Source organism: Cupriavidus sp. GW821-FHT07C08 (genome assembly GCF_059419025.1).
In genome coordinates this window covers 392,755-505,423 of record NZ_JBWKQZ010000001.1, presented here as the reverse complement: position 1 = coordinate 505,423, position 112,669 = coordinate 392,755, and the positions used below count along the sequence as shown (strand labels likewise).

Genomic DNA, 112,669 nt, shown 5'->3' with positions numbered 1-112,669 from the left:
TGCTGTCGATGTCGGCGTGCCACCAGTTCAGCGTCGCGTATGGCTGTATCTTGCGGCCGTCGACACGCAGGAAAGTGCGGTGCAGGCGCGCACCCACGCGCGTGACCACGCCGCTGGAGTCGGCGCCGGTGATGCGCGTGCCGTTGGGCTCGGTGACGTCATCGGCGCCGTACTTCACGTAGACGATCTGGGCCTGCGGCTCCGCCACCCATCCGCCGCGCAAGGGGAACGCATAGCCGGTCTCGCCGGAGATGGCCCAGCCGTTGGCGCCATAGCCGACCGTCGGCAGGCGGTCGCCTTCCACCTTGTTGTCGAACCAGCCGTACTGCAGCCATGTGTCGACATAAGCGCCGAGCTTGCGCTCGTCGTTCTGGTACCAGGTACCGTAGGCGCCGATGCTCCAACCCTGCACGCTGCCCTTGGCGCGCGCCGGATTGCCGTCGGCGCGGGCATCACTGCCGGCGTTGCCGTAGCTGCCCATTGCGCCCACGTGCAGGCGATCGGAGCCGGTGGCCATGCGCCAGCGCGCCAGCTCCACGCCGCCCTGCAGCAGGAATGCTGCAGTGCCGACCTTGAAATTGCCGTCGCGGCTGCGGCTGCCTTCCCAATTGCCGAGCGCGCGCAGCCAGCCCGAACGGATGCTGCCGGGGGCGCTGTCAGGGCCGCTGCGGGCATCCATGCCTTCGGCGTATTGCGGCTCGCCGAGGCGGTCATGCAGGCTATGCACGAACATCTGCCCGACCAGCCGCTGGTTGGCGAGGTAGGCGGCAACTTCAGGGCGGTATTGGGGCCGCGGTGGTGCAGGCGGTTCGGGTGGCGCGGGCGTGGGGCCGGGACCCGGTGGCGCCGGCTGCGGCGGCTTTGCCGAACGCAGGTACCAGGCCTGCGGATTGCTGCCGTCCGTGCTGCCGCGGAACAGGCGGTACTCGTAAGCGCCGGCCACGGCGCGGCCGTCCAGCGCGAACGCGGCGGGCGTGGTGGTGCCGGCGTTGACAGGATCGACCACCAGTATGCCGTTGGCCGTGGTCAGCGCGCCCGCGCCGCCGGCATTGACGATGCGCAGGCCGGTGGTGCCGGTCGCCGTGCCGCCATCGATGACGAGCCGGTCCGATGCGGCGCCGTCGCCGGCAAGGACGGTCTTCAGGCGCAGCGTGCCGCCGCTGCCGGCGTAATGGCTGGCGAACAGTAGCTGGCCGGCGCCGCCCGACGCCGAGGCCAGGTCGACCAGCCCGCCATTTGCCAGCGTGCCCGTCACCCGATAGACACCGGCGCCGGCGCCATTGGCAAAGCTGAGCGTGCCCTGGTTGCTTGCATCCCCGATCAGCGTTCCGCCATCGCCGCTGAAGCGCAGCGTTGCGCCGCTGTCGATCCGGAACAGGCCGGCCTCATACCGTGTGACGCTGGTGAACGTGACATCCGCGCCGCCGGTGACAGCGACCACGGTCCAGGGATCGATGCTGCCCGGCACGCTGCCGCGATAGCCGTCGAAGGCCAGCGTGCTGCCGCCGGTGCCGCCTTCATACAGCGGCACCCGGCTGATATCCGCATCGGCGAACACGGTCACGCGGTCGGCGCCGGAGCCCATGCGCAACGCGCCGACGGTGACGGAGCCGGCGTGCAATGCCAGCGTATTGTTGCCCGCCAGGAACTGCACCGCATTGGGTGTGCCCTCGATCGTGGCGTGGCTGTTGATGATGGCGCCACCGCTGGCCTGCACGCCACTGCCGGCCTGCGCCACGATCTGGCCGCCCAGGTGTTCCAGCGTGCCGCCGTTGGCCAGCGCTATGCCGGCAGTGGTGCCGCCACGCACGATGCCGCGGTTGATGACCGTGCCGCCGCTTTCCAGCAGGATGCCGTCTTCCAGGCCGTCGACGGTGCCACGGTTGTCGACCGTGCCGGACGCGCCGGCCATCAGGACGCCTGCATTGCCGTTACCCCTTATCGTGCTGCCGGCATAGTTGACCACGTTGCCGCCGCTGCCGCCGATCCACAGCCCGTACGTGCCGCCGATGATCTCCACACCGGTGGCGATGGTCGTGCCGCCGTCCGTCGAGCCATTGGCCACGTTGCCGCCGCTGTCCAGCAGAACGCCGATCAGTCCTCCCGAGATCGCACCTGCATTGGCGACGCTGCCACCATCGTTCACGACGCTGATGCCGTGCCCGCTGCTGGCGCCAATCACCGAGCCGGCCAGGTTGGTCACCGTGCCGCCGCGCTCCAGCAGCACGCCGGTGGTGCCGCCGTGGATGGCGCCGCCCTGATTTCGCACCACGCCCGCCATGCCGCGGATACGGATGCCATCGCCAGTGCTGTCGCTTTCGACCAGTCCGGTATTGACCACGGTGCTGCCCGCGTCGGCGGAGCCGAGCAAGACCCCCGCCGACTTGGTGCCACTGGTGCGGATCGTGCCGCGATTACGGAACACATAGGACCTGGCGGAACCGCCGTCGGTGACCGCATCGGTATCCGCAATGAAGGCGCTGCCGATAAATGTCACATCCGTGGAGGCCGGGTCTCCGGTGACGGTATAGGTGCTGAACGACGCAGGCTGCCGCAGGTCGATCTGTGCGATGTTATCGCCTGAGATGGCGGGCCCATCGTTACGGCGGTGAATCTCGACCATGCGCACGCCATTGCCGCGATCTCCACATCGGGTGCTTTGCCTGCCCCTGTCGAGGATCGCTACGATGCGCAGCAACGCGCTGCATCGGCATGGGCACCGGATGGAAGTAAATGCCGGTGCCGGCGGCCGGTCAATTTCGTATTTTCTGCGCAGAAATCAACAGTCTGGTTCCTTCGGAAACTTGTGAAGGCGATGGCTATTGCGCGCCAGGCGCGACCTCGAGCGCCGGTGCGCGCGGGCTGCGCCACTCGGGCGGCTTCCACAGGTAGCGCAGGTCGCGGTCGCGCCAGGCATCGGCGAACATGTCGCGCCATTCATGGAAGGTCAGCGTCAGCGGGTTATGCGTGCGCACCTGGCGGGTGATGCCAAACACCGGTGCCTCATGCTCGGGGACGAAGGAGCCGAACAGGCGGTCCCAGATCGTCAGCACACCGGCGTAGTTGCGGTCGATGTACTGCGGGTTCTTCGCATGGTGGACGCGATGTACCGATGGCGTATTCAATAGCGACTCGATCAGCGGCCAGCGTTGCCCCAGCCGCGTATGCACGAAGAACTGGAAGGCCAGGTTCACACCTACTGCCAGGATCACCCAGTCCGGCGTGAAGCCGATCCACGCCAGCGGAATCCAGAACAGCCACATGCCTGAGAGCGGATAGGTCAGGCTCTGCCGGAACGCTGTCGAGAAATTCATGCCTTCCGACGAATGGTGCGTCACGTGCGAAGCCCACAGCCAGCGCACGCGGTGGCTGGCGCGGTGGAACCAGTAATAGAGAAAGTCCTGCAGCAGCAATAACAGCGCGAATGACCACACGGTCTCCGGCATGGCGCGCAGGCCGTGCTGGTAGCACCACGTGTAGAGCGTGCGGATCATCAGCCAGAGGAAGAACGCATCCGACGCCTGGTGCATCAGCGCCAGTGCCGCGTTGGATACGGTGTCGCGCAGGCTGTAGACGGTCGGGTCGCGGCGGGCCCAGTACCAGGCCTCGGCGCCAATGGTCAGCAGGAACACTGGCGCAAAGGCCAGCAGCACGAGTCCGGGATCGAGCGATTCAGTGTTCATTCCGCCAGTTTGCATATTCCGCATGGAATTGCCACGAGGGGTTCCTCCAAACGGCGCCTGCGGAGTTTTCGCGGCGCATCCGTCACCTGGTGGATTGCTGTACTGCCACGCAATTCTGTCCCGCGTGTGAAGTCGGTCAATACCGGTAAAGGACGCAGCCAGCGCGCCGTAGTTGAACAGGGCGGCGGCGCGGCCCGCGCTCCCGATTTCCCCGATTCCTCTTCCCCCGGAGCCTTCATGTTCAAGAACACTACCATCGGAGCCAGATTGTGGTTCCTCACTATCGTCACGAACTTGTTGTTGTTGATTGTCGGTGCAGTGGGTTGGCTCGGCATGTCGCGCAGCAACGAGGCGACGCACCAGATCTATGGGCAGCAGCTGTCGGCCGCGGTCAACCTGGCCGAAGCGCGCTCGAACCAGTTGCTGGTGCGCGTCCTGCTGGACCAGGCGACCTTCGCCACGGACCCCACCGATGCCAAGGCGCGCGCCGCGACCGCGGAAGGCTTCGCGCGCGATTCGGAGAAAGCCTGGCAGGCCTATCTCGTCTTGCCGCGCTCGGCTGACGAAGCCAGGGCGGTGGAGGATGTCACCGCCAAGCGCGATGCGCTCTTCAAGCAGGGCGTCGCGCCAATGATCGCCGCGCTGCATGCCGGCGACCGCGATGGCGTGATGAAGGCCGTGCTCGAAACCATCCCGCGGCTCGACATCGCCTTCACCGCCGTCAATACCGAACTTAACAAGCTGCAGGTGGCCAGCGCGAAGCAGGTCTACGAGGCGTCGCAGCAACGCTACCGCAAGCTGTTCACGCTGTCGGCATGCGTGCTGGCCGTGGGCCTGGCCTTCAGCACCGTGGTGGCATGGCGCCTGCGCCGTTCGATCGTCCAGCCGCTGGATACGGCGATCGGGCGTTTCGAGAAGATCGCGGGTGGCGACCTCAGCGTCGACGCTTCCGGCGGCGAGGTGCTGGCTGATGAGTCAGCGCGCAACGAGACCGCGCGCATGCTCGGCATGCTGGGCCGGATGCAGGCCAGCCTGGTGGCCATGGTGGGCGACGTGCGCGGCGGCGCGGACTCGATCGCTTCGGCCAGCAAGCAGATCGCCAGCGGCAACGCCGACCTGTCGCAGCGTACCGAGCAGCAGGCGGCCTCGCTGGAAGAGACCGCCTCGAGCATGGAGGAACTGACCAGTACCGTGCGCCAGAACGCCGACAGCGCGCGCGAGGCTCGCGGGCTGGCAACGGATGCCGCGACCCTGGCCGAGCGCGGCAGCGAGGCCGTGCTGCGCGTGGTCAACACCATGCAATCGATCGATGCCAGCTCGGGCAAGATCGTCGACATCATCGATGTGATCGAGAAGGTTGCGTTCCAGACCAATATCCTGGCGCTGAACGCGGCCGTGGAAGCCGCGCGTGCCGGTGAGCACGGCCGCGGGTTTGCCGTGGTGGCCGGCGATGTGCGCGACCTGGCGCAGCGCTGCGCCGGCGCATCGAAGGAGATCCGCGCGCTGATCGGCGCCTCGGTGGCCAATGTGCGTGAAGGCTCGGGGCTGGTCGATGACGCCGGCCGGGCGATGCAGGACATCGTCGATGCGGTGCAGCGTGTCAGCGCCATCATCGGCGATATCAGCGCGGCCTCGGACGAGCAGTCCAATGGCATCGAGCAGGTCAACGTGGCGGTGTCGCAGATGGACAGCATGACGCAGCAGAATGCGGCGCTGGTGGAGCAAGCGGCAGCGGCGGCGGCATCGCTTGAAGACCAGGCGCAGCGCCTGACCTCGCTGGTGGCGACGTTCCGGCTGGCCTGACGGTGCAGGGCGCATGCGCAATGCCGGCGCATGCGCCGCAAGCTGCCCACTGGGGTGCGCTTGCCGATGCGACTGGCGTAAAATCGCGAGTTGCATTGGAGGAGTACGACATGACTGAATTCGTCACGACAGAGGTCCGCGGTGGCATCGGATACCTGACGCTGAACCGCCCGCAGGCGCTCAACGCCCTGTCGCTCGACATGATCCGCGCCATCACCCAGGCGCTGCAGACCTGGGCCGCCGCGCCCGAGGTGGTGGCGGTGGTGGTCGCCGGTGCCGGCGGCAAGGCCTTCTGCGCCGGTGGAGATATCCGCTATTTCCACAAGGCTGTGCACGAAGGCGATCCGCTGCTCGACCAGTTCTTTGTCGAGGAATACGCGCTGAATTTCCTGATCCACCGCTACGCCAAGCCCTATATCGCACTGATGGACGGCGTGGTGATGGGCGGCGGCATGGGTATCTCGCAAGGGGCGCGGCTGCGCCTGGTCACCGATCGCACCAAGATGGCGATGCCGGAAACCAATATCGGCCTGTTCCCGGATGTGGGCGGCGGCTGGTTCCTGGCGCGCACACCGGGCCGCATCGGCGAGTACCTGGGGCTGACCGGCACCTTGATCCATGCCGCCGACGCGCTCTACGCCGGGCTGGCCGACGCCTATCTGCCGGGCAACCGGCTGGCCGAACTGGTCGATTCGCTGCGCACGCAGCAGTTTGCCAGCGGCGACGCCGTGCTGGCGCACATCGAAGGCTTTACCGCTGCGCACCGCGATGACTGCGTGCCGGCGCAAAGCACGCTGGGCGGGTTGTCGGCGCAGATCGACAGCCTGTTCGCGGGCAACACCATGCCGGACATCCTTGCCGCCGTCAGCGACGCCCCGGGTGGCTGGGCCGCGCAGACCGCCGCCATGCTGCGCAGCCGCTCGCCGCTGATGCTGTGCGTGACGCTGGAGCAGATCCGCCGTGCGCGCAGCATGTCGCTCGAAGACGAGCTGCGCATGGAACTGGACATGATGTACTACGTGTTCCGCAAGGGCGATGGTGTCGAGGGTATCCGCGCGCTCGCCGTCGACAAGGATCACAAGCCGCGCTGGCAACACGCCCGGCTTGATGATGTCAGCCGAGAGAAGGTGCTGTCGTTCTTCGACAGCCCGTGGCGCGCCGAGGAGCATCCACTGGCGTCGCTGGGCATCGCTGCCTGACGATTCCTGCGCAGGACACGCCGGCGCTGACTCGGGTAGAGTGGCGGCTGGACCGGCGCACAGGGCCAGGCCAACCCTGACCGAGTGCGCCGTCCGCGTCATTCCATCTGCACAGTCAAAGGAGCCGCAATGAGCAATCCTCGTGATGTCGTCGTACTGGTGGGAAGCCTGCGCAAGGAGTCATACAACCGTAAGCTGGCCAAGGCGCTGATCGCGCTGGCGCCGCCGCAGCTCAGGCTGGAGATTGTCGAGATCGGCGAGCTGCAGTTGTACAACCAGGACCTGGACGACAAACCTACCCAGGCCTGGACCACGTTCCGCGACCGCGTCCGCCGCGCGGACGCCGTGTTGTTCGTGACCCCGGAATACAACCGCTCCGTGCCCGCGCCGCTGAAGAACGCCATCGACGTGGGCTCGCGGCCCTATGGCAGCAGCGTCTGGGACGGCAAGCCTGGCGCCGTCATCAGCGCTTCGCCCGGCGCCGTCGGTGGCTTCGGTGCCAACCAGCACCTGCGCCAGTCGATGGTGTTCCTCAATGTCCCGATGCTGCAGCAGCCTGAGGCATATATCAGCGGCGTCGACAAGCTGTTAGATGAGCAGGGCGGTATCGCCAATGAATCGACCAAGGGCTTTCTCGGCAAATTCCTGACGACGTTTGCAGGCTGGATCGAGCGGACTGCGCCGCGCTGATACTGCCAGGGCGGGGCGCTGCGTACCTCGACACGGTAGCCCGTAACTCCGGTCGGGGTGGGCATGCCAGGTTACGAAGGCGCGCGCATCCGCCCCGGCTCCTGTCAGCGACCGGTCAGAGGTCGAGTCGAGAGCCGTCGAGTGCCATCCATACCCAGAGGAGAAGCACCGGCATCCCGGCCAGCCAGCGCAGCCAAATGCTGCGGTTCATCGCCAGCAATGCCCAAATTGCAAGGGAGCAACCGAGCAGGAATCCGAAGCACGACAGCAGGTAGTTCGCCTGTGATTGATATGCCCACATCGCCGTAGATGGTCCTTGGCCGCCGAACGGATACTCCTCGGGGGCTGTCCATGCTCCCCATATCTCTACCAACATCAGCATGGCGACGAGACAGAGGATGCTGGAACCGACAGCCTTAATAGCGAACTTCCAGTTCCATGTCTTTGGCATAGTACAAAAACTCCTTGGCAAAGGAATTCATTGAACTGGTGAGGTCGATGCAACCTGCAGAGCCAGGGTGGCTTCCGCCGTGGATCGTGAAATGCTTCGGCCAAACACGTTTGTTCCCAGGCGTGGCTGCAACCCAATGCGCCGGGTTCCCCAGGCGGTCGTACAGCCTGGCCATCGCCCGGCCTTGATGTTGATGAGCCTGAGAATGCAGGCAGCTCTGTTGAAGATGCTCGTGTCTTCCCAGCGCTGAAAATCATCCTGCCGCGCGGTGTACAGGCCTTCCGGTATGGGGCCCGCGTCCTTGGCGCTCTGATGTTCCTTGGTCTGGTATCCGGTCCGCCCTGAGACGGCCGGCCAACGCATCCGCATTGCGCCGCTCTCTATCCACTGCAGCGACTTGCCGTCGAAAAGGAGCTTGGCCTTGCGCCAGTGAATTTCGCGCTCCAATTCATCAAGCCTCAAAAGCTTGACAATCTCGTGCGGCGAATCCGGGCGGTTGAGCGTGTAGCCAAAGCGTTCTCTTACTAGCTCTTCAAGATCTCTGCGTAGGATGCTGTTATCCCGGATTTCGGATTCAAGGAGGCTCATCTGATTAAGCACCTCATAGCGTATTGCGGGCGGGCGGGCGGGCGAGCGGGCGAGCGGGCGAGCGGGCGAGCGGGCGGGTGCGGGGGCGGCCCCTGTTGGAGGCGTGCACGCACCTTCCATTTGGGCGCAGAAGCGTTCGGGAATCAATCAGCGCATTCCGAATATGTATGTTATTTGTGCTGTACGTCTTCCATTTCTTGTGATGTCGGAAGCCGTGCTGATGTAGCCCAGCCTGAATCCTGCGTGTGGTACCGCACAGGCAAACCGTGAGATTCTTGGTCCAGGCGGTCACTACGGATACCGCGTGGCATGATAGGCAAGTTCTACCGCTTGAATCTCTCCGGCGGCGCCGCCCCCGGCTGCCTAATCTTCATCCAATCCCGCGGCCGTTCGCCGGACCGGTACACCGAGCCGGTGCGCTTTCCAACCACCCCTTCAGCCCCAGCGTCGGCGCGAGTGTCTGCCGGCCCATGCCCTGTCTCCTGCGACGGCATAGTGATTCGGTGAGCCGCCAGCCCCAAAAAATAGAAGGATCGGTAGCGCTGTGGGGTTTCCGGCATCAGCCCCATCGGGTGGGATGCGGCCAGTCTCCGCGCGGCGAACGGGCGCGGGTATCAGGCGCCGTTAAGAAAAGCCCTCGGCCAGGGTTGGCGAGGGCGGAAAGTGGAAGCGCGTGAGTCGCAGTCGCGCGCTTCCGTCAGCATGACACTATCCCTCGTTCTGGACATCCCTCGAATTAGGGGGGGCGCTGCCCCCCCGGCTGCGCCGGTTGGTTCTGTTGTCTTGCGAACAGTTCTACCCTCCAAAGGGATGTTTCTTAATTGAAACTTAGGTCGACGCTACTGCGACTACGAGGACACGGTCATGCGCCCTTATGCCTCAGGATTGACCACTTATGTCTTGCTGTCCCTAATGCTGACCCCTGAGCTATGGGTCCCATGGCTGCTGCGGGTGCCATTATTTAGGGCGTTGATCGCCTTTGGGGTACTGGCCAAGTGCATGCCGGCAGTCTTCGCATTTTTTGCGCTGGCCGCCCGAGTAGGGCGATGAGGCATGCATTCCATAATGCGCGCCCTAGCCGAAAATCGGCTGCAACACGCTGGGCCGGCATTCAGGCGGGTTGGGCAATCGACCAAGGTTAGACTGTGAGTACAACCGAAGCCGTACCTTGCTTGCTATGCACCGCGTTGGCGCGACGCTGGCTCGACCGACAAGCTCCCCTGCATGGCAGCCGCATTTACCGTTGCGCTGCCTGTGGCGGGCGATTCGCAGTCGCTGGCGATGCGCTGGGCGCCATCGAACAGGGGCGTTGGGATGTTGCCGAGCTGAAAGCCGCGGTTAGGCAGAGCATTGCTTCGGGCATCCTTCCACGTATCGAGGACACAAAAGGAAGCCCGAGCGTGATCGCGGTCGGCCGTCAGGCATCCTGAGCTCGGTCGGATGAACGAGTAAGCCTGATGGGCTGAGCCCAACTACCTCCTGGCCGTGCTATTGCTGTTCAGCCGGCTCAGCCCGATAGGCCGACCAGTAGTAGTGGCTGTGTCGGTTGTGGCGGGCCAGCTTCTTCTCGATGAAAAGTCGGACGGTGCCGAGGTGCCCAGCCTCGACCAGGACCTCATGGTGGCTGGGCCCGTCGTGCGTGGCACGAGGCAGCGTCTGCAGGCCAGCGGCGATGTAGTGCCCCTGAACTCGACCGAGGATGCCGTTTGCGCCGGGAGCGGGGAACGGCCCGGGGGTTGTGGCCGGAAGATGGCAGCCTGCCGCGCGTTTGCTGTTGCCCATGCTCAGCCCCGGCCGGGGACGACGCGCACGCCGTCCCGAGAAACCTCGATCTGCGGCTGGTGGCCATAAGCCCGCAACAGCCGGACATTTTCCCGGGCGGAACTCGGAATGTCTTTCCTGCGGACCAGTGCGCCGTTGGTGATGAGAAAGGCGCCACAGCTCGGACAATGATAGAGGTAGCCATGAGATGGGGCGCGAGTGCGCTCAGCGGCAGCGCCGCAGATGGGGCAGTTTGCAGGTTCGGGCGACATGGCGGGGGCGTGGATGGATACTGTATGGATATACAGTATAGCGCGGACCGGAATCGCCATCGGTCATTTTCTTCAGGGTGGCAACCCCTGCATGGCCTATTGTCGCTTCGACCGGCTGATGCCTCCAAGCTTGCCGAGCAACTTGCATGCATCCGCCATGGCTTGCTCGTTGACCGGGTACCCCATGCCGGCTGGTCGATAGAGAAGACCGAGCTCAGGTGCGCCATGTTGAACACGACGGCGCTGCCTTGGCTCCAGGCGAACCTGCGCGGTGTACCCTATACTTCCGTCCTTTCGCACGCGCTGCGTGATCGTCTCCATATTCTCGGTGCGACAAGAGTCGAGATGGTGCTAGATCGTAGCGCTTGGGGCGGAAAATAGGACGAAATAGGCGGAATCGGCAGGAAATGGAACGCACTCACGGCACCCCGGAAACTGAGGCTACAGGCGGGAAACAAGGAAATATAAGGGCTCGCAGAATATCTGTGGCACCGATGATGGACTGGACTGACCGCCATTGCCGCATGTTCCACCGCCAGCTCAGCCGCCACACCTGGCTGTACACCGAGATGGTGACCACCGGCGCGCTGCTGCATGGCGACGTCCCGCGCCATCTGGATTTCGATGCGGCCGAACACCCGGTCGCGCTGCAGTTGGGCGGTAGCGAGCCGGCCGACCTTGCCATGGCGGCCAAGCTGGGCCAGCAATGGGGCTATGCGGAAGTCAACCTGAACTGCGGCTGCCCGTCCGAGCGCGTGCAGCGCGGGGCCTTCGGCGCCTGCCTGATGGCAGAGCCGCAACTGGTGGCCGACTGCATCAAGGCGATGCGCGAAGCGGTGGACATCCCGGTCACCGTCAAGCATCGCATCGGCATCGACAAGATCGAGCACTACGATTTCGTTCGTGATTTCGTCGGCCGGGTGGCCGAGGCGGGTTGCGGCACGTTTATCGTCCACGCGCGCAATGCGATCCTGAAGGGCCTGAGCCCGAAAGAAAACCGCGAGATTCCGCCGCTGCGCTATGAGGTGGCGTACCAGCTGAAGCAGGAGTTTCCGGGCCTGGAGATCCTGATCAACGGCGGCATCGTCAGCTATGACGAGATGGCTGCTCACCTCGAGCACGTCGATGGCGTGATGATCGGTCGCGAGGCATATCATCAGCCCTATGTATTGGCCGAAATGGATGCGCGCTTCTATGGCGATGCAAGTGCGCCGACGCCGTCGCGGCTCGACGTCGAGCTGGCGATGCAGCGCTATATCGGCGACCTGGTGGAGAGGGGTGGGTATATGGGTGCGGTCACGCGCCACATGCTCGGCCTGCATCGTGGCATTGCGGGCGGGCGCGGCTGGCGCCGCGTGCTGTCGGATGCCAAGAGCATGAATGCGGCACGCACGCGTGCCGATGTGGATGCATTGTTCGAAGAGGCGCGCGCACACTTGCGGCCGCAGGCACAAGAGCCACTGGCCGCGTAAGCGAGCGTAGGCCGTGCGCGCACTGCCGAGGCCGCGCTCTAACTCAAAATCGTGAAAATGTGCATGGCTGCGCGGGGGTACCGCGCGCCGCACTTGCAATGCCTGATCGCCCGGAAACCGGCGCCAGGAAAGGGATTCCCCTAATTCGCTGAGGCAGGGCACTTCCATACACTGTGCCTGCCCTCGAATACAGGGCTTTCTTCAACTGATTGTTAGCCCGCTTCGGCGGGCTTTTTTTGTCGGCGTTTTTTTGCTGCTACGCCAAGCTTGTTGCTCTTCGTTTACCCGTATGGTGCATTGCCGGGATGACAGTTACAGTGCAACCGCCTTCAGGGCATTTGAGATCGCTAAATTTAAGAGTCCGCGCTGCGGACTCTTTTTTTGCGCGCTCGCTTTGCATGCGCCAGACGAGAGGATTAGACGGTCGCCCTCGTAAAGAGTTCCATCGGTCACGCTGGCAGGCTAGCGCGTATGGCTGATGTCTACGTCCAGCGTGCCGTATGTCGTGATGCTGGATTCCCTGCCGTCGACCCCGCCGCCAGCACATCCGCCGAGCAAGGCCGCCAATACTGTCAGCGCAAGAATTCGCGCAGGCCATCTACACTTGATTTGCATTCCCGTTCCCTGCGTTCGTTGACGTGTCGATTTTGTCGATGACGTCGATTGGGCTCGCATGCGCTCGTGAGGTTCCATCGCCAGGTGCTGGTGCCACGGCAATGAGCGGGCAGGGTGGCCAAAAAGAGGCAGGCGGCCCGATGGGGCGGGCCGCCTGACGGGAAGGTCGAGGGGGGTCAATGTCCCTCAGGCACAAGTATCGCTTCGCGCATTTGCGGCATGAACCCTGCAGAGGTAGGGGCTGTGCACAGCATATTTCCGCGAGCGATCGACAGCATGCGCGAAGGTGCCAGCCGGGCCGGGCGCCCTGGTCGGCGGCCGTGATACGATCCCTCGCATTGACCCGGGCGAGACAAGGCATTGCATGCGGACCGATGCCGGCAGGGGAACAGCGTGGAAAGGGCAAACGTGGAAAACGAAGCGCCGTTCGGTGTTGTCTATGAAGACTTCAGGGTGGTCTGGGTTGCCGAGCAACTGCAGGACGGCAAATGGACGGCACGCTACTGCTGGCACCCCGGCACTTCAGAAGCCGCAGGCAAGGCGCTGCAGGAAGCCGTGCTGAACGGCAAGTCGCGCCGCCTGTTGGGGCAGTTCGATACCGAAGCCGAGACCGTCGAGGCCATCAAGCAGGCAGTGCTGCTTGAGGCAAAGTGGAGCCCGTCCCGAACCTGAGCTTTTATCTAAAAAAAATTGTGCCGGATACTAGCCATCCCGGAAAACTGTTTGTATAATCTTGGTTTTCGTCGATCAGCAACGTAACGCGCTGATGACCTCTACGGTGGCTGTAGCTCAGTTGGTAGAGTCCAGGATTGTGATTCCTGTCGTCGTGGGTTCGAGTCCCATCAGCCACCCCAAAGCATTTTCCAGAACGGCGCCTCGCGAGGGCGCCGTTTTGCATTCCCCGGGGATGGTATGTCTGTTCGAGCGGCAGTGATTGGCGTAGCGATGGCAGCCATGGTGGCAGGGTGTGCCACCGGTACGTCTGAAAAGGACATTCGCGCGCGTGCGCCCATGCGCTTGTTCACGCCAGCAATGATGGGCGATGTTGCGAAATGCCTGCGCAACAATCTGGGCGATGACGCCGCGGTCATCAACTATCCGGCGAAGAACCAGACTGAGATCCGCATCGGCCAGACCACGTCTGGCGGTGAATACCGATACGCCTATCTGATTTCGCTGACGGCGAAGCCGGATGGTACGGCGCTGGAACTGCGCAAGAGCGATACGTGGTTTCCGCAGCTGACGCCGCAGGAGCTGGAAGCCGAAACCAAGGCGTGCGCGCGTAGCTGAGGGCGGGGCCCACGGCTACGCGGGCTGCGTTCGCAGGGTTCAGGCAGCCAGCTTTTCGGCGGTTTCGAGTTCAAGCATGCGGCAGATCGCCGCCATGCTGCCGACCATGGTGCGGCGCTGCGTACCCTGGTAGACGCGTACGCCCTTGCTCTGGCGGAACGGCACGGGCTTGACCGGGCGGCGGGCGGCGACTTGGTGGATTTGCGGCATGGTGGCACCTCTTTTGGGCAAAGCGGGGTCAACACCCGGCAAGCCGGGTGGCGTCTGCAAAGCAATGGAAGCGGGTGGGCCCGCGCAGGCTCGCTGCCTGCGGTGCCCGGCTAGAAGCCGGAAGATCGGATCAGACCGACGGCGATGCCTTCCAGCGAGAACTCCTCGCCAGGCTCCACGATGATGTTGGTGAAGTCCGGGTTTTCTGCGATCAGTTCGATATGGCCACCGCGCCGCTGCAGGCGCTTGACGGTCACGTCATCGCCCAGGCGCGCCACCACGATCTTGCCGTTGGCGGCTTCGCTGGCGCGGCGCACGGCCAGCAGGTCGCCATCGAGGATGCCGGCATCACGCATGCTCAGGCCGCGCACGCGCAGCAGGTAATCGGGACGTTCGTCGAAGACCGAGGCGTCTACCTGGTACTGGCGGTCGATATGCTCGGCGGCGAGTATCGGGCTGCCGGCAGCAACGCGGCCCACCAGCGGCAGCGTCAGCTGCATCACGCCGGCCATCGGCAACGAAAACTGGTCGGGCATTTCCGAATCGCTGCGTGCCACCTTCAGGCGGATGCCACGTGAGGCGCCCGGGGTCAGTTCGATCACGCCCTTGCGTGCCAGCGCCCTCAGGTGTTCTTCTGCGGCATTGGGCGAGGAGAAGCCGAATTCTGCGGCGATTTCGGCGCGCGTGGGCGGAAAGCCGGTGCGGCGGATCGTGTTGCGGATCAGATCGAAAATCTGCTGCTGCCGGGGTGTCAGGGTCGCCATGGGATCGCCGTTCCGTGCGGGGCCGGGGGGATTCCGGGTAAGGGATCGGCCGATCCATTATCCTGCATCCGGCTGGCCAGGCACTGTATGTTTAAACAGTATGCTGTGATTTTATACAGTATCGGCCTGAGCGCAAGCAGAATTTTTGGGGCGTGTCGCATGGACGGATTATGGGTCGCCAGCGCGGGCCCGCGGCCAGGCGGGGCGCGCCCGTTACAATCGGCATTCCTGTTTTCCCACTTTCTTTGCACGCCTCCATGACCCAATTGCCTCGTATCGTCGTACTGGCCACCGGCGGCACCATCGCTGGCGCGGCCGGCAACTCCGCCAGCAGCGCACGCTACCAGGCGGCGACCGTGCCGGTGTCGTCGTTGCTGGCAGCGGTGCCCGCGCTGCAGTCGGCGGCCCGCATTGAAGCCGAGCAGGTGGCTCAGGTCGACAGCAAGGACATGACCTTCATGCTCTGGCAAACGCTGGCGGCGCGGGTCGAGTACTGGTCCGCGCAGCCCGACGTTGCCGGCATCGTGATCACGCACGGCACCGATACGCTGGAAGAAACCGCGATGGCGCTGCACCTGACGCAATCGTGTCCGGTGCCCGTGGTGATGACGGCGGCAATGCGCCCGTCGACGTCGCTGTCGGCCGATGGCCCGCTGAACCTGCTGGATGCGGTGCGCGTGGCCGCTCATCCCGATGCGCGCGGCAAGGGTGTGCTGGTGGTGCTGAACCAGCAGATCCACGCTGCGCGGGATGTGGCCAAGGCCCACACGTCGGCGGTCGATGCCTTTGTCTCGGCCTGCGGGCCGCTGGGTTTCGTGCAGGATGACTACGTGCGCTTCGCGCGCGCGCCGCGCGCGGCCTGGGTGATCGGGCCGATGCCGACGGCGTGGCCGGTGGTTGAGATCGTGGCCAGCTACGCCCAGCCGGGCAGGGTGGCTGTGGATGCGCTGGTCCGCGCGGGCGTTGCCGGACTGGTGGTGGCTGCCGCCGGCAATGGCTCGGTGCATGAGGTGCTGGCCGAGGCGCTGGCCGATGCCGCTGCCGCGGGCGTAGCCGTGGTGCGCAGTTCCCGCACCGGGGCCGGTCATGTGGCGATTCCGCCCCAGCTCAGCCCGACGGATGGGGCTTTTGTTTCCGCAACGGACCTCAATCCCTATAAGGCGCGCGTGCTGCTGGCCATGGCGCTGGCAGCCGACGCAGGGCTGGCGCGGGATCCGGCAAGGCTGCAGGCTTTGTTTGCCAACGCCTGATTTGCCTGTGTAAACAGCGGCTTGCGCACTTGCCGATGCGCGCGCTATAATATAAGGCTATTCAACCTTGCCACACCGGACTCGTGACGCCCGGGTGGCTAATCCAAAAGGAGCGTCAATGCGTCATTACGAAATCGTCTTCATCGTCCACCCGGACCAGAGCGAACAAGTGCCGGCCATGATCGAGCGCTACAAGCAGCTCGTGACCTCGCAGAACGGCAACGTTCACCGCGTGGAAGACTGGGGCCGTCGCCAGATGGCTTACATGATCCAGAAGCTGGCCAAGGCTCACTACGTTTGCCTGAACATCGAATGCGGCAAGGAAACGCTGGCTGAACTGGAACACGCGTTCAAGTTCAACGACGCCGTCCTGCGCCACCTGATCGTGCAGACCAAGAAGGCCGAGACCGCACCTTCGCCGATGATGAAGGAAGTGCAGCGCGAAGAAGCCCGCAAGGCCGCGCAAACGACCACCGAAGGCCAGGCCGCCTGAGTGCGGACTGCGGTGCGCGCCATGGCTGACAGCGTCGGCCACGGCAGCATGGATTGCAACCAGCAAGAGGCCCCGCGTTGAACCAGCTTCGGCTTGCCGCCACCCTGGCGGAACGCGATGCCCTGCGCTATACCCCGGCCGGGGTCCCCGTCGTGAACTGCATCCTGCAGTACAGCGGCGAGGCCGTCGAGGCGCAAACGCCGCGGCAGGTCGAGTTTGCAATCGCAGCGATGGGGATCGGACAGGTTGGCCAGCGTCTGGAGCGGTTACCGCTCGGCACGCTGCTCGATTGCGAAGGATTCCTGGCCCGCAGGCACCGCAACAGCAAGGCTCTCGTCTTTCACATCACTGGATGTAAAGCATTCGAAAAGGATTGAATCATGGCATTCGTCAAACGTGACAACAAGAACAAGAAGCGCTTCCAGCAACAGAACCCGCTGTTCAAGCGCAAGCGCTTCTGCCGCTTCACCGTGGCTGGCGTGGAACAGATCGACTACAAGGATCTGGACACCCTGAAGGACTTCATCGGCGACAACGGCAAGATCACGCCGGCCCGCCTGACCGGTACCAAGGCTCACTATCAGCGTCAGCTGGATACGGCCATCAAGCGTGCGCGTTTCCTCGCGCTGATGCCGTACACCGACCTGCACAAGAACTGATCAGGCCCTAGGTCCGTTAAGGAGAGAATGCGATGCAAATTATTCTGCTGGAAAAAGTCGTCAACCTGGGCAACCTGGGTGACATCGTCAAGGTGAAGGACGGTTACGCCCGTAACTTCCTGATCCCGGGCAAGAAGGCCCGTCGCGCTACGCAAACCGCGATCGCCGAATTCGAAGTCAAGCGCGCCGAGCTGGAAAAGGCCGCTGCCGAGAGGCTGGCCGCCGCGCAAGCCGAAGGCGAGAAGCTGAACGGCCTGACCGTCCAGATCAGCCAGAAGTCGGGTGTGGACGGCCGCCTGTTCGGTTCCGTGACCAACGCCGACATCGCTGAAGCTCTGGCTGGCCAAGGCTTCAAGCTGGAAAAGGCCCAGGTTCGCATGCCGAATGGCCCGCTGAAGATGGTGGGCGACCACCCGGTCAGCGTTGCGCTGCACACGGACGTCGTGGTCGACGTGACCGTGTCGGTCGTGGGCGAGAGCGTCTAAGGACGTGCCGCCTCGCCGGCGCGCTGCGCCGGCTGAAGCACCGCAAGCACTGCAAGCAAGAAAGGCAGGAGCCCTGGCTCCTGCCTTTTTTGTTGTTCGCTTGTCTTTGCAGGCCCCGTCGCCAAATGTACGGCGAAGTGCGTCCACCCGCCGGTATAATCCCTCCCCATGAACGCGCCTGTCGCCGACCCCCAACTCGAGAACCTCAAGGTCCCGCCGCATTCCATCGAAGCCGAGCAATCGGTGCTGGGTGGTCTGCTGCTGGACAACGCCGCCTGGGACCGCATTGCGGACTTCATCTCCGAGGCGGATTTCTACCGTTTTGACCACCGGATGATCTTCCAGAGCATCGCCCGGTTGATTTCGGCCACCAAGCCGGCCGACGTGATCACGGTCTATGAGATGCTGCAGGTGGCCGGCAAGGCCGAGGAGGTGGGCGGGCTGGCCTACCTGAATTCGCTGGCGCAGAACACGCCCAGCGCGGCCAATATCCGCCGCTACGCCGAGATCGTGCGTGAGCGCTCGGTGCTGCGCAAGCTGGTGACGGCGGCCGACGATATCGCCTCGGCCGCGTTCGCGCCCAAGGGCCGCGAGGTGCGCGAGCTGCTGGATGAGGCCGAGTCCAAGGTCTTTGCGATTGCCGAGGAAGGCTCGCGCGGCCAGAAGGGTTTCCAGGAAATCCAGCCGCTGCTGACCCAGGTGGTCGAGCGCATCGACGAGCTGTACCACCGCGATTCCACCACCGACGTCACCGGCGTTCCGACCGGCTTCATCGACCTGGACAAGATGACCAGCGGCATGCAGCCGGGCGACCTGGTCATCGTGGCCGGCCGCCCGTCGATGGGCAAGACCGCGTTCTCGCTGAACATCGGCGAGCACGTGGCGGTGGAGCAGGGCTTGCCGGTGGCAGTGTTCTCGATGGAAATGGCGGGCACCCAGCTGGCCATGCGTATGCTCGGCTCGGTAGGTCGCCTCGACCAGCACCGGCTGCGCACTGGCCGCCTGCTGGATGAAGACTGGCCGCGGCTGACGCATGCGATCCAGCGCATGAACGACACCCAGCTGTTCATCGACGAAACACCGGCGCTGAACCCGATGGAGCTGCGTGCGCGTTCGCGGCGCCTGGCGCGCCAGTGCGGGCAGCTTGGCCTGATCATCATCGACTACCTCCAGCTGATGTCAGGTTCCGGCGGCGGCGAGAACCGCGCCACGGAAATTTCCGAAATTTCCCGTTCGCTCAAGGGCCTGGCCAAGGAACTCAACTGCCCGGTGATTGCACTGTCGCAGCTGAACCGAAGCCTGGAGCAGCGCCCCAACAAGCGTCCGGTGATGTCCGACCTGCGCGAATCCGGCGCTATCGAACAGGATGCCGACGTGATCCTGTTCATCTACCGCGACGAAGTCTATAACGCGGACTCCCAGGACAAGGGCACCGCCGAAATCATTATCGGCAAGCAGCGTAACGGCCCGATCGGCACGGTGCGCCTGACCTTCCTGGGCCAGTTCACGAAATTCGACAACTTCAGTGGCGGTCCGGCTTTCTTCGACAACGACACCTGACGAAGTCAAGCCAGCCTGCAATCGTCTGTGCGGCGCCGTCTTGTTTGCGCCAAATTCGCGGGCAATGTCCCTGTAACCCTGTAAAATATTGCGCTTTGATGACAGTCGCCACCCGCGACTGTCATGCAACGCGCCCGCTCAATCCTGCAACACAATCAGCAGCGTCACCACGCTGCCACAAGGAACATTCCATGTTCGGCCGATTCATGCCCACGGAGGGCAAGTTCTTCGAATATTTCAACCAGCACGCCGACTGCGCGGTGACCGCCGCCCATGAGCTCCAGGCACTGGTCAATGACTTGCCCAACGCCGAGGCCCATGCGCGCCGCGTCCAGGCCACCGAAAAGAAGGCCGACCGGATCACGCACGACACCATCGACCTGCTGCACAAGACCTTTATCACGCCGCTGGACCGCGACGAGATCCACAAGCTCATCACGACCATGGACGACATCCTGGACCTGATGGAAGACGTGGCCGAGACCATCTCGCTGTACGACGTGACCAACCTGACCGACGAGGCGCTGCGCCTGGCGGCCATCTGCGTGCAGTGCTGCGACCAGGTCAAGATCGCGGTGGGCCTGCTCGAGGACATGGGCAACGCCAGCACCATCCTGAAGACCGCGCAGCAGATCGACCAGCTCGAGTCTGAAGCCGACCGCGTGATGCGCTCGGCGATGTCCAAGCTGTTCCGCGACGAGACCGACGTCAAGCGCCTGATCAAGCTGAAGGCCATCTACGAACAGCTCGAGACGATCACCGACAAGTGCGAGGACGTCGCCAACATCATCGAAGGCATCGTCCTGGAAAACGCCTGAGGCGGCAATCGGCATGCAGACCATACAAATGAGCCTGTGGGTGATCGCCTTGCTGGTGGCGCTCGCGCTGCTGTTCGACTTCATGAACGGCTTCCACGACGCGGCCAACTCGATCGCCACCGTGGTTTCCACGGGCGTGCTCAAGCCGCACCACGCGGTGGCGATGGCGGCGATGTGCAACGTCGTCGCGATCTTTATCTTCCATCTGAAGGTGGCCGCCACGGTGGGCACCGGCACCATCGATGTCAGTATCGTCGACCATTACGTCGTGTTCGGGGCGCTGGTCGGGGCGATCGCCTGGAACGTCATCACCTGGTACTACGGCATCCCTTCGTCGTCGTCGCACGCGCTGATCGGCGGGCTGGTGGGCGCGGCGGTGGCCAAGGCCGGCACCGGTGCGCTGGTGGGCAGCGGCCTGCTGAAAACCGTGGCCTTTATCCTGATCTCGCCGCTGCTGGGTTTCATCCTCGGCTCGCTGATGATGGTGATTGTGGGCTGGACCTTCTTTCGCACGCCGCCGTCGCGCGTGGACCGCTGGTTCCGCCGCCTGCAGCTGGTGTCGGCATCGATGTACAGCCTGGGCCATGGCGGCAATGACGCGCAGAAGACCATCGGCATCATCTGGATGCTGCTGATCGCCAGCGGCCATGTGGTGGCCGGCGGCCAGCCGCCGACCTGGGTAATCGTCAGCTGCTATGTGGCCATCGGCATGGGCACGCTGTTCGGCGGCTGGCGGATCGTGCGCACCATGGGCCAGAAGATCACCAAGCTCAAGCCGGTCGGCGGCTTCTGCGCCGAGACGGGCGGGGCGATCACGCTGTTCTTTGCCTCGGCGCTGGGCGTGCCGGTATCGACCACGCATACCATCACCGGCGCCATCGTCGGCGTCGGCTCTGCGCAGAAGATGTCGGCGGTGCGCTGGGGCGTGGCCGGCAATATCGTCTGGGCCTGGGTGCTGACGATTCCGGCATCGGCCTTCATGGCGGCGATCGCATGGTGGATCGGGCGGCATATCCTGTAAGGCGGGGGCCGCCGTACCAGCAAAAAGCCAGGCTGACGCCTGGCTTTTTGTTTGGGCGTGTCACTGGTTGGCGAAGGCCGCGATGGGATCGTCGTCGACCGGAAGCGGTGCAGGGGCGGGCTCGGGCTCGGGCAGCGGTGTCGCGGCCGGGGGTGCCACCGACGCGGGCGGCGCTGGTGGCTGGTTGACCGCCGCCACCACGCGGCGCGCGCCGTTGTAGCGTGAGGCCCAGTAGGGTTTGCCCATGTCCTCCAGCCGGACCGTGCCGCCGGAAGACGGCGCATGGACAAAGCGGTTCTGTCCGACGTAGATGCCCACGTGCGAATTGGCGCGGCCGGTGGTGTTAAAGAACACCAGGTCGCCGGATGCCACCTCGCTGCGGTCCAGCGAGCTGCCGCGGGCGCCCATCGCCTCGGTCGTGCGCGGCAGGTTCACATTGGCCGCGCGCGACACCACGTAGCGCACCAGCCCGCTGCAGTCGAAGCCGGAGTCCGGCGTATTGCCGCCGTAGCGATAGGGTGTGCCGACCAGCGACATCGCCTGGATGGAAATCTCTTCCAGTCCGGCGCTGGGATCGATCATGGGCTTGCCCGGCGTGCGCGGCAGGCCGGCATGGCGCGAAGGCGGGGAACTTGCGCAGGCCGCCAGCAACAGGGCGGTGGCGCAGAGCAGCGGCAGCCGGACCTGGGCAAGCAGGCGCTGCGCACGCAATGGATGGGAAGAGATTCGGGTACGGCGCAATGGCATCCTGGGTTTCCGGTCGCCGGCCTGCCGGCGCACCGGAAGCCTTGCCGCTACCAGCGTAGCTGGGCGTTGCGCGTACCGGTGCTGACCTTGATGGACTTGGCCTGGCCCTTGTAACTGGCCTCGATATTGTAGCTGCCTTCGGGCGCACGTATCAGGCAGCGCGGGCCGGCGGCGTTGAAGCTGGCGACTTCCTGCTCGTCGCGCACCAGCCTGACCGCCACGTCCGACAGGAATTCACCGCTCGCACCCTGGATGAACAGGATGCCTATATTGAAGTCCTTTTCCTTCGCGGCCAGCGCCTGGCGCTCGTCCTCGGCGACACCGCCGCAGACGTAGCTGACCGGGCCCATGGTGCGGATCACCATTTCTTCTTCGGCGGCATGGGCCGGGCGCCAGCAGGCGGCCAGCGCGATGCCGGCGGCAGCCAGCACGGCCAGCGCAAGGCGCTGCCTGTGCTGGCTGCGGGCGATGGCAGGCACATGCCTGGGCAGATGCTGGATATTCATCGACGCCTCCAGTGGGGATGCGGGGCAACGGCAAACATGGGCCATCATAGCCCCAAAGTGCTTGTCGTTGACGACGGCGCTCAGGCACCGCGGGCGCGCCCCGCCACCGGCAGGGCGCGCCGCAGGCTGCCAGTGTCAGAGCACGTCGCCGGCGTGATCGGCCAGGCGCGAGCGTTCGCCGCGCGCCAGCGTGATATGGCCGCTGTGGCTCCAGCCCTTGAAGCGGTCGACTACATAGGTCAGGCCCGACGAACCCTCGGTCAGGTACGGCGTGTCGATCTGCGCGATATTGCCCAGGCAGATGATCTTGGTGCCGGGGCCGGCGCGGGTCACGAGCGTCTTCATCTGCTTGGGCGTCAGGTTCTGCGCCTCGTCGATGATGACGAACTTGTTGACGAAGGTGCGCCCGCGCATGAAGTTCATGCTCTTGACCTTGATGCGCGAGCGGATCAGCTCCTGCGTGGCGGCGCGGCCCCAGTCGCCGGCGCTGTCGTCGCTCTTCTGCAGCACCTCGAGGTTGTCGTCGAACGCGCCCATCCAGGGCTGCATCTTCTCTTCCTCGGTGCCGGGCAGGAAGCCGATGTCTTCGCCCACCGGCACCGTGGCGCGCGTGACGATGATCTCGTTGTACTGCTTCTGGTCCAGCACCTGTTCCAGGCCGGCCGCCAGCGCCAGCAGGGTCTTGCCGGTGCCGGCCTGCCCAAGCAGCGTGACGAAGTCGATGTCCGGGTTCATCAGCAGGTTGAGCGCGAAGTTCTGCTCGCGGTTGCGGGCGGTCACGCTCCACACATTGTTCTTGTGGTGCGTGTAGTCCTTGAGCGTCTGCAGCAGCGCGGTCTTGCCGTTGATCTCCTTGACCTGCGCGTACAGCGGCAGGCTGCCGTCGACCGGCTCCAGGTAGACGAACTGGTTGACGAGGAACGACGGCACCAGCGGGCCGGTGAGCCGGTAGAACATGGCGCCGGACTTCGGGTCCTGCCAGCTTTCCACGCCCTTGCCGTGCCTGGTCCAGAAGTCGCCGGGCAGCTGCAGCACGCCGGCGTAGAGCAGGTCCTTGTCTTCCAGGACCTGGTCGTTGAAGTAGTCTTCGGCCGGCAGGCCCAATGCGCGCGCCTTGATGCGCATGTTGATGTCTTTCGACACCAGCACGACCTGGCGCTCGGGGTACTGCTGCTGCAGCGCGCTGACCACGCCCAGGATCTGGTTGTCGGCCTTGCCCTGCGGCAGGCCCTCAGGCAGCTTGATGTCGTTCAGGCGCGTCTGGAAGAACAGCTTGCCCTGCGCGTCGCGGTTGCCCAGCTTGGCCAGCGGCAGGCCTTCATCGAGCACGCCGTCGGTGCCGCCCACCAGCGAATCGAGCGTGCGGCTGACCATGCGCGCGTTGCGCGCGACTTCGCTCATGCCCTTCTTGTGGTTGTCCAGTTCTTCGAGCGTCATCATCGGCAGATAGATGTCGTGTTCCTCGAAGCGGAAGAGCGAGGCCGGGTCGTGCATCAGCACGTTGGTGTCGAGCACGAACAGCTTGCTCGGGCCTTCGGACTTGCGGGCGCGGCGCGTGGGGCCGGAGGACGGCTTGACCAGGCTGACCGGCGCGGCAGTGACGGCTGGCGTCGACACGGCCGGGGCCTCGGTGCTGCGGGCGCGGGTGCCACCGGCGGCGCGGGCCTGGACCTCAGGCTCCTCGGTGTCGCCGGTTTCCAGCAATGCCACGCGCTCGAGCGCCGGCACAGGTTTCTTGCCCTGTGTGGCGGCTTTGGCCTTGGGCACCGCGGAGACCGGAGCAAACTCGCTCGGATCCAGCAATTGGGCAGGCTTGGCGGGCATGGTAGGCAGCGGCATGCTTGGCTTTCCTTTCAGGGGGACAAGAAGGGGGCGAGGGTGTCCGTGCCGCGACGCCGCGATACGTCGGATACGGCGTGGCGGCCGATGGCCGGGGCATGCATGCGCGAGGCTCCCGGCGCGGACAGGCATGAGGACAGACGCGGCTGCAAACAAAAAAGCCGCCATGCCTGCTGAACAGGGTTGGCGGCTGGGATCCGGCGGCTTCTTTGGCGGACTGCCGACACGGCAGGTCCGCTACCGGCCTGTGGCGCGAACCGCCTGGGCCGGGGAGTCGAAGCAGCGTGGCATCCGGAATCTGAACTCATTACGGGCCAATGTATCCGAAGGTTTTGGGTTTGGCAATTGGGTTTGCCAACGGCTTGTTGCGACACAGCACGTCCGCGTTGGCGTACGTGTCGAGGCAAGGCCGATACCGACGCGATACCTCAGAGCCCGCGCACGATTTCCAGGACTTCGTCAACATGGTTCGGCACCTTGATGCCGCGCAGCTCGTGGCGCAGCATGCCCTTGCCGTCGATGATGAAGGTGCTGCGCTCGATTCCCCGGTGCTCCTTGCCATAGAGCTTTTTCATCTTGATGACATCGAACAACGTGCACACGGCTTCGTCGGCATCCGAGATCAGCTCGAAGGGCAGTTCAAGCTTGGCCTTGAAGTTCTCGTGCGAGCGGATGCTGTCGCGCGAGATGCCGAACACCTGCACGCCGGCTTTATGGAAATCCTCATACTGGTCGCGGAAGTTCATGGCCTCCGTGGTGCAACCCGGCGTGTTGTCCTTCGGGTAGAAGTACAGCACCACCGTCTTGCCGCGGTAGTCGGCAAGGCGGAAGGTGGCATCGCCGGTCATCGGCGCGCTGAAGTCGGGTACGGCCTTGTTCAGACTGACGGTCATGCTTGTGGCTCCTGGGGGAGGGGCAGGGGATCGGGAGAATCGGGTGAGGGGGCTGCCACCTTGGCGGGGCAGATTGGGGCGCCCTGCCGGACTTCAAGCGTGGCGCCGGCTCAACTTTTGCAAAGGTCAGGCGGCTTCGGGTTCGAGCAGCAGCACCGCCGCGACCTTGCGGCCTTCTGCCATCAGGATGTTGTAGGTGCGGCAGGCGGCCTGCAGGTCCATGGCGTCCACCCCGACATGGCGGCGCGACAGCGACGCGGTCAGGCGCGGGTGCGGGAAGCGCAGCCGCGAGCCGGTGCCGAGCAGCACCACTTCGGGGCCGAGGTCCACCAGCTGCTCGAAATGCGCGGGCTCCAGGTCTTCGAAGCGGCTGACCGGCCAGGGCCGGACTTCGCCCTCGGGCATGACCAGGACCGAGTTGGTGTGGCGGACGAGGTTGATCTCGATGTAGCCCGGCCCGTAGGCCGTGACGGTATTGAGCGACTGGGGCTGGTCGGCGTGGAGTTTCACTTGGAGGCCTCTGCGGCGGCCGCCACGGGCTGGCGGGCCGGCCCGTGGGGCGGATGGCCGGCACCCCGGGCGGGTACGGTGTGGACGACAGGATGGGCGACAGTGCGCAGGCGCCTGGCGTGCGCGCGGCAAGCGCACGCTGCAATGCAAGAATCCCTGCCGAAGTCTGTCATAATCCGATAAATTATAGCTTTTGCCTCCCTGTCTGCCACGTTCGCGTTGCATTGCAGCGGACGGCGCCTCGGCGCGGGGCTTCCGCACGGGGCTTCGGCATTAATTCAGATTCGCCCAGATTCCCTGTCCGGTGCCGCCTGCGCGGCACGCTACGCTTGCCCGACATCGCCGTGAAACCCATCCAGAAATCCAACAAACTCAATAACGTTTGCTACGACATCCGCGGACCGGTGCTGGAAAAGGCCAAGCAGATGGAGGAAGAAGGGCACAAGATCATCAAGCTGAATATCGGCAACCTGGCCGTGTTCGGCTTTGATGCGCCGGAAGAGATTCAGCAGGACATGATGCGAAACCTGCCGAATTCGGCAGGTTATTCTGATTCCAAGGGTATTTTCGCTGCACGCAAGGCGATCATGCACTATACCCAGCAAAAAAATATCGAAGGCGTTGGGCTGGACGATATTTATGTGGGCAATGGTGCCTCCGAACTGATCGTGATGGCCGTCAACGCGCTGCTCAATGCCGGCGACGAAGTGCTGGTGCCGGCGCCGGACTACCCGCTGTGGACCGCCGCCGTGAGCCTCTCTGGCGGCACGCCGGTGCACTATATCTGCGACGAGTCCAATGACTGGATGCCCGATCCGGCCGATATCCGCGCCCGCATCACGCCGCATACCAAGGCGATCGTCATCATCAACCCGAACAACCCCACCGGGGCGCTGTATTCGGACGAACTGCTGCTCGAGATCGTCGCCATCGCGCGCGAGCACGGCCTGATCATCTATGCCGACGAGATCTACGACAAGGTCCTGTACGACGGCCACACCCACACCTCGATCGCCTCGCTCTCGACCGACGTGCTGACAGTGACCTTCAACGGCCTGTCGAAGAACTACCGCTCGTGCGGCTACCGTGCCGGCTGGATGGTGGTGTCGGGCGACAAGCGCCCGGCCATCGACTATATCGAAGGCCTGAACATGCTGTCGTCGATGCGCCTGTGCGCCAACGTGCCGGGCCAGTGGGCGATCCAGACCGCGCTGGGCGGCTACCAGAGCATCAACGACCTGGTCAACGAAGGCGGGCGCCTGCGCCGCCAGCGCGACCTGGCCTACGAGCTGATCACCGCGATTCCGGGCGTGACCTGCGTCAAGCCCAAGGCGGCGCTGTACCTGTTCCCCAAGCTCGACCTGTCGATGTACCCGGTGCAGGACGACCAGGAGTTCATCTACGAACTGCTGCAGGAGTCCAAGGTGCTGCTGGTGCAGGGCTCGGGCTTCAACTGGGCCAAGCCCGACCATTTCCGCATCGTGTTCCTGCCGCACGAGGAAGACCTGCGCGAGGCCATCAGCCGCATCGCGCGCTTCCTCGAGGCGTACCGAAAACGCCACGGCAAGGTCGCGGCCTGATTTCGCGGGCCGCGCCCCAATTCATCCTTAGCAACTCAGAAGATTGTCCATGAACCCCATCAAAGTTGGCCTGCTCGGCATCGGTACCGTCGGTAGCGGCACGTTCAACGTGCTCAAGCGCAATCAGGAAGAAATTCGTCGCCGCGCCGGCCGCGGCATCGAGATTGCCGTGGTGGCCGATCTCAACACCGAACGCGCGCGCGAACTGACCAACGGGGAAGTGGAGATCGTCAGCGACGCCAACGAGGTGGTCAGCCGCCCGGACATCGATATCGTCATCGAACTGATCGGCGGCTACGGCATCGCGCGCGAGCTGGTGCTCAAGGCGATCGAGAACGGCAAGCACGTGGTCACCGCCAACAAGGCGCTGCTGGCCGTGCACGGCAACGAGATCTTCGAAGCCGCGCGCAAGAAGGGCGTGATCGTCGCCTTCGAAGCCGCGGTGGCCGGCGGCATCCCCATCATCAAGGCGCTGCGCGAGGGCCTGACCGCCAACCGCATCCAGTGGATCGCCGGCATCATCAACGGCACCACCAACTTCATCCTGTCCGAGATGCGCGACAAGGGCCTGGATTTCGACGTGGTCCTGAAGGAAGCGCAGCAGCTGGGCTATGCCGAAGCCGACCCGACCTTCGACATCGAAGGCGTCGACGCCGCGCACAAGGTCACGCTGATGAGCGCGATCGCCTTCGGCATGCCGGTGCAGTTCGACAAGGCCCACGTGGAAGGCATCACCAAGCTGTCAGCCATCGACATCAAGTACGCCGAGGAACTGGGCTACCGCATCAAGCTGCTGGGCATCACCCGCCGCCGCGACGACGGTGTCGAGCTGCGCGTGCATCCGACGCTGGTGCCGGCCTCGCGCCTGATCGCCAATGTGGAAGGCGCGATGAACGCCGTACTGGTGCAGGGTGACGCCGTGGGCGCGACGCTCTACTACGGCAAGGGCGCCGGCGCCGAGCCGACCGCCTCGGCCGTGATCGCCGACCTGGTCGACGTGACCCGCCTGCATACCGCCGATCCGAACCACCGCGTGCCGCACCTGGCGTTCCAGCCGGATGAGCTGTCGAGCGTGCCGGTGCTGCCGATCGAAGAGATCAACAGCTCGTACTACCTGCGCATGCGCGTGGCCGACGAGACCGGCGTGCTGGCCGAGATCACCCGCATCCTGGCCGAAGGCGGCATCTCGATCGACGCCATGCTGCAGAAGGAATCGCGCGAAGGCGAGCCGCAGACCGACATCATCATCCTCACGCACATTACGCGCGAGAAGCACGTCAACGCCGCCATCGCGAAGATCGAGGCGCTGCCGACGGTGCTGTCCGACGTGACGCGCCTGCGCATGGAAGAACTGAACTAAGGGCCGGACCTGCTGATTCACATGAAATACCAGTCGACCCGCGGCCATGAGATGCCGCAATCGTTTTCCGAGATCCTGCTGGGCGGCCTGGCGCCGGACGGCGGGCTGTACCTGCCCACCGAGTACCCGCAAGTCACCGCCGACGAGCTGGAGGCCTGGCGCAAGCTGTCGTATGCCGACCTGGCCTACGAGATCCTGCGCAAGTTCAGCGACGATATTCCCGCCGAGGACCTGCGCGCGCTGACGCGCAAGACCTATACCGCCGAGGTGTACTGCAACGCGCGTGAGGGCGACAACACCGCCGACATCACGCCGCTGCGCACGCTGGGCGAGGAAGGCGGCACCAAGCTGCAACTACTGGGCCTGTCCAACGGCCCGACGCTGGCCTTCAAGGACATGGCGATGCAGCTGCTCGGCAACCTGTTCGAGTACGCGCTGGGCCGCGCCGGGCAGGAGCTGAACATCCTGGGCGCGACCTCGGGCGATACCGGCAGCGCCGCCGAGTACGCGATGCGCGGCAAGCGCGGCATCCGCGTGTTCATGCTGAGCCCGCACCGCAAGATGAGCGCGTTCCAGACTGCGCAGATGTTCAGCCTGCAGGACGCCAACATCTTCAACCTGGCGGTCGAAGGCGTGTTCGACGACTGCCAGGACATCGTCAAGGCGGTCTCCAACGACCTCGACTACAAGGCGCGCCAGAAGATCGGCACGGTCAACTCGATCAACTGGGCGCGCGTGGTGGCCCAGGTGGTGTACTACTTCAAGGGCTGGCTGCTGGCCACCAGCGGTCCGGGCCAGAAGGTCTCGTTCTGCGTGCCGTCCGGCAACTTCGGCAACGTCTGCGCCGGCCATATCGCGCGCATGATGGGCCTGCCGATCGACAAGCTGGTGGTCGCCACCAACGAGAACGACGTGCTCGACGAGTTCTTCCGCACCGGCGCCTACCGCGTGCGCAAGTCGGCCGAGACGTACCACACGTCGAGCCCGAGCATGGACATCTCCAAGGCCTCGAACTTCGAGCGCTTCGTGTTCGACCTGCTGGGCCAGGACGCCGGCAAGCTGGTGGCGCTGTTCCGTGACGTGGAAGAGAAGGGCGGCTTCGACCTGTCGGGCACGCCGGAATTCGACCGTATCCGCCAGTTTGGCTTTGTCTCGGGCCGCAGCACGCATCAGGACCGGCTGGCCACCATCCGCGACCTGTCGTCGCGCTACGGCATCACCATCGATACCCACACCGCCGATGGCGTCAAGGTGGCGCGCGAGCATCTCAGCGCCGGCGTGCCGATGGTGGTGCTGGAAACCGCGCTGCCCGCCAAGTTCGCCGACACCATCCGCGAAGCGCTCGGCCACGAGCCGGAGCGCCCGGCCAGGTTCGAGGGCATCGAGAGCCTGCCGCAGCGCTTTGAAGTGATGCCGGCCGACGCCGCGCAGATCAAGGCCTACATCGCCGGCCACACCGGCCTGTAAGCGCGCGGGCGCGTGTAGCCCGCTGCGGCGCTGCCGCGTGCCGGGCCCGCGCCAACTCGCTACAATCAGGCTGCGGGCCCGATCCTCGGCCCCCGGATTGCCTGCCCCAGCCAAGTGGGTGCCGGCAATGCGCGGGCCGTTTTTCGTGGGCCAACTCTTTCCCACATCGCACCATGACCCAAGCCGCAGCACCTTCCCGCCCCCCGATGCTGACCATGGCCCAGGCGCTCGACGCGCTGCTCGGCGCCGCCCGTCCGCTGGCGCAGGTTGAATCCATCGATACGCTCGACGCCAACGGCCGCGTGCTGGCCGCGCCCGTGACCAGCACGCTGCGCGTGCCGCCGGCCGACAATACCTCGATGGACGGCTACGCCATGCGCGCGGCCGATGTGCCCGCTGCCGGCACGCGGCTGCGCGTATCGCAACGGATTCCCGCCGGCCATGTCGGCACCGCGCTGGAACCCGGCACCGCCGCGCGCATCTTCACCGGTGGGTTGATCCCGCCGGGCGCCGACGCCGTGGTGATGCAGGAGCAATGCACCGCCGAGGGCGAGGACGTGATCGTCAACCACGTACCGCAATCTGGCGAATGGGTACGGCGCGCGGGCGAGGATATCGAAGCCGGCAGCGTGATCCTGCCGGCCGGCACGCGGCTGACGCCGCAGGCGCTGGGGCTGGCCGCATCGGTCGGCCAGGCGAAGCTGGATGTGGTGCGGCGCGTGCGCGTCGCGGTGTTCTTCACCGGCGATGAGCTGGCAATGCCGGGCGAGCCGCTCAAGCCGGGCGCCATCTACAACTCCAACCGCTTCACGCTGCGCGGCCTGCTGGAAAACCTGGGCTGCGAGGTCAGCGACTTCGGTATCGTGCCCGACACGCTGGCCGCCACGCGCGAAACGCTGCGCCGCGCCGCGCAGGGACACGACCTGATCATCACCTCGGGCGGCGTTTCGGTCGGCGAGGAAGACCATATCAAGCCCGCGGTCGAGGCCGAAGGGCGGCTCGACATGTGGCAGATCGCGATCAAGCCGGGCAAGCCGCTGGCGTTCGGGCAGGTCAACAACGATGCCGAGCCGGCGTTCTTCCTGGGTTTGCCGGGCAACCCGGTGTCCAGCTTCGTGACCTTCCTGCTGTTCGTGCGCCCGTTCATCCTGCGCCTGCAGGGCGTGGCCGGCGTGACGCCGCGGCGCCTGCCGCTGCGCGCGGATTTCGAACTGAACAAGGGCGACCGCCGCAATGAGTTCCTGCGCGCGCGCATCAATGCCGAGGGCGGCCTGGACCTGTTCCCCAACCAGAGCTCGGGCGTGCTGACCTCCACCGTCTGGGGCGACGGCCTGATCGACAATCCGCCCAACCAGGCGATCGCGCGCGGCGATACCGTGCAGTTCATTCCGTTTGACGGCCTGCTCGCATAGCCGGCCAGCGTTACCAGGACACAGAAGCTGTGATGACCATCGAACTCAGATTCTTTGCCAGCGTGCGCGAGCAGCTGGGCGTGGCCGAAGAGCGCGCCGAGGTGCCGGCCGACGTGCGCACCGTGGGCGAACTGCGCCACTGGCTGATTCAGCGCGGCGGCGCCTGGGCCGAGACCCTGGCTGAAGGCCGCGCGCTGCGCATGGCTGTCGACCATGCGGTGGCGCGCCCCGATACGGCGATTGCCGACGGCTGCGAAGTCGCCTTTTTCCCACCAGTGACCGGAGGCTGAGATGAGCGTCAGGGTGCAGCGTGAGGATTTCGATCTTGGCGCGGAAGTCGCGGCGCTGCGAGCCGGCAATCCGGCGGTCGGCGCGGTGGCCAGCTTTATCGGCACCGTGCGCGATGTCAGCGACGGCAGCGCGGTCAGCGCGATGGAGCTGGAGCACTATCCGGGCATGACCGAGAAGGCGCTGGCGCAGATCGAGGCGGCTGCGTGCGCGCGCTGGGCGCTGCTGGGCGTGACCATCATCCACCGCGTGGGCCCGATGCAGCCGCTGGACCAGATCGTGATGGTCGCGGTGGCGTCGGCGCATCGCGGCAATGCCTTTGCCGCGTGCGAGTTCATCATGGACTACCTCAAGTCCGAAGCGCCGTTCTGGAAGAAGGAAGACACCCCGGAAGGCGCGCGCTGGGTCGATGCCCGCGTGACTGACGAAGCCGCCCTCCAGCGCTGGGGGATCGCATCGTTCAATGCCAGCGGCGACGATGCTGGCACGCCACCGGAGAAGCAGGGCGGGAGCCAGCCCTGATGGGGCCGCTCGGCTTTGTCGCCGTGGGCGTGGGCGCCGCGGCCGGTGCGTGGCTGCGCTGGGGCTTCGCGGTGCTGTGGAACGCGATCAATCCCGCGCTACCCTATGGCACGCTGGCGGCCAACCTGCTGGGCGGCTACCTGATCGGCCTGGCGGTCGGATTCTTCGATACGCACGCGGGCCTGCCGCCGGAATGGCGCCTGCTGGCCATCACCGGCTTCCTTGGCGGGCTGACCACGTTCTCGACTTTTTCCAGCGAGGTGCTGGCGAACCTGATTGCCGGCGACTACGGCTGGGCGGCGCTGCACCTGCTGCTGCACCTGGGCGGCTCACTGCTACTGACCGCGTTCGGCCTCTGGTCTTACCGCTTGCTGGCCTGACGCGGCCCTGGCGATCAGATCCAGCAGCGCGGCATTGAACGCCTGCGGCCGCTCCATGTGGGGGCTATGACCGGCGCCGGCCACCACGCTGAATCCCGCCTCGGGCCGCAGTGCCAGCGTGGCGGCGCCCACCGCGGGCGCATAGAGCCGGCTGGCCCCCCCGTACAAATGGAACAGCGGCCGCCCGGTGCCGCGCAGTGTCTCCCGGAAATCCTGGCGCGCCATGTCTTCCCATAGCGCGGCAAGCGCCTCCGCATCGCACTGGTCCGCCATGTGCGCGATGCGCTGCATTGCGGCGCCTTCCGGGCGCCTTCCCGCCGACCACATTCCCAGCGCGACCGACGGCGCCAGCCGGGGCCAGTCGGCCCGGATGCGGGCCGCCATCTGCACGGCGTGCGCAATCTCGTAGTGGCCGTGCAGGCCATGCGGCCAGGCCGGATCGGTCACCAGCCTGGGCGTCATGTCGATGCTACCGACCGCCGCCAGCGGAAGACCCGGATGGTCGCGCAGCAGCGCCCATGCCACCATCGCCCCCATCGACCAGCCAGCCACCACCACGTCTGTCAGCCCGAGGTGCGCAACCAGCCCGGCGACGTCGCGCGCCAGCGCCGTGATCGTGGTGCCGTCGCGTTCGCGCGACAGGCCGTGGCCGGCATGGTCGGGCGCGATCACGCGGAATCCCGCCAGTGCGAGCGCCCGCTGGCCGTCGAAGGCCTCGCCGGTGACCGACCAGCCGTGCAGCAGCAGCAGCGACCGTCCCTGGCCGGTTTCGCGCCAGCCTGGCAAGGCGCCACGCGCCGCGTGGCTGGCGAAGGGCGGCGGAGCGGGGCCGGCAGGTGCCGAATCGGGATCGTCCAACGACGGTTCTCTCCTGGCAGGAGGGTAAAGGGCAGCGGCCTGGATGCCACCGGGTGAGGGTGCCTCTCTATTGACATCCATGGGGGGCAATTTATACGATGAAACATGAATCAGCTATCAGGTTTTGCCTGAGTGGCGATTCCCGGTGCAGGCAGGCGCGGAGGAGGCGCCTGCCTACGCCGGCATGACAGGAAGCGGCTGGCATTCCAATGACAAGGCGCGCAGCGCCACCGGAGACAAGATGTCCCAGACCGACACGGGCGCACCGCCCGAAACCGGCGCAATCCGCGAACCCGGCCACGCCGGCGGCATCTGCCCGCCCAAGACCGCGCGCGGGCAGAAGACGCGCGAGGCGCTGCTGCGCGCGGCCGAGAAGGTGTTCGGTGAGAAAGGCTATTACGCTGCGTCGATCTCCGAGATCACGCAGGAAGCCAAGGTCGCGATGGGCACCTTCTACCTGTATTTCAAGGACAAGGAAGACATCTTCCGCGCACTGGTCGCGCACATGCTGGAACTGGTACGCGCGCACCTGCGCAAGCACGTTGCCGCCGCGGCCACCCAGATGGAAGCCGAGCGCCTGGGCCTGAAGGCATTTCTCTCTTTCGTTTCGCGCCACAAGAACCTGTACCGGATCGTGCTGGATTCGTACTCGGTGGACGAGACCATCTACAGCAGCTATTTCCAGGTGTTTGCCGAGCTCTACAGCCGGCGCCTGACGCGCGCCGAAGAGCAGGGCGAGATCGTGCCCGGCGATGCCGAGGTGCGCGCCTGGTGCCTGATCGGCATCAGCAACTTTCTGGGCATGCGCTATGCGCGCTGGAAGCGCCCACCTTCGATGGAGAAGGTTGTCGACACCGCCTTCGACCTGATCTCGCACGGCCTGCAGCCGCGATGAACGCCCACGCAGAACCCCTGGTGCAGTGGGAGCGCGCCGATGGCGTGGCACTGCTGCGCCTGAACCGGCCGCAGCGGCACAACAGCCTGGTGCCCGAGTTGCTGGAAGCGCTGCTGGCCGCGCTGGACGAGATTGAAGCCGACCCCGCGATCCATGCCGTGGTGCTGACGCATGCCGGAAGAAATTTCTCCACCGGCGGCGACGTCGCGGCATTCGCTGCGCAGGGCGATGCGATAGCCAGCTACGCCGGCCGGCTGCTGGCACTGCTGAACCGTTCGATCCTGCGCCTGGCCGCGCTGCGCTGCCCGGTGGTGGTGGCGGTGGAGGGTTGGCTGACGGGCGGCTCGCTGGGCCTGGTGCTGGCGTGCGACATGGCGGTGCTGGCGCGGGATGCGCGCATCGCGCCGTACTACACGGTGGTTGGCTTCAGCCCGGACGGCGGCTGGACCGCGATGTTGCCGCAGCTGGTCGGCACGCCGCGGGCGCGCGCCTGGCAGCTGAACAATACGATCATCGCCGCGCCGGAGGCGGCGGCGCTCGGGCTGGCGACTGCGCTGGCCGCGCCGGGTTCGGCCGAGGCCGATGCCGTGACGCTGGCGCGCGGCGTCATGCGCAAGGTGCCGGGCAGCGTGGCCCGCACGCGCGCGCTGTTGCGCTGGGACGCCGACACCCTGGCGGCCGGCCTTGAGCGAGAGCGCGCGGCCTTTGTCGCACAGATCGCCAGCGCCGAGACCGCCGACGGCATGCGGCGTTTCCTGGCAGGACGCACGCGCGAGTAGTCCGTACAGCATTCCGAAGCAGTTGCAGCAGGTTTCATCCAGACAAACACAAACGAGACCGAACACAGGAGACAGCAATGCAACGCAACCCACTCGCCGTACGTGCCCTGGTACTGGCCGCCGGCCTGCTTGCCGCCGGCACCGCGCTGGCCAAGGACATCCGCATCGCGCACGTCTATGACAAGACCGGCGCGCTCGAAGCCTACGCCAAGCAGACCCAGACCGGCCTGATGATGGGCCTGGAGTACGCCACCAACGGCACCATGACCGTCAACGGCAACAAGCTGGTGGTGATCGAGAAAGACACCCAGGGCAAGCCGGACGTGGCCAAGGCCCAGCTGGCCGCCGCCTACAGCGACGACCGCGCCGATATCGCGGTCGGCCCCACCTCTTCCGGCACCGCGCTGGCGATGCTGCCGGTGGCAGAGGAATACAAGAAGGTGCTGCTGGTCGAGCCCGCGGTGGCTGACTCGATCACCGGCGACAAGTGGAACCGCTATATCTTCCGCACCGGCCGCAATTCGTCGCAGGACGCAATCTCCAACGCAGTGGCGCTGGACAAGCCGGGCGTGCAGATCGCCACGCTGGCGCAGGACTACGCCTTTGGCCGCGACGGCGTCAAGGCCTTCAAGGGCGCGCTGAAGAACGCCAAGATCGTGCATGAGGAGTACCTGCCGACCAGCACCACGGACTTCACCGCCGGCGCGCAGCGGCTGTTTGATTCGCTCAAGGACAAGCCGGGCCGCAAGGTGATCTTCATTATCTGGGCCGGTGCCGGCAACCCGTTCAAGATCGCCGATCTCGATCCCAAGCGCTACGGTATCGAGATTGCCACCGGCGGCAACATCCTGCCGGCGATGGCCAGCTACAAGAACTTCCCGGGCATGGAAGGGGCCACGTACTACTACTTCGGCATCCCCAAGAACAAGGCCAATGAGTGGCTGGTGTCCAACCACTACAGCAAGTTCAAGGCGCCGCCCGATTTCTTCACGGCAGGCGGCATGACCGCGGGCATCGCGCTGGTCGAGGCGCTGAAGAAGACCAGCGGCGAGACCGGCACCGAGAAGCTGATCACGGCGATGGAAGGCATGTCGTTCGATACGCCCAAGGGCAAGATGACCTTCCGCAAGGAAGACCACCAGGCCATGCAGTCGATGTACCACTTCAAGATCAAGGTGGATCCTGCCTTCGCCTGGGGTGTGCCTGAGCTCGTGCGCGAGATCAAGCCCGAAGAGATGGCCGTGCCAGTGCGCAACCACCGCTGATGAACGCGCCAGCCTCTTTCGCCCGGTCCGCGCCGGCGCCGTCGCAGCCGGCCGCCGGGCACGCCGGCGCGACTGGCGCCGGGGCGCAGCCGCTGCTGGAGACGCGCGGCCTGACCATCCGCTTTGGCGGCCACGTGGCCGTCAATGCGGTGTCGTGCGCGTTCCGGCCCGGCGAGCTGACCTGCATCGTCGGCCCCAACGGCGCCGGCAAGACCACGTACTTCAACCTGGTCTCGGGCCAGTTGCCGCCCACGGCCGGGCAGATCCTGTTGGATGGCGAGGACGTGACGCGCCTGCCGGTGTCGCAAAAGACGCGCCGCGGCATTGGCCGCGCCTTCCAGCTGACCAGCCTGTTCCCGCAGCTGTCGGTGCTGGAGAACGTGCGGCTGGCGGTGCAGGCGCGCCAGCAGCGCGGCATCGATCTGTTCTCGATGTGGACCAGCCACCGCGACGTGCAGGCCCAGGCCATGGCGATCCTGGAGCGCGTGGCGCTGGCTGGCAAGCGCCAGTTGACAGTGGCCTCGTTGCCGCACGGCGACCAGCGCAAGCTGGAGGTCGGCATCCTGCTGGCGCTGCAGCCGCGCGTGTTCATGTTCGACGAGCCCACCGCGGGCATGAGCGTGGATGAAGTGCCGGTGATCCTTGACCTGATCCGCGAGATCCGCCAGGACCGCAGCAAGACCGTGCTGCTGGTCGAACACAAGATGGACGTGGTGCGCTCGCTGGCCGACCGCATCATCGTGCTGCACAACGGCACCCTGGTGGCCGACGGCGACCCGGCCGAGGTGATCGCCTCGCCGGTGGTGCAGCAGGCTTACCTGGGCATGCCGGAAAAGGAGGGCAGCCATGGCTGACGCACAAGCAACCGGGCCGATCCTGCGGCTGCAGGGCGTGCAGACCCATATCGGCCCGTACCACATCCTGCACGGCGTGAGCTTCGAGGTGCCGCGCGGCGGCGTGACCATGCTGCTGGGGCGCAACGGTGCCGGCAAGACCACCACGCTGCGCACCATCATGGGCCTGTGGCAGGCCAGCGCCGGCACGGTAACCTTTGACGGCACCGACATCACGCGCCACAGCACGCCCGCGATCGCGCAGGCCGGCATTGCCTACGTGCCGGAAAACATGAGCGTGTTCTCCGACCTGACCGTGGCCGAGAACATGCGCCTGGCGGCGCGTACCGGCGCCATCGACGAGTGCCGGCTGGACTGGGTGTTCCGCATGTTCCCGGCGCTGAAGACCTTCTGGCAGCAGCGTGCCGGCGTGCTGTCGGGCGGACAGAAGCAGATGCTGTCGGTGGCGCGCGCCATCATCGAGCCGCGCCAGCTGCTGATCGTCGACGAGCCCACCAAGGGCCTGGCGCCGGCCATCATCCAGAACATGATCCATGTGTTCCGCGAGCTCAAGCAGACCGAGGTGTCGATCCTGCTGGTGGAGCAGAACTTCCATATGGCGAAGTCGGTGGGGGATACGGTGGCGGTGATGGATGACGGGCGGACGGTGCACACGGGCACGATGGCGGCGCTGGCTGGAGACGACGAACTGCAGCAGAAGCTGCTGGGGCTGTCGCTGGCGGCGCACCAGTAACGCGGGACAACACACATGACCACTTCAACGACATTGCCGGCCGCCGCACCGTCGGACCTGCCCAAGGTACGGCTCGACTGGACCCCGCTGGCGCTGGCGCCGCTGCTGATGCTGCTTGCCTATCCGCTGGTCGGCAGCCCGTCGACCTGGCTGACGCTGACCATTGCCGGCCTGGCGATGGGCATGATCATCTTCGTCGTCTCGTCCGGCCTGACGCTGGTGTTCGGCCTGATGGATGTGCTCAACTTCGGCCACGGCGCCTTCATCGCGCTTGGCGCTTATGTGGCCGCCTCGGTCCTGCTGCCACTGGCAGGCTGGGTCGAGGCCGACAGCCTGGCGTTGAACCTGTCGGTGTTTGCACTGGCGATCGTAGCCGCGATGGTCGCAGCTGGCGCGGTCGGGCTGTTCTTCGAGCGCGTGGTGGTGCGCCCGGTCTACGGCCAGCACCTGAAGCAGATCCTGATCACGATGGGCGGCATGATCGTGGCCGAGCAGCTGATCAAGGCAATCTGGGGCCCCGAGACCATCGCGCTGCAGGTGCCCACCACCTTCCGCGGCGCGGTGCTGCTGGGCGATGCCGCCATCGAGAAATACCGGCTGATCGCGATGGCGCTGGGGCTGGTGATCTTTGTCGCGATGCTGTTGCTGCTCAACCGCACCCGCATCGGCCTGCTGATCCGGGCCGGCGTGGAGAACCGCGAGATGGTCGAAGCGCTTGGCTACCGCGTGCGGCGCCTGTTTATCGGCGTGTTCGTCGCGGGCGCGGCGCTCGCGGGGCTGGGCGGGGTGCTGTGGGGGCTGTACCAGCAGAACATCACCGCGGCGATCGGCGCGCAGGTGAATGTGCTGATCTTTATCGTCATCATCATCGGCGGGCTGGGATCGACTACCGGCTGCTTTGTCGGCGCGTTGCTGGTGGGGCTGATGGCCAACTACACCGGTTTCCTGTTCCCCAAGGTGGCTCTGTTCTCCAACATCCTGCTGATGATGCTGGTGCTGCTGTGGCGCCCGCAGGGGCTGTTTCCGGTGGCGCGGCGCTGAGGGCAACGACCATGATCCGACTTCTCTCCGGCGACCTGCCGCGCAGCCGCGTGCTGACCGTGATCCTGCTGGTGATCCTGGTGGCCCTGGCGTGCGCCCCGTTTGCCTTCCCCGGCGCGCGTGCGCTCAACATGGCGGCCAAGATCTGCATCTTCGTGGTGCTGGTGGCCAGCTATGACCTGCTGCTGGGCTATACCGGCATCGTTTCCTTTGCCCACACCATGTTCTTCGGCATTGGCGGCTATGGCGTGGCCATCGCCATGTCGCGCATGGAGCCAGGCTGGGGGGCGCTGCTGGCCGGCACCGTCGGCGCGCTGGCGGTGTCGGCGCTGCTGGCATTCCTGATTGGTCTGTTCTCGCTGCGGGTGCGGGCCATCTTCTTTGCCATGATCACGCTGGCGGTGGCGACCGCCTTCGCCACGTTGGTATCGCAGCTGTCCGAATGGACCGGCGGCGAGGACGGGCTGACCTTCAAGGTGCCGGAGGTGCTGCGTCCCGGCTTTACGCTGGGCGAGGCCGAATGGCTGGGCGTGCCGCTGAGCGGCAAGCTGCTCAGCTACTACATGGTGTTCGCCGGCGCGGTGGTGCTGTTTCTGGTGCTGCTGCGCATCGTCAACTCGCCCTTTGGCCGGGTGCTGCAGGCGATCCGCGAGAACGACTTCCGCGCCGAGGCGATCGGCTACCGCACCGTGGTGTACCGTACCGTGTCGACGGTGCTGTCGGCGATGTTCGCCACGCTGGCCGGCGTGCTGATGGCGATCTGGCTGCGCTACAACGGGCCGGATACCTCGCTGTCGTTCGAGATCATGGTCGACATCCTGCTGATCGTGGTGATCGGCGGCATGGGCACGCTCTATGGTGCGGTGATCGGCACGGTGCTGTTCCTGGTGGCGCAGACCTACCTCCAGGACGTGATGAAACTGGCCAGCGACGCCACCGCCGCGCTGCCGCTGCTGTCGTCGCTGCTGCATCCGGACCGGTGGCTGCTGTGGCTGGGTTTGCTGTTTATCCTGAGCGTCTATTATTTCCCGCAGGGCGTGGTGGGGCGGCTGCGCGGCACCGGGCCCGTGCAGGATGTGGCAAGCTGAGCGGAGGCTAGCGCATGTACGTCATCGACTGGCTGCACAAGAACGCGCAGCATTTCCCCGACAAGGTCGCGCTGGTGGACGTGGAGAGCGGCCGCCAGGTGACCTATCGCCACTTCGACGAACGCGCCAGCCGCTTCGCGGAATACCTGCGTGACCACCTGCAACTGGCGCCGGGCACGCGCGTGGCGGTGCTGGCGCACAACAGCTCGGACTATTTCGAGATGCTGTATGGCTGCGCCAAGGCCGGCATGGTGATGGTGTGCCTGAACTGGCGCCTGCCTGCGGCGGAGCTGCTGCCGATCCTGCAGGACTGCACGCCCGAGGTGCTGGTGGCCGGCGACGGCTTCCTGGCCGTAGCCGCGGATCTGGCGCGCGCCATGCCGCTGCGCGCGGTGCTGCACCTGGCCGACGACGAGGCCGCCGACGTGCCCGGCGGCTGGACCGAGTACGAGGCGGTGCTCGACGCCGCCTCCGGCCGCATCATCGAGATGCCGTGCCGCGATGAGTCCGAGGCCTGGCACCTGCTCTATACCTCCGGCACCACCGGCAAGCCCAAGGGCGTGATCCAGACCTATGGCATGGTCTACTTCAACGCCGTCAACGCGATGCTGGCCAACAAGATCACGCGCGACGACGTGTTCCTCAACGTGCTGCCGTTCTTCCACACCGGCGGCCTGAACCTGTATGCCAACCCGGTGCTGCACGCGGGCGGCACGGTGCACATCATGCGGCAGTTCGAGCCGCAGGTGGTGCTGGGCAAGCTCGACCGCGCCAGCGGCGAGGGCATCACCATGTTCTTCGCGGTGCCGGCGGTGTACCTGTTCCTGAGCCAGCACCCGCGCTTCGCGCAGGCGGACTTCGCCGGCGTGCGCAATATGTCGGCGGGGGGCTCGCCGGTGCCCAGGCCGCTGCTGGAGGCCTACCTGGCCAAGGGCGTGACCATCTGCTTCGGCTTCGGCATGACCGAGACCGGCCCCACGGTCTTTGTCTGCGACGAAGATACCGCGCGCCGCAAGATCGGCACCATCGGCAAGCCGGTGGGATCGATGCTGACGCGCATCGTCGATGCGCTGGGGGCGGACGTGGGCCCGGGCGAGCGTGGCGAACTGCTGATCAAGGGCCCCGGCGTGACGCCAGGCTATTGGAGCCTGCCCGAGGCCACCGCGGCCGCGATCCGCGACGGCTGGCTGCATTCCGGCGATATCGCCTACCGCGACGAGGACGGCGACTACTACATCGTCGACCGCGCCAAGGACATGTTTATCTCGGGCGGCGAGAACGTCTATCCGGCCGAAGTCGAGAGCGTGCTGTTCCAGCTGCCGGGCGTGGCCGAGGCCGCCGTGATCGGCGCGCCGGATGCGCGCTGGGGAGAGGTCGGCATGGCGCTGGTGGTGCTGCGCCCGGGCGCCACCCTGGAGGCCGATGCCGTGATTGCCCACTGCAAGGCGCAGCTGGCCGGCTACAAGGTGCCGCGCCAGGTGCGCTTTCTCGATGCGCTGCCGCGCACGCCGTCCGGCAAGGTGGAAAAGCACAAGCTGCGCGCAAAGTTTTCTGGCTGAGGTGCTTGGCCGCGCCAGCCGTTACCGTGTTTTCGGTTTCCCGCAGTTCGCAGTCTCCGCAGTCCTCGATCTGAAGACAACTCGACAGCCCCGGCCATCCGGGTGCGCCAGGAGGAGGTTGACATGCATTCCACGCAGATCCCGCCGCAGCTGAAACAGAAACGCCGCCTCAGGCTCACGGTGCTGGCGGCCGCCGCATCGATGCTGGCCGCCGCCTGCGGTTCGGGCGATGACAACAACAACGGCAACGGCAGCAACCCCAATACCAAGCCGGCGAATATCGGCACGGTCACCATCAACAGCTACAACGGCACCACCGACGACCTGCTGACCGCGGGCCTGGGCAAGGACGGCCTGGCCAGCGCCGCCGCGCCGCTGCCGGCCAACCCCACCGCGCCGACCGCGGCGGAGTTGCGGCGCTATGCGATCCATACCAACTATCGTGCCATCGTCGACACCACTGCCAGCGGCGGCTACGGCTCGCTCTACGGCCCCAATGTCGACGCGCAGGGCAATGTCACCGGCTCCGAAGGCAAGGTGGCCGGCGTGGAGTACCTGGCGTTTTCGGACGATGGCTCGGGCCAGCAGAACGTGACCATGCTGGTGCAGATCCCCGCGTCGTTCAACACGTCGAAGCCATGCGTGATCACCGCCACCTCGTCCGGCTCGCGCGGCGTCTATGGCGCCATCGCCACCGGCGAGTGGGGCCTGAAGCGCGGCTGCGCGGTGGCCTATACCGACAAGGGTACCGGCGCCGCGCCGCATGACCTGGATACCGACACCGTGCCGCTGATCGACGGCACCCGCGCCACGCGCGCGGCGGCCGGCAAGAACGCGCAGTTTGCCGCGCCGGCGGGGGCCACCTCGCTGGCGGAATTCACCGCTGCCAACCCGCACCGGCTAGCGTTCAAGCATGCGCATTCGCAGCGCAACCCGGAGAAGGACTGGGGCAAGTTCACGCTGCAGGCGGTGGAATTTGCGATCTGGGCGATCAATGACCGCTTCGGCGCCGTGTCGGCCAACGGCACCCGCCAGCGCACCCTGGGCAAGGACAGGATCGTGGTGATCGCCTCCAGCGTGTCCAATGGCGGCGGTGCCGCGGTGGCGGCGGCCGAGCAGGATGCCGGCGGGTTGATCGACGGCGTGGCGGTGGGCGAGCCCATGCTGAACATGCCGCCCAATACCGGCATCGTGGTGCAGCGCGGCGCGACACCGGTGGCGGCTTCGGGCCGCACGCTGTACGACTACACCACCACGGCCAACCTGCTGCAGCACTGCGCCGCGCGGGCCACCGGGCTGACCCAGGCGCCGTTCTACACCAACCCCGCCACGGCGACGTTCTTTGCCAACCGCTGCCAGACGCTGGCGGAAAAGGGCCTGGTGAGCGGCACGAACACGGACGAACAGAGCGCCAGCGCGCTGCAGGCGCTGCGTGCCGCCGGCTGGGAAGCGGAATCGGACGATCTGCACCCGTCGCTGGCCGCGTTTGACGTCGCCGCCGCGATCTCGGTCAACTACGCCAACGCGTATGCGCAGGCCAGCGTCACCGACCGGCTGTGCGGCTACAGCTTTGCCAGCACGCTGACCGACCTGAAGCCCGCGGCAATCGCGCCCGCGGCGCTGGCGTCGATGTTCGCCACTGGCAACGGCGTGCCGCCGCAGCCGCCGGTCCAGTTGATCAATGACCTCGATCCGCAGCATGGCCCGTACCTGAACCTGGCGTCGGTTTCACCGTTGACGCTGCGGGCAGACCTGAATTACGACGGCGCCAACTGCCTGCGCAGCCTGCTGGCCGGCTCCGACGCCGCGGCGCGCGCATTGCAGGCCGGCCAGGCACTGACGCTGCGCAACGGCAACCTGCGCGGCAAGCCGGCGGTGATCGTGCACGGGCGCAGCGACGGGCTGCTGCCGGTCAACCATACCTCGCGCCCGTATCTCGGGCTGAACCGGCAGCAGGAGGGGGTGACCAGCAAGCTGTCATACGTGGAGGTCGAGAACGCCCAGCACTTCGATGCCTTCATCGGCCTGGTGCCGGGCTACAGCAACCGCTATGTGCCGCTGCACGTCTACCTGAACCGGGCCCTAGATGCGGTCTACGACAACCTCACCGCGGGCAAGGCGCTGCCGCCGTCGCAGGTGCTGCGCACCACGCCGCGCGGCGGCACCCTCAACACGCCGGCGCCGACGCTGCTGCCGTCCAACGTGCCGCCGTTCGCCGCATCGCCTGCTGCCGGCAACGCGATTACCGTCAACGCTAATACCGTACAGGTGCCTGACTGATGAACGATGCCCTGCCGCGCCTGCTGTCGCAGCGCGACTTTGACCGCTTCGCCGCCTTGTCGCACGACGACAACCCGATCCACTGCGATCCGTCCTTTGCCCGTGGCACGCATTTCGGCGCCACCGTGGCGCACGGCATGTTCCTGTTTTCGCTGCTGTGCGCCCACACTTGGCGGCAGCTGCCCGGGCCGGCGTTGCCGGTCGGGCAGACGCTGATGTTCCCGACGCCGGCCTTCGTTGGCGATCTGGTGCAGATCGCGCTGGCGCCGCAGCACGCGCCAGCCGGACTGGCGCGCTACGGCACCACCGTTGGCAGCGCGGGCGGGCCGGGCGAGGCGCCGCGCGTCACGGCCGTGGGCGAATCGCTCTGGCTGCCGGATGCCGGGCCGGATGCACTGGCCCGGCTGCCCGGCGAGGCGGCGCAGGCGCCAGAGACGGGCGACGCCATCCTGTACGGCCTGCGCCCCGGTCAGGAAGCCAGTGCGACGCGCGCCTTCGCCCAGGCAGACCTGGACGAATACATCACCCTGACCGGCGACGCCAACCCGTATCACGCTGATCCGGCCTTTGCCCGCGCGCGCGGGTTTGGCGGGCCGGTGGTGCCGTTGCCGCTGCTGGCCGGCATGTTCTCGGACCTGCTCGGCACGCAACTGCCCGGACGGGGCACGGGGTGGATGAAGCAGTCGCTGCACCTCGCTTCAGCCGCGCGGCTGGATGAGCCGCTGACGGCATGCGTGCGCATCGTGCGGCTGCGCGCCGGCAAGGACCTGGTCAACCTGGTCAGCGTGGTCACCGGCGCGGACGGGCGCGTGGTGGTGCAGGGTGAATCACTGGTGCTGGTGCGCAACCTGGCGGACAAGGGAGCCTGCCACGCGGCCTAGCTGCGTATCGCTTGCGGCACTTGCGAGCGTGGGAGCGGCGGTTGTCGACATAGCAGCGGATCGGGGTCATTGCTTGCCGGCGCGGCCTTGAAATGTCGCGACAAAGCCTTATCTTTCGGAAAGACATCCAGTGTCCGGCAGGGCATACGGGCGCTCCGGCAACGAAGACCGGCGCCGAGGCCCCCGCATCAGGACACGACCTTATCTGAGAGAGGGAATCCTTATGCGTCTTGACAAGCTGACCACCCGGTTCCAGGAAGCGCTGGCTGATGCGCAAAGCCTGGCACTGGGCAACGACAACCAATACATCGAACCGCAGCACCTGCTGCGCGCGCTGCTGGCGCAGGACGACGGCGCCGCCAAGGCGCTGCTGGCGCGCGCCGGCGTCAACGTGCAGGGCCTGCAGACCGCGCTGGACGCCGCCATCAAGCGCCTGCCGCAAGTGCAGGGCACCAGCGAGGTCCAGATCGGCCGCGACCTGGTGAACCTGCTCAACGCCACCGAGAAGGAAGCCATCAAGCGCGGCGACCAGTTCATCGCCAGCGAGCTGTTCCTGCTGGCCGTCGCCGACGACAAGGGCGACGCCGGCCGCATCGCGCGTGAAAACGGCCTGAACCGCAAGTCGCTCGAGTCGGCCATCCAGGCCGTGCGCGGCGGCGATTCGGTCAACAGCGCAGAGGCCGAGGGCCAGCGCGAGGCACTGAAGAAGTACACCATCGACCTGACCGAGCGCGCCCGCATCGGCAAGCTCGACCCCGTGATCGGCCGTGATGACGAGATCCGCCGCGCGATCCAGATCCTGCAGCGCCGCACCAAGAACAACCCGGTGCTGATCGGCGAGCCGGGCGTGGGCAAGACCGCGATCGTCGAAGGCCTGGCGCAGCGCATCGTCAACGGCGAAGTGCCCGAGAGCCTGAAGAACAAGCGCGTGCTGGTGCTGGACATGGCCGGCCTGCTGGCCGGCGCCAAGTACCGCGGCGAGTTCGAGGAACGCCTGAAGGCGGTGCTCAATGACGTTGCCAAGGACGAGGGCCAGACCATCGTCTTCATCGACGAGATCCACACCATGGTCGGCGCCGGCAAGGCCGAGGGCGCGATCGACGCGGGCAACATGCTCAAGCCGGCGCTCGCGCGCGGCGAGCTGCACTGCATCGGCGCGACCACGCTGGACGAGTACCGCAAGTACATCGAGAAGGACGCCGCGCTGGAGCGCCGCTTCCAGAAGGTGCTGGTGGATGAGCCGAGCGTTGAGGCCACCATTGCCATCCTGCGCGGGCTGCAGGAAAAGTATGAGCTGCACCACGGCGTGGAGATCACCGACCCGGCCATCGTCGCCGCGGCGGAGCTGTCGCATCGCTATATCACCGACCGCTTCCTGCCCGACAAGGCGATCGACCTGATCGACGAGGCGGCTGCGCGCATCAAGATGGAAATCGATTCCAAGCCGGAGTCGATGGACAAGCTCGAGCGCCGCACCATCCAGCTGAAGATCGAGCGCGAGGCGGTCAAGAAAGAGACCGATGAGGCGTCGATGAAGCGCCTGGAGCTGATCGAGCAGGAAATCGCGCGCCTGGAGAAGGAGTACGCCGACCTGGACGAGATCTGGAAGGCCGAGAAGGGCGCTGCGCAGGGCACGGCCGCGCTCAAGGAAGAGATCGAGAAGGTCAAGCTGGAGATCGCCAAGCTGCAGCGCGAAGGCAAGCTGGACAAGGTGGCCGAGCTGCAATACGGCAAGCTGCCGGGCCTGGAAGGCAAGCTCAAGGCCGCGACCGACGCCGAGGCCAGCGAGCAGAAGCAGCCCAACAAGCTGCTGCGCACGCAGGTGGGCGCCGAGGAAATCGCCGAAGTGGTGAGCCGCGCCACCGGCATCCCGGTATCGAAGATGATGCAGGGCGAGCGCGAGAAGCTGCTGAAGATGGAAGACCGGCTGCATGGGCGCGTGGTCGGCCAGGACGAAGCCGTGCGGCTGGTGTCCGACGCCATCCGCCGTTCGCGTGCCGGGCTTGCGGACGAGAACAGGCCCTATGGCTCGTTCCTGTTCCTGGGCCCGACCGGCGTCGGCAAGACCGAGCTGTGCAAGGCCCTGGCCGAGTTCATGTTCGATTCGGAAGAGCACCTGATCCGCATCGACATGAGCGAGTTCATGGAGAAGCACAGCGTCAGCCGCCTGATCGGCGCGCCGCCGGGATACGTGGGCTACGAGGAAGGCGGCTACCTGACCGAGGCCGTGCGCCGCAAGCCGTACAGCGTGGTGCTGCTCGATGAAGTCGAGAAGGCCCACCCGGACGTCTTCAACGTGCTGCTGCAGGTGCTGGACGACGGCCGCCTGACCGATGGCCAGGGCCGCACCGTGGACTTCAAGAACACGGTGATCGTGATGACGTCCAACCTCGGGTCGCAGATCATCCAGTCGATGACCGGCGAGCCGCAGGAAGCGATCAAGGGCGCGGTCTGGCAGGAAGTGCGCACGCATTTCCGGCCGGAGTTCCTGAACCGGATCGATGAAGTCGTGGTGTTCCACGCGCTGGACCAGAAGCATATCGAGTCGATCGCGCGCATCCAGCTGCATCGCCTGCAGGCCCGCCTGGCCCGCATGGACATGACGCTGGAGGTGAGTGAAACGGCGCTGGAGAAGATCGCCAGCGCGGGCTACGACCCGGTGTTTGGCGCGCGCCCGCTCAAGCGTGCGATCCAGCAGCAGATCGAGAACCCGGTGGCGCGGGCGATCCTGGAGGGCAAGTTCGCCGCCAAGGATGTGGTGCCGGTGGATTATGTCGACGGGGAGTTCACGTTCGGGCGGAAGCTGGACTAAGGCTACCCATGGCTCGATAGACTGCCGGAGCACACAAGCGGTCGATCATAGGCAGGCCCCTGCGATACAGCGCAGGGGCTTTTTTTCGCCTTGTCATCGCGCATTGCGTGTAAGGCGGGTCCCGCCCCGTGCAATTTTTTCACGCCACGCTGCCACGGGTCGTCGCCAGATGCGCCGTTCCGCGCCATCCGCCGAGTGGCACACTTCTCGCGTTGCCAAAGGGTTGAGTTTCCCTACAAGGCGCTGCGCTGACGCAGCCCCATCCCCAAGGAGCCCTTCAATGACCGACAAGTCTTTCCTCTCGGACGTCAAGACATTGCGCGAGCGCGCCCGCAAGCACATCGACGATGGCGCCGTGACCGCGGGCTATGCAGCAGATCGCGGTACCGTGCTGAAGCTGCTCAACGATGCGCTGGCCACTGAAATCGTCTGCGTGCTGCGTTATCGCCGACACTACTACATGGCCAAGGGGCCCAACTCGAAGAGTGTGGCCGATGAATTCCTGGCCCATTCCAATGAAGAGCAAGGCCATGCCGACCAGATTGCCGAGCGCATCGTCCAGTTGGGCGGCGAGCCCGACTTTGCCCCGGACGGCCTCACCAGCCGATCGCACGCAGAATATGTGGCGGGCACCTCGCTGACCGAAATGATCAAGGAAGACCTGGTGGCCGAGCGTATCGCCATCGACAGCTACCGGGAGATCATCCGGTTCCTGGGCGAGCGCGACCCGACCTCGCGCCGGATGATGGAGGGCATCCTCGCCGTCGAAGAGGAGCATGCCGACGAGATGGCCGACCTGCTGAGCCGGCAGTCCGGCGGCTGACCGGATCGCCACGCACTTGATATTGGTCAAGCCGCGCCAGCGGCCTGCCCGATAAGATTCGTCCTGTCATGGAGATGCGGGGGCGCTCTTCATGACTTGTCTACCCGTTTCCAGAATGGAAACTTCGCCCGCACCGGCTTGCCAGTGCGGGCGTTTTCTTTTGTGCGTGCCGATTGCGGCACCTGCGTGCGCTACCTGCGCCCGCCACGCCTGCGCCCGCCGGCATGCCCATATTTCTGTCCGATCTTATGCAAAAAACAGCGAAGGATCGGCGAAACCATTCGTTCCGTTCAGATAGGCCCCTCGGTAGTCTTGCTCCTGACACAAGTCCGCCACCCAAGGCGGACAAGGCAAGAGGCGCCTCGCGCCCATTCACGACACTGACGGGAGCAACACAAGATGATCCGCAAACTGGCCATCAGCCTGGCCGTACTTGGCGCCCTGAGCGCGGCGCAGACCGCCACGGCCGCCAACCTGCTGAACGTTTCCTACGATCCGACGCGCGAGCTGTATGTCGACGTCAATGCCGCCTTTGCCAAGGCCTGGAAGGCGCAAGGCGGCGACGCCGTGACCGTGCGCCAGTCGCACGGCGGCTCGGGCAAGCAGGCGCGCTCGGTGATCGACGGGCTGGACGCCGATGTTGTCACGCTGGCGCTGGGCTATGACATCGACGCCATCGCGGACAAGGGCCTGATCAAGCCGGACTGGCAGAAGCGCCTGCCGCACAACGCCTCGCCGTACACCTCGACCATCGTGTTCCTGGTGCGCAAGGGCAACCCCAAGGGCATCAAGGACTGGGGCGACCTGGTCAAGCCGGGCGTGCAGGTGATCACGCCCAACCCCAAGACCAGCGGCGGCGCGCGTTGGAACTACCTGGCGGCGTGGGGCTATGCGCAGCGCCAGCCGGGCGGCAATGACGTCAAGGCGCGCGAGTTTGTCGGCGAGTTGCTCAAGCATGTGCCGGTGCTGGATTCCGGCGCGCGCGGCGCCACCACCACCTTTGTCGAGCGCGGCCTGGGCGATGTGCTGATCGCGTGGGAGAACGAAGCCATCCTGGCGATCAAGGAGCTGGGCCCGGACAAGTTCGATATCGTCGCTCCGTCGGTGTCGATCCTGGCCGAGCCGCCGGTGGCCGTGGTCGACAAGGTGGTCGACAAGAAGGGCACGCGCAAGGCAGCCGAGGCCTACCTGCAGTTCCTGTACACCGATGAGGGCCAGGAGATCGCGGCCAAGAACTACTACCGCCCGATCTCGCAGAAGGTGGCGGCCAAGTACGCGGCCAACTTCCCGAAGGTAAAGCTGTTCACCATCGATGAAGCCTTCGGCGGCTGGCAGAAAGCCCAGAAGACCCACTTTGCCGATGGCGGCACGTTCGACCAGATCTACCAGCCCGGCAAGAAATAAACCATGAGGCCGGCGCGCCGGGCCGCGTGGGGCGGCCGCGGCGCCGACCGGTCCATCAGAAGAAGGAAGCCCGATGTCCATCCTGACGCTCTCCGGCAGCCCGTCGGTCCAGTCCCGCTCCGGCCTTGTGCTGGCGCACCTGCGTGCCACGCTCGAGGCTGCCGGCGAACGCACCCGCCACCTCGACCTGCGCGAACTGCCCGCGGGCCCGCTGCTGGCGGCACGCGTGGACGACCCCGTCATCGCCGCCGCCACGCATGCCGTGTCCGAGGCGCAGGTGGTGGTACTGGCCACGCCGGTCTACAAGGCCGCCTACAGCGGCCTGCTCAAGGCCTTCCTGGACCTGCTGCCGCAGACCGGCCTGCGCGACAAGATCGTGCTGCCGATTGCCACCGGCGGCAGCCTGGCCCATGCGCTGGCGATCGACTATGCGCTGCGCCCGGTGCTGTCCGCGCTGGGCTCGCGCCAGATCCTGCCCGGCATCTTTGCCGTGGACCAGCAGATCGAATCCTTTGAAACCGCCGGCGTGCGCCAGGCGCGCTTCGATGCCGCGCTGTCGGCACGCCTGGACGAGGGCGTGCTGCGCGTGCGCGATGCGCTGGCGCATTCGCGCATCGAGGTGCCGCTCGATGTGGTGCCCGGCGCCTTGGTCCAGCGCGCTGCCGCGAGCGCGGTGGCCGAGCCATGTTCCGCCTGAACTGAACTGGCGCCGGCCTGCCCGGCGCAACGGCAGCGACGCCATGCCAACCCGCCACGCGGGGTCGGCAGGGATGCGTGCTGCCGCCACCATCCTGGACATCAATCCGGCCAGCAGGGCATTGCCCCGGGCCATGGAGGACATCGCATGACACTGACCAACCCGTTGCGCGCGGCCAGCCAGCGCCGCCGCCTGATTACCGCCGCGCTGGTGCTTGCCACCGGCCTGGTCTACGGACTACTGCCCGGCCATGCCGAGGCGCAGTCGAAGAACATCGACCCCAAGGTGCTGCGCATCGGCTACCAGAAGTACGGCACGCTGACGCTGCTGAAGGCGCGCGGCTCGCTGGAAAAACGCCTGGCGCCGCAAGGCATCACCGTCAAATGGACCGAGTTCCCCGCGGGGCCGCAACTGCTTGAGGGGCTGAACGTCGGCGCCGTTGATTTCGGCACCGTCGGCGAGGCGCCGCCGATCTTTGCGCAGGCCGCGGGCGCGCAGCTGGTCTACGTCGGCAATGAGCCGCCGGCGCCGGTGGCCGAGGCCATCGTCGTGCCCAAGGGCTCGGCGATCCGTTCGGTGGCGGAACTGCGCGGCAAGCGCGTGGCGCTGAACAAGGGCTCGAACGTGCATTACCTGCTGGTGCGCCAGCTGGAGAAGGCCGGCATCCCGTACAGCGAGATCCAGCCGGTCTACCTGCCGCCGGCGGATGCGCGTGCCGCCTTCGAGCGCGGCGCGGTCGATGCCTGGGTGATCTGGGACCCGTTCCTCGCCGCAGCCGAGAAGCAACTGCGCGCGCGCGTGCTCGCCGATGGCCGCGGCGCGGACGGCAAGAACGTGGTCAGCAACCACCAGTTCTACCTGGCCTCGCGCCCCTATGCACAGGCAAAGCCGGAGATCGTCAGCCTGATCCTGGACGAACTGGCCACGCTGGGCACCTGGGCGCAAACGAACCCCAAGGAGGCCACCACGGTGCTGACCGGCGAAACCGGGCTGCCGGCCGATGTGCTTGAGCTTGCCGTCTCGCGCTTCTCCTACGGCACACGCCCGGTCAGCGCCGAGGTGCTGGCCGAGCAGCAACGCATCGCCGACGCGTTCCACTCGCTCAAGCTGATCCCCAAGCCGGTCAAGGTGGCCGATGCGCGCTGGGACGTGCCGCAGCAGCAGGCGAAGCGATAGCCACCTCCATCGCCAGGAACAAAAGGACAACGACATGCAAGTATTCTGGTTCATCCCCACCCACGGCGACAGCCGCTACCTCGGCACTTCGGAAGGCGCGCGCGAGGTCAGCTTCGATTACCTGAAGCAGGTTGCCGTGGCCGCCGATACGCTGGGCTACGAAGGCGTGCTGATCCCGACCGGGCGCTCATGCGAAGACCCATGGGTGGCCGCATCGGCCCTGGCCGCTGTCACGCAGCGCCTCAAGTTCCTGGTCGCGGTGCGCCCCGGCCTGATGGCGCCGACGCTGGCCGCACGGATGGCGGCAACCTTCGACCGCATCTCCAACGGCCGGCTGCTGATCAACCTGGTCACCGGCGGCGATACCGCCGAGCTGGAAGGCGACGGCCTGTTCCTGGACCACACCGCGCGCTACGAGGCCTCGGCCGAGTTCCTGCGCATCTGGCGCCAGGTGCTGGCCGCCAGCCATGACGGCGACAAGGTGGACTTCGAGGGCAAGCACCTGAGCGTGAAGGGGGCCACCGTCCTCTATCCGCCGCTGCAGCAGCCGCATCCGCCGGTGTACTTCGGCGGTTCGTCAGCGCCGGCGCATGCGCTGGCCGGCGAACAGGTCGATACCTACCTGACCTGGGGCGAGCCGCCCGCTGACGTGGCGCAGAAGCTCGACGACGTACGCCGCCAGGCCGCGCGCCATGGCCGCACGGTGAAGTTCGGCATCCGCCTGCATGTGATCGTGCGCGAGACTGAAGCCGCCGCCTGGGCCGCGGCCGATGACCTGATCAGCCGGCTCGATGACGAGACCGTGGCGCGTGCGCAAGCCGTGTTCGCCAAGATGGATTCCGAAGGGCAGCGCCGCATGGCCGCGCTGCACGCGGGCGGCGCGCGCCGCACGCGCGAGGCGCTGGAGATCAGCCCCAACCTGTGGGCTGGCGTTGGCCTGGTGCGCGGCGGTGCCGGCACCGCGCTGGTGGGCGATCCGCACACCGTGGCCGAGCGCATGCGCGAATACGCCGAGCTGGGCATCGACACCTTCGTGCTGTCCGGCTACCCGCACCTGGAAGAGGCCTACCGCTTCGCCGAACTGGTGTTCCCGCTGCTGCCGCGCTCGGTGCGCGACAAGCTGCCGGGCAAGGTGCTGTCGGGTCCGTTCGGTGAAGTCATGGCGACAGGCATCGTGCCGCGCGCCGCGCAGAGTTGAGGGGAGGGCAACCATGAACGCTCCTCTATTGCAGCCGGCGCGCCAGGCACCTCAGGCACTGGCGCGCGCGCTGGCTCCGTGGATCGTGCCGGTGCTGCTGATCGTGGTCTGGCAACTGGCCTCGCAGAACGGCTGGCTCTCCAGCCGCGTGCTGCCGGCCCCGCTGGCCGTGGTGCAGGCCGCCTGGGAACTGGCGTGCTCGGGCGAGTTGTGGAAGCACGTAGGGGTCAGCACCTGGCGCGCGCTGGTGGGGTTTGCCATCGGCGGCGGGCTGGGCCTGCTGCTGGGTCTGCTGACCGGCACCTTCCGCACCGCGGCCACGCTGCTCGACAGCACGCTGCAGATGGTGCGCAACGTCCCGGCGCTGGCGCTGATTCCGCTGGTGATCCTGTGGTTCGGCATCGACGAGACTGCCAAGCTGTTCCTGGTGTCGCTGGGCGTGTTCTTCCCGGTCTACCTGAACACGTATCACGGCATCCGCTCGGTCGATACGGGGCTGGTGGAGATGGCGCGCAGCTACGGTTTGTCCGGCTGGCAGCTGTACCGCGAGGTCATCCTGCCCGGCGCGCTGCCGGGCATCCTGGTGGGCGTGCGTTTCGCGCTGGGGTTGATGTGGGTGGTGCTGATCGTGGCGGAGACCATCTCCGCGCAATCGGGCATCGGCTACATGACCATGAACGCGCGTGAGTTCCTGCAAACCGACGTGGTGCTGGTGGGCATCCTGCTCTATGCGCTGCTGGGCAAGCTGGCCGACTGGCTGTCGCGCGGGTTTGAGCGCTACTGGCTGCGCTGGCACCCGGGCTACGCCGCGGCCTGACCGGCCCGTCGCCCCAATCAAGCAAGGAGATCGAGATGCAGATGTATCCGGTGGAACAAGCGGCTTTGGCCGAGCTGGAAGCAGGCCTGGCGCGCCGCGAGGCGGCCCGTCCGGTGGCCGAGGTGCCGCGCACGGGGGGTGGCGTGGCGTTGCACGCGCGCCAGGTGGTCAAGCGCTATGACGGCCGCGAAGTGCTGCACAACGTGGCGCTGGACGTGGCGCCGGGAGAGTTCCTGGCGATCGTCGGGCGCAGCGGCTGCGGCAAGAGCACGCTGCTGCGGCTGGTGGCGGGGCTGGAAGCGGCCGATGGCGGCAGCATCAGCGTCGATGGTGAATCTGCGGCGAAAGGCCGCGCGCGGCACGCCGACGTGCGCGTGATGTTCCAGGACGCACGGCTGCTGCCGTGGAAGCGCGTGCTGGACAACGTCGCGCTGGGCCTGCCGCGCGCACGCCGCAGTGAAGCCGCCAATGTGCTGGCGCAGGTGGGCCTGGCCGACCGCGCGCAGGCCTGGCCGGCGCGGCTGTCCGGTGGCCAGCGCCAGCGCGTGGCCCTGGCGCGCGCGCTGGTGCACCACCCGCAGCTGTTGCTGCTGGACGAGCCGCTGGGCGCGCTGGACGCGCTCACGCGCATCGAGATGCAAGGGCTCATCGAGTCGCTGTGGCGCCGCCTTGGCTTCACGGCGCTGCTGGTCACGCACGACGTGTCCGAAGCGGTGGCGCTGGCCGACCGCATCGTGCTGATCGAAGACGGCCGCATCGCCATGGATGAGCGTGTGGCGCTGGCGCGCCCGCGCGAACGCGGCGCGGCTGGCTTTGCGCAACTGGAGGCGAAGGTGCTGCAGCGGGTGATGCGGCAAGCGCCGCAGGCGCAGGGGCAGGTACCGTCGCATGCCGGTGCGCATGCCGAACCTGGCGCCACGACCGCGCAGCTGAACGTGAGCTGGGCAACTTGACCGTGCCACCTGCGGCAATGTGCGCCGCGCATATCGACAGGCCGTAATCTTCATTCGCTCGCGCCCGCGGACCTCCTATCATGAGCAGGCAGGCCGATGCGGTGCGACAGTACAGAGGGCGCATGGAGCGCCCGTCATCACTAATCCGACCATGAGGCCGAAGGGCCCGGTCAACCGAAGGAATGCCATGCCAGGCGTGCATGAACCCGCGGGCGCAGTGCCTGCGCTCCAACGTTATCTGGAATCGCTGCCGCGCCAGCCGCTGGCTGACCGGCAATTGTGGCGCGACGCGCGCGGGCAGGTGCAGGGCCAGTTCTTCAACTGCTCGCTGACCAGCGCGTTCGAGCCACTGGTGACGCTGGCCGACCGGCAGGTGGTGGCGCATGAGGGTTCGATCCACACCTACGCAGAGGACGGCGTGGGCCTGGCGGCATGGAAGCTGTTTGCGATGGCGGCCGACGACAACACCCTGGTGTCGCTGGACCGGCTTTCGCGCCTGCTGCATGCCATCAACTACTTTGCCGCCGAGGGCGAGCACAAGCTGGTGCTGAACGTGCATAACCGGCTGCTGGCCGCGGTCACCGACGACCACGGCGCTGCCTTCCGGCGCGCATTGCAATCGCTGGGCCTGCCGCTGGAGCGCTTTGTGATCCAGGTGCCGGCCAGCGCCAATGACGACTTGGCATTGCTGTTGCATGTCGTTGGCAACTATCGGCGCAACGGTTTCGCGGTAAGCCTGCAGGCGTCGGATCCGGCGGAAGCCGGTGCGCTGATGGCGCACGCGTTGCCGGACTGGCTCAAGCTGGACATGCGCCGCACCTGGACCGACCGCCAGCTGTCGGGCCTGCGTGCCAGCGCGGCCAACGCCGGCGTAACGCTGATCGGGCGGCGCCTGCAGAACGCCGAAAGCATCGAGCGCCTGCAGGCCGCGGGCATCGGCCTGGGCCAGGGCGCCTTCGCCGGCGCGCCGGTCAGTGCGGCCGGGCTGCGCGCAGGCCTGGCGAGCGCCGCGCATGCATTGGACAAGGAGGTGGTATGACGCAAGCGAACCGGCTCTCCGGCGGTCATGGCACGCGCCTGGACATCCCGCGGCACCTGCAGGTGCTGACCGTGCCGGGGCTGCACGGCAGCGGCCCGGGACACTGGCAGAGCCGCTGGGAGCAGCGCTTCCCGGACTGGCAGCGGGTGGAGCAGCACGACTGGTCGCGCCCCAGCCTGCCGCTGTGGGCCGAGCGTGTCTCCGAAGGCGTGATGCGCGCCCAGCGCGTGGCCGCGCGCGGCGCGGTGCTGGTGGCGCACAGCTTTGGCTGCCTGGCATCGCTGCGCCAGGCGGCGCTGGATCCGGTCGGCATTGCCGGCGCATTGCTGGTGGCGCCGGCCGATCCGGACAAATTTGGCGTGGCGGCGCTGCTGCCGTCCTACCGGCTGCCGTTTCCGACCATCCTGGTAGCCAGCCGCAACGACCCCTGGATGCCGCAGCGCACCGCTTTCAGCTGGGGCACGCTGTGGGGCAGTGAACTGATCGATGCGGGCAGCCTGGGCCACATCAATGCCGATTCCGGGATGGGCGAGTGGCCTGAAGGTCTCGCGCTGCTCGATACGCTGGTCCAGCGCATCGCGCAGGCAGGCGATGCTGGCTCCATAAGTGAATCAACCACCGCCTGGGAGTCGGGCATCGAGGTGGTGTCTACCGTCCCTTATATCTAAACCGTCTAAGAAAATTCATAAAGATTCGTTCTGTTTATAAGGGCGACTCTGCAGAATCTGTCTCGTAGGCCGGCGCAATATGCGTTGGCGTCATAAAGAACGGCCCGCCGGGGCCAGCCATCAGGGTCCGGCGGCGCACCGCTCACAGACGAGACGACATGCCTCCATCCATTTCCCTGGCGGACAATCCGCCGCCAGCCGCTCCCCGCGCCCCTGACTCCGGCGCCACGCGCGCGCCACGCAGCCCGTCCAGGCAGCGCTTTACGGTGCTGCCCGGTTTCGGCCTGTCGCTGGGCTTCACGCTGTTCTATCTGACGCTGATCGTCCTGATCCCGCTGTCGGCCACGTTCCTGAAGACGTTCACGATGACGTGGGACGCGTTCTGGACCTCGGTCACGGCGCCGCGCGTGGTGGCGTCGCTGCAGCTGAGCTTTGGCGCGTCGCTGGTGGCGGCCATCGTCAATACGGTGTTCGGGCTGGCGGTGGCCTGGGTGCTGGTGCGCTACCGCTTCCCGGGCAAGCGCCTGATCGATGCGCTGGTGGACCTGCCATTCGCACTGCCCACGGCCGTGGCCGGTATCGCGCTGACGGCGCTGTTTGCCGGCAATGGCTGGATCGGCCGCTATCTTGAGCCGCTTGGCATCAAGGTCGCATTCACGCCACTGGGCGTGGTGGTGGCGCTGACCTTTATCGGCCTGCCGTTCGTGGTGCGCACGGTGCAGCCGGTGCTGGAAGACGTGGAGCAGGAGCTGGAAGAAGCCGCTGCCAGCCTCGGCGCCAACCGCCTGCAGACTTTCCAGCGCGTGATCCTGCCCGCCATCCTGCCGGCGCTGCTGACCGGGTTTGCGCTGTCGTTCGCGCGCGCCACCGGCGAGTACGGCTCGGTGGTCTTTATCTCCGGCAACATGCCGATGGTGTCCGAGATCGCGCCGCTGATGATCTATTCCAAGCTGGAGCAATACGACTACGCCGGCGCCACCGCGGTGGCAGTGGTGATGCTGGTGATCTCCTTCGGGCTGCTGCTGCTGATCAACCTGCTGCAGGCCTGGACGCGCCGCCATCAATCCGGTGTGCGCGCCGCGCTGGCACCTGAAGCGCCCGCCACGGGCAAGGAGTTCTGACATGGCCGGCGCAGTTGCGGGACGCCTGGGCGGGCAAGGCAACGCCCCGGCCCATCACAGGTTTGACGCCACCGGCGAGGCGCCGTGGGTGCGCTACACGCTGATCACGGTGGCAGTGCTGTTCCTCACGCTGTTCCTGTTCGTGCCGCTGGCCTCGGTCTTTTATGAAGCCTTGCGCAAGGGCGTGCAGACCTACTGGGAAGCGTTGATCGAGCCCGACGCACTCGCCGCGATCCAGCTCACGCTGACAGTGGCGGCGATCGCGGTGCCACTGAACGTGGTGTTCGGCGTGGCGGCGGCGTGGGCCATTGCCAAGTTCGACTTCCGCGGCAAGAACCTGCTGATCACGCTGATCGACCTGCCGTTCTCGGTGTCGCCGGTGATCTCCGGCCTGGTCTACGTGCTGCTGTTCGGCGCGCAGGGCTGGCTGGGGCCGTGGCTGGAAACGCACGACATCAAGATCATGTTCGCGGTGCCGGGCATCGTGCTGGCCACCATCTTCGTGACCTTCCCCTTTGTTGCGCGCGAGCTGATCCCGCTGATGCAGGCGCAGGGCAGTGAAGAGGAAGAGGCCGCGATCGTGCTGGGCGCCTCGGGCTGGCAGACCTTCCGCCATATCACGCTGCCCAATATCCGCTGGGGCCTGCTGTACGGCGTGATCCTGTGCAATGCGCGGGCGATGGGCGAGTTCGGCGCGGTCTCGGTGGTGTCGGGCCATATCCGCGGGCTGACCAACACCATGCCGCTGCATGTGGAGATCCTCTACAACGAGTACAACTTCGCGGCGGCCTTTGCGGTGGCCTCGCTGCTGACGCTGCTGGCGCTGGTCACGCTCGGCATCAAGACGCTGGTGGAATTCCGCGCCCGCAAGGAAACCGAAGAGGCTGCACCCGAGCGGCCGCTGGCAAGTTTGCAAGGACAAGCATCATGAGCATCCAGGTCAAGAACGTAGAGAAGCGCTTTGGCGACTTTGTCGCGCTGGACAACGTCTCGCTCGATTTCGACGAGGGCGAGCTGACCGCGCTGCTGGGGCCGTCCGGCTGCGGCAAGACCACGCTTCTGCGCATCATCGCCGGCCTGGAGCGCGCCGACGCGGGCCAGATCGTGCTGGCCGGGCGCGATGCCTCGGACCAGCATGTGCGCCAGCGCCAGGTGGGTTTCGTGTTCCAGCACTATGCGCTGTTCAAGCATATGAGCGTGTTCGAGAACGTGGCCTTCGGACTGCGTGTCAAGCCGCGTGCGGAGCGCCCGAGCGAAGCGCAGATCCGCGACAAGGTGCGTTCGCTGCTGGAACTGGTGCAACTCGACTGGCTGGCCGACCGCTACCCGTCGCAGCTCTCCGGTGGCCAGCGCCAGCGTATCGCGCTGGCGCGCGCCCTGGCGGTGGAGCCGCGCGTGCTGCTGCTGGACGAACCGTTCGGCGCGCTCGACGCCAAGGTGCGCAAGGAACTGCGCCGCTGGCTGCGCCGCCTGCACGATGAACTGCACGTGACCAGCGTGTTCGTCACCCATGACCAGGAAGAGGCGCTGGAAGTGGCCGACCAGGTGGTGCTGATGAACCGCGGCCACGTGGAGCAGTACGGCTCGCCCGAGGCCGTCTACAACCATCCGGCCACGCCCTTCGTGTTCGGCTTCCTCGGCAACGTGAACCTCTTCCACGGCCGGCTGGAAGTGGGCGAGAGCGGCGGCCTGCTGCATACCGGCGAGGCGGTGCTGCCGGTGGTCGGCAGCGGCCATGAGACCGCCGGCGACGCGGTGGCCTATGTGCGCCCCCATGACCTCGACCTGGAACGCTATTCGCCCGGCGCCGACGGCATCGCCGTGACGCTGCGCCGCGCGCTGACGCTGGGCCCGGTGGCGCAGCTAGAACTCGAACGTGAAGACAACCAGGACGTGATTGAAGTCGCGCTGCCGCTGGAGCGCTTCCGCCACGCGGGCTTCCGCGAAGGCGAGTTGCTTGCGGTACGCCCGCGCCAGCTGCGGGTGTTCACGCAGCCGCGTACCACGTCCACCCAACAAGAAAAGGCCACTCCATGAACTTCCAGCAACTCCGTTCCATCCGCGAGGCGGTGCGCCGCCAGTTCAACCTGACCGAGGTCGCCAACGCGCTCTACACCTCGCAACCTGGCGTGTCGCGCCAGATCCGCGAGCTGGAAGAAGAGCTGGGCGTGGAGATCTTCGAGCGCTACGGCAAGCGCCTGACCGGGCTGACCGAGCCGGGCCGCGAGATCGTGCGCATCGTCGAACGCCTGCTGCTGGAGGCCGAGAACCTGCGCCAGGCCGGCGACGAATACGCCGGCCGCCATACCGGCCGCCTGACCGTTGCCACCACCCACACCCAGGCACGCTATGCACTGCCGCGCGTGGTGCAGGCATTCCGCCGCGAATACCCGCATGTGACGCTGGCACTGCAGGAGGCGTCGCCGACGCATATCGTTGAGTTGCTGCTGACGGGGCAGGCCGATATCGGCATCGCCACCGAGGCGCTGGCCACCGAGGCCGGGCTGACCTCGTTCGAGGCCTACAGCTGGCAGCACGTGCTGGTGGTCTCGCCCGGCCATCCGCTCACGCGCCTGCCGGAGCCGACGCTCGAAGACGTGGCCGGCTTCCAGCTCATCACCTATGACGCCGGCTTCACCGGCCGCCGCAAGATCGACAGCGCCTTTGCCGAGGCCGGCCTGCAGCCGGAGATCGTGCTGACCGCGCTGGACGCCGACGTGATCAAGACCTACGCCGAACTGGACCTGGGCGTGGGCATCATTGCCTCGATGGCCTATGACGAGCGCAAGGATTCCGGCCTGGTGCGGATCTCGGCCGACCACCTGTTCGCGCCCAACACCACCAGCGTGGCGGTGCGGCGGGGCGCCTACCTGCGCGGCTATGCGCACGCCTTTATCAACATGTTCGCGCCACACCTGTCGCCCGACACTGTCAGCAGCGCGCTGTCCGAGCAGGAGCGCCAGGCCCTGGCGGCCTGATTCCGGCCTGGCTGTGGCCATCGCCAGGCGGCGCAGGGGGCACCCGAGCGCCGCCTGACAGCCGCCGTCCGCCCCGGCACGGTGCCGTTCGCGCCCCGTGCCCGCCGTTCGTCGCAAGAGACTTTCTTCGTGCCCGGGTGAGGGGTACATTCCTTGCACGTGCCCGCGGCTTGCTGTCCGGCGAGCGCCGCACGTGTACCGCAGCGCAACAAAGCTTGCGCGCGGCCGCCGGTCTGCAAGGGCCGGACAAGGGAGACAGAGACGATCATGCGCGACGACGAACCGCTGCTGCGCTGGCAGTGGCGCGGCTATGCCCGCAACCACCAGCATCCCCGCAACCTGCTGCTGCATATCGTGGCCGTGCCGATGTTCATGGCCGGCACCGTGCTGGGCCTCTACGGCCTGCTGCGCCTGAGCCTGCCAGCGGTGGCGCTGGGGCTGGTGTGCATGGGCATGTCGATGGCCCTGCAGGGCCGCGGGCACCGGCTGGAAGCCCACGCGCCGGAACCCTTTGCCGGTCCGGCGGACATCGCCGGCCGCATCCTGGCCGAGCAGTGGATCACATTCCCGCGCTATGTGCTGTCCGGCCAATGGTGGCGCGCGCTGGCCGGCCGGCGTGCCGGACAGGGCGGTTGAGGTGACTCCGCGCTGCCCGCCTCATCACATTCCCGCATTGCGCCAGGCTCAGTCCGCGCTAACATGAACGCCATGGACCGCTGCTTCTCCAACGTCGCCACCGCCATCCCCTCCCGGCTCAATATCCTCGGGCGCGACCTGCTGTTCGTGCTGTGCATGAACTCGGTGATCGCCATCAGCCTGAACTACGGCTTCCAGACCGGCGGCAGCCTGTGGCACAACTTTGTCTACAGCCAGCTGATCGGCCTGTCGATCTGGGTGCTGATCGACATTCCGCGCGTGGTGATCTGGTGGAACGATCGGCCGCGCCGCTGGCCCTTCCTGCTGCTGGCCGCCGCCGCGGTGCCCGCGGGCGTGGTGTTCGGCAGCTGGGCCACGCGCGTGGCGCTGGACCTGCCGCCCAAATCCGCCGACGAAGCCGGCGGCATGCTGCGCATGTGCCTGGTGGTGGGCATGCTGGCCGCGGCCTCGATGATCTATTTCTACTGGTCGCGCGAGAAGCTGGCCTCGCTCGAGCGCCAGGCCGCGCTGGACGCCCTGCAGCGCGAGGAAGCCGAAAAGCAGCTGGTGCGCGCACAACTGATGGCGCTGCAGGCGCAGATCGAACCGCATTTCCTGTTCAACTCGCTGGCCAACCTCGACGGCCTCATCGCCACCGACCCACCCGCCGCGCGCCAGCTGCTGCAGCGCCTGATCGGTTTCCTGCGCATGTCGCTGGCGCATACCCGCGCCGAGCAATGCACGCTGCGGCAGGAGTTCGAGCTGCTGCGCAGCTACCTGGACATCCAGGGCATGCGCTTCGGCCAGCGGCTCTCGTTCGACATCGACCTGCCGCGGGAACTGGCGAAGGTTGAGATCCCGCCCATGCTGATCCAGCCGCTGGTGGAAAACGCGGTCACGCACGGCATCGAGCCCTGCATGATCGGCGGCCATATCCAGCTGTCGGCGCGCGCCGCCGGCGACAATGCGGTGCAGGTCATCATCGCCGATACCGGCGTGGGCTTCGGCCATGCCTCGGGCAAGGGTTCGGGCCTGGGCATCACCCATGTGCGCGAGCGGCTGGCGCGCATCTTTGGCGCGGCGGCCTCCATGCAGATGGAAGAGAACACCCCGCGCGGCGTGGTGGTGCGGCTGACGCTGCCGCTGGAACGCCCGGCCGAAGCGCCCACCCTGACCCAGACCGTCACCAGTGTGCCGGAGGGCATGCCAGCATCGGCCCCGGCCATGCAACGGCTCTGAAGCGCACCTCGCCTGCCAGCACGCCTGACAAGAAGAACGGCTGGCGGTGCCGCTGACTGCCAGGACCCATCCACCACCCCAACGCCCCCATGACCCCGACCCTTCTGATCGCCGATGACGAAGCGCTGCTGGCGCGCGTGCTGGAATCCGAACTGAAGTCGCTGTGGCCCGAGGCCCGTATCGTTTCCGTAGTCCACGACGGCGTGGCCGCGCTGGCGGCGGCGCGCGAGTACCAGCCGCGCGTGGCCTTCCTGGATATCCGCATGCCGGGCATGAGCGGCATGGACGTGGCGCGCGAACTGATTGAATTTGACACCCCGCCGCTGGTGGTCTTCGTGACCGCTTACGATCAGTTTGCGCTGGAGGCGTTCGAGCGCGCCGCGGTGGACTATGTGCTCAAACCGGTACAGCGCGAGCGGCTTGAGGCCACGGTGCAGCGCCTGAAGGACCGCCTGGCCGGCCCCGCCGACGATGAAGACACCGAGACCGAAGCCTCGATCGCGGAGACGGACCGGCTCGGCCAGTTGCTGGCGCGCCTGGAATCGCTGGAGCACGCCACCCCGGGCCCGGGCGGTGCACCGCAGCGGCAGTACCTGCGCTTTATCAAGGCACTGGTGGGGCAGGAGGTGCGCATCATCCCCGTGGACGAAGTCATCTACCTGGAGGCCACCGACAAGTACGTCAACGTGGTTTCCGGCGCCGGCGAAGCGCTGATCCGCACCAGCCTGCGCGAGCTGACGCAGCAGCTGGACCCGGAGCGCTTCTGGCAGGTCCACCGCGGCACCGTGGTCAACATCACCTGCGTGGCCAGCGCGGTTAATCAGTCGCTGGGACGGCTGTCGCTGCGGCTGCGCGACCGCCCCGAACTGCTGCCGGTGGCGCGACAGTACGCGCACCTGTTCAAGCAGATGTAAGCGCGGTCGGCGGGAGGCGTGGCCGCCACCTGGCTGCAGAGGGCAGGGGTTTTCCTCTATGATGCGGGCTTCGGCCCGTATTTTTTTGGGCTGCCGCCTCCCGTCCTGCCGCATAGCCCCTGCCACCAGCGCCATGTCCACCGCCGCACTCGATTCCACGCGCAATCCTCTTCGTCATGATGCCCAGGTGATCGGGCTGGTTGGCCTGGCCCACGGGGTTTCCCACTTCTACCACCTGTTGCTGGCTCCGCTGTTCCCGTGGATCAAGGCGGAATTCGGCCTGAGCTATGCCGAGCTGGGCCTGCTGATGACGGTGTTCTTCGCGGTCTCGGCGGTGGTGCAGACCGCGTCCGGCTTTGTGGTCGACCGCTTCGGCGCGCGGCCGGTGCTGTTTGCCGGGCTGGCCTTCCTGGGGGCCGCGGCCTTGCTGTTGTCGACCAGTTCCGGCTACGCCGCGCTGCTTTTCGGCGCGGCCGTGGCGGGGTTGGGCAACGGCGTATTCCACCCGGCCGACTTCACGCTGCTGAACAAGCATGTGTCGCAGCCCCGGCTGGGACACGCGTTCTCGGTGCACGGCATTTCGGGCAACCTGGGCTGGGCGGCGGCGCCGCTGTTCCTGGTGGCGATCGCCAACCTGGCCAGCTGGCGCGTTGCGCTGGCGGCGGCCTCGGCGGTGGCCTTTATCGTCCTGGCCGTGCTGGTGGTGCTGCGCCATGTGCTGGACCCGCGCGAAGTGCAGGGCGCCGTGGGCCGGCCCGCGGCCAAGGCTGCGGCCGGCGTGGCCACATCCGGCGCCAGCGTGCTGGGCTTCCTGCGCCTGCCGCAGGTGTGGGTGTGCTGGGCCTTCTTCCTGCTGACCACGTTCTCCGCCGCCGGCATCCAGAGCTTTGCGCCGACCGCGCTGACCTACCTGTACGGCATGCCGTTCACGCTGGCGACCGCTTCCTACACCATCTACATGCTGTGCAGCGCGGGCGGCATGATCGTCGGCGGCTTTGCCGCCAGCCGCACCAGCAACCATGACCGGCTGATCGCGGTGAGCTTCACGGTGGCGGGGCTGGTGGCGGTGCTGGTCGGGCTGAACCTGGTGCCTGCGCTGCTGGTGCCGGTGCTGATGGGCGTGATCGGCTTTGGCGCCGGTACCGCCGGGCCGTCGCGCGACCTGCTGGTGCGCGCCGCCGCCCCCGCCGGTGCCACCGGGCGCGTCTATGGCGTGGTCTACTCGGGCCTGGATATCGGCCTGGCGTGCGGCCCGTTGTTCTTCGGTGCGCTGATGGATGCAAAGCTGCCGGCCTGGGTGTTCTTCATGATCGGCGGCTTCCAGTTGCTGTCGATCTTCACCGCGGTGACGGTGGGCAACGGCAACCGCTCGCGCCGCGGCGCGGCGGCGGGCCAGGCGGAGGCCGCCTAGCCCGGGCCGGGCCACCCAAGCACCGCCTTCCGAACTCGACTGCCTGAGGATGCTTTCATGTCAATGACGCCGGCCAACGCCACCCAGCCTGACGATTCCGAACACGGCACCCCGCTGCCGGGCGGCCATATCCTGGTCGATGCGCTGCTGGCGCACGGCGCCGAGCTGGCCTTCGGCGTGCCGGGAGAAAGCTACCTGGCCGTGCTGGACGGCTTCCACCGCCGCCGCGACCAGTTGCGCTTCATCATCTGCCGCCAGGAGGGCGGGGCCGCCGTCATGGCCGAGGCCTACGGCAAGCTGACCGGGCGCCCCGGGCTGGCCTTCTGCACGCGCGGGCCGGGCGCCACCAATGCCAGCATCGGCGTGCACACTGCCTTCCAGGACTCGACGCCGATGATCCTGTTCATCGGCCAGGTCGGCACCGACTTCATGGACCGCGAGGCCTTCCAGGAAATCGACTACCGCCGCATGTTCGGCCAGATGGCCAAGTGGGTGGCGCAGATCGACCGGGTCGAACGCATCCCCGAATACATCGCGCGCGCCTACCAGACCGCCACCTCGGGCCGCCCGGGCCCGGTGGTGCTGGCGCTGCCCGAGGACATGCTGGCGCAGACTGCCGCCGTGCCGCAGCTGCAGGCCTACCAGCGCGTCATGAGCTGGCCCGGCGAGGCCGACCTGGCGCGGCTGGCCGAGATGCTCAACGCCGCCGAGCGCCCCTTCGTGCTGGCCGGCGGCAGCGGCTGGACGCCGCAGGCCTGCGCCGACCTGCAGGCCTTTGCCGAGCGCTTCGCGCTGCCGGTGGGCTGCGCCTTCCGCGGCCAGGACCTGTTCGACAACCGCCATCCCAACTACGCCGGCGATGTCGGCATCGGCATCAACCCGGCGCTGGCCGAGCGCGTCCGCAATGCCGACCTGGTGCTGGCCATCGGCCCGCGCCTGGGCGAGATGACCACCGGCGGCTACGCGCTGATCGCCGCGCCGCGGCCCGCGCAAAAGCTGATCCACGTGCACGCCGGCGCCGAGGAACTGGGCAGCGTGTACCAGGCCGACCTGATGATCCAGGCCTCGATGCCGGCCATCGCCGCGCGCGTGGCCGGCCTGCAGCCCGCGGCCGCGCCGCGCTGGCAGGCGTGGACCGAAGCCGCGCACGCCGACTACGAACGCTACCTGCAGCCACCCCCGTTTACGGGGCAGGGCGTCGACATGGCCGAGGTCATCCGCACGCTGGACCAGCTGCTACCGGCCGACGCGGTCGTGACCAATGGCGCCGGCAACTACGCCGGCTGGCTGCACCGCTATTTCCACTATCGCCCGTTCACCAGCGGCGGCCGCGGCCAGCTGGCCCCGACCAGCGGCGCGATGGGCTATGGCGTGCCGGCGGCGGTCGGCGCCAAGATCGCGTTCCCGCAACGCACCGTGGTGGCGCTGGCCGGCGATGGCTGCTTCCTGATGAATGGCCAGGAACTGGCTACGTCGATGCAATACCAGGCGCCGGTGATCTTCATCGTCGTCAATAACGGCATGTACGGCACCATCCGGATGCACCAGGAACGCGAATACCCGACCCATGTCTCGGGCACCGAGCTGCACAACCCCGATTTTGCCGCGCTGGCGCGCGCATATGGCGCGCGCGGCGCCACCGTGACCACGACCGAAGCCTTTGCCCCGGCATTGCGCGAGGCATTGGCCGCGCCGGTCTCGACGCTGATCGAGATCCAGGTGGACCCGGACGTGATCACGCCGCGCACCACGCTGAGCGCGATCCGCGCGCAGGCGCTGGCCAGTCAGAAGCCATGAGCCGGTGCGGCCCGACCGGATACTTTCTTACCTATCAGGAGACCATCGATGAAGCCCGTCACCACCGACCTGTGCGACGCGCATGAAGACCGCCTTGCCGACGGCACCCTGCGCGTGATGGCGCCGGTGTTCCGAGCCTTCGGCAAGCAGGGCGCCTTTGCCGGCCCCGCCGCCACGCTCAAGGTGTTCGAAGACAACTCGCTGGTGCGCGCCGCGCTGGAAGCGCCGGGGCAGGGCCGCGTGCTGGTGATCGACGGCGGCGGCTCGCTGCGCTGCGCGCTGGTGGGTGGCAACCTTGGCCTGCTGGCCGAGAAGAACGGCTGGGTCGGCATCGTCGTCAACGGCTGCATCCGCGATACCGCCGAGCTGGACGTGTGCGACATCGGTATCCGCGCGCTGGCCGTGCATCCGCAGAAAAGCCAGAAGCGCAACGTCGGCGAAAGCGACGTCACGGTGCTGATGCCCGGCGCCGTGGTGCGCCCGGGCAACTGGATCTACGTCGACGCCGACGGCGTGCTGGTCTCGGACGAAAGGCTGGGGAACTGAGCATGCCGCGCGTCTTTGTCTACGGCACGCTGCGCGCCGGCGAGGTCAACGACCTGAACGCCGCCGCCCAGCGCCACGGCATTGCCGCGCCCACGCTGCTGGGCATGGGTACGGTGGCCGGCAGGCTCTATGACTTCGGCACCTATCCCGGCCTGGTGCTGGACGCCAGTGGCGGGCCGGTCGTGGGCGATCTCTACGAGATTGCCGACGCGCTGTTGCCAGTGCTCGACGAGATCGAAGAGGTCTATCCCGGTCAGGCCACGCTGTTCGTGCGCGAGGAACGGGCCGTGTTGCAGGATGGGCAGCCGGTTGCCTGCCTGCTCTATCCAGTGGCCGAGTCGGCCGTGACCACGCTGCCGCGCATCGACAGCGGCGACTGGGTGGCCTATCGCCGCGCACGCGATACGGCCGCGGCCTGAACCCCGGCTCGTTTCAAACAGACGGCGCCGATTCGCGGCGCCGTTTGCTTTTGCGTAGCATGGCCGACGATGACATCGACCAATGGAATCGACGGCCATGAACGCTCCGCAATCCCTGCAGCCGCAGGTCTTCCCCCAGCAGTTCTTTATCCACGCCGGCGACGTGCGGCTGTCCGCCACCAGTTGGGGTGAGCCCGGGCCAGGGCGGCCCACCATCGTCCTGGTGCACGGCTATCCCGACAGCAGCGAGGTCTGGCACGGCGTGGCGGCGCAGTTGGCGGGGCGCTTCCATGTGGTGGCCTATGACGTGCGCGGGGCAGGGCACTCAACCGCGCCGCGTGCGACTGACGCTTACCGGCTGCAGAAGCTTGCCGATGACTTCATCGCAGTCATCGACGCGGTCTCGCCGCAGCGCCCCGTGCACCTGGTGGGCCACGATTGGGGGTCGATCCAGAGCTGGGAATTCGTCACCGATGCACGGCTGCAAGGGCGCATCGCCTCATTTACCTCTTGCTCCGGCCCATGCCTGGACCACGCGGCAATCGGCCTGCGCGAACTACGCGGGCAGCGGTCGCTGGCTGCGTTGGGCAAGACATTGAGGCAGCTGGCTGCATCCTGGTATATCGGCGCCTTCCACCTGCCGTGGCTGCCTGAACTGACCTGGCGGCTGTGGCTGGGTCGTGCGTGGCCGCGCTACCTGCGCCTGACCGAGAACCTGCGCACAGGGCCCAGCCCCACACAAACCGCCGACGGCTGCCACGGTGTGCGCTTGTACCGCGCCAACTTCCTGCCCGTGCTGCGCGCCCCGCGCCAGCGTCATGCCCATGCGCCGGTGCAGGTGATCGTGCCGTTGCATGACCGGTATGTGAAGCCGGCGCTGACCGAAGACCTGCACCGCTGGACCACGCAACTCTGGCGCCGCACCGTGCCCGCGCACCATTGGCTGCCGCTGGCCGACGCCCAGGGGTTTGCCGCCATGGTGCGGGAATTTATCGAGCATATGGAAGGGGAGCCGGCCGCACCGGCGTTGCTTGCCGCGCGCCTCCGCTAGCGGAGGGCGCATCCTGCGCATTTTTCACGATGTGGAAAGATATTTTGGGCCACAAAAATACATGGTTTGCGTAGCACAACACCATTTCTCATGATGGAATATCATGTCCCGCATCGTGAAATAAAATCGCTAAGCCATTGAATTATTAATGGAAAAAAACTAAGCGACAACTGCAGATCGAGGTTGTTGCAACGCGGGAGGGTTCTCTACACTCATATATAAGACACATGACCTGAGCCGCGAAAAACAGCGACCCACGCAGCAGCACCGCGACCAGCCCAGGCCAGGTGATCAAGATATCCCAGCCATCCCCGCATCATCAGGAGAGTGACCATGACCCGCCAAGAACAGATCCAGGCCCTGCAGAAAGACTGGGATACCAATCCCCGCTGGAAGGGTATCAAGCGCAACTTCACCGCCGAAGACGTGGTGCGCCTGCGTGGTTCGGTCCAGGTCGAACACACCCTGGCACGCCGTGGCTCCGAAAAGCTCTGGAACCTGCTGCACACCGAGCCGTTCGTCAACTCGCTGGGGGCGCTGACCGGCAACCAGGCCATGCAGCAAGTGAAGGCCGGCCTGAAGGCCATCTACCTGTCGGGGTGGCAAGTCGCAGGCGACGCCAACCTGGCCGGTGAAATGTACCCCGACCAGTCGCTGTACCCGGCCAACTCGGTGCCGCAAGTCGTCAAGCGCATCAACAACACCTTCCAGCGCGCCGACCAGATCCAGTGGAGCGAAGGCAAGGGCGACACCGACTTCTTCGCCCCGATCGTGGCTGACGCTGAAGCCGGCTTCGGCGGCGTGCTGAACGCGTTCGAACTGATGAAGTCGATGATCGAAGCGGGCGCCGCCGGCGTGCACTTCGAAGACCAGCTCGCTTCGGTGAAGAAGTGCGGCCACATGGGCGGCAAGGTGCTGGTGCCGACCCGCGAAGCCGTCGCCAAGCTGACCGCTGCCCGCCTGGCCGCCGACGTCTCGGGCGTGCCGACCCTGGTGATCGCCCGTACCGACGCCGAGGCCGCCGACCTGCTGACCTCGGACGTGGACGACAACGACAAGCCGTTCTGCACCGGCGAGCGCACCGTGGAAGGTTTCTACCGCGTGCGCAACGGCCTGGAGCAGTCGATCTCGCGGGCCCTGGCCTATGCTGAAGTCGCTGACCTGGTGTGGTGCGAAACCGGCAAGCCGGACCTCGAGTTCGCCAAGAAGTTTGCCGAAGCCGTGCACGCCAAGTTCCCAGGCAAGATGCTGGCCTACAACTGTTCGCCGTCGTTCAACTGGAAGAAGAACCTGGACGACGCCACCATCGCCAAGTTCCAGAGGGAACTGGGCGCGATGGGCTACAAGTTCCAGTTCATCACGCTGGCTGGCTTCCACTCGCTGAATTACTCGATGTTCAACCTGGCCTACGGCTACGCCCGCAACCAGATGAGCGCGTTCGTGGAACTGCAGGAAGCCGAGTTCAAGGCAGCCGAGAAGGGCTTCACCGCGGTCAAGCACCAGCGCGAAGTCGGCACCGGCTACTTCGATGCCGTGACCCAGACCATCGAAGGCGGCCAGTCGTCGACGACCGCCCTGAAGGGTTCGACCGAAGACGAGCAGTTCTTCGAAGACAAGAAAGTGGCCTGACTCTCCTGGTCACCCCCGCCGGAACGTGGGTCCGGCGGTTAAAGAAAGCGTGTGACCATCACGCTTTCTGATTTAGGCGCCGCGCCGTTCTCTCTCAGGGACGGCGCGTTTTTTTATTTCCCAATGCTGGCGCGGGATAGCGGGTAGCTGTTCAAAACTTGTTCAAAATTCGTTCAAAACCTACGCAGCATTGATGCTCACTTTGATAGGCTCCAAGCCGCGATTGTTGGCGTAGTTGCCAATGGATCTGAGATGGTGGATCAGATACTTGCTGACCACTCCCGTCGACTTGCAGCGCGCGATCACGTCTGCCAGCGACATGCCAATGGCATTCATCCGAAGCGCTGTCGGGATGGCAATCCGCACCTCGGTCTTGGACCGCTGCAGGACGGCAACATTGCCCTTGACGAACGAGCGTTCCCAGCGCGCCACGGTCGGTCGATCCTGGCCCGAGACCAGCGCCAGCAGCATCGATTTTGGCAGCCAGTCTGCGGCTTCCGGCGCTCTGGGTAGGATCGCGTTGAACTCGGCCAGCGTCAGGCGTCGGCGCTTCACTTTCACCTTGACCTTTTCCGTCACCGTGGCCGGGTTCCTGTGCATCCGGGAACTACGCGCTATTGACTGTGAAGCGCGCGGGGCGCGTCTTCGCCGCGACGTAGAGTGGGTGCTTTGGGGTGCCGTCCTGGTTCAGCCCGAGGTGGTAAAGCAGATTTCCGCGCCCGCACATCCTGATGATTCGAAGCACTTCGACTGCGCGCGCCGGCGCGGCCTTGTGCGCACCCCAGGCGCAGATCACCCGCGAGCATCGGTCGATCGCGTCCATGATCGCGCCGTTGGCCGTGTCCTCGCGCCCGAGCGGCTCCGCATGCGCAAGCAGGCCATCCGGATCTGTCGAGCGCAGCGGGAACAGGTTGACCACCTCCAGTCGGCCGTACTTGCCGGCCTGCGCCCGCTGCATGCACCTGGTGATGGTCGGGTCGTTGACCTGGTGGTCGGCGGTCGACGGGTTGAGCATGATGAAGCCCAGCGCCGGCCGGCTGTCGTCCCACTGTCGCCAAAGCCGGTACCGGTACTGCTCGCAGTCTGAGAGGATGCAGCCGGCCTCGCCGTCCAGGGTGGTTTCGATCAGTCGCTTCATGACAGCTCCTCTTCGGGGCAGCGCCTTGGTGGTGGTGTACGATGAGCTGGCGCCGTTCGTGTAGTTGACCGTGCGTCGGTCCTTGCGGCCGAAGCGTGCGTCGGCGCGCTGCGCATCGTTCTTCCGCGGCCAGTCGGCTGGCCAGGCGAGGGGGTAGTTTGTCATGCTAGGATGCCTTGAAAGGACTGGAGACCGCCGTGGAGCGCGTGACCGAGTACCGTGGATTCGACATCCATGTCGATGTCCAAAAGGTGTCCAAGGACATGTTCAACGTCTGGTTCGAGATTGAAGGACCTATGAGTCCGCCTGGAGTCGCGGCCATTGGAAAGCGCATCAAGGTCTTCGGCGGGCCATACTCTCAGCGTTGGGCATACCTTGTCGCCGAACTTGCCGGCAGAGCCGCAGTGGATGTAATTCTTGGCGTGGAGGAATAGGCTTACCCCACCATCCCTATCCGCCTTGCTTCCTTCGCGTGCTACGCTTCTTTGGAGCGATCGGAGGCAAGCCATGGCGAACTTCGAAACCGATGCCGAAATACTCGAGTGGATTGCTAAACACAGCGAGGACGAATTCCGGCAGCACGTCGAGCGCCACACGTTCGGCGATAGGCGTTTAGAGAACGCTCGTGCGTATCTCGATCGGATCGACAGCCAGCGCGCGGAGTTGCGCGAGGAACGGGCGCTTTTGGCGACGGAGCAGGCAGCGGGGGCGGCGCAGGACCAAGCCGAGGCTGCGCGACAAGCGCTGCGCATTTCGAAATGGGCTCTCGGTATAGCACTCGTTTCCGCATTTGTGGCCGTGGCCGGTTTGGTCGGAAGATAGGCCATTACATAACCTCCGCAGGCTGTGTCACCGACAGCGCCGCCGCGACCGGCCGCACCCATACCGGCGTGGCCGACAACATGAACGTCTCGCGGGACTCGGCCAGCAGCAGGGTGGTGCCCATCACCTCGGCGATCGCCTGCGCAGCATCCGGCGGCACTGCGTTGCCGATGCGCTCGCGCCAGGCCTGGTCGCTCAAGCCGTCCAGCTCGAGGTATTCCTCCGGCTCGATCAGTGACTGGATGGTCGCCAGTTCGAGCGCGGTGAATGGGCGATGCCAGGTGCCGACCAGCGCGCGGATGATGGCGACCAGCTTGTGGTTCGCCGCCGGCAGCCGAGGGTCGGCTACTGACCAGCGGCCGTTGTCGTGGCCAGCAGCTGCAGAGTCCGCGCCGCTGGGCTGATCCCAACTCACCACGCCGTAGTGGCCGCCGGTCAGGTAGTGATCGCCGCGCTCGCGCCGCATGCCCGGGCGCGGGTCGGCCACTGATCTTCGTCCTGCCGTCCGGCCAATCCCGCCACAGCCCGGCGATCCCAAACGCTGGCTCGCCCGGCAGCCAGACCCGGAACCGCGTCGATTTGGGCCCGGCCTCGTAGTTCGGCTCAAAGACCGCCGCGGCAGGGATCAGGCAAAGCCGGCCCTTCCTCTCGCCGGCCGGAGCGGCTTTTCTCATTCAAGGGTATCCAGATGCTGCCAACTCGCGTATATTGCGCCCCGCGGGGTGGAGCAGTTGGCAGCTCGTCGGGCTCATAACCCGAAGGTCGCAGGTTCAAGTCCTGCCCCCGCAACCAGATTTGAAAGCCCGCCCGGTTCGCGCCGCGCGGGTTTTTTTGTATTGGAGAACTGGTCGAAGAGATGCATTGCCGTGAGCCGGCATCGAAGCGCTGGGCCTGCGGCGGGCGCGAATCTGCTGGAATGCAACAAATTGTCATTTTTGGCGACTTGCAGCATTTGGGTGATTCCCGCCGTAAGAAAGATGGCTTAAAGTGCCGGGGCCTTTATCGGCACTTCCGAGCTACTCACCAAGAACAACATCATGAAAGCATCTCTCTCGCTCGCTTCCTGCGCCGTAGCGGCGGCACTGCTGGCCGGCTGTTCCGGCGGCATGCCCACCAATCTCGATGGCGTGATGAGCGCCGGCACGTCGCTGGCCAAGGCCGCCACGCTGTCTGACGCCGACGTCAAGAGCCTGTCCGACCAGGCTTGCGCCGAATCGGACAAGACCAACAAGATCGCTGCTGCCAACACCACCTACAGCAAGCGCCTGGTCAAGATCATGAGCGGGCTGAAGAACAGCGATGTGCCCAACGTCAACGCCAAGGTCTACATGACCAAGGACGTCAACGCCTGGGCCATGGCCAACGGCTGCGTGCGCGTCTACAGCGGCCTGATGGACATGATGACCGACGACGAAGTGCGTGGCGTGCTGGGCCATGAGCTGGGCCACGTGGCGCTGGGCCACACCAAGAAGGCCATGCAGGTCGCCTACACCGCCACGGCCGCACGCGGCGCGGCGGCAGCTGCCGGCAACAGCGCGGTGGCGGCGCTGTCGCAGTCGCAACTGGGCGAACTGGGCGAGCAGCTGATCAACGCGCAGTTCTCGCAGTCGCAGGAAAGCGCGGCGGATGACTATTCCTTCGACCTGCTGACCAAGAACAAGGCCAACACGCGTGGCCTGGTGACGGCGTTCCAGAAGCTGGCCAAGCTGGACGGCGGCAAGTCCAGCATGTTCTCGTCGCACCCGGGCTCGGAAGACCGCGCCAAGCACATCGAGCAGCGCATCAGCAAGGCTTCGTAAGCGGCCTGCGCAAGCAAAAAACCGCCCGCACCGGTCATGCCGGTGGGGGCGGTTTTGCTTTGTTGGCGCTGCGCGCCGGGGGTCAGCGGTAGACGATCACCGGGATGTCGGTATGTGTCAGCACCTTCTGCGTCTCGCTGCCCAGCAGCAGGCCGGACAACCCGCGCCGGCCATGAGATGCCATGAAGATCACGTCGCAGCCATGGCGCTCGGCCGCGTCGATGATGCCCAGGTAGGGCACTGCAAAGGTCGACATATCGGCATCGAAGGTCACGCCCGCCGCCGTGGCCAGGTTCTCGACCTCTTTCAGGTACAGCTTGGCCTGGTTCTCGATGCGGTCCTTGAAGGCCTGCGGAGCCTCGACCACGATTTCGCTGAACGGCGTGTAGGGGTACTCCTCCAGGCAGACATAGGCTGTGATGCGCGCGCCGATGGCCTTGGCGAGCTCCAGTCCGCCGTTGATGGCTTTCTTGGAGAGTTCCGAGCCGTCGGTGGGTAGCAGGATATGTTGGAACATGCGGGGCTCCTTTTCTGACTAGGGGATCGGGGCAGGGCAGCCAGCTGGCATCGGCGCATGCCGGGGCGCCGGGAGCGCCTGTCACGAATCCATTGTAGTCAGTGTGCCGAGAAGGGCATTGCGCGGAATCAATTGCAATGAATGTGTCTCAGCACACTGGCAGGGACCCCATCCTTCAGCCCGCCAGGACCTCCGCAACCGGCATGGCCGCGGCCTGTTCGGCCCGGCGCCAGTAGGACGGGTTGCCGTAGGTATTCTTCAGGTGGTCGATAAACAGCCGCACCCGCAGCGGCAGGTGCTTGCGCTGCGGAAACACCGCGTGGATGCCGATCGGCGGCGCCTGGAATTCATCCAGTACCGTCACCAGCCGCCCGCTGGCGATCTCGCTGCCCACCTCCCACCAGGAGCGCCACGCCAGCCCGTTGCCTTGCAGGCACCACTCATGCAGCACCGCGCCGTCGCTGCATTCCATGGTGCCGCCCACCTTGACCGTGACCGCGCGGCCTTCCTCCTGGAACACCCAGCCGCGCTGCACATTGGCGCTGGCGCCAAAGGCAAGGCAGTTGTGGCGCTGCAGGTCTTCCGGAGCCCCGGGGCGCCCGGCGCGCGCCAGGTATTCGGGCGAGGCCACCACCACGCGGCGCGTTTCGGCCAGCCGGATCGATACCAGGCTGGAGTCGGGCAGGTCGCCCAGGCGGATGGCGCAGTCGAAGCCTTCATTGACCAGGTCGACCACACGGTCAGACAGGTCCAGCGTGATCGAAACGTCCGGGTGCGACTCAATAAACAGCGGCACCAGCGGCGCCACATGCTTGCGGCCGTAGCCCGCCGGGGCGGTCACGCGCAGGTGCCCGCTGGCCTTGACCCCGCCGGCAGAGACGCTGGCCTCGGCGTTGTGCAGGTCGTTCAGGATGCGCTGGCAGTCTTCCAGGAAGGCAGAGCCTTCAAAGGTCAGGCTGATCTTGCGCGTGGTCCGTACCAGCAGCTTGACGCCCAGGCGCTCCTCCAGCGCGTCGATGCGCCGCCCGATGATGGCCGGCGCCACGCCTTCAGCCGCCGCCGCCGCGGAAAGGCTGCCGCGCGACGCGACGGATACAAAGGTCTCCAGTTGTTTGAAATGGTCCACAAATGTTTGCCTGATGTACCTGCTGTGTGCCGGCACGGTCACGCAATCGGTGGCGTTGCGTCCATATGGCCGGCAGTGAGGAGGATTTGGTGCGGAGTCTTGTTTTGGTCAGCCAAGATTAGTGGCGTAAAAGTAAAAGATCAAGTGACCCGCGACCACTTTGCCGCACTGCAGCGTCTCCCTACAATTCGATGCATTCAATGGTGTACAGAGCCACGCAGCTGTGGTCTGCTCGTCCATCCACCCAGTCGCCCGTACCGTTGCAGGTTGCCCAGGCCCTCATGAACAAGATCCGCGCAGTCGTCTTCGATGCCTATGGCACGCTGTTCGACGTGTATTCCGTCACCGCGCGCGCGGAACAGCTGTTCCCGGGCCGCGGCGAGGCGCTGGCGCTGCTGTGGCGAGACCGGCAGATCGACTACACGCGCATCCGCACCATGGCCGCCCCCGATGGCTCGCGCTACAAGCCGTTCTGGGCGATCACCGTGGACGCGCTGCGCTACGCCGCCGAGCGCCTGAACCTGACGCTGGATGAAGCCGCCGAAGCGCAGCTGCTCAAGGAATATGCGTGCCTGTCCGCGTTCCCGGAGAACCTGGGAGCGCTCAAGCGCCTGCGCCGCGCCGGGCTGCCGCTGGGCATCCTGTCCAACGGCAATGCCGAGATGCTGGACATCTCGGTCAAGAGCTCCGGCATGCATGGCCTGTTCGACCACGTGCTGTCGGTGGACGCCGTGCGCCAGTACAAGACCGCGCCGGCCGCCTACGCGCTGGGGCCGCAAGCCTTCAGCCTGCCCGCAGAAGAGATGCTCTTTGTCTCGTCCAACGGCTGGGACGCCTGCGGCGCCACCTGGTTCGGCTACACCACGTTCTGGATCAACCGTGCCGGCCATCCGGCGGAGCGGCTCGACGTAGCCCCCTCCGGCACCGGGCACGACATGAACGACCTGCTGGAATTCGTCCGCGCCCGTGGCGTGGCGGTGTAGCAGGGTCCCTTCAACCAAGCCTTATCGCTATCGAACACAGGAGAAGACTGATGGCTATCACGCTGCCCGCGGGCATGAAGATTACCGGCGAGATCCTGCCGGCCTACGAAGATATCCTCACGCCGGAAGCCCTGGCCCTGGTAGACAAGCTGCACCGCGCCTTTGAGCCGCGCCGTCAGGAACTGCTGGCCGCGCGCGTGGAACGCGCCAAGCGCCTGGACGCCGGTGAGATCCCTGACTTCCTGCCAGAAACCAAGAGCATCCGCGAAGGCGACTGGAAAGTTGCCCCGATCCCCCAGGCCCTGGAATGCCGCCGCGTGGAAATCACCGGCCCGGTCGAGGCCAAGATGGTCATCAACGCCTTCAACTCGGGCGCTGACAGCTACATGACCGACTTCGAGGATTCCAACACCCCCAACTGGCACAACCAGCTGCAGGGCCAGGTCAACCTGAAGGCCGCCGTGCGCCGCACGCTGACCCTGGAATCCAAGGGCAAGCAATACAAGCTGAACGACAAGATCGCCACCCTGCAAGTGCGTCCGCGCGGCTGGCACCTGGACGAGAAGCACGTCACCATCGACGGCAAGCGCATTTCGGGTGGCATCTTCGACTTCGCGCTGTTCCTGTTCCACAACGCCCGCGAGCAGATCGCCCGCGGCGCCGGCCCGTTCTTCTACCTGCCCAAGATGGAAAGCCATCTGGAAGCGCGCCTGTGGAACGACATCTTCGTGATGGCGCAGAACGAAATCGGCCTGCCGCAAGGCACCATCAAGGCCACCGTCCTGATCGAAACGATCCTGGCGGCGTTCGAGATGGACGAAATCCTGTATGAACTGCGCGAGCACAGCGCTGGCCTGAACGCCGGCCGCTGGGACTACATCTTCTCGTGCATCAAGAAGTTCAAGAACGACAAGGACTTCTGCCTGGCCGACCGCGCCAAGGTCACCATGACCGCGCCGTTCATGCGCGCCTACGCGCTGCTGCTGCTCAAGACCTGCCACCACCGTGGCGCTCCCGCCATGGGCGGCATGAGCGCGCTGATCCCGATCAAGAACGATCCGGAGAAGAACGCCATTGCCATGGAAGGCATCATCAGCGACAAGCGCCGCGACGCCACCGACGGCTACGACGGCGGCTGGGTTGCCCACCCGGGCCTGGTCGAGCCGGCCATGAAGGAATTCGTGGCAGTGCTGGGCGACAAGCCCAACCAGTTCGGCAAGCAACGCCCGGACGTGCAAGTGAAGGGCGCCGACCTGCTCGACTTCAAGCCGGAAACGCCGATCACCGAGCACGGCCTGCGCATGAACATCAACGTCGGCATCCACTACCTGGGCGCCTGGCTGGATGGTAACGGCTGCGTGCCGATCCACAACCTGATGGAAGATGCCGCTACCGCCGAGATCTCGCGCTCGCAGGTGTGGCAGTGGATCCGTTCGCCGAAGGGCAAGCTGGAAGACGGCACCAAGGTGACGGCTGAACTGGTGCGCAAGCTGATTCCGGAAGAGCTGGCCAAGGTGAAGGCACTGGTGGGTGGCGATACCAAGACGTATGACCGGGCTGCCGAGATTTTCGAGCAGATGTCTACGTCGGAGGATTTTGCCGAGTTCCTGACGCTGCCGCTGTATGAGGAAGTTTGAGCGGGTAGAGTGCTTGTAGGAATGAAAAAACCGCAGCTTCGGCTGCGGTTTTTTTCTTTTGGGAGTCTCCCTCCCATGTGAGATTGTTGCGGGCCATGCCGCACGCAAGCCTTTTCGACGATCAGCCATCACTGGATTGAGATAGGCCCCATTGCTGACCGAGAATAGCGGCCGGTTCAGCGCCGCCACTTTCGATCAGAATCCGCGTGATAGTGATTCAGCAGTCTGTTAGGGCGCAGATTTTCGATCTGAAAAACAAATAGTTTGACCTGAACAATCGATTTCACAGCTCAGTTGCGGAATCGTAGAGTGCATGCAAGACCGATCCCCCCACGAGTTCCCGTCATGCTTGTTGCCCCCCTGCGTCGACGCCTTGGCGTTGCGCTTCTGATCTCCCTGTCAGGCGTCCCGCTTGCCGCTATCGCCTCTGATGCCGACCCTTATCCCCAGCGTCCGGTCAGGATCGTCGTACCGTTCGGTGCGGGTGGTAAGACCGACATCGCGGCGCGAGCGCTGGCCTCCAAGCTCCAGGCTCGCCTGGGCCAACCCGTGATCGTCGAGAACCGTGCCGGTGCGGTGACGGCGATTGGCAGCGAATTCGTCGCCAAGGCTGCGCGGGATGGGCTGACGTTGCTGTATTCGGGTTCGACCACTTTCCCCGTGCTGCCGGCGCTGCGGCAGGACCTGCCGCTGAATCCCGACACGACCTGGACGCCGATCGGCATGGTGGCGCAGACCGCCGTGGTGGTATCGACGCGCGCCGCTGGCAAGATCCATAGCTTCGCCGATATCGCCAGGCAAGCCAATGCCGGAGGCGCTGGCGTGACCTACGGAACCTTCGGTCCCGGCTCCGCACCCCACCTGGTGGGCGCGATGATCGCCCGCAGCATCAAGGCGGACATGACGGCGGTGCCATACAAGGGCAGCGCGCAGGTCTTAACCGATGTCATCGGCGGGCAGATCGACCTGAGTATCGATCCGGTGGCGGTCGTGCAGGGGAATATCAATGCCGGCAAGCTGCGTCCGCTGGCGATTAGTTCGGCCACGCGTTCACCATTGCTACCCAACGTGCCGACATTCGCCGAGGTGGGCGTCGCCAGTGGCGGAGCCTCGTTCTGGTATGGGCTGGTCGCGCCCAAGGGCACCCCGGCGCCGATCGTAGACCGGCTGCAGGCGGAGTTGCGTGCGATCGTGCGGGACACAGAGTATCGCGAAGTCCTGGCCAAGCAGGGCCTGGAAACGCTGTCTGGCGGCGCGGAGGAGTTCCGGCGCAGGACGCGCGCCGAGATCACGCAGTTCCGCCAGTTGGCGCGGGATGCAAACATCCGCATGGAGTGACGCTATGCCGGCTCAATCCACTATGCGCGCCGCGCCGGACTATGCGACTGAAGATGTGCGCGCCGTACAGGCCGCGCGCGCGAGCTGGCGCGAGTTTCTCGCGCTCCTGAGGCTGCCGAATGTGACAGCCGATGCCGCGGACGTATGCAAGACGGCCGACTGGCTGTCGCAGGCATTCGCGCGCCGCGGCTTCGCGGTGACGTCGCTGCCAAACGGCGAACGTCCCATGCTGCTGGCCGGGCGCCGCTGCCCGGATCCGGCAGCGCCGACCATCCTCTGCTACATGCATATGGATGCGCAGCCCGTGGCTAACCAGCCATGGAGCCAGCCCAGCCCGTGGCAGCCAACGCTGCGCCCCTCTTGGTCGATGCCGGATGTCGCATGCATCGATCCTTCCGATGCGCTTGCCGGCGACGCGATCGATCGCGATGCGCGGCTCGTGGCGCGCGCGGTGGCGGATGACAAAGGGCCCATCATGATGCTGCTGGCCGCGCTGGACAGCCTGGCCGAAGAGGCGCGCGGCACGTCGGTGCATCTCAAGGTGCTGCTCGACAGCGAAGAGGAGATCGGCGCGCCCAACCTCGGGACGGTGGTGTCGGCCAACCGCGAGGCCCTGAAGGCTGACGCGATGCTGGTGCTCGACGGCTCGATGCACGCCAGCAATCGCCCCACCATGATCCTCGGCAATCGCGGCGCGTTCATGACCACGCTGACCGTATTTGGCCCCCGCCGCGACCTGCATAGCGGCCAGTTCGGCAACTACGCGGCGAACCCTGTGTTCCGCCTGGCAATGTTGCTGGCGTCGATGAAAGACGACGATGGCAGGGTGCGGGTGGACGGGTTCTACGACGGCATTGCGTTGACCGACGCCGACCGCCGCCAGCTCGAAAGCGTGCCGGACGACGACGGTGTCTTGCGCGCGCGTGCCGGCATCGCGCAGCCGGAGCGCGTGGGCGGGACATACCAGGAAGCGCTGCAGTACCCGACGCTCAACGTGATGGGCATCGCTGCCGCTCAGGTCGGGGCAGCGGCGCGCACGATCATTCCCGCGCAAGCCACGGCATCGTTCGATGTCCGCACCGTGCCGGAGACAGACCCGGAACGGCTGTTCGGGCTGCTGCGCGCGCACGTCCTGGCGCAGGGCTTCCACCTGATCGAGGGCGAGCCCACCGAGGATGATCGCCGCCGGTACCCAAAACTGGCGCGCCTGGTGCAGCCACGCTTCAACGGTATGGCCCATGCGGTGCGTACCCCGGCCGACGAGCCCGTGTGCCGCTGGGTGGAAGGAGCACTGGTCGCGGCGCATGGCGAAGCGCCGGTGTGCATCCGCATGATGGGCGGCTCGGTTCCCACCGGCATTGCGGTGCGCGAACTCGGCGTCCCGTGCGTGCTGCTGCCGCTGGTCAACGCCGACAACAACCAGCACAGCCACGACGAGAACCTGCGCCTGGGCAACTACATCGATGGCATCCGCACGCTGCGCCGATTGCTGACCCATCCGTTCTAGCACTTACGCGTGCGCGGCGCCGCGTCGGGCGGATGGTCCTGGATGAAGTCGAACAGCGCCGCCGCCGCGGCGGAGAAGTTGGGCGGCTCGCGCGTGACCAGGTAGATGTCCCGCGTCAGGCTGCGGTCTAGCGGAATCGCAACCTGATCGCGCAGCGCGAGTGCCTGCAGCGCCAGGTTGGGAGCGACGCTGATGCCCACACCGGCACGCACCATGCCCAGCATCGTATGCAGGTGCTCGACTTCGTGCACGACATTCAGCCGCGCGGGCGCAATCCTGGCGGCAAGCCGCGCCATGGCGACGCTGCCGCGCGGTGCGGCAATGAAGGGATAGGGCAACAGGTCGCTTGGCTTGAGCGTGCGGCGCGTGGCGAGGGGATGTCCCTTGGGGCAGATCACCAAGAAGCGGTCCGCGTGGAAATGCGCGAGCCGCATGCCGGGCATCATGGGCTCTGCCGGTGTCGCGATGGCGAAGTCCGCGTCGCCGTCGCGCGCGGCGGCGATCGCTTCGTGCGAGAACTCGTCCCGCAGCACCACGCTGACGTTCGGGTGCAGGCGCGCGAATGACTGCAGGATGTCCGGAAACCAGCCGCCGGCAAGGCTCGGTATCACGGCAACCGTGGTCCGGCCGCGCTTGAGCGAAGCATGGTCGCGCACGCTGCCGACCGCATCGTTGATCTCCGCCAGCAGCCGGGCCGCGTGTTCGGCAAAGAGCTTGCCTTCCGGTGTCAGCGTGATGGTACGCGTGGAGCGGTCGAACAGCTTCGCACCTACGTGGTTTTCCAGGGCCGCGATCAGGGCGCTGAAGGCCGGCTGCGAGAGCGCCAACACACTGGCGGCGCGCGTGAAGTTGCGCGCTTCGATCAAGGCCAGGAAGGCGCGCAGGTCGCGCGTGGAGATGTCCATGTCGAGGGGGCGGTAAGCAAAGTCCTGTGTCGCGTTCAGCGATGGGCTGCCGTCACGTCGGACAGGCGACGAATATGTCCTGTTCGCCGCTGAAGCGCGCCTCTTGCAACAGCGGTGTAGAAACTATGGCGGATGCCAATTCAATGACCATCGTACAGCATGAAATACGCGTGCCGATGTCTAGTGCTGACGAAGAACCATCGGGACGATTGCGAATCCTCTTATCGCCACAGACATTAGGGCCGGCAACACTAGACCCGTCGCCGAAACACGGCGACCGGGCGTAGCAACCCGAATAACCTTAGAGGGGTGCCGTTTCAAACGGTCTCGTTCCGCGTCACACGCCATTTCATGGCGGGCCGGGCGGGGCAGCCATAAGGCTGGCCGGGTTTTTCCTCTGGGTTACCGGTATTGCTACCCCCGCTGTCAGGCCCGCCACCCTCCAACTGAGTGCATCAGGCGGGTCCTTCAACCTTCCCTAGGAGCTCGCTATGCAAGACCAAACCGCATCGAAACAAGACTTCATCCTGGCCGCCATTCCAGACTGCCTGTACTCGCTTGGACGCGTCAGCGCCGGCCTGGGCTGCGTCCTGTCCCTGCTGGAGGTTGAAAGCGAACGGTCAGAGGTGTGCCACGGCGTGCATTGTCTGGTGGCGATGCTCAAAGCGCAGCTGGATCAGACTGCGGAGGAGCTTCTCCGGACGAGTGAGTTGGCTTCTGATGTTGCCGCTGCATGAGAAATGCGCTGGCCGGATGGAAGGCTGCAGCTTCGGCTGCGGTCTTTCCCTCTGGATATTCGCGAACAACAGTGGGTCTGTTTGCAACGCGGCTGACCGACTCCGGCCATGAAGCGTCATTCACTCATACCGTCGGTCGGCGTTCAGACGTCGGCTGCGGCCCCGGTTTCGGTCATAGGCCATGTTGGATTCGTTCAGGAAGGCGGTCACTCACTCGCACAGCCTCCAAATGTGCGCAGATAAGCCTTCCGCGTGGAAGCCGCCAACCTTACGGGCGTTGGATGACGGGGCCCACACGCATCGCTTGCGCACTACAATGCTCCTGTACAGGCGGCGTCCTGAGGGAGTCTCCAGATGACCGACAGCAGCGTGAAATCCAATCTTCGCAATACGTGGGAGTCGGCAGCCCCCGGCTGGGCGACGTGGGAGCATGTGTTCGCAACCACTCTTTCGGGCGCCACGGACACGCTCATCGATATGGCCGGTATCCGGCCGGGCATGCGCGTTCTCGATCTTGCCTGCGGTGCCGGCAGCCAGAGCATCCAGGCAGCGATGCGAGTGGGTGCCGGCGGCGAAGTGGTCGCCAGTGATATATCGGGCACCATGCTGGAGCATGTCCGCCAAAATGCCGCTCGTGCGGGTCTTCAGAATATCGAAACGCTGGAATGCGCAGCAGACGAATTGGACGAGACACTGGCGCCGTTCGACGCGGCGATGTGCCGATTGGGGTTGATGCTTTTCCCGTCACCTGGCGAGGCATTGGAATCTGTCCGACGCGCACTCAAGCCTGGCGCGCGTTTCGCGGCGCTAGTCTTCACGACGCCGGCCAACAATCCCTTTATGGCCCAGCCGATGGCGATCCTTCTACGCCACGCGGGCAAGTCTCCTCCCGCGCCCGGACAACCTGGAATCTTCGCACTGGGAGGCGATGGCGTGATGGAACGCCTGATGAACGACAGCGGTCTTGGCGATGTGAAAACACAGCACGTTCGAGCGCAGCTCGTCTTGCCGAACGCGTCCGATGCTCTGCAACTGATGCAGGAAGCCGCCGGGGCATACCGGGCTGTGGTAGCGGACCTCGACGGCGCGGCGAGATTGAGGGCCTGGAACGAGGTTTATGAATGCCTTAAGCAGTTCGACGTCGGTGAAGGCTTCAAGACCGAGCTTGAACTCATCATCGGGTCAGGCGCCAAGCCAAGATAGTTTTCGCCCGTTGGAGACTGAAGGTCGCCTACGGGCCTAATCGCGTCGCCTCATGCGCGACACGGTACAACCGGAACGGGACCGCAACGGCGCCGTCCCCGGGATCTTTGCCGCAACGGGACAAACCTGCCTTGCCGGCTCGCATCCGCGTCTACTCGGTAGGATCGACGGCGGTAGGACTGGCTCGACTTCGGCTAGACGCCGTCCCCGGTCCCGCCGGACGGAGCGTGGTTGCGGCGCAGGCTATGGCATTGCCTGGAAGAATGAAAGCGTCCGGGCATTGGCCCGTTCGGCGGCGTCGGCGACATAGTGGACGCCCTGGTTTCGCGCGAAGGCGTGCATGCAGCCGGGATACGTGTGTATCTCGACATTGGGCTTGTCCGACAGCGCCGCGACGATCCGCGCCCGCGCTTCCGGCGGCACGAATTCATCTTCCTCGGCGATATGCATCAGCAGCGGCGTGGTGAACGTCGCGGCCTCGCCGAGATGCTTGTCGATGCCGACGCCGTAGTAGGAGACAGCCGCTTCGGCATTGGTGCGGACTGCGGTCAGGAATGCCAGCAGTCCGCCAAGGCAGTAGCCGACCGTGCCCACGCCGCCGGCAATGCCGTCCAGCTGCCGCGTGAACTGGATGGTCGCATCCAGGTCGCCCACGCCCGCATCGACATCGAAGGCCTGGTAGAGCGCCAGGGCCTTCTGCCATTCCGCATCGCTCTTGTCGGTGAGTTCGACGTTCGGCTGCTGGCGCCAGTAGAGATCCGGGCAGATGGCGGTGAAACCGTGTTGCGCGAAATGATCGCAGGTGGCGCGCATGTCGTCGTTGATACCGAAGATCTCCTGGATCACCACAATGGCCTTGCCGCTTGCCGCGGATGTCGGCCTGGCAAGGTAGGCCCGGAAGTTGCCGTCCGCAACGTCGATCGATGTGTACTCGCCCATGATGCCTCCTGTTATGCGGGGGTTTTGCCCATGCGGGCAGCCGTCAATGTAGCGCAATTCCCTGTCAGCGCACGCCCAGCGCGGCGAGCAATTCGGCGGTGGTCACGATGGCATGCGCGAACGTGGGCCCGTTGATCTCATGCGCGGCATGCAAGGCTTCCGGCGAGAATGCCGCGGTCGCGTCCCGCACCAGGGTCACATGGTAGCCAAGTTCCGCCGCGAACCGCCCCGTGGCTTCGATGCAGGTGTTCGCCAGCAAGCCCACCAGGATGACCTGCCGGATGCCGTGCTGCTTGAGCTGGAAATCCAGGTCCGTGTTGGCGAAGCCGCTGCCGCCCCAGTGCTCATGGACAATCACGTCGCCGGCCATGGGGCGGAAATCAGGATGCCAGTCCCCGCCCCAGGTGCCTTCGGCAAAGACCTGCGCGCGGCTGGCACCGAGCTGGTAGGGGCTGGCGTGCTGCCAGCCGAGATGCTCGTCCGGACGGGCGCGATGGTGCGGCACGTAGAACACCTGCATGCCGCGCGAACGCGCCGCGCTGGTCACTGCACGCAGATTTGCCAGCGTCCCGAGTTTGTCCGCCACCGGCTTGGCCAGGCCGTTCAGCTTGCCGCCCTCGCTCAGGAAATCGTTGTACGGATCCACCAGCAGAAGCCCGGTGGACTCGCCGGTGTAGGCGGGGCCTGTCATGATCGTCCTCCCTGGCACTGGCAATCGTGCCTCTGCGACACTGGTCAGCGTTGCACGAACGCCAGCAGATCGTTGTTGATGAGATCCGGATGGGTCGTGCACATGCCATGCGCCAGGCCCTTGTAGGCCTTCAGGGTGCCATTGCGCAGCAGCTCCTCGCTCAACAGCGCCGAGGCCCCGATGGGCACGATCTGGTCGTCGTCGCCGTGCATGACCAGCACCGGCACGTCGATCGCCTTCAGGTCTTCGGTGAAGTCAGTTTCCGAGAACGCCTTGATGCAATCGTATTGGGCCTTGACCCCGCCCATCATGCCCTGTCGCCACCAGTTGTCCTTTACGCCTTCCGAGACCTTAGCGCCATCGCGGTTGTAGCCTTCTGGTGCCTGGCAGTGTCGGTGCTACGCGCGGCTAGCGGCAGCAGGGTGTTGAACGCGAGCCGGAGGAGTTCGCTGCGTGCGGTCTGCTCGCCAGCCGGGTGATGCAGTTGGGCAGGCTGGCGATCATCGATGAAGAGCAGGCGCTGGGTCAGCGCAAGCAGGGCGCCCAAGCTTGGCACCGGCGCATCCTGAGCCAGGCCATGGACTTGCTGGCAGCGGCGCGGCACACGCCCATCCTGCTTGAAGATCTGTGCGCAGCTACCAGTGCCTCAGAACGTACCATTCGCAACGTGTTCAACCGGTACGTCGGCATCAGCCCCCACCGGTATCTGGTGCTCCACCGCTTGCACCACGCGGGCCAGGCGCTGAAGCCTGCCAAGGCAGGCGAGACGGTCACGAGCATCTGTATGCGCTTCGGGGTCTGGGACATCGGCCGGTTCGCCATGCAGTACCGCCGGCTGTTCGGCGTGCTGCCCAGCCAGACGCTGCGCGCGTCGCATCTCGGCATGCAGGCGCCACACTAGGCCGATGCCCGGCCTGGGTGCCTACTCGAAGAAAATCTCGAAGACCTGCGTGCGCAAAAACCACTGGATGGCCGGATCGCGGTGGTAGCCCGATCCCATTTTTGTTGACCGACTCTGGCCGGTTTCTGACGACCATCCCATCCGTGCTCGGCCTGCCTCCGGCAACTGAAAGAGCGTTTCACATTGTGAAATTTGCTCCGGGTTTCCCCCGGCGCTATCTTTCGTTCCTTGAAAATGCTTTCCACATTGCGGAATTTGATGTCTATCTCCTTGAAAAATAAGGAAAAATCAACTCTTATGTCTTATATAAGACCTTGCCGCGACGCATCAAGAACGCCCTACAATGAACCCACGCTGCTCGCCTCGACATCCGCCAGCACACTCAACTATTTTTTCAAACGCGCTTTCTTCTTAGGAAATTCCCATGGCCCAGTATCAAGACGACATCAAGGCAGTTGCCGGTTTGAAAGAGAACCACGGCAGCGCGTGGAATGCCATCAATCCCGAGTATGCCGCCCGCATGCGTGCCCAGAACAAGTTCAAAACTGGCCTGGACATCGCCAAGTACACTGCCAAGATCATGCGCGCCGACATGGCCGCCTACGATGCCGACTCGTCGAAGTACACCCAGTCGCTGGGCTGCTGGCACGGCTTCATCGGGCAGCAGAAGATGATCTCCATCAAGAAGCACTTCAACAGCACCGAGCGTCGCTACCTTTACCTGTCCGGCTGGATGGTGGCCGCGCTGCGCTCTGAGTTCGGCCCGCTGCCGGACCAGTCGATGCACGAAAAAACCTCCGTCAGCGCGCTGATCCGCGAGCTGTACACCTTCCTGCGCCAGGCCGACGCCCGTGAACTGGGCGGCCTGTTCCGCGAGCTGGACGCTGCCCAAGGCCCTGCCAAGGCCGCCATCCAGGCGAAGATCGACAACCACGTCACCCACGTCGTGCCCATCATCGCGGACATCGACGCGGGTTTCGGCAACGCCGAAGCAACGTACCTGCTGGCCAAGCAGTTCATCGAAGCGGGCGCATGCTGCATTCAGATCGAAAACCAGGTGTCCGACGAGAAGCAGTGCGGCCACCAGGATGGCAAGGTCACCGTGCCGCATGAAGACTTCCTGGCCAAGATCCGCGCCATCCGCTACGCCTTCCTGGAACTGGGCGTGGACGACGGCATCATCGTGGCCCGTACCGATTCGCTGGGCGCCGGGCTGACCAAGCAGATCGCCGTGACCAACACGCCGGGCGACCTGGGCGACCAGTACAATTCCTTCCTCGATTGCGAGGAGTTGTCGGCCGACCAACTGGGCAATGGTGACGTCATCATCAAGCGCGACGGCAAGCTGCTGCGTCCCAAGCGCCTGCCTAGCAACCTGTTCCAGTTCCGCGCCGGCACGGGCGAAGCGCGTTGCGTACTGGATTGCGTCACCGCACTGCAAAACGGCGCTGACCTGCTGTGGATCGAAACCGAAAAGCCCCATATCGCCCAGATCGGCGGCATGGTCAGCGAGATTCGCAAGGTCATCCCGAACGCCAAGCTGGTGTACAACAACAGCCCGTCGTTCAACTGGACCCTGAACTTCCGCCAGCAGGCGTATGACGCGATGAAGGCCGCGGGCAAGGATGTGTCGGCATATGACCGCGCCCAGCTGATGAGCGTGGAATACGATCAGACCGAACTGGCGAAGCTCGCTGACGAAAAGATCCGGACCTTCCAGGCCGACGCGTCGCGCGAAGCAGGTATCTTCCACCACCTGATTACGCTGCCGACCTACCACACCGCCGCACTGTCGACCGACAACCTGGCCAAGGAATACTTCGGCGACCAGGGCATGCTGGGTTATGTGGCTGGCGTGCAGCGCAAGGAAATCCGTCAGGGCATCGCCTGCGTCAAGCACCAGAACATGTCCGGCTCGGACATCGGCGACGACCACAAGGAGTATTTCAGCGGCGAAGCGGCCCTGAAAGCGGCGGGTAAAGACAACACCATGAACCAGTTCTGATACCAGTAATACCCCAAGCAAAACGCCAACCCATACGGGTTGGCGTTCTTTTGTCCGGCGAGATCGCTCGCGGGGTTCTCATCAAACATATTCTTGTACGCTTCCATGCAGAAGCTGTACGTGTGGCTTGAAATTAGCGTGCTGGGTTGAGACGCGGATGCGTCTCCTCTCCCCAGTGATACAGTACAAGGCCAGACAGTCCCATCGCGATGGCGACGAACCAGAATGCGCTCTCGACGCGGCCACCGAGCGCTGCAGCTGCGCCCAGGCAGAGCGCGCCGATGCCATACCCGAGGTCGCGCCAGAAGCGGTAGATGCCAATGGCGGACGCCCGCCAACTGGGGTGTGCGATGTCGGCTACCGCAGCGCTCAGATTGGGGTACAACATCGCCATGCCCAGCCCGGTCACGGCGGCCGAGGTGCTCCACCAAACCGAGCCGCTGCCTAGCGGCAGCAGGGCCACGCCAGCGCCACACACCCACATACCCCCGACATTGAGGCGCTGACGGCCGACCTTGTCCGAGAATCTACCGGTGAATAGCTGGGCGCCGCCCCAGGTAAAGCCGTAGACACCCACTATCCAGCCAATACCGGGCAGGCTCACTCCCTGCTGGTGCAGGTAGATGGGAAACAAGGCCCAAACCAGCGCGTCAACGAACTTCTCCACTAGCCCGGCCTGGCAGAGCGCGGCCATTCGACGGTCGCGCCAACTCATCAGGACGAACATCTCGCTGCTCGATGGTTGCTCGCTTACGCCCGGCGGGTAGCGTGGGTGAAGCACTGTCGCGGATGTGCCGGCGGTGTGGCGTTTGACCTCAGCCCGGGCCCAGGGCAGCGTCTCCATCACCACCAGCCAGGCGAGCAATGTCGCCAGCCCAATGACGACAGCGCCGAACCACAGCAATCCTTCGCGCGGACCCAAGATGGAAGCCGCATAGCCCGTGACCACTCCTGCCACGGCGACACCCACGTAGCCAGAGAATTCGTTCAGCCCGATAACCAGGCCGCGCTGGTCGGCTCGCGTAATGTCGAGCTTGGCCGTCTGGGTCATTGACCAGGTCAGGCCCTGATTCACACCGAGCAAGGTAGTTGCCAGGACAATCCAGTTCCACGATGGCGCGAAGTAGATAAGCAGCGGAATCGGTAGCGCTACAAGCCATCCGATGAGCAGCACTCGTTTGCGGCCGATGTGCTCCGCCAGGCGACCCGCAACGAAGTTCATAGCACCCTTGACGAAGCCGAATGCCACGACGAAGGCCACCAGTAGCATGAACGACCCACGTGGCACGCCGAACTCGGTCTCGGCGAGCGCCGGTACAACGTTGCGCATCATGCCAATGGTCATGCCTACGAACAGCACCTGCAGCAGTTGCTGCAGAATCTGGCCAAGATTGGCACGTATGCCGAAGTCAATCGAGAGCGGCTTCAATCGCGCGCACCTTCGGGCTTAATGCCACGCAGATTGACCTCTATGATGCGAGCCATGTTCTCCGGTTGCTGCGGGATGTCGGCAACCACCGCATCGACAAAGGCATCGCGCGACATTGCGAGCATCGGGTTGAAGCGTTTCTCGAACCCGATGGTCGATGCAGGCTTGCCAGAAAGGCCTGCGCCGCAGGCGCTGCCGGCTTGATGTCCAGGATAAATCTCAAGCTCGGCAGGGAGATTCAACAGCTTGCGATGCAAGCTATCGTGCAGTTGGGCGGCCATTTCGCGTTCTCTCCCGGCCAGGTCCGGCCGGCCGACGGCTCCCACGAACAGTGTGTCTCCGGTGATGACGAACCAGGGCTCGTCGCCCCGGCGCAAGTCGCGCACCAGCAGGCACACGCTGTCGGGTGTGTGGCCAGGAGTGTGCAGCACGTCGAGCAGCACATTGCCTGCCTCCAGTCGCTGCCCATCGTGCAGCGGCGTGAAGTCGAATGAAACCCGCGCCTTGTTGCTCTCATGCAGGTAGTACGGTGCACCGACCCGACGCGCCAGCGCGAGCCCGCCAGAGTAATGGTCGGCATGCACATGAGTGTCGATGACATGGGCTATCACCACGCCCGCCTTTCTCGCCTCGGAGATGAACCAGTCCTCGTCGCCGGCCACAATGTCGACGGCAACAGCCTTGCCGACGCCGGCACATCCAAAGAAATAGGAAAGGGTGGCGTTTTCAGTGGGACGTTGGCGGAAGAACATGACGGTTTCCTGTGTCTGGACACTGGCGCCTAGTCGGCCCGCGCTTTCCGTGCCATGACATGCGTCTCCTTTACCCTATTCCTCGATGGGCAGCCCGTGAGCGCGCCACTCGGCCACGCCATCAGTCAGGTGGAAGGCGCGATAGCCCTTCTTGCGCAGGAGCTCGACAGCGTCCTTGGCCATCAGGCAGAAGGGGCCCCGGCAGTACGCGACAACGGGCATGTCTTTGGGCAGCTCGGCAAGCCGCTTCCTGAGTTCGTCGAGCGGCAGGGAGCGAGCATGCGGCAAGTGGGCCGTGGCGAACTCCTCTGCTGGGCGCACATCGAGAACCAGCACTTCTCCGGCCCTGGCCTTCTTCAAGATGGCAGCACGGTCGAATCCTTCGAGGTCGTCGCCATGCTCGATGATTGACGCCAGGGCCACCTGCAATTCCACTAGCCGCTCCTCGGCCGCTGAACGAAGCGTTACCCAGAGGTCGGCCACGCTGGTGCTGGCCAGACGGTACTGGACGTACTTCCCATCCTTGCGGGTCTCGACGAGACGAGCCTGGCGCAGCTCCTTGAGATGAGCGCTGGCGAGCTTCACGCTGATTTCTGCCTGGGCGGCCAGAACCTCGACGGTTTTCTCACCCTGGCACATAAGCTCGATAAGCTCCAGACGTTTCGGGCTGGCTACGGCTTTCCCGATGCGCGCGACCTGCTCGTACAGGTGGTTCTTTAACGTTCTCATTTTTTCATTCTATGGAACGTTAGAATGATTGGCAAGCTCTGTGTGGAAGGAGCTTCTCTCGGGAGGATGTTTGACAGCGGCATTGCCGGCTGCCAGCGTTGGCTCCCCTGCGCAAGGGGGCGTTATGATAGCGAATCGCCTGGCGTCGCGTTGTTGCCTGCCACCCGTAGCCTCATGCCTCAGTCAGACCAGCACGTGACGTGTCTCTAGAAAGAAGCGCTGAATCTCTTGTTCAATCTCCGGATCGATCATTCTGACCGGCCGGTTTCCGTTCGGGCAGGCAAGCCTTGGGGTCGTTCCAAACAAGCGACAAATCAACGGGCGCTCCGAATACACGCTGCATCCCTTGGTATCAAGGTGAGGGCAACTCAGGTTTGCCAGCGCAGTTTCGTGCTCGGCATCGCTTTTGACGGGAAGCCTCGACATTTCTTCCGTTGAGGTTGTCACAGGACCACAACAGTCATGACATCCAGGGGTGCACTCAAATGTGGGAATTCGTGAGCGAAGAAATCTGATCTTTTGACTATTCATTGGTGCGGTTATCAGAAAGTCGGTCAGGAGCTGGCCGAGGTAGGATGCGCGCTACATTCAACCCAACTGTGCGCCGCGATCTAGTTCAACTAACGTGCCCCCGGCGGTAGTCTGAGGAATTCCGACGCCTCTTGCATAGCGCTCTCGGCCAGCTCACGGGCTTCCTCGCCGCCGCCGGGCGTCATCAGGCCGGCCAGTGCTGCATAGAGCAAGTGGATCAGGTCCACGGCACGGTGATACTGTTCGTCGCTCATCTCTTTCCCTCTACGAAGCCATCGAGCCGTGTCGTCAGCTCAGACCGGGACCTTGCTGTGGGACTGGCCGATGGCCGCGCCTGATCGGGCCGCCGTTTCATGTGCCTCCCCGCCCAGACAGATGCTGCACAAGCCAGATCATTGCCGACACCGCTGCAACGGCCCAGAGCGTCACGATCACCAGCGCCGCAACGTGGCTGACGGGGCGGTGGGCGGATGCCGCGGCCGCCGCGCGATGCTGGCGCATTACCTCGACCGGAATCCACCGTATTGCCAGCAACAAGCCCAGCGGCACCACCACCACGTCATCCAGATAGCCGAGCACCGGAATGAAATCGGGAAACAGGTCAATGGGCGATAAGGCATAGGCGGCGACTGGCAAGGCCAGTGCTTTCGCATACCATGGCGTGCGGGGATCTTGAGCGGCCAGCCAGACGGCGTGCACATCTTCCTTGACTGCGCGAGCCCAACGCCGGGAACGTGCGATCAAATGAGCCAGAAGATCCCGGCGCCACAAATGCAGACGCACATCGTCCAGCACCGGAACCGCAGCGAGGGCAAGCAACAGGGTTGCCAGCGCAAGCGTGGCGCTGAACCCGACGTGCTTGAACCCCAGGGCGCCAATGACGCCGCCGGCAAAGAACAATACGACGAGTGTGATGAGTACCTGTAGCTTATGCCGATTGGCGAGCACCGGCGGCTTGCTCGAATCGGCCCTGGACAGGTTCCAATAGAACAGCTTGCCCAGTTCGATACCGATGTCGGTGACCATGCCGGTCACGTGCGTGGTGCGGATCTCGGCATTCGACAGCTTGGTGACCATGGCATTTTGCAAGCCCATGATGAAACAGAGCACCATGACTGTTGCCGGCACGAACAACCATTCGTGGTGCTCGAGATTGCTGCCTAGCAGGCCAAAACACACCAACAACAAGGCTTCCAGCATGAGCGGCAATGCGTATTCGCTATGCAGTCGCTCGCGCCGGGCCCAGTTGATCAGTACCGCTGAGCAGGCGGCGCCCGCCAGGAACGACAGCAAGGCCCCAAGGCCGTCCAACATCAGCCAGAAACTGCCAAGCGCCAGGTTGTCGGCCATGGCGGACACAACGCCCGACATGTGCGAGGTGTACTGCTGCACGGCCAGGAAGCCGCCTGCGTTGGTTGCTCCGGCCACAAACGCCAGGTAGCAGGCCAGTTGCCGATTGCTGCCGGGACTGCGCTCCTTCCCAGTCAGCTTGCGCAAGTACAGGATAGGCATGGTTGCGTTGGTAAGGAGGCTTGCGCGGGGGAGGGGCGGTGTCAATACCGGACCTGCGGTCTTGCCAGCTTCGGCCAGGCCGCACGATCCGACGCAAGGCGCTCGCCGCGTTTCAGGCGGCGAGCGGCCGCGGTCAGGCTTAGCGAATGCGCGGTTTCCAGGATGCGCGCTCGTGCAATCAGCGCGTCCAGGGAGGGCAGCTTGTGCGCCCCTTTCCAGGCAAACAGCGTGTAGTTGGAACTGTCTTCGGAAAGAGAAATCGACATCGACTGGCCGAACGCGGTGCTGACTTCCTCCAGGTAAAGCGGGATATCGGGATCGCTTTCGAGAAAATTCGCGACCAGCACGCCGGTATCGGCCAGGCGGGCATGACAGGCGGCATAGAAGTCTGCCGTCCCCAGCTGCACCGGCATGCCATCGGCCAGAAACCCGTCCACCAGGATCACGTCCGGTCGCGCATCCTGGTTCGCAACATAGTCGGCGCCATCTGCGCAAACCACCTCAAGTCGTTCGTCGTCCGGCGGGATCTGGAATTGCTCGCGCAGGGCGATGACCGCCGGATTAATTTCAATTGCCACGATCTTGGTGTTGGGCAGATGCCGGTAGCAGTACTTGGCAAGCGAACCGCCACCCAGGCCGATCATTGAGATCCTGGCCGGGACTGGGTGCAACAGCAGGAATCCCATCATCGTCCGGGTATAGCCCAGCACGAGCTTGTCGGGATCCTTGCGCGACATGAAGCTCTGGGTCGCGAGCGCGTCGAAATGCAGGGACAGGGCGTGCTGGGTTTCCAACACCTTGGGCGTACCGTCGTGGCTCGCCTCGGCAAGGAACTTCAGGTAGGCGTCGAACGAGGTGCGGTCGGCATGCATAGCTCAGGATTCCATCAAAGCGCCTTGGGAAGCGCCTCTCCCCGCAACAATGCCGCGATGGTGACGACAGCGGCGGCTTCGTCCGCTCCGTCCGCCTGGATGCGGATGTGCGTTCCCACCCGGGCGGACAGGCGCATGACCTCCATCACGCGCTTGGCGTTTGCAACCCAGGGGCCACTGGTGAGCAGGATCTCGCACTCAAATTGATTGGCCGTGAAAGCCAGCCGTGCGGAATTCCGCCCTTGAAATGCATTCCCGGCAGTTACCGCTATCGTCACTTCTACCACTGCGCCCCTCATCAAAAAGTTGTGCCCCCTGAAGACTCGTTTGCGCGGGACCGCGCGCCCTGCCAGCATCTACTAAGGCATGCCGGCGCATCTTGGAGATGTATATTATTATAATGCCATTATTATATGATGACATTGTTAGACGCATGGAATCCAAGACCGCCCGCCTGACCGTATTGATCGATCCGGAGAAGAAAAAGGCCTTTGAGGCGCTCTGCGCCGCCCAGGACCAGACGCCATCCCAAGTCGTTCGCCAGATGATTCGCGACTATTTGCAGCAGTACGAGGTGGACTACGCCACCCGGCCGACGCTCGGAGCGCCAAGGTCAGTGGCGAAGGAACGCGGGTGATGCAGGAAGGGGCCAGCCGGTGCCCACGCTCAGGTGCACACCGCTGTTGCCAGGGCCGGATCACTAGCGTCTTGTGGCACCGGTCTGCCGGACGGCGCTTAGTATTGCGCGCAGGATCTCTATCGGCGGCGGTGGACAGCCCGGCACCGTTATGTCTACCGGGATGACATTGGCGACGCGGCCGCAGCTCGCATAGCTCTCCCCGAAGATCCCGCCAGTACAGCCACAGTCGCCTACCGCCACCACCAGTTTCGGCTCCGGGGTTGCCGCATAGGTGCGCAGCAGGGCCTCCTCCATATGACGCGAAACGGGTCCCGTCACCAGGAGCATGTCGGCATGGCGCGGGCTTGCGACGAACTTGATGCCCAGGCCTTCGATGTTGTAGTAAGGATTGCCGAGTGCGTGGATTTCCAGTTCGCAGCCATTGCAGGAGCCGGCGTCGACCTGCCGGATCGTCAGCGCCTGCCCGAGAATGTCGAGCAGCTCCCGGTGGATGCGCTGGACGGAGGCGGCCTCGTCCGCCGCGCCGCGCGGAGCAGGCTCAGTAACGATGCCGGTATGTGCGATCTGCCTGAGGATTTTCCACATCAGAGATCGTGCCCCGAATAGCTGAGGTTGAAGGATTTGTTGATCAGCGGAAAGTCCGGCACGATGTTCCCGATGATGGCATGTTCCAGCACCGGCCAGTTCTGCCACGACGGGTCGTGGCAATGGCAGCGCAGAATGCGGCTGTCATCGGCAAGGTCGAGCGCGACCAGGACTTCGCCACGCCAGCCCTCCACCCATCCGACCCCGATGGCGGCGCCGGCGGGCGCTTGCGGAACGATTCGCGTGGCACCCTCCGGCAGGCCTGCACAGATGGCACGGATCAGTCGCAGCGACTCCAGCACCTCATCGAATCGCACCGCCACCCGGGCGGCGACATCGCCGCCGCGGTGCGTGGCCATCTTCACGGCGACGCTATCGTAGGGCCGCCAGGCATGGTCGCAGCGCAGGTCCGCGGCGCAACCGCTGGCACGTCCGGCCAGGCCGGTAAGCCCAAGCTGGGCGGCAAGCTGCGGCGTGACGCAGCCTGCTCCAAGAAATCGGTCCTGCAGGCCAGCATGTTCGTCGTACACCGCACGCAGCACGCGTACTTCCCGCTCGATGTGGTCGCACTGCTGTTCCAGGCGCTCAGCCATGGCTGGTGCCAGGTCTTGCGCAACGCCGCCCGGTACCACGGCGTCCATCATCAGCCGGTGACCGAAAGCCTCTGCGGACAACCGCTGCCAGTCTTCGCGCAGGCGCGAGAATTGCGCCAGGCCGAAGGCCAGTCCTGCGTCATTGCCCAGTGCCCCCAGGTCACCCAGATGATTGGCCACCCGCTCACGCTCGAGCATCAGGGCGCGCAGCCAGTCTGCCCGCGGTGGAGGCGCGCAGCGCCAGGCGGACTCCAGCGCCATGCAATAGGCCCAGGCATAGGCCACGGTGGAATCGCCCGAGACCCGGCCGGCCAACCGGTAGCCCTCGGGCGGCGCCAGTTCGGTGAAACGCCGCTCGATGCCCTTGTGGGTGTAGCCCAGGTGTTCCTCTAGCCGCAGCACCTTCTCGCCGACCACCGAAAAGCGGAAGTGGCCGGGTTCGATGATGCCGGCATGCACCGGCCCGACCGCGATCTCGTGCACGCCGTCGCCCTCCACGCGCACGAAAGGATAGTCAGCGGGCAGTTTGCCGGCCTTGGCAGCTTCCACCTGCGCGCCGCCTTGCAGCGGCCGCGCCCCTGCCGGCCACAGGCCGTGGTCCAGCCAGGGCCGGCCATCGCGGCTGCCCTGCACGGGGATACCCACCAGGTCGGTCATGGCACGCTGCATCCGGCCCGCGCATGGGAATACGCCGGCCAGGTCCGGCACGGCGGGCGCGATGCCATCCAGCCGCAGTTCGAGCCACATCAACCCCCGCGGCGTGGCGTATGTGACGCATGCCGTCAACGCACCGCCGATGGCACTCCGATCAACGCCCCACAGCGCAACGAGGCGCCCGCCAGCGTCTGCCACCGCGCGGGCCGTGGCCGACCAGCCGTCTGGATCGACCCGGCCATGCCAGACTGGCAGCGGCGAGGGCAACCGCTCCAGGTTGAGGCCGGGATCGGACAGTGTCATCGGTTCAGCTCCCAAGCATTGCGGCTGCCTGCCGGTACCAGGTGTCGAGATAGGGCGGAATATAGAGGCCCAGCATCAGCCCCAGGGCGAGGTGCGTGAACACCGGGACCAGCGCTGGCGGATGCGCCAGCGGCATGAGCGTGGTGTCGCCGAAGACCATCGGCTGCACCCGGCTGAACACCGCGGCGAACGCCAACCCGAGTGCCAACAGCAGGAAGGGCGTGGCCCACGGCTGTTCGCGCATGGCGGTGGTGACGATCAGGAACTCGCTGGCAAAGACCCCGAACGGGGGCATGCCCAGGATGGCGAGCACTCCTACCATCAGGCCCCAGCCGACCGTGGGACTGACACGGATCAACCCGCGAATATCGTCCATGACTTGCGTGCCCGCCTTCTGCGCGGCGTGGCCGACGGCGAAGAAGATTGCTGACTTGACCAGCGAATGCACCGTCATGTGCAGCAGGCCGGCATAGCTGGCGATCGGCCCGCCCATGCCGAAGGCGAAGGTCATCATGCCCATGTGCTCGATGGACGAATACGCGAACATGCGCTTGATGTCGCGCTGCCGGATCAGGAAGAAGACAGCCGCGACCACCGATAGCAGGCCGAACCCCATCATCAGGCGGCCGGTCAGATGGTTGCCCAGCGCCGCATCGGTCAGCACCTTGCAGCGCAGCACGGCATAGAGCGCCACATTGAGCAGCAGGCCGGAGAGCACGGCGGATACCGGGGTTGGCCCCTCGGCGTGGGCATCGGGCAGCCAGTTGTGCAGTGGGACCAGGCCTACCTTGGTGCCATAGCCGATAAACAGGAAGGCAAATGCCAGCGTGATGATGTTGGGATCGAGCTGGCGCTTGACCGCGTCCAGGTTGGTCCACAGCAGGGCCCCGCCCTCCGGGCCGATGACCTGCTCGGCGGCCATGTACAGCAGCACCGTACCGAACAGCGCCTGGGCAATCCCCACCCCGCACAGGATGAAGTACTTCCAGGCGGCCTCGAGGCTCGCGGCGGTGCGGTAGACGCTGACCAGCAGCACCGTGGTCAGCGTGGCGGCCTCCATCGCAACCCACACGATGCCCATATTGTTGGTCGTCAGCGCCAGCAGCATGGTGAAGGTGAAGAGCTGGTACATGCTGTGGTACAGACGCAGCCGCGGCGGCGTCATCTTGCCGTGGTCGTACTCCACCCGCATGTACGGCCGCGAAAAAATCGAGGTGGTCAGCCCCACGAACGCGGTCAGCGCAACCAGGAAGACGTTCAGGGCATCGATGTAGAACTCCCGGTCCCATGCCAGCATGGGACCATCGGCGACGATTTGCGCCGTCAGCACGCAGGCGGCGAGGAATGTGCCCAGGCTGAAGGCGACATTGATGTCGCGTGCGCGCTCGCGATGTCCCGTCAGCGCCAGCACCAGCCCGCCGGCAAGCGGAAATCCAAGCAGAAAGGCCAGCGCGGTCAACTCAATCCTCCTTCAGCTTCTCAAGGTGACGGATGTCCAGGCTGTCGAACTGCTCGCGGATCTGGAACATGAACACGCCCAGGATCAGCACGCCGATCAGCACATCCAGTGCGATGCCCAGCTCGACCACCATCGGCATGCCATAGGTCGCGGCGGTGGCCGCAAAGAAGAGGCCGTTCTCCATCGCCAGGAAGCCGATGACCTGCGGCACCGCCTTGGAGCGCGTGATCATCATCAGGAAGGACAGCAGCACGCAGGCCAGCGCGATGCCCAGCGTGCCGCTGGCGAGCTTCAGCGACAGCCGCGAGATCGGCATGGTGAGGTTGAAGGCGAAGATCACGACCAGGATGCCGATCAGCATCGTGGTGGGAATGTTGATCAGCGTCTCGACGTCCCTGCGGATCCGGAGACGATCGATCACGCGGTGCAGCAGATAAGGGATGAGCAACGCCTTGAGGATTACGGTCAGGCCGGCCGACAGGTAAAGGTGCGGCTGGCCCGTCACGTAGCCGACGACAGCCGTGGCCAAGGCCAGGGTCGCACCCTGCAGCGTGAACAAGTTGATCAGCGACAGGATCCGTCGTTGCGAGATCATGGCGAAGGCGAGGATCAACAGCACCGCGCCGAGCAGGTTGACAAACTGGGTGAGGAGTGCGGTCACTGGCCTGGCCTCCGGGGTTCAGCGTGCCAGCAGCAAGTGGACCAGCATGCCGATCACCGCCAGCAGAAAGGCGGTGGCCAGGAACTCCGGCACGCGGAAGATGCGCATCTTGGCGCTCGCCGTCTCCAGCGCCGCCAGCAGGATCCCGCCCACCATGAGCTTGAACAGCAGCGCGGGCAGCGCCAGCAGCATGGCCAGGGGAGCTTGCGCTTCAGCAACGCCCCATGGGAAAAACAGCGCCAGGCCGATGCAGGAATAGGCGAACAGCTTCAGGCTTGCCGCCCACTCAAGGAGGGCCAGATGCCGCCCCGAATATTCCAGGATCAGCGCCTCGTGGATCATCGTCAGCTCGAGGTGGGTGGCGGGATTGTCGACCGGTATGCGGGCGTTCTCGGCCAGGGATACCATGGTGAACGCCACGCCGGCAAACGCCAGGCCGGGATAGATGGCCAGGTCCCGGTGAGCAATCGTCTCGACGATGGTGGTGAGCGAGGTCGACTTGGAGACCAGCGAGGCGGAGAACAGCACCATCAGCAGCGCCGGTTCCGCCAGGAAGCCGATCAGCATCTCGCGCCGCGCTCCCAGGGTCCCGAAAGCGGTGCCGACGTCCATCGCCGCCAGCGAGATGAAAACCCGCGCCAGCGCGAACAGGCCGACCAGGGCAATCGCGTCGGCGGCCGGTGCCAGTGGCAGATCGGTGGACACGGTCGGGACGATCGAGCAAGCCAGCGCCATGCAGCCGAACACCACATAAGGCGTGGCGCGGAACAGCGGCGAGGCATTGTCCGCGACCACCGAGTCCTTGTTGAACAGCTTGTGCAGCATGCGATAGGGCTGCCAGAGGCTGGGTGCCGACTTGTTCTGCAGCCAGGCGCGCCACTGATTGACCCAGCCGGTCAGCAGCGGCGCCAGCGCTATCGAGATCACGATCTCAAGCAGCTGTGACAGGATCCCGGTCAGGTTCATGCGGCCCTCTTCACATCACGGCCAGCAGCGTGGCGGCCAGGGTCAGGAAGCTGTACAGCAGGTAAACCGAGATGCGTCCCTGTTGCATCAGGCCGATCAGCCGGGCCAGGTACGACGCCAGATCGATCACGGGGACATACATCCAGCGCCAAAAATGATCCGCCACTGTGACCTGGTAGTGCGGCTGCTCATCGAATGGCGTCGGCAGGTCGCGGCGCATCAGGAAAAACGGTTCAAAGATCTGGCGGATCGGCTGCCCGAACCCCTCGGCAGTGTCCTGCATGCGCGCGGTGCCCCAGGGAAAGCCGCAAGCCCAGGGCGGGCTGCGGCGAAGCCGACCGTGGTAGAAGCGGCGCACCAGCAGGTAGGCGAGCGCGACGCTGGCCAGGATGCCTGACAGGAAAATAACCGGCCCGTAGCTGGCCTGGGCCAGGCCGTTCGGCGCCAGCAGCCAGCTGCTGGCCGCGGTCCGGGCGCCGAGTCCGCTCGCCACCAGTTGCTGCGTCACCGGATCGATCAACTGGACGAATTGCGTCGGCAGCAGGCCAAGCGCGATGCAGCCCAGCGCCAGCCACAGCATGCCCGCGCGCTCCCAACGGCCGGCGTCGTGCGCGTTGGCCAGTCTGGGCTCACGGGGCTGGCCGAGGAAGATCACGCCGAAGAACTTGACCATGGTGTAACCGGCCAGTGCCGCCACCAGCGCAATCAGCGCGGCGACCACCGGGATCAGCATGGTCAGTATCGGTTCCGGCAGACCAGGCGTGAACAGGAAGCTCTGCAGCAGCAGCCACTCCGAGACGAAACCGCCAAGCGGCGGCAGCCCGGCGCTGGCCAGCACGCCCAGCAGTGTCAGCCAGCCCACCCATGGCATGTAGCGAATCAGTCCGCCTAGCTTGCCCAGGCTTCTCTCGGTGGTGGCATGCAGCACGCTACCGGTTCCCAGAAAAAGCAGGCTTTTGAAGAATGCATGGCTGGCGACATGGTAGAGCGCGGCCGTCAGGGCGAGGGCGGCCATCGGCTTCATGCCGTAGGCCGAGAACAGCAGTGTCAGCCCCATGGCAACGAAGAGCAGGCCCATGTTCTCGATCGACGAATAAGCCAGCAGCCGCTTCATGTCGGTCTGAACAGCTGCGAAGACCACGCCGAACAGCGCGGTGGCTAATCCAATCGCCAGCAGCAATCCGCCCCACCACCACAGGCGCATCGGCAGCAGGTCGAAAGATACGCGCAACAGGCCGTAGATGGCAGTGTTGAGCATGACGCCGCTCATCATTGCCGATACCGGTGACGGCGCGGCCGGATGCGCCTCCGGCAGCCAGATGTGCAGAGGCAGGATGCCGGCCTTGGCGCCGAATCCGAACAACGCGAGCAGGAAACCGGCGGAGGCCCAGAACGGCGTCAGCGCCTGGGCGCGCATGTTGGCAAACGTATAGTCGCCGGTATTGGCCTGCAGCACGCCAAAGCACAGCAGAATCGCAATCGCCCCGATGCGCGCCATCGTGATGTAGAGATAGCCGGCGGCGCGCACTTCGGCGATGCGGTGGTTGGCGGTCACCAGGAAGAATGAAGCCAGGGCCATGGTTTCCCACATCACCATGAACGAGTAGGCGTCGTCGGCCAGGATCACCCCGGCCATGCTGGCAAGAAACAGGTGGTATTCAAGACAAAGCAGGCCTGGCGGTGTACCTTCGCCCGTGCGGAAGTAGCCAGCCGCAAACGTGGAGATGCCAGCCGCCGCTCCCCCCATTACCATCAGGAAGTAGGCGGACAGGCTGTCGAGCCGGACGTGAAACGGCAGCGATGGCAGGCCAATGGGCAGCACGGCTGCCTCGGGCGTGCCGGACACAGCGTGCAGCGCCAGGCTGAACAGCGCAAGCCCTAGCAGTCCCCCGATGGGGAACAGCACGTGGGATACCAGGGCAAACCGATGCAGCGCCAGGACCCCTGCCACGCCGATAAGCAGCCAGGCCCCAACCACAACAAGCATCCAGTCGAGATGGAGCCATTGCGTGAGAGGGGGCACGCTGCTCATGGATCAGGCTCCGCGACGGGTCGCACGGCGCTTGGCAGGAGGTGCCGCGTCGCGCCGCGACGACGCGCCGACCGGTGGCCTCTCTTTGCCCTTGGCTTCCGCCTTGTCCGTGTCCACGCCGCTGGGCACGTACTGGACGCCATGCTGGGCGAGGTAGTCGCGGATAAGCCGCCGTATCACCTGCGAGGCAGTCAGATCCTGTTGTGCGCAAAGGCGCTCGAAGGCGGCCTTCTTGTTGGGATCGATGAGCAACGTAAGCCGAGCGGTCTTTTGCTCCATGGGAGCCTCAAGATGGCAATACGATGATTACATGAATCACATCATAGATGATGGCCATGCGAATCCAAAGGCCTGGACGCTGCCATTCCTTTACTCGCTGCAACCAGGGCAAGACGGCGTCGCACATTCGTCGCTGGCGTTTCCTGCTGTCAGCCTAGTGCATGCGGCGCTGCAGCATCCCGCTGTCGCCGGTGCGCAATTCTCCCAATGCGGTCAGCGCCATCGAGTTTCTCGTTCCGCGTACCGCTGTCGCCGCCGGCCCTTGGTTGAAGGGGCGCTGCGGTGCTAGGCTGAAGGCGAAATCCTGCCGCCCACGCGGAGACACCAATGGTCGAAGCTTCCGAACTGAAGTCGGGCATGGTCATCATGCTTGAAGGTGAACTTCATAGCGTTACCAGCGCCGGGTACCACGCCGGCGGCGGCCAACAGGGGAGCGCAGTTTTCGCCAAGTTCAAGAGCCTTAAGACTGGTCACATCAAGGAGTTGCGGTTACACCCGGGCAACAAGCTCGAAGAGGTCGCGCTTGATTACCAGGAGATGGAATATCTGTACACCGATGGTGACGCCTTTTTCTTCATGAATCCCGACACCTTCGAGCAGATCAGTTTTCCTGCGGAAACCATGGGCGCATACCAGAAGTTTCTTCGTCCCAATATGCGAATCCCGGTGCAGCTTTATGAGGGCGAGCCAGTCACCATCGCATTCCCCCCTGCGGTCGAGGTAACCATCATGTCCACGCCGCCGGGCCTGCACGAGCATGAATCCTCTACCTTCAAGGCTGCCACGCTGGAGAACGGCATGGAAGTTCTCGTTCCTCAGTTCGTCAAGGAAGGGGACACGGTGCGAATCGAGGTCGCTTCAGGAAAATATTTGGAGCGGATAAGGCGAGGGACGCGAAAGGCGTGACTCCGGTGCCGCGCCACTCCCTGCATGCGCAGCGCCGCGTACAGTTCCGGCGGGACGGGGGCGGCAGCGTCGGCAGTACCGCATCCGGCACCTGATAGCCCTCCTCAGCGACAAAGGGCTTTCGTGGCGTAAGCGCGGCGATACTTCCGTCGCATTGGTTCTACGGTCCTCTTGCCTCCTTCCGGACGGCTTCGTCGTAGCTTGCTCTTTGCTCTTTGTCATGCCGGGCTGTCAGCCCAGTCCTATATTTGACACAGTGCCAATCGTGCTGCGCGACGCACCGCGATGATTTCGCTAACAGGAGGGCAAGATGAACGACATCCAATCTAATTTCTCTATGCGCAAGGACGCATTGGCCCGCGACGTCGATACGCTGATGGCCGACGTTCAGGCACTTCTTCATGATGTCAAAGCCGAAACCGGCGTAGGGACCAGCCTTGAGCGCCATGCACTCAAGGCCCGGCAGCGCGCGCTGCAGGAGCGCATCGTTACGCTGCGCGAAGAAAGCCGCGCCAAAGTCTCCGAGTGGGCGACAACGACCGATCGCTACGTTCATGAGCATCCGTGGCAAAGCATGGGTACCGTGGCCGCCATCGCGGCTACCACAGGCGCTATCGTCGCGCTGGCTGCCAGCCACCGTTAGGTATTCGTGACTGAGGGACCGGCACGGCAGTGACCCGTGCCGGTCCCGCAAGGGGCACGTGCTTTTTGCCATGCCGGCAAATGGCTACAGCCCCTTGCGGGAGCCTCGATCTAAGTGGCGACACATCTGAGCGGCAATACAACAACTGTGCCCGCCAAGTGCGATTGCCCAGACGCGCTACGCTGGACGGTCTGCTTACGTGCGACCCGCAGGATGTTTACCCAGGAGGCCAGTCATGGAAGGGCTGACAAAGGAAGAGTTGGCGAAGTTGGTGGCCCAAATGGACGCTGAGGAGTTGCGCATTCGTGCCGTCGCCGGAACCGCGGATTCGCCTGTTGTGGCGCCAACACAACGTGAACACCTGGATGATGGTGAAGTGGCGGACGAAAAGACTGTGCAGCGCCAGGGCGACGCGATGCTGAAACACTATCGCATGCAACTGGCTGACATTGAAACAGCCCGGTCACGGATGAGGAGCGGCCAGTATGGCGTCTGTATTGACTGCCAGCAGGCCATCCGTTTCGCCCGCCTGCAAGCGTACCCGACCGCCACGCGCTGCACGGCATGCCAGAATCTCCACGAACACCGCCATCCCCGCCAGGCGCAGGAGACGCGCCGACCGGCTTCCGCAGATCTTTCGTCGCCGGACTGACTTACTCGTTCCTGAGATCAATGCCGAAGCCGCCAGCCAGTTCACAATCGATGATCCCGGCGGCGTAGGCAAAAAGCCAGTCCTCTGCCTCCTGCAGCGTTGCGGGCGGGGGCCAGTCCGGCGTAAAGCGGATGCCCATGTCCTCATTGCGCGTGGAGATCTGGACTCGCCCGCCTGGCTTGCCTGGCTCAATCACCTCCGGCACGAACAGGGCAACGTGGAATCCCTTGTAAGACCGCTTTTTTTCCAGCATGTCAGCCTCCGGCAATTTACGCATGTCCGTAGCTCAGCCCGAGCGCCGGACTGTCTTGAGTTCAAGATATAGCGAGGCGCGGCTAATGCCTAGTAATGCCGCGGAACCCCGGGGATCACATTGGAGCGTGCGGTTGAATTTGACCTAGACTGAAAAAGTGCCCTTCGCGCGCTTCGAGGCTGCGCAACGGAGCTTCATTGGCAGCCAACTGATGCGGGCGAATGACAATGGCACAGGCAACACACAATCATCTGCTGCCTGAATTCATGTGGATTGATGTTCACGAAGGGGGCATCATGTTGCAAGCCAGTGAAATGCAGCAACGTTTTAGTCATCTGCAGCAAACCATCAGCGAGACATCACGGACTTGTCATGCCGATACGGGGATTCCACAAGACTTGATGAACTGGGTGGATGAGCTCGACAAGGAGTGCAAATCGGCATCGAAGGTCGTGTCTTCCAAGGATGAGGATCGGATCCGGCAGTGGGTCGATGATCTCGAACGGATCGGTGATCGTGCAGACCGCGCTTGCCAGCAGGCCGGCAGTCTCGATGCAAAGGTCAAGGATGCAGTCAGTTCGATGCATTCGGAACTTGCTGACCTGAAGCGCCAACTGCACTAATCAATCTGACAGCCCCGGTCCAACCAGCCGGGGCTGATTGCATCGTGCCCCCAGCCCACATAGGCGCCCCCCATCAGCCCTGCAAAGCCCCCATAATCACCTCTTGCACAATGCGGCTGCCTTCCGGCGTAGCCCAACTTCCCGCCAGTTCCGCAATCAACTGGTTGGTGCTGGTCAGTGTGACACCATTCTTCTCCATGCGCCGCAAGGCAATTTCGTCAGCCATCTTGCTCGGCGATCCGCCGGCATCCGCGACGACTTGCACTTCATAACCTTGCGACACCAGGCTCAATGCCGGATACACCGTGCACACGTCATTGGTCACGCCAGCGATGATCAGTTTCCTGCGTCCGATAGCCTTCACCGCCGCCGCGAAGTTCTCATCGTCCATGGCATTCACAACACCAACGCGCTTGATGCGCGCAGCGAACTCAGCCGGAAAGATGTCCGCCAGCTCGCTGATCAGCGGTCCCTGGGCGTACTCCTCCATGCTGGAGGTCATCACGACAGGGACTTTCAGGATGGCCGCGGTCTTGGCCACCACCAGCGCGTTGCGCTTCATTTCGTCAAAGGGAATGGACTTCACCCAGCCCATGGTGCCTACCTGATGGTCGATCAGGAGCAGGGCGGCGGTGTCTGCAGTGAATCGTTCGAACTTCATGATGCATTCCTTGATGGTGAATGGGGCAAACGCCCCTTGCTTCAAGCCCCTTCGGCTTCAGCCAGCGCCGGATAGTCGATGTATCCCTGGGCCGTCGGCGGCGCAAAGAACGTGTTGCGGTCCGGCGCGTTGAGCGCGGCGCCCTGGCGGAAGCGCTCCGGCAGGTCGGGATTCGCGAGGAAGGCGCTGCCGAAGACGGTGGCGTCGGCCTTGCCATCGGCCAGCAGGGCTGCGGCGCTGTCCTGCGTCAGTCCGCCGCCGATCAGGTAGGTGCCGTCGAAGCGCGGGCGCAGCAGGGCGTGGTAGTCGACCGTTGCACCGAACAGCGCGACATGCAGATAAGCCAGGCCCTGACCGCGAAGCTTGTCGACGAGGTAGGCGTAGGTCTCCTGGGGCGCGGCATCGGTGATGCTGTTGTAGTTCATCTCCGGCGAGATCTTGATGCCGACCCGGTCGGCGCCGGCCTCGGCCACCATCGCGGCCAGCACTTCCAGCACAAAGCGGGCGCGGCCTTCGACCGAGCCGCCGTACTGGTCTTGCCGGTGGTTGCTGCCTGACGAAAGGAACTGCTCGGGCAGGTAGCCGGAGGCCGCATGCAGCTCCACGCCGTCGAAGCCTGCGTCGATGGCGCGGCGGGTGGCCTGGCGATATTCGTCAATGACGCCGGCGATCTCGGCCAAGGTCAGCTCGCGGGGTGTGACGAAGTCGACCTGGCCGGCAGGCGTCCATGCCTGGCCTTCGGGCTTGATGGGCGAGGGCGCCACTGGCGTTGCACTATCAAGCAGCGACGGATGCGAGATCCGGCCGCAATGCATCAGCTGCATGAAAATGCGGCCGCCGCGGGCGTGCACGGCATCGGTCACTTTCTTCCAACCGGCAACCTGCGCCTCGGTTTCGATGCCGGGCGTATTCACGTAACCCTTGCCCATGGCGGATGGAAACACGCCTTCGGTGATGATCAGGCCGGCGCTGGCGCGCTGGGCGTAGTAGGTGACGGTCATGTCGCTGGGGACGCCGTCGGCGTCAGCGCGCGAGCGGGTCATCGGCGCCATGACGAGGCGGTTCGGCGCGATATGGCGGCCGATGTGGACGGGGGTGAACAGTTGGCTCATGGTCAATTCCTGTAGGGGCGAAGGCGACAGTGGGAAGCGCATGGACGTATCGTCGATTAATTCATTGGCGAGATAAAGATGGTAAATTGGCAATCATCGATCCAAAAATGGCGCAATCCAAATGGAACTGCTCAATGACATGGCCTTGTTCGTGGAGGTTGCCCATACGCGGAGCTTTCGTGGCGCGGCCGCTGCCATCGGTGTGCCGAACTCCACACTGTCCAGGCGGATCAGTGCGCTGGAGAAGGCCATTGGCCTGCGGCTGCTGCATCGCACGACGCGCAAGGTCGAGCTGACCGAGGCCGGGCAGATCTACTACGAGCGCTGCAAGCGCATCGTGGACGAAGCACGGATCGCCCACGAGCAACTGGGGGAGATGCTGGCGCAGCCGAGCGGCGTGCTGCGCGCGTCGCTGCCGGTCGACTTCGCCATGATCTACATGGCACCCCTGATTGCCGAGTTTGCTGCCCGCTACCCGGGCATCACCTTTGATTTCGACCTCACGCCCCGGCGTGTCGACCTGGTGGCCGAACCCTTCGATGTGGCCATCCGCATGGGCGAGCTCACGGACTCGAACCTGATCGCCCGCCTGCTTGCGCGCCTTTCGGTGCAGGTCTATGCCTCACCGGGCTACCTGGAACGCGCTGGCGAGCCGACCCATCCCACGGACCTGGTACGGCATCAGTGCATCGGTTTTCCCAAGGCAGGCAAGTGGGCGCTGCATAGCGGTGAGGAGGCCGTCGAGGTGGAAGTCGGGGGCCGGTTCTACGCCAACAGCGTTGGCATGTTCCGCCGCCTGGCAACGCTGGACCTGGGCGTGATCATGCTGGCCGAGGAGGTGGCGGCAGAGGACGTGGCGGCCGGCCGCCTGCGCCGGATATTGCCTGGCTGGCAGACCAGGCCGACGCCGGTCTATGCCCTGACCGAAACACGCTTGCTGCCGGCAAAGACACAGCGCTTTATCGAGTTCCTGAAGGAGCGCCTGGGCACCAAAGCGTGAGCACGCAGTGATTGCGCATCGAACGCGCAACCACCTCCAGCGACGGTAACCCTCACTTGCGCCGCATTTCCACGACCGTAGGCTTGCCATCAACGTTGTCGAAGGTCACGGATACCGCCTCGCCCTCCTTGAAGTCCTTCAGCGATGCGCGGTCCTTGACGGGGAACGCCATGGTCATCGGTCCCATGCCGAGGTTGGCGATCGGTCCGTGCCTGAGCGTGACCTTGCCGGCCTGCGCATCGATCTTTTTGATTTCGGCCGCCACGGGTTGCGGCGCCTGCTGCGAGGGTGCTGACGGCTTCATGTCCATGCCGTCCATCGAGCCCGCTGCGAATGCGGCCGGCGTGATGGTCAAGGCAAGGGCGAGGGCGAGTGTCTTGATGGATTTCATTGTGGGTCCTTCTGAAGTGAGGGGTGGACGGAAACAAGTTGAGGTCTGGTCTGGCGCCGGCGCATCAGCAAGTACACCGCCGGCACCACGAAGAGCGAAAGCAACGGCGCGGTGAGCATGCCGCCCACCATCGGCGCGGCAATGCGCTGCATGACCTCGGAGCCGGTGCCATGCGACCACATGATCGGCACCAGCCCGGCAAGGATGACGGCGACGGTCATTGCCTTGGGGCGTACGCGCAGCACCGCGCCTTCCTGGATGGCTTCAAGCAGCGCGGACAGGCTGGCATCGCCCTGGTTCGCGCGCGCGGTCCATGCCTGCTTCAGGTAGAGCAGCATGATCACGCCGAATTCCGCCGCCACGCCCGCCAGCGCGATGAAGCCGACCACGCCGGCAACCGACAGGTTGTAGCTCAGCAGGTAGAGCAGCCAGAAGCCGCCGATCAGCGCCAGCGGCAGTGTGCCCATGATGAGCAGGGCTTCATCGAGACGGCCGAACACCAGGTACAGCAGCACGAAGATGATCAGCAGCGTGAACGGCACTACCACCTTCAGCTTTGCGGCGGCCCGCTCCAGGTATTCGAACTGCCCCGACCAGCTCAGCGAATAGCCAGCCGGCATCGGCACCGCTTTCGCAACGGCGGCCTGCATATCCCGGACGGCCGAGCGCAGGTCACGCCCACGGATGTCGACATACACCCAGCCTGACAGGCGCGCGTTTTCGCTGCGCAGCATCGGCGCTCCCTGCACCACCTGGATGCGCGCCACGTCGGACAGCACGATCTGCTGGCCCTTGTCCGTGACGATGGGCAGGCTGCGAAGTTGCTCCACCGAGTCGCGGTAATCGCGCGGGTAGCGGACGTTGATCGGGAAGCGCGCCAGCCCGTCGACGACCTCGCCCACATTGTCGCCGCCGATGGCCGACGACACCACGCTCTGCACATCCGCGATATTCAGCCCGTAGCGGCCGGCCGCCACGCGGTCGATATCGATATCGACATAGCGCCCGCCGGTCAGCCGCTCGGCCAGCGCCGACGTCACCCCCGGCACTGTCCTGACGGTTTCCTCGATGCGAGTTGCCAGGCGATCGATCTCCTTCAGGTCCGCGCCTGCCACCTTGATGCCGACCGGGCTCTTGATGCCGGTGGCCAGCATGTCGATGCGGTTGCGGATCGGCGGCACCCAGATATTGGACAGGCCCGGCACCTTGACCACGCGGTCGAGCTCTTCCACCAGCTTGTCGGTGGTCATGCCGGCACGCCATTGGTCGCGCGGCTTGAACTGGATGGTGGTCTCGAACATCTCGAGGGGCGCCGGATCGGTCGCGGTATCGGCGCGGCCGGCCTTGCCGAACACGGTCGCCACCTCGGGCACGGTCCTGATCAGGCGGTCGGTCTGTTGCAGCAGCTGCGCCGCCTTGCCGGCGGAAAGGCCTGGCAATGCCGACGGCATATAGAGCAGGTCGCCCTCGTCAAGCGGCGGCATGAATTCGGCGCCGGTACGCAGCATCGGCCAGGCCGTCGCGGCCAGCAGCACCGCGGCGATCGCAAGGGTGGTCTTCGGGTAGGCCAGCACCCGTGCCAGCACCGGCCGATAGGCGCGGATCAGCCATCGGTTCAAGGGGTTGGACTGCTCCGAAGGAATCCTGCCGCGGATCAGGTAGCCCATCAGCACCGGCACCAGCGTCACCGACAGGCCCGCCGCCGCGGCCATGGAATAGGTCTTGGTAAAGGCCAGCGGCGAGAACAGCCGGCCCTCCTGCGCCTCCAGCGTAAAGACCGGGATAAACGACAGCGTGATGATCAGCAGCGAGAAGAACAGCGCGGGCCCGACCTCGGTGGCGGCCCGGCCGATCACGCCCCAGCGCTCGTTCCCTGTCAGCGCCCGGCCGGGATGGTCCGCATGCCAGTGCTCCAGCTGCTTGTGCGCGTTCTCGATCATCACGACCGCGGCATCGACCATGGCGCCGATGGCAATGGCAATGCCGCCCAGCGACATGATGTTGGCATTGATGCCCTGGTAGCGCATCAGCAGGAAGGCGGCCAGCACGCCCAGCGGCAGCGACACGATCGCCACCAGCGCGGAACGCAGGTGGAACAGGAACAGCAGGCACACCAGCGCGACCACGGCGAACTCTTCGACCAGCTTGTGCGTCAGGTTTTCCACCGCGCGCTTGATCAGCGCGGAGCGGTCGTAGGTAGTGACGATCTGCACTCCGGCAGGCAGGCTCTTCTGCAGCGTGGCGAGCTTCGCCTTGACCGCCTCGATGGTTTCCAGCGCGTTCTTGCCTGAGCGCATCACGATCACGCCGCCGGCCACCTCGCCCTGGCCGTCAAGCTCGGCGATGCCGCGCCGCATCTCCGGGCCAAGTTGCACGACGGCGACATCGCCCAGCCGCACCGGAATGCCGGCATCGCTGGTCACCAGCGGGATCTGCCGGAAATCGTCGAGCGTCTTCAGGTAGCCGCTGGCGCGGACCATATACTCTGCCTCGCCCATTTCCAGCACCGACCCGCCGGCCTCCTGGTTGGCGCCCTTGAGCGCCGCCAGCACCTTGCCCTGCGACAGGTTGTAGGCGCGCATCCGGTCCGGCATCAGCACCACCTGGTACTGCTTCACCATGCCGCCCAGCGAAGCGACCTCGGCCACATTGGGCAGCGATTTCAGTTCGAAGCGCAGGAACCAGTCCTGCAGCGCACGCAACTGGCCGAGGTCATGCTGGCCGGTCTTGTCCACCAGCGCGTACTCGTAGATCCAGCCGACGCCGGTGGCATCCGGCCCCAGCGCCGGCCTGGCCGCGGCGGGCAGGCGGGACTGCACCTGGTTCAGGTATTCCAGCACCCGCGAGCGCGCCCAGTACAGGTCGGTACCATCATCGAACAGCACATAGACGAACGAATCGCCGAAGAAGGAGTAACCCCGGACCGTTCTGGCGCCGGGTACCGACAGCATGGTGGTGGTCAGCGGATACGTGACCTGGTTCTCGACGATCTGCGGCGCCTGGCCGGCGAAGGGCGTGCGGATGATCACCTGCACATCGGACAGGTCGGGCAGGGCGTCGAGCGGCGTGCTCCGCACCGCCCACAGGCCCCATGCGGTCAGCATCACCGTGGCTAGCAGGACCAGGAAGCGGTGGCGGATCGAGGCCAGGATAAGGCGCGCGATCATGGCCTGGCTCCCTGGGCGGTGCTGGCGGGCTCGACCGACGACAGCATGGCCGCACCATCGCGGTCCAGGTGGAAGCGGAAGCGGATGCGGTCGCCAGGCTTCAGTCCCTTGGGCAGGCCAGTTGGCGGTGCGACGAAGTCCATGGTCATCGCGCCCCACTGTGCCGACGGGATCGGGCCGTGCGAGATGGTCAGGCTCTCGCTGCCGTTCACGGCTTCGATGCGGCCGGTGCCCTCATGCTCTGCGGCCGGCGCGGCAGGTGCAGACGCTGCTGGTGTGGCCGTCATCCGTTCCGAGCTGCCGCGCAGGCTGGCTTCCGAGTCGATCAGGAACTGGCCGGACGTGACCACTTTCTGCCCCGGCGCCAGTCCGTCCAGCACCTCGACCATGCCATCGGCCTCGCGGCCGGTCTTGATCTCGGTGGCAACGAACCCTGCCTGGCCGGCATCGACCATGACGATATTGCGCTGGCCGGTGCGGATGACCGACTCCGACGGGATCAGCAATGCCTCCTGTTGTGCGCCACTGTCGAAGCTGACCCTGACAAACATGCCCGGCAGCAGGCGCCTGCCGGGGTTGGGCAGGACGATGCGGGCCTTGACGGTGCGGGTCGCCGGGTTGACGTCGGGAAGGATGGCGTCGACCTTGCCGGCAAGGGGGCCGGCCGTGCCGCCCTGCAGTACCGTGGCCGCCGCGCCGGCCCGGATGGCGCCGGCCTGGCCCTCTGGTACCTCGGCAATCACCCAGACCTGGCTGAGATCAGCCAGGCGGAACAGCGTCATGCCCGGCGACACGGTCATGCCCTCGCGCACCGCCACCTCGGTCACGAGGCCATCGACCGGGCTGGCGATGGCAATGCCGGGCTGC

112 protein-coding genes, 2 tRNA genes and 2 pseudogenes (2 of these 116 running past the window's edge) are annotated in these 112,669 nt (G+C 65.4%); 73 read left to right on the top strand and 43 right to left on the bottom strand.

Going from position 1 to position 112,669, the window contains the following annotated elements; genetic code table 11:
• Both AC07UK_RS02480 and AC07UK_RS02475 read right to left on the bottom strand, forming a co-directional pair.
• Positions 1–2,623, bottom strand: partial view of an autotransporter family protein gene (locus tag AC07UK_RS02480; RefSeq protein WP_494685302.1) — the 5' portion only. Its footprint begins 182 nt before the window's first position; 2,623 of the gene's 2,805 nt are visible here — the first part of the coding sequence; its start codon is at positions 2,621–2,623; the stop codon falls past the left edge of the window.
• Positions 2,624–2,819: 196 nt separating this feature from the next.
• Positions 2,820–3,683, bottom strand: a complete 864-nt coding sequence (locus AC07UK_RS02475; protein WP_494685303.1) for a sterol desaturase family protein — start codon at positions 3,681–3,683, stop codon at positions 2,820–2,822.
• A 237-nt stretch (positions 3,684–3,920) separates the two neighbouring features.
• On the opposite strand from AC07UK_RS02475, the gene AC07UK_RS02470 reads away from it, so the two are divergent.
• From AC07UK_RS02470 to AC07UK_RS02460, 3 genes are all read left to right on the top strand, one after another.
• A complete protein-coding gene (locus tag AC07UK_RS02470; protein WP_436222055.1) occupies positions 3,921–5,486 on the top strand; it encodes a methyl-accepting chemotaxis protein in 1,566 nt (521 codons plus the stop codon).
• A gap of 110 nt (positions 5,487–5,596) precedes the next feature.
• Positions 5,597–6,685, top strand: coding sequence for an enoyl-CoA hydratase/isomerase family protein (locus AC07UK_RS02465; RefSeq protein WP_494685304.1), 1,089 nt, complete (start codon positions 5,597–5,599; stop codon positions 6,683–6,685).
• Between the two features lie 129 nt (positions 6,686–6,814).
• The gene (locus tag AC07UK_RS02460) at positions 6,815–7,375 is read left to right on the top strand and encodes an NADPH-dependent FMN reductase (RefSeq protein ID WP_436222053.1); all 561 of its coding nucleotides are present in this window, start codon (positions 6,815–6,817) and stop codon (positions 7,373–7,375) included.
• A gap of 115 nt (positions 7,376–7,490) precedes the next feature.
• Here AC07UK_RS02460 and AC07UK_RS02455 read toward each other — a convergent pair whose 3' ends face one another.
• The 3 genes from AC07UK_RS02455 to AC07UK_RS02445 all read right to left on the bottom strand — a co-directional run bounded on the left by AC07UK_RS02455 (position 7,491) and on the right by AC07UK_RS02445 (position 10,196).
• Positions 7,491–7,826, bottom strand: a complete 336-nt coding sequence (locus tag AC07UK_RS02455) for a hypothetical protein (RefSeq protein ID WP_494685305.1) — start codon at positions 7,824–7,826, stop codon at positions 7,491–7,493.
• 27 nt (positions 7,827–7,853) lie between these two features.
• Positions 7,854–8,414 (bottom strand): hypothetical protein, encoded by a 561-nt coding sequence (locus AC07UK_RS02450; protein ID WP_436222051.1) that lies wholly within the window; start codon positions 8,412–8,414, stop codon positions 7,854–7,856.
• Positions 8,415–9,902: 1,488 nt separating this feature from the next.
• Positions 9,903–10,196 carry a hypothetical protein gene (locus AC07UK_RS02445; RefSeq protein WP_436222050.1) on the bottom strand — a complete coding sequence of 98 codons (294 nt, stop codon included), beginning with the start codon at positions 10,194–10,196 and terminating at the stop codon, positions 9,903–9,905.
• Between the two features lie 658 nt (positions 10,197–10,854).
• Between AC07UK_RS02445 and dusA the strand changes: the two genes are divergently transcribed.
• From dusA to AC07UK_RS02425, 4 genes are all read left to right on the top strand, one after another.
• On the top strand, positions 10,855–11,919 hold the full coding sequence (dusA, locus tag AC07UK_RS02440) for a tRNA dihydrouridine(20/20a) synthase DusA (RefSeq protein ID WP_436222049.1): 1,065 nt from the start codon (positions 10,855–10,857) through the stop codon (positions 11,917–11,919).
• Positions 11,920–12,927: 1,008 nt separating this feature from the next.
• Complete coding sequence (locus AC07UK_RS02435; RefSeq protein ID WP_414437055.1) at positions 12,928–13,206, top strand: hypothetical protein; 279 nt, start codon at positions 12,928–12,930, stop codon at positions 13,204–13,206.
• 106 nt (positions 13,207–13,312) lie between these two features.
• A tRNA-His gene (locus AC07UK_RS02430) sits at positions 13,313–13,388 on the top strand.
• Positions 13,389–13,479: 91 nt separating this feature from the next.
• Entirely contained in the window at positions 13,480–13,824 is a 345-nt protein-coding gene (locus AC07UK_RS02425) for a hypothetical protein (protein ID WP_436222048.1), read from the top strand.
• A gap of 39 nt (positions 13,825–13,863) precedes the next feature.
• Here the strand turns inward: AC07UK_RS02425 and AC07UK_RS02420 are convergent, their stop codons facing one another.
• Together AC07UK_RS02420 and lexA are read right to left on the bottom strand one after the other, a co-directional pair.
• Entirely contained in the window at positions 13,864–14,034 is a 171-nt protein-coding gene (locus AC07UK_RS02420) for a hypothetical protein (protein WP_010809510.1), read from the bottom strand.
• Between the two features lie 110 nt (positions 14,035–14,144).
• A complete protein-coding gene (gene lexA, locus AC07UK_RS02415) occupies positions 14,145–14,798 on the bottom strand; it encodes a transcriptional repressor LexA (RefSeq protein WP_013957143.1) in 654 nt (217 codons plus the stop codon).
• A 257-nt stretch (positions 14,799–15,055) separates the two neighbouring features.
• Between lexA and AC07UK_RS02410 the strand changes: the two genes are divergently transcribed.
• From AC07UK_RS02410 to AC07UK_RS02375, 8 genes are all read left to right on the top strand, one after another.
• A complete protein-coding gene (locus AC07UK_RS02410) occupies positions 15,056–16,048 on the top strand; it encodes an asparaginase (protein ID WP_436222047.1) in 993 nt (330 codons plus the stop codon).
• Positions 16,049–16,166: 118 nt separating this feature from the next.
• On the top strand, positions 16,167–16,541 hold the full coding sequence (gene rpsF, locus AC07UK_RS02405) for a 30S ribosomal protein S6 (protein WP_010809513.1): 375 nt from the start codon (positions 16,167–16,169) through the stop codon (positions 16,539–16,541).
• Between the two features lie 77 nt (positions 16,542–16,618).
• Positions 16,619–16,918 carry a primosomal replication protein N gene (gene priB, locus AC07UK_RS02400; protein ID WP_013957140.1) on the top strand — a complete coding sequence of 100 codons (300 nt, stop codon included), beginning with the start codon at positions 16,619–16,621 and terminating at the stop codon, positions 16,916–16,918.
• 3 nt (positions 16,919–16,921) lie between these two features.
• Entirely contained in the window at positions 16,922–17,200 is a 279-nt protein-coding gene (gene rpsR, locus AC07UK_RS02395) for a 30S ribosomal protein S18 (RefSeq protein ID WP_006163606.1), read from the top strand.
• A gap of 32 nt (positions 17,201–17,232) precedes the next feature.
• Positions 17,233–17,685 (top strand): 50S ribosomal protein L9, encoded by a 453-nt coding sequence (gene rplI, locus AC07UK_RS02390; protein WP_436222046.1) that lies wholly within the window; start codon positions 17,233–17,235, stop codon positions 17,683–17,685.
• 168 nt (positions 17,686–17,853) lie between these two features.
• Complete coding sequence (locus AC07UK_RS02385; protein WP_013957138.1) at positions 17,854–19,245, top strand: replicative DNA helicase; 1,392 nt, start codon at positions 17,854–17,856, stop codon at positions 19,243–19,245.
• Between the two features lie 191 nt (positions 19,246–19,436).
• Positions 19,437–20,063 (top strand): DUF47 domain-containing protein, encoded by a 627-nt coding sequence (locus AC07UK_RS02380; protein ID WP_010809517.1) that lies wholly within the window; start codon positions 19,437–19,439, stop codon positions 20,061–20,063.
• Between the two features lie 13 nt (positions 20,064–20,076).
• Complete coding sequence (locus AC07UK_RS02375) at positions 20,077–21,084, top strand: inorganic phosphate transporter (protein WP_013957137.1); 1,008 nt, start codon at positions 20,077–20,079, stop codon at positions 21,082–21,084.
• A gap of 60 nt (positions 21,085–21,144) precedes the next feature.
• On the opposite strand, the gene AC07UK_RS02370 is transcribed toward AC07UK_RS02375, so the two are convergent.
• From AC07UK_RS02370 to AC07UK_RS02350, 5 genes are all read right to left on the bottom strand, one after another.
• On the bottom strand, positions 21,145–21,831 hold the full coding sequence (locus AC07UK_RS02370; protein WP_436222045.1) for a C40 family peptidase: 687 nt from the start codon (positions 21,829–21,831) through the stop codon (positions 21,145–21,147).
• Positions 21,832–21,878: 47 nt separating this feature from the next.
• Entirely contained in the window at positions 21,879–22,337 is a 459-nt protein-coding gene (locus AC07UK_RS02365) for a hypothetical protein (RefSeq protein ID WP_436222044.1), read from the bottom strand.
• A gap of 135 nt (positions 22,338–22,472) precedes the next feature.
• On the bottom strand, positions 22,473–24,176 hold the full coding sequence (locus AC07UK_RS02360; protein WP_436222043.1) for a PhoH family protein: 1,704 nt from the start codon (positions 24,174–24,176) through the stop codon (positions 22,473–22,475).
• Between the two features lie 428 nt (positions 24,177–24,604).
• Complete coding sequence (locus tag AC07UK_RS02355; RefSeq protein ID WP_436222042.1) at positions 24,605–25,069, bottom strand: peroxiredoxin; 465 nt, start codon at positions 25,067–25,069, stop codon at positions 24,605–24,607.
• Between the two features lie 126 nt (positions 25,070–25,195).
• On the bottom strand, positions 25,196–25,579 hold the full coding sequence (locus AC07UK_RS02350) for an Mth938-like domain-containing protein (protein ID WP_436222041.1): 384 nt from the start codon (positions 25,577–25,579) through the stop codon (positions 25,196–25,198).
• 344 nt (positions 25,580–25,923) lie between these two features.
• Here AC07UK_RS02350 and AC07UK_RS02345 point away from each other — a divergent pair, with 344 nt between their 5' ends.
• From AC07UK_RS02345 to crcB, 7 genes are all read left to right on the top strand, one after another.
• Positions 25,924–27,159 carry a pyridoxal phosphate-dependent aminotransferase gene (locus tag AC07UK_RS02345; RefSeq protein WP_436222040.1) on the top strand — a complete coding sequence of 412 codons (1,236 nt, stop codon included), beginning with the start codon at positions 25,924–25,926 and terminating at the stop codon, positions 27,157–27,159.
• A gap of 49 nt (positions 27,160–27,208) precedes the next feature.
• Positions 27,209–28,519 (top strand): homoserine dehydrogenase, encoded by a 1,311-nt coding sequence (locus tag AC07UK_RS02340; RefSeq protein WP_436222039.1) that lies wholly within the window; start codon positions 27,209–27,211, stop codon positions 28,517–28,519.
• A gap of 21 nt (positions 28,520–28,540) precedes the next feature.
• On the top strand, positions 28,541–29,986 hold the full coding sequence (gene thrC / locus AC07UK_RS02335) for a threonine synthase (protein WP_494685306.1): 1,446 nt from the start codon (positions 28,541–28,543) through the stop codon (positions 29,984–29,986).
• A gap of 173 nt (positions 29,987–30,159) precedes the next feature.
• The gene (locus tag AC07UK_RS02330; RefSeq protein ID WP_436222037.1) at positions 30,160–31,398 is read left to right on the top strand and encodes a molybdopterin molybdotransferase MoeA; all 1,239 of its coding nucleotides are present in this window, start codon (positions 30,160–30,162) and stop codon (positions 31,396–31,398) included.
• Between the two features lie 32 nt (positions 31,399–31,430).
• Positions 31,431–31,688, top strand: coding sequence for a molybdopterin converting factor subunit 1 (moaD, locus tag AC07UK_RS02325; protein ID WP_436222036.1), 258 nt, complete (start codon positions 31,431–31,433; stop codon positions 31,686–31,688).
• Between the two features lies 1 nt (position 31,689).
• A complete protein-coding gene (locus tag AC07UK_RS02320) occupies positions 31,690–32,208 on the top strand; it encodes a molybdenum cofactor biosynthesis protein MoaE (RefSeq protein ID WP_436222035.1) in 519 nt (172 codons plus the stop codon).
• Positions 32,208–32,588, top strand: a complete 381-nt coding sequence (crcB, locus tag AC07UK_RS02315) for a fluoride efflux transporter CrcB (RefSeq protein ID WP_436222034.1) — start codon at positions 32,208–32,210, stop codon at positions 32,586–32,588. The genes AC07UK_RS02320 and crcB overlap by 1 nt, the downstream gene beginning before the upstream one ends.
• On the opposite strand, the gene AC07UK_RS02310 is transcribed toward crcB, so the two are convergent.
• Positions 32,544–33,446, bottom strand: coding sequence for an alpha/beta fold hydrolase (locus tag AC07UK_RS02310; protein WP_436222033.1), 903 nt, complete (start codon positions 33,444–33,446; stop codon positions 32,544–32,546). The two genes, crcB and AC07UK_RS02310, sit on opposite strands and share 45 nt — an antisense overlap.
• Before the next feature lie 241 nt (positions 33,447–33,687).
• Here AC07UK_RS02310 and AC07UK_RS02305 point away from each other — a divergent pair, with 241 nt between their 5' ends.
• The 33 genes from AC07UK_RS02305 (at position 33,688) to aceA (ending at position 70,149) form a co-directional block, all read left to right on the top strand.
• On the top strand, positions 33,688–34,341 hold the full coding sequence (locus tag AC07UK_RS02305; protein WP_114134230.1) for a TetR/AcrR family transcriptional regulator: 654 nt from the start codon (positions 33,688–33,690) through the stop codon (positions 34,339–34,341).
• Entirely contained in the window at positions 34,338–35,120 is a 783-nt protein-coding gene (locus AC07UK_RS02300) for an enoyl-CoA hydratase/isomerase family protein (RefSeq protein ID WP_494685307.1), read from the top strand. The genes AC07UK_RS02305 and AC07UK_RS02300 overlap by 4 nt, the downstream gene beginning before the upstream one ends.
• A gap of 77 nt (positions 35,121–35,197) precedes the next feature.
• Positions 35,198–36,385, top strand: coding sequence for a substrate-binding domain-containing protein (locus AC07UK_RS02295; RefSeq protein WP_436222031.1), 1,188 nt, complete (start codon positions 35,198–35,200; stop codon positions 36,383–36,385).
• Positions 36,386–36,477: 92 nt separating this feature from the next.
• The gene (locus AC07UK_RS02290) at positions 36,478–37,239 is read left to right on the top strand and encodes an ABC transporter ATP-binding protein (protein ID WP_494685476.1); all 762 of its coding nucleotides are present in this window, start codon (positions 36,478–36,480) and stop codon (positions 37,237–37,239) included.
• Positions 37,232–37,972: an ABC transporter ATP-binding protein gene (locus AC07UK_RS02285; protein ID WP_494685308.1), complete on the top strand. Its 741-nt coding sequence runs from the start codon at positions 37,232–37,234 to the stop codon at positions 37,970–37,972. The genes AC07UK_RS02290 and AC07UK_RS02285 overlap by 8 nt, the downstream gene beginning before the upstream one ends.
• Positions 37,973–37,987: 15 nt before the next feature.
• The gene (locus AC07UK_RS02280; protein ID WP_436222029.1) at positions 37,988–39,013 is read left to right on the top strand and encodes a branched-chain amino acid ABC transporter permease; all 1,026 of its coding nucleotides are present in this window, start codon (positions 37,988–37,990) and stop codon (positions 39,011–39,013) included.
• An 11-nt stretch (positions 39,014–39,024) separates the two neighbouring features.
• Positions 39,025–40,101, top strand: coding sequence for a branched-chain amino acid ABC transporter permease (locus AC07UK_RS02275; protein ID WP_494685309.1), 1,077 nt, complete (start codon positions 39,025–39,027; stop codon positions 40,099–40,101).
• Positions 40,102–40,115: 14 nt separating this feature from the next.
• Complete coding sequence (locus AC07UK_RS02270; protein WP_494685310.1) at positions 40,116–41,660, top strand: acyl-CoA synthetase; 1,545 nt, start codon at positions 40,116–40,118, stop codon at positions 41,658–41,660.
• Positions 41,661–41,783: 123 nt separating this feature from the next.
• The gene (gene phaZ2 / locus AC07UK_RS02265) at positions 41,784–43,940 is read left to right on the top strand and encodes a D-(-)-3-hydroxybutyrate oligomer hydrolase (protein ID WP_494685311.1); all 2,157 of its coding nucleotides are present in this window, start codon (positions 41,784–41,786) and stop codon (positions 43,938–43,940) included.
• Entirely contained in the window at positions 43,940–44,821 is an 882-nt protein-coding gene (locus AC07UK_RS02260; RefSeq protein ID WP_494685312.1) for a MaoC/PaaZ C-terminal domain-containing protein, read from the top strand. Before phaZ2 ends, AC07UK_RS02260 begins: the two co-directional genes overlap by 1 nt.
• A 223-nt stretch (positions 44,822–45,044) precedes the next feature.
• A complete protein-coding gene (gene clpB / locus AC07UK_RS02255) occupies positions 45,045–47,633 on the top strand; it encodes an ATP-dependent chaperone ClpB (RefSeq protein WP_436222024.1) in 2,589 nt (862 codons plus the stop codon).
• 280 nt (positions 47,634–47,913) lie between these two features.
• The gene (locus AC07UK_RS02250; RefSeq protein ID WP_436222023.1) at positions 47,914–48,456 is read left to right on the top strand and encodes a ferritin-like domain-containing protein; all 543 of its coding nucleotides are present in this window, start codon (positions 47,914–47,916) and stop codon (positions 48,454–48,456) included.
• Positions 48,457–48,855: 399 nt separating this feature from the next.
• Complete coding sequence (locus AC07UK_RS02245; protein WP_436222022.1) at positions 48,856–49,860, top strand: sulfate ABC transporter substrate-binding protein; 1,005 nt, start codon at positions 48,856–48,858, stop codon at positions 49,858–49,860.
• Between the two features lie 73 nt (positions 49,861–49,933).
• Complete coding sequence (gene ssuE, locus AC07UK_RS02240) at positions 49,934–50,557, top strand: NADPH-dependent FMN reductase (RefSeq protein ID WP_494685313.1); 624 nt, start codon at positions 49,934–49,936, stop codon at positions 50,555–50,557.
• A gap of 147 nt (positions 50,558–50,704) precedes the next feature.
• Positions 50,705–51,733: a sulfonate ABC transporter substrate-binding protein gene (locus AC07UK_RS02235; protein WP_494685314.1), complete on the top strand. Its 1,029-nt coding sequence runs from the start codon at positions 50,705–50,707 to the stop codon at positions 51,731–51,733.
• Between the two features lie 34 nt (positions 51,734–51,767).
• Positions 51,768–52,931, top strand: a complete 1,164-nt coding sequence (gene ssuD, locus AC07UK_RS02230; protein WP_035821573.1) for an FMNH2-dependent alkanesulfonate monooxygenase — start codon at positions 51,768–51,770, stop codon at positions 52,929–52,931.
• 13 nt (positions 52,932–52,944) lie between these two features.
• Positions 52,945–53,748, top strand: a complete 804-nt coding sequence (gene ssuC, locus AC07UK_RS02225; RefSeq protein ID WP_494685315.1) for an aliphatic sulfonate ABC transporter permease SsuC — start codon at positions 52,945–52,947, stop codon at positions 53,746–53,748.
• Between the two features lie 35 nt (positions 53,749–53,783).
• The gene (locus tag AC07UK_RS02220) at positions 53,784–54,701 is read left to right on the top strand and encodes an ATP-binding cassette domain-containing protein (RefSeq protein ID WP_494685316.1); all 918 of its coding nucleotides are present in this window, start codon (positions 53,784–53,786) and stop codon (positions 54,699–54,701) included.
• A gap of 187 nt (positions 54,702–54,888) precedes the next feature.
• Positions 54,889–55,740 carry an EAL domain-containing protein gene (locus AC07UK_RS02215; RefSeq protein WP_494685317.1) on the top strand — a complete coding sequence of 284 codons (852 nt, stop codon included), beginning with the start codon at positions 54,889–54,891 and terminating at the stop codon, positions 55,738–55,740.
• Complete coding sequence (locus tag AC07UK_RS02210) at positions 55,737–56,408, top strand: RBBP9/YdeN family alpha/beta hydrolase (RefSeq protein WP_494685318.1); 672 nt, start codon at positions 55,737–55,739, stop codon at positions 56,406–56,408. Before AC07UK_RS02215 ends, AC07UK_RS02210 begins: the two co-directional genes overlap by 4 nt.
• A 158-nt stretch (positions 56,409–56,566) precedes the next feature.
• The gene (gene cysT / locus AC07UK_RS02205) at positions 56,567–57,529 is read left to right on the top strand and encodes a sulfate ABC transporter permease subunit CysT (protein ID WP_494685319.1); all 963 of its coding nucleotides are present in this window, start codon (positions 56,567–56,569) and stop codon (positions 57,527–57,529) included.
• Between the two features lies 1 nt (position 57,530).
• Positions 57,531–58,460: a sulfate ABC transporter permease subunit CysW gene (cysW, locus tag AC07UK_RS02200; RefSeq protein WP_494685320.1), complete on the top strand. Its 930-nt coding sequence runs from the start codon at positions 57,531–57,533 to the stop codon at positions 58,458–58,460.
• Positions 58,457–59,566, top strand: coding sequence for a sulfate/molybdate ABC transporter ATP-binding protein (locus AC07UK_RS02195; RefSeq protein ID WP_035821548.1), 1,110 nt, complete (start codon positions 58,457–58,459; stop codon positions 59,564–59,566). The genes cysW and AC07UK_RS02195 overlap by 4 nt, the downstream gene beginning before the upstream one ends.
• Positions 59,563–60,507, top strand: coding sequence for a CysB family HTH-type transcriptional regulator (locus AC07UK_RS02190; protein WP_010810505.1), 945 nt, complete (start codon positions 59,563–59,565; stop codon positions 60,505–60,507). The genes AC07UK_RS02195 and AC07UK_RS02190 overlap by 4 nt, the downstream gene beginning before the upstream one ends.
• A gap of 267 nt (positions 60,508–60,774) precedes the next feature.
• Positions 60,775–61,143 (top strand): DUF962 domain-containing protein, encoded by a 369-nt coding sequence (locus AC07UK_RS02185; protein ID WP_010810506.1) that lies wholly within the window; start codon positions 60,775–60,777, stop codon positions 61,141–61,143.
• Between the two features lie 63 nt (positions 61,144–61,206).
• Positions 61,207–62,382: a sensor histidine kinase gene (locus AC07UK_RS02180; protein ID WP_436222012.1), complete on the top strand. Its 1,176-nt coding sequence runs from the start codon at positions 61,207–61,209 to the stop codon at positions 62,380–62,382.
• Positions 62,383–62,471: 89 nt separating this feature from the next.
• The gene (locus tag AC07UK_RS02175) at positions 62,472–63,296 is read left to right on the top strand and encodes a LytR/AlgR family response regulator transcription factor (protein ID WP_494685321.1); all 825 of its coding nucleotides are present in this window, start codon (positions 62,472–62,474) and stop codon (positions 63,294–63,296) included.
• A gap of 133 nt (positions 63,297–63,429) precedes the next feature.
• Positions 63,430–64,707, top strand: a complete 1,278-nt coding sequence (locus AC07UK_RS02170; protein ID WP_494685322.1) for an MFS transporter — start codon at positions 63,430–63,432, stop codon at positions 64,705–64,707.
• Positions 64,708–64,764: 57 nt separating this feature from the next.
• The gene (locus AC07UK_RS02165) at positions 64,765–66,504 is read left to right on the top strand and encodes a thiamine pyrophosphate-binding protein (RefSeq protein ID WP_494685323.1); all 1,740 of its coding nucleotides are present in this window, start codon (positions 64,765–64,767) and stop codon (positions 66,502–66,504) included.
• A 48-nt stretch (positions 66,505–66,552) separates the two neighbouring features.
• On the top strand, positions 66,553–67,050 hold the full coding sequence (rraA, locus tag AC07UK_RS02160; RefSeq protein ID WP_494685324.1) for a ribonuclease E activity regulator RraA: 498 nt from the start codon (positions 66,553–66,555) through the stop codon (positions 67,048–67,050).
• A gap of 2 nt (positions 67,051–67,052) precedes the next feature.
• A complete protein-coding gene (locus AC07UK_RS02155) occupies positions 67,053–67,469 on the top strand; it encodes a gamma-glutamylcyclotransferase family protein (protein ID WP_494685325.1) in 417 nt (138 codons plus the stop codon).
• 82 nt (positions 67,470–67,551) lie between these two features.
• Positions 67,552–68,520 (top strand): alpha/beta fold hydrolase, encoded by a 969-nt coding sequence (locus tag AC07UK_RS02150; protein ID WP_436222006.1) that lies wholly within the window; start codon positions 67,552–67,554, stop codon positions 68,518–68,520.
• 333 nt (positions 68,521–68,853) lie between these two features.
• Complete coding sequence (gene aceA / locus AC07UK_RS02145; RefSeq protein WP_010810514.1) at positions 68,854–70,149, top strand: isocitrate lyase; 1,296 nt, start codon at positions 68,854–68,856, stop codon at positions 70,147–70,149.
• Between the two features lie 180 nt (positions 70,150–70,329).
• Here the strand turns inward: aceA and AC07UK_RS02140 are convergent, their stop codons facing one another.
• Positions 70,330–70,728 (bottom strand): site-specific integrase, encoded by a 399-nt coding sequence (locus AC07UK_RS02140; protein WP_494685326.1) that lies wholly within the window; start codon positions 70,726–70,728, stop codon positions 70,330–70,332.
• Positions 70,729–70,756: 28 nt separating this feature from the next.
• Positions 70,757–71,452: a DUF1643 domain-containing protein gene (locus AC07UK_RS02135; RefSeq protein WP_494685327.1), complete on the bottom strand. Its 696-nt coding sequence runs from the start codon at positions 71,450–71,452 to the stop codon at positions 70,757–70,759.
• Between the two features lie 32 nt (positions 71,453–71,484).
• Between AC07UK_RS02135 and AC07UK_RS02130 the strand changes: the two genes are divergently transcribed.
• Together AC07UK_RS02130 and AC07UK_RS02125 are read left to right on the top strand one after the other, a co-directional pair.
• Positions 71,485–71,721: a hypothetical protein gene (locus AC07UK_RS02130; protein ID WP_041228036.1), complete on the top strand. Its 237-nt coding sequence runs from the start codon at positions 71,485–71,487 to the stop codon at positions 71,719–71,721.
• A gap of 73 nt (positions 71,722–71,794) precedes the next feature.
• Entirely contained in the window at positions 71,795–72,109 is a 315-nt protein-coding gene (locus AC07UK_RS02125; protein ID WP_494685328.1) for a hypothetical protein, read from the top strand.
• 4 nt (positions 72,110–72,113) lie between these two features.
• On the opposite strand, the pseudogene AC07UK_RS02120 reads toward AC07UK_RS02125, so the two are convergent.
• Positions 72,114–72,608: pseudogene (locus AC07UK_RS02120) on the bottom strand (DNA cytosine methyltransferase); the annotation flags it as partial.
• A 217-nt stretch (positions 72,609–72,825) separates the two neighbouring features.
• On the opposite strand from AC07UK_RS02120, the gene AC07UK_RS02115 reads away from it, so the two are divergent.
• Positions 72,826–72,901, top strand: a tRNA-Met gene (locus AC07UK_RS02115).
• Between the two features lie 245 nt (positions 72,902–73,146).
• Positions 73,147–73,908 carry a metalloprotease LoiP gene (gene loiP / locus AC07UK_RS02110; protein WP_114134201.1) on the top strand — a complete coding sequence of 254 codons (762 nt, stop codon included), beginning with the start codon at positions 73,147–73,149 and terminating at the stop codon, positions 73,906–73,908.
• 82 nt (positions 73,909–73,990) lie between these two features.
• On the opposite strand, the gene AC07UK_RS02105 is transcribed toward loiP, so the two are convergent.
• Positions 73,991–74,425: a universal stress protein gene (locus tag AC07UK_RS02105; protein WP_010810522.1), complete on the bottom strand. Its 435-nt coding sequence runs from the start codon at positions 74,423–74,425 to the stop codon at positions 73,991–73,993.
• A 175-nt stretch (positions 74,426–74,600) separates the two neighbouring features.
• Positions 74,601–75,551, bottom strand: coding sequence for a substrate binding domain-containing protein (locus tag AC07UK_RS02100; RefSeq protein WP_436221995.1), 951 nt, complete (start codon positions 75,549–75,551; stop codon positions 74,601–74,603).
• 281 nt (positions 75,552–75,832) lie between these two features.
• Here AC07UK_RS02100 and AC07UK_RS02095 point away from each other — a divergent pair, with 281 nt between their 5' ends.
• The 4 genes from AC07UK_RS02095 to AC07UK_RS02080 all read left to right on the top strand — a co-directional run bounded on the left by AC07UK_RS02095 (position 75,833) and on the right by AC07UK_RS02080 (position 81,016).
• Complete coding sequence (locus tag AC07UK_RS02095) at positions 75,833–76,534, top strand: haloacid dehalogenase type II (RefSeq protein WP_035821522.1); 702 nt, start codon at positions 75,833–75,835, stop codon at positions 76,532–76,534.
• Positions 76,535–76,584: 50 nt separating this feature from the next.
• Positions 76,585–78,171, top strand: a complete 1,587-nt coding sequence (aceB, locus tag AC07UK_RS02090) for a malate synthase A (RefSeq protein ID WP_011615555.1) — start codon at positions 76,585–76,587, stop codon at positions 78,169–78,171.
• A 345-nt stretch (positions 78,172–78,516) separates the two neighbouring features.
• Positions 78,517–79,509, top strand: coding sequence for a Bug family tripartite tricarboxylate transporter substrate binding protein (locus tag AC07UK_RS02085; RefSeq protein ID WP_494685329.1), 993 nt, complete (start codon positions 78,517–78,519; stop codon positions 79,507–79,509).
• A gap of 4 nt (positions 79,510–79,513) precedes the next feature.
• A complete protein-coding gene (locus tag AC07UK_RS02080) occupies positions 79,514–81,016 on the top strand; it encodes a M20/M25/M40 family metallo-hydrolase (RefSeq protein ID WP_494685330.1) in 1,503 nt (500 codons plus the stop codon).
• On the opposite strand, the gene AC07UK_RS02075 is transcribed toward AC07UK_RS02080, so the two are convergent.
• Complete coding sequence (locus AC07UK_RS02075) at positions 81,013–81,921, bottom strand: LysR family transcriptional regulator (protein WP_494685331.1); 909 nt, start codon at positions 81,919–81,921, stop codon at positions 81,013–81,015. The genes AC07UK_RS02080 and AC07UK_RS02075 overlap by 4 nt on opposite strands.
• A gap of 491 nt (positions 81,922–82,412) precedes the next feature.
• Between AC07UK_RS02075 and AC07UK_RS02070 the strand changes: the two genes are divergently transcribed.
• Complete coding sequence (locus tag AC07UK_RS02070) at positions 82,413–82,658, top strand: DUF1484 family protein (RefSeq protein ID WP_436221991.1); 246 nt, start codon at positions 82,413–82,415, stop codon at positions 82,656–82,658.
• A 354-nt stretch (positions 82,659–83,012) separates the two neighbouring features.
• On the top strand, positions 83,013–83,861 hold the full coding sequence (locus AC07UK_RS02065) for a class I SAM-dependent methyltransferase (RefSeq protein WP_436221990.1): 849 nt from the start codon (positions 83,013–83,015) through the stop codon (positions 83,859–83,861).
• A 243-nt stretch (positions 83,862–84,104) separates the two neighbouring features.
• Here AC07UK_RS02065 and AC07UK_RS02060 read toward each other — a convergent pair whose 3' ends face one another.
• From AC07UK_RS02060 to AC07UK_RS02050, 3 genes and pseudogenes are all read right to left on the bottom strand, one after another.
• On the bottom strand, positions 84,105–84,800 hold the full coding sequence (locus AC07UK_RS02060) for a dienelactone hydrolase family protein (RefSeq protein WP_494685332.1): 696 nt from the start codon (positions 84,798–84,800) through the stop codon (positions 84,105–84,107).
• 64 nt (positions 84,801–84,864) lie between these two features.
• Positions 84,865–85,491, bottom strand: a complete 627-nt coding sequence (locus AC07UK_RS02055; protein ID WP_494685333.1) for a cysteine hydrolase family protein — start codon at positions 85,489–85,491, stop codon at positions 84,865–84,867.
• Positions 85,492–85,535: 44 nt separating this feature from the next.
• Positions 85,536–85,865, bottom strand: a pseudogene (locus AC07UK_RS02050) (alpha/beta fold hydrolase); the annotation flags it as partial.
• 104 nt (positions 85,866–85,969) lie between these two features.
• On the opposite strand from AC07UK_RS02050, the gene AC07UK_RS02045 reads away from it, so the two are divergent.
• Together AC07UK_RS02045 and AC07UK_RS02040 are read left to right on the top strand one after the other, a co-directional pair.
• Positions 85,970–86,392 (top strand): helix-turn-helix domain-containing protein, encoded by a 423-nt coding sequence (locus AC07UK_RS02045; RefSeq protein ID WP_494685334.1) that lies wholly within the window; start codon positions 85,970–85,972, stop codon positions 86,390–86,392.
• 424 nt (positions 86,393–86,816) lie between these two features.
• On the top strand, positions 86,817–88,397 hold the full coding sequence (locus AC07UK_RS02040) for an isocitrate lyase (RefSeq protein WP_010810531.1): 1,581 nt from the start codon (positions 86,817–86,819) through the stop codon (positions 88,395–88,397).
• 133 nt (positions 88,398–88,530) lie between these two features.
• On the opposite strand, the gene AC07UK_RS02035 is transcribed toward AC07UK_RS02040, so the two are convergent.
• The 8 genes from AC07UK_RS02035 to AC07UK_RS02000 form a co-directional block, all read right to left on the bottom strand.
• Positions 88,531–89,826, bottom strand: coding sequence for an MFS transporter (locus AC07UK_RS02035; RefSeq protein WP_494685335.1), 1,296 nt, complete (start codon positions 89,824–89,826; stop codon positions 88,531–88,533).
• Positions 89,823–90,578 (bottom strand): MBL fold metallo-hydrolase, encoded by a 756-nt coding sequence (locus AC07UK_RS02030; RefSeq protein ID WP_436221983.1) that lies wholly within the window; start codon positions 90,576–90,578, stop codon positions 89,823–89,825. Before AC07UK_RS02030 ends, AC07UK_RS02035 begins: the two co-directional genes overlap by 4 nt.
• A gap of 75 nt (positions 90,579–90,653) precedes the next feature.
• Positions 90,654–91,307, bottom strand: coding sequence for an ArsR/SmtB family transcription factor (locus AC07UK_RS02025; protein WP_494685336.1), 654 nt, complete (start codon positions 91,305–91,307; stop codon positions 90,654–90,656).
• A gap of 183 nt (positions 91,308–91,490) precedes the next feature.
• On the bottom strand, positions 91,491–91,838 hold the full coding sequence (locus AC07UK_RS02020; RefSeq protein ID WP_010810535.1) for a YkgJ family cysteine cluster protein: 348 nt from the start codon (positions 91,836–91,838) through the stop codon (positions 91,491–91,493).
• Between the two features lie 89 nt (positions 91,839–91,927).
• A complete protein-coding gene (locus tag AC07UK_RS02015; protein WP_011615551.1) occupies positions 91,928–92,092 on the bottom strand; it encodes a hypothetical protein in 165 nt (54 codons plus the stop codon).
• A 97-nt stretch (positions 92,093–92,189) separates the two neighbouring features.
• Positions 92,190–93,350 carry a DUF1275 domain-containing transporter gene (locus AC07UK_RS02010; protein WP_436221981.1) on the bottom strand — a complete coding sequence of 387 codons (1,161 nt, stop codon included), beginning with the start codon at positions 93,348–93,350 and terminating at the stop codon, positions 92,190–92,192.
• A gap of 41 nt (positions 93,351–93,391) precedes the next feature.
• Positions 93,392–94,222, bottom strand: a complete 831-nt coding sequence (locus tag AC07UK_RS02005) for a fused MFS/spermidine synthase (protein WP_439668004.1) — start codon at positions 94,220–94,222, stop codon at positions 93,392–93,394.
• Between the two features lie 14 nt (positions 94,223–94,236).
• On the bottom strand, positions 94,237–94,509 hold the full coding sequence (locus AC07UK_RS02000) for an HPr family phosphocarrier protein (RefSeq protein ID WP_136227778.1): 273 nt from the start codon (positions 94,507–94,509) through the stop codon (positions 94,237–94,239).
• A 146-nt stretch (positions 94,510–94,655) separates the two neighbouring features.
• Here AC07UK_RS02000 and AC07UK_RS01995 point away from each other — a divergent pair, with 146 nt between their 5' ends.
• Positions 94,656–94,859, top strand: coding sequence for a ribbon-helix-helix protein, CopG family (locus tag AC07UK_RS01995; protein WP_010810540.1), 204 nt, complete (start codon positions 94,656–94,658; stop codon positions 94,857–94,859).
• A gap of 63 nt (positions 94,860–94,922) precedes the next feature.
• Here AC07UK_RS01995 and AC07UK_RS01990 read toward each other — a convergent pair whose 3' ends face one another.
• Genes AC07UK_RS01990 through AC07UK_RS01960 form a run of 7 tightly spaced genes read right to left on the bottom strand, consistent with a single transcriptional unit; the run spans position 94,923 to position 102,394 of the window.
• Positions 94,923–95,447 carry an NADH-quinone oxidoreductase subunit B family protein gene (locus AC07UK_RS01990; RefSeq protein WP_494685337.1) on the bottom strand — a complete coding sequence of 175 codons (525 nt, stop codon included), beginning with the start codon at positions 95,445–95,447 and terminating at the stop codon, positions 94,923–94,925.
• On the bottom strand, positions 95,447–96,997 hold the full coding sequence (locus AC07UK_RS01985) for a hydrogenase large subunit (RefSeq protein WP_494685338.1): 1,551 nt from the start codon (positions 96,995–96,997) through the stop codon (positions 95,447–95,449). Before AC07UK_RS01985 ends, AC07UK_RS01990 begins: the two co-directional genes overlap by 1 nt.
• Positions 96,998–97,001: 4 nt before the next feature.
• A complete protein-coding gene (locus tag AC07UK_RS01980; RefSeq protein WP_436221977.1) occupies positions 97,002–98,456 on the bottom strand; it encodes a hydrogenase 4 subunit F in 1,455 nt (484 codons plus the stop codon).
• A gap of 1 nt (position 98,457) precedes the next feature.
• A complete protein-coding gene (locus tag AC07UK_RS01975) occupies positions 98,458–99,117 on the bottom strand; it encodes a formate hydrogenlyase (RefSeq protein ID WP_494685339.1) in 660 nt (219 codons plus the stop codon).
• 18 nt (positions 99,118–99,135) lie between these two features.
• Positions 99,136–100,083, bottom strand: a complete 948-nt coding sequence (locus AC07UK_RS01970) for a respiratory chain complex I subunit 1 family protein (RefSeq protein WP_010810545.1) — start codon at positions 100,081–100,083, stop codon at positions 99,136–99,138.
• Between the two features lie 10 nt (positions 100,084–100,093).
• A complete protein-coding gene (gene hyfB / locus AC07UK_RS01965) occupies positions 100,094–102,115 on the bottom strand; it encodes a hydrogenase 4 subunit B (protein WP_494685340.1) in 2,022 nt (673 codons plus the stop codon).
• Between the two features lie 3 nt (positions 102,116–102,118).
• A complete protein-coding gene (locus AC07UK_RS01960; RefSeq protein WP_436221974.1) occupies positions 102,119–102,394 on the bottom strand; it encodes a ribbon-helix-helix protein, CopG family in 276 nt (91 codons plus the stop codon).
• A gap of 327 nt (positions 102,395–102,721) precedes the next feature.
• On the opposite strand from AC07UK_RS01960, the gene AC07UK_RS01955 reads away from it, so the two are divergent.
• The 3 genes from AC07UK_RS01955 to AC07UK_RS01945 all read left to right on the top strand — a co-directional run bounded on the left by AC07UK_RS01955 (position 102,722) and on the right by AC07UK_RS01945 (position 104,595).
• Positions 102,722–103,300, top strand: coding sequence for an elongation factor P (locus AC07UK_RS01955; RefSeq protein WP_494685341.1), 579 nt, complete (start codon positions 102,722–102,724; stop codon positions 103,298–103,300).
• 310 nt (positions 103,301–103,610) lie between these two features.
• Positions 103,611–103,943 (top strand): glycine zipper domain-containing protein, encoded by a 333-nt coding sequence (locus tag AC07UK_RS01950; protein ID WP_436221973.1) that lies wholly within the window; start codon positions 103,611–103,613, stop codon positions 103,941–103,943.
• Between the two features lie 235 nt (positions 103,944–104,178).
• A complete protein-coding gene (locus AC07UK_RS01945) occupies positions 104,179–104,595 on the top strand; it encodes a TraR/DksA family transcriptional regulator (RefSeq protein ID WP_494685342.1) in 417 nt (138 codons plus the stop codon).
• 1 nt (position 104,596) lies between these two features.
• Here the strand turns inward: AC07UK_RS01945 and AC07UK_RS01940 are convergent, their stop codons facing one another.
• Entirely contained in the window at positions 104,597–104,872 is a 276-nt protein-coding gene (locus tag AC07UK_RS01940) for a hypothetical protein (protein ID WP_494685343.1), read from the bottom strand.
• A gap of 272 nt (positions 104,873–105,144) precedes the next feature.
• Here AC07UK_RS01940 and AC07UK_RS01935 point away from each other — a divergent pair, with 272 nt between their 5' ends.
• Positions 105,145–105,471, top strand: a complete 327-nt coding sequence (locus AC07UK_RS01935; RefSeq protein WP_010810552.1) for a hypothetical protein — start codon at positions 105,145–105,147, stop codon at positions 105,469–105,471.
• A 73-nt stretch (positions 105,472–105,544) separates the two neighbouring features.
• Here the strand turns inward: AC07UK_RS01935 and AC07UK_RS01930 are convergent, their stop codons facing one another.
• Together AC07UK_RS01930 and AC07UK_RS01925 are read right to left on the bottom strand one after the other, a co-directional pair.
• Positions 105,545–106,132 (bottom strand): isochorismatase family protein, encoded by a 588-nt coding sequence (locus AC07UK_RS01930; RefSeq protein ID WP_494685344.1) that lies wholly within the window; start codon positions 106,130–106,132, stop codon positions 105,545–105,547.
• Between the two features lie 41 nt (positions 106,133–106,173).
• On the bottom strand, positions 106,174–107,244 hold the full coding sequence (locus AC07UK_RS01925; protein ID WP_494685345.1) for an alkene reductase: 1,071 nt from the start codon (positions 107,242–107,244) through the stop codon (positions 106,174–106,176).
• A gap of 121 nt (positions 107,245–107,365) precedes the next feature.
• Between AC07UK_RS01925 and AC07UK_RS01920 the strand changes: the two genes are divergently transcribed.
• Positions 107,366–108,244, top strand: a complete 879-nt coding sequence (locus AC07UK_RS01920) for a LysR family transcriptional regulator (RefSeq protein WP_494685346.1) — start codon at positions 107,366–107,368, stop codon at positions 108,242–108,244.
• A 52-nt stretch (positions 108,245–108,296) separates the two neighbouring features.
• Here the strand turns inward: AC07UK_RS01920 and AC07UK_RS01915 are convergent, their stop codons facing one another.
• The 3 genes in view from AC07UK_RS01915 to AC07UK_RS01905 are tightly spaced (each overlapping or abutting the next) and all read right to left on the bottom strand, a layout consistent with a single transcriptional unit that may run on beyond the window.
• Complete coding sequence (locus AC07UK_RS01915; RefSeq protein WP_494685347.1) at positions 108,297–108,635, bottom strand: copper-binding protein; 339 nt, start codon at positions 108,633–108,635, stop codon at positions 108,297–108,299.
• A complete protein-coding gene (locus AC07UK_RS01910) occupies positions 108,632–111,802 on the bottom strand; it encodes an efflux RND transporter permease subunit (RefSeq protein WP_494685348.1) in 3,171 nt (1,056 codons plus the stop codon). Before AC07UK_RS01910 ends, AC07UK_RS01915 begins: the two co-directional genes overlap by 4 nt.
• Positions 111,799–112,669, bottom strand: partial view of an efflux RND transporter periplasmic adaptor subunit gene (locus AC07UK_RS01905; protein WP_494685349.1) — the 3' portion only. Its footprint extends 674 nt past the window's final position; the window shows 871 of its 1,545 coding nt (coding positions 675–1,545); its start codon lies off the right edge, out of view; the stop codon is at positions 111,799–111,801. The genes AC07UK_RS01910 and AC07UK_RS01905 overlap by 4 nt, the downstream gene beginning before the upstream one ends.

Coding starts and splice junctions, on each gene's coding strand:
- AC07UK_RS02040 (WP_010810531.1), top strand. CDS start 86,817: ATGGCCCAGTATCAAGACGACATCAAGGCAGTTGCCGGTTTGAAAGAG.
- AC07UK_RS02470 (WP_436222055.1), top strand. CDS start 3,921: ATGTTCAAGAACACTACCATCGGAGCCAGATTGTGGTTCCTCACTATC.
- AC07UK_RS02025 (WP_494685336.1), bottom strand. CDS start 91,307: ATGAGAACGTTAAAGAACCACCTGTACGAGCAGGTCGCGCGCATCGGG.
- ssuC (WP_494685315.1), top strand. CDS start 52,945: ATGAACGCTCCTCTATTGCAGCCGGCGCGCCAGGCACCTCAGGCACTG.
- AC07UK_RS02005 (WP_439668004.1), bottom strand. CDS start 94,222: ATGCATGCCGACCGCACCTCGTTCGACGCCTACCTGAAGTTCCTTGCC.
- clpB (WP_436222024.1), top strand. CDS start 45,045: ATGCGTCTTGACAAGCTGACCACCCGGTTCCAGGAAGCGCTGGCTGAT.
- AC07UK_RS02380 (WP_010809517.1), top strand. CDS start 19,437: ATGTTCGGCCGATTCATGCCCACGGAGGGCAAGTTCTTCGAATATTTC.
- AC07UK_RS01990 (WP_494685337.1), bottom strand. CDS start 95,447: ATGTGGAAAATCCTCAGGCAGATCGCACATACCGGCATCGTTACTGAG.
- AC07UK_RS02285 (WP_494685308.1), top strand. CDS start 37,232: ATGGCTGACGCACAAGCAACCGGGCCGATCCTGCGGCTGCAGGGCGTG.
- AC07UK_RS02370 (WP_436222045.1), bottom strand. CDS start 21,831: ATGCCATTGCGCCGTACCCGAATCTCTTCCCATCCATTGCGTGCGCAG.
- loiP (WP_114134201.1), top strand. CDS start 73,147: ATGAAAGCATCTCTCTCGCTCGCTTCCTGCGCCGTAGCGGCGGCACTG.
- AC07UK_RS02020 (WP_010810535.1), bottom strand. CDS start 91,838: ATGAATAGTCAAAAGATCAGATTTCTTCGCTCACGAATTCCCACATTT.
- rplI (WP_436222046.1), top strand. CDS start 17,233: ATGCAAATTATTCTGCTGGAAAAAGTCGTCAACCTGGGCAACCTGGGT.
- ssuE (WP_494685313.1), top strand. CDS start 49,934: ATGTCCATCCTGACGCTCTCCGGCAGCCCGTCGGTCCAGTCCCGCTCC.
- AC07UK_RS02355 (WP_436222042.1), bottom strand. CDS start 25,069: ATGACCGTCAGTCTGAACAAGGCCGTACCCGACTTCAGCGCGCCGATG.
- AC07UK_RS01910 (WP_494685348.1), bottom strand. CDS start 111,802: ATGATCGCGCGCCTTATCCTGGCCTCGATCCGCCACCGCTTCCTGGTC.
- hyfB (WP_494685340.1), bottom strand. CDS start 102,115: ATGAGCAGCGTGCCCCCTCTCACGCAATGGCTCCATCTCGACTGGATG.
- AC07UK_RS02015 (WP_011615551.1), bottom strand. CDS start 92,092: ATGAGCGACGAACAGTATCACCGTGCCGTGGACCTGATCCACTTGCTC.
- AC07UK_RS02180 (WP_436222012.1), top strand. CDS start 61,207: ATGAACGCCATGGACCGCTGCTTCTCCAACGTCGCCACCGCCATCCCC.
- AC07UK_RS02095 (WP_035821522.1), top strand. CDS start 75,833: ATGAACAAGATCCGCGCAGTCGTCTTCGATGCCTATGGCACGCTGTTC.
- AC07UK_RS02065 (WP_436221990.1), top strand. CDS start 83,013: ATGACCGACAGCAGCGTGAAATCCAATCTTCGCAATACGTGGGAGTCG.
- AC07UK_RS02295 (WP_436222031.1), top strand. CDS start 35,198: ATGCAACGCAACCCACTCGCCGTACGTGCCCTGGTACTGGCCGCCGGC.
- AC07UK_RS02135 (WP_494685327.1), bottom strand. CDS start 71,452: ATGACAAACTACCCCCTCGCCTGGCCAGCCGACTGGCCGCGGAAGAAC.
- AC07UK_RS02150 (WP_436222006.1), top strand. CDS start 67,552: ATGGAATCGACGGCCATGAACGCTCCGCAATCCCTGCAGCCGCAGGTC.
- AC07UK_RS01950 (WP_436221973.1), top strand. CDS start 103,611: ATGAACGACATCCAATCTAATTTCTCTATGCGCAAGGACGCATTGGCC.
- AC07UK_RS02210 (WP_494685318.1), top strand. CDS start 55,737: ATGACGCAAGCGAACCGGCTCTCCGGCGGTCATGGCACGCGCCTGGAC.
- AC07UK_RS02300 (WP_494685307.1), top strand. CDS start 34,338: ATGAACGCCCACGCAGAACCCCTGGTGCAGTGGGAGCGCGCCGATGGC.
- AC07UK_RS02155 (WP_494685325.1), top strand. CDS start 67,053: ATGCCGCGCGTCTTTGTCTACGGCACGCTGCGCGCCGGCGAGGTCAAC.
- phaZ2 (WP_494685311.1), top strand. CDS start 41,784: ATGCATTCCACGCAGATCCCGCCGCAGCTGAAACAGAAACGCCGCCTC.
- AC07UK_RS01915 (WP_494685347.1), bottom strand. CDS start 108,635: ATGAAATCCATCAAGACACTCGCCCTCGCCCTTGCCTTGACCATCACG.
- crcB (WP_436222034.1), top strand. CDS start 32,208: ATGGGGCCGCTCGGCTTTGTCGCCGTGGGCGTGGGCGCCGCGGCCGGT.
- AC07UK_RS02195 (WP_035821548.1), top strand. CDS start 58,457: ATGAGCATCCAGGTCAAGAACGTAGAGAAGCGCTTTGGCGACTTTGTC.
- AC07UK_RS01920 (WP_494685346.1), top strand. CDS start 107,366: ATGGAACTGCTCAATGACATGGCCTTGTTCGTGGAGGTTGCCCATACG.
- AC07UK_RS02105 (WP_010810522.1), bottom strand. CDS start 74,425: ATGTTCCAACATATCCTGCTACCCACCGACGGCTCGGAACTCTCCAAG.
- AC07UK_RS02460 (WP_436222053.1), top strand. CDS start 6,815: ATGAGCAATCCTCGTGATGTCGTCGTACTGGTGGGAAGCCTGCGCAAG.
- AC07UK_RS02055 (WP_494685333.1), bottom strand. CDS start 85,491: ATGACAGGCCCCGCCTACACCGGCGAGTCCACCGGGCTTCTGCTGGTG.
- AC07UK_RS02060 (WP_494685332.1), bottom strand. CDS start 84,800: ATGGGCGAGTACACATCGATCGACGTTGCGGACGGCAACTTCCGGGCC.
- AC07UK_RS02320 (WP_436222035.1), top strand. CDS start 31,690: ATGAGCGTCAGGGTGCAGCGTGAGGATTTCGATCTTGGCGCGGAAGTC.
- AC07UK_RS02420 (WP_010809510.1), bottom strand. CDS start 14,034: ATGCCGCAAATCCACCAAGTCGCCGCCCGCCGCCCGGTCAAGCCCGTG.
- AC07UK_RS02450 (WP_436222051.1), bottom strand. CDS start 8,414: ATGAGCCTCCTTGAATCCGAAATCCGGGATAACAGCATCCTACGCAGA.
- cysT (WP_494685319.1), top strand. CDS start 56,567: ATGCCTCCATCCATTTCCCTGGCGGACAATCCGCCGCCAGCCGCTCCC.
- AC07UK_RS01995 (WP_010810540.1), top strand. CDS start 94,656: ATGGAATCCAAGACCGCCCGCCTGACCGTATTGATCGATCCGGAGAAG.
- AC07UK_RS02275 (WP_494685309.1), top strand. CDS start 39,025: ATGATCCGACTTCTCTCCGGCGACCTGCCGCGCAGCCGCGTGCTGACC.
- AC07UK_RS02385 (WP_013957138.1), top strand. CDS start 17,854: ATGAACGCGCCTGTCGCCGACCCCCAACTCGAGAACCTCAAGGTCCCG.
- AC07UK_RS02185 (WP_010810506.1), top strand. CDS start 60,775: ATGCGCGACGACGAACCGCTGCTGCGCTGGCAGTGGCGCGGCTATGCC.
- AC07UK_RS01960 (WP_436221974.1), bottom strand. CDS start 102,394: ATGGAGCAAAAGACCGCTCGGCTTACGTTGCTCATCGATCCCAACAAG.
- AC07UK_RS02125 (WP_494685328.1), top strand. CDS start 71,795: ATGGCGAACTTCGAAACCGATGCCGAAATACTCGAGTGGATTGCTAAA.
- AC07UK_RS02365 (WP_436222044.1), bottom strand. CDS start 22,337: ATGAATATCCAGCATCTGCCCAGGCATGTGCCTGCCATCGCCCGCAGC.
- cysW (WP_494685320.1), top strand. CDS start 57,531: ATGGCCGGCGCAGTTGCGGGACGCCTGGGCGGGCAAGGCAACGCCCCG.
- AC07UK_RS02465 (WP_494685304.1), top strand. CDS start 5,597: ATGACTGAATTCGTCACGACAGAGGTCCGCGGTGGCATCGGATACCTG.
- AC07UK_RS02085 (WP_494685329.1), top strand. CDS start 78,517: ATGCTTGTTGCCCCCCTGCGTCGACGCCTTGGCGTTGCGCTTCTGATC.
- AC07UK_RS02170 (WP_494685322.1), top strand. CDS start 63,430: ATGTCCACCGCCGCACTCGATTCCACGCGCAATCCTCTTCGTCATGAT.
- moaD (WP_436222036.1), top strand. CDS start 31,431: ATGACCATCGAACTCAGATTCTTTGCCAGCGTGCGCGAGCAGCTGGGC.
- AC07UK_RS01945 (WP_494685342.1), top strand. CDS start 104,179: ATGGAAGGGCTGACAAAGGAAGAGTTGGCGAAGTTGGTGGCCCAAATG.
- AC07UK_RS01930 (WP_494685344.1), bottom strand. CDS start 106,132: ATGAAGTTCGAACGATTCACTGCAGACACCGCCGCCCTGCTCCTGATC.
- AC07UK_RS01940 (WP_494685343.1), bottom strand. CDS start 104,872: ATGCGTAAATTGCCGGAGGCTGACATGCTGGAAAAAAAGCGGTCTTAC.
- aceB (WP_011615555.1), top strand. CDS start 76,585: ATGGCTATCACGCTGCCCGCGGGCATGAAGATTACCGGCGAGATCCTG.
- AC07UK_RS02260 (WP_494685312.1), top strand. CDS start 43,940: ATGAACGATGCCCTGCCGCGCCTGCTGTCGCAGCGCGACTTTGACCGC.
- AC07UK_RS02330 (WP_436222037.1), top strand. CDS start 30,160: ATGACCCAAGCCGCAGCACCTTCCCGCCCCCCGATGCTGACCATGGCC.
- AC07UK_RS02305 (WP_114134230.1), top strand. CDS start 33,688: ATGTCCCAGACCGACACGGGCGCACCGCCCGAAACCGGCGCAATCCGC.
- dusA (WP_436222049.1), top strand. CDS start 10,855: ATGGAACGCACTCACGGCACCCCGGAAACTGAGGCTACAGGCGGGAAA.
- lexA (WP_013957143.1), bottom strand. CDS start 14,798: ATGGCGACCCTGACACCCCGGCAGCAGCAGATTTTCGATCTGATCCGC.
- AC07UK_RS02280 (WP_436222029.1), top strand. CDS start 37,988: ATGACCACTTCAACGACATTGCCGGCCGCCGCACCGTCGGACCTGCCC.
- AC07UK_RS02045 (WP_494685334.1), top strand. CDS start 85,970: ATGCAGTTGGGCAGGCTGGCGATCATCGATGAAGAGCAGGCGCTGGGT.
- AC07UK_RS02270 (WP_494685310.1), top strand. CDS start 40,116: ATGTACGTCATCGACTGGCTGCACAAGAACGCGCAGCATTTCCCCGAC.
- AC07UK_RS02475 (WP_494685303.1), bottom strand. CDS start 3,683: ATGAACACTGAATCGCTCGATCCCGGACTCGTGCTGCTGGCCTTTGCG.
- AC07UK_RS01955 (WP_494685341.1), top strand. CDS start 102,722: ATGGTCGAAGCTTCCGAACTGAAGTCGGGCATGGTCATCATGCTTGAA.
- AC07UK_RS02245 (WP_436222022.1), top strand. CDS start 48,856: ATGATCCGCAAACTGGCCATCAGCCTGGCCGTACTTGGCGCCCTGAGC.
- AC07UK_RS02030 (WP_436221983.1), bottom strand. CDS start 90,578: ATGTTCTTCCGCCAACGTCCCACTGAAAACGCCACCCTTTCCTATTTC.
- AC07UK_RS02010 (WP_436221981.1), bottom strand. CDS start 93,350: ATGCCTATCCTGTACTTGCGCAAGCTGACTGGGAAGGAGCGCAGTCCC.
- AC07UK_RS02165 (WP_494685323.1), top strand. CDS start 64,765: ATGTCAATGACGCCGGCCAACGCCACCCAGCCTGACGATTCCGAACAC.
- AC07UK_RS02220 (WP_494685316.1), top strand. CDS start 53,784: ATGCAGATGTATCCGGTGGAACAAGCGGCTTTGGCCGAGCTGGAAGCA.
- AC07UK_RS02190 (WP_010810505.1), top strand. CDS start 59,563: ATGAACTTCCAGCAACTCCGTTCCATCCGCGAGGCGGTGCGCCGCCAG.
- AC07UK_RS02455 (WP_494685305.1), bottom strand. CDS start 7,826: ATGCCAAAGACATGGAACTGGAAGTTCGCTATTAAGGCTGTCGGTTCC.
- rpsF (WP_010809513.1), top strand. CDS start 16,167: ATGCGTCATTACGAAATCGTCTTCATCGTCCACCCGGACCAGAGCGAA.
- AC07UK_RS02425 (WP_436222048.1), top strand. CDS start 13,480: ATGGCAGCCATGGTGGCAGGGTGTGCCACCGGTACGTCTGAAAAGGAC.
- AC07UK_RS02080 (WP_494685330.1), top strand. CDS start 79,514: ATGCCGGCTCAATCCACTATGCGCGCCGCGCCGGACTATGCGACTGAA.
- aceA (WP_010810514.1), top strand. CDS start 68,854: ATGACCCGCCAAGAACAGATCCAGGCCCTGCAGAAAGACTGGGATACC.
- AC07UK_RS02445 (WP_436222050.1), bottom strand. CDS start 10,196: ATGGGCAACAGCAAACGCGCGGCAGGCTGCCATCTTCCGGCCACAACC.
- AC07UK_RS01985 (WP_494685338.1), bottom strand. CDS start 96,997: ATGACACTGTCCGATCCCGGCCTCAACCTGGAGCGGTTGCCCTCGCCG.
- AC07UK_RS01925 (WP_494685345.1), bottom strand. CDS start 107,244: ATGAGCCAACTGTTCACCCCCGTCCACATCGGCCGCCATATCGCGCCG.
- thrC (WP_494685306.1), top strand. CDS start 28,541: ATGAAATACCAGTCGACCCGCGGCCATGAGATGCCGCAATCGTTTTCC.
- AC07UK_RS02075 (WP_494685331.1), bottom strand. CDS start 81,921: ATGGACATCTCCACGCGCGACCTGCGCGCCTTCCTGGCCTTGATCGAA.
- AC07UK_RS02070 (WP_436221991.1), top strand. CDS start 82,413: ATGCAAGACCAAACCGCATCGAAACAAGACTTCATCCTGGCCGCCATT.
- AC07UK_RS02360 (WP_436222043.1), bottom strand. CDS start 24,176: ATGCCGCTGCCTACCATGCCCGCCAAGCCTGCCCAATTGCTGGATCCG.
- AC07UK_RS02175 (WP_494685321.1), top strand. CDS start 62,472: ATGACCCCGACCCTTCTGATCGCCGATGACGAAGCGCTGCTGGCGCGC.
- ssuD (WP_035821573.1), top strand. CDS start 51,768: ATGCAAGTATTCTGGTTCATCCCCACCCACGGCGACAGCCGCTACCTC.
- AC07UK_RS02215 (WP_494685317.1), top strand. CDS start 54,889: ATGCCAGGCGTGCATGAACCCGCGGGCGCAGTGCCTGCGCTCCAACGT.
- AC07UK_RS01970 (WP_010810545.1), bottom strand. CDS start 100,083: ATGAACCTGACCGGGATCCTGTCACAGCTGCTTGAGATCGTGATCTCG.
- AC07UK_RS02340 (WP_436222039.1), top strand. CDS start 27,209: ATGAACCCCATCAAAGTTGGCCTGCTCGGCATCGGTACCGTCGGTAGC.
- AC07UK_RS01935 (WP_010810552.1), top strand. CDS start 105,145: ATGTTGCAAGCCAGTGAAATGCAGCAACGTTTTAGTCATCTGCAGCAA.
- AC07UK_RS02250 (WP_436222023.1), top strand. CDS start 47,914: ATGACCGACAAGTCTTTCCTCTCGGACGTCAAGACATTGCGCGAGCGC.
- rpsR (WP_006163606.1), top strand. CDS start 16,922: ATGGCATTCGTCAAACGTGACAACAAGAACAAGAAGCGCTTCCAGCAA.
- AC07UK_RS02410 (WP_436222047.1), top strand. CDS start 15,056: ATGACCCAATTGCCTCGTATCGTCGTACTGGCCACCGGCGGCACCATC.
- rraA (WP_494685324.1), top strand. CDS start 66,553: ATGAAGCCCGTCACCACCGACCTGTGCGACGCGCATGAAGACCGCCTT.
- AC07UK_RS02375 (WP_013957137.1), top strand. CDS start 20,077: ATGCAGACCATACAAATGAGCCTGTGGGTGATCGCCTTGCTGGTGGCG.
- AC07UK_RS02235 (WP_494685314.1), top strand. CDS start 50,705: ATGACACTGACCAACCCGTTGCGCGCGGCCAGCCAGCGCCGCCGCCTG.